This is a genomic window from Gottfriedia sp. S16(2024) (genome assembly GCF_050473765.1).
In the GTDB taxonomy this organism is placed as follows: domain Bacteria; phylum Bacillota; class Bacilli; order Bacillales; family Bacillaceae_G; genus Gottfriedia.
Window position 1 is genome coordinate 1,322,844 of record NZ_JBFLUO010000001.1, and the last position, 115,343, is coordinate 1,438,186.

General features: G+C 33.6%; 102 protein-coding genes and 1 pseudogene (2 of these 103 cut by a window edge). 70 read left to right on the forward strand and 33 right to left on the reverse strand.

Annotated features, from left to right (window positions below; translation table 11 throughout):
• From AB1282_RS06270 to AB1282_RS06310, 9 genes are all read left to right on the forward strand, one after another.
• Nucleotides 1-508, forward strand: partial view of an extracellular solute-binding protein gene (locus tag AB1282_RS06270; protein WP_429898713.1) — the 3' end only. It extends 800 nt beyond the left edge of the window; 508 of the gene's 1,308 nt are visible here — the last part of the coding sequence; the start codon falls outside the window, past its left edge; its stop codon occupies nucleotides 506-508.
• Nucleotides 509-593: 85 nt separating this feature from the next.
• The gene (locus AB1282_RS06275; RefSeq protein ID WP_056467266.1) at nucleotides 594-1,469 is read left to right on the forward strand and encodes a carbohydrate ABC transporter permease; all 876 of its coding nucleotides are present in this window, start codon (nucleotides 594-596) and stop codon (nucleotides 1,467-1,469) included.
• 90 nt (nucleotides 1,470-1,559) lie between these two features.
• On the forward strand, nucleotides 1,560-2,387 hold the full coding sequence (locus AB1282_RS06280; RefSeq protein WP_429901070.1) for a carbohydrate ABC transporter permease: 828 nt from the start codon (nucleotides 1,560-1,562) through the stop codon (nucleotides 2,385-2,387).
• Between the two features lie 47 nt (nucleotides 2,388-2,434).
• A complete protein-coding gene (locus tag AB1282_RS06285; RefSeq protein WP_056467269.1) occupies nucleotides 2,435-3,070 on the forward strand; it encodes a YesL family protein in 636 nt (211 codons plus the stop codon).
• Nucleotides 3,071-3,102: 32 nt separating this feature from the next.
• Complete coding sequence (locus AB1282_RS06290) at nucleotides 3,103-4,074, forward strand: aldose 1-epimerase (RefSeq protein WP_056467272.1); 972 nt, start codon at nucleotides 3,103-3,105, stop codon at nucleotides 4,072-4,074.
• A gap of 33 nt (nucleotides 4,075-4,107) precedes the next feature.
• Entirely contained in the window at nucleotides 4,108-5,442 is a 1,335-nt protein-coding gene (gene xylA / locus AB1282_RS06295) for a xylose isomerase (protein ID WP_429898714.1), read from the forward strand.
• Between the two features lie 94 nt (nucleotides 5,443-5,536).
• Entirely contained in the window at nucleotides 5,537-7,036 is a 1,500-nt protein-coding gene (gene xylB, locus AB1282_RS06300) for a xylulokinase (RefSeq protein ID WP_429898715.1), read from the forward strand.
• Nucleotides 7,037-7,075: 39 nt separating this feature from the next.
• Nucleotides 7,076-8,059 (forward strand): aldo/keto reductase, encoded by a 984-nt coding sequence (locus AB1282_RS06305; protein ID WP_056467280.1) that lies wholly within the window; start codon nucleotides 7,076-7,078, stop codon nucleotides 8,057-8,059.
• Between the two features lie 46 nt (nucleotides 8,060-8,105).
• Complete coding sequence (locus AB1282_RS06310; protein WP_429898716.1) at nucleotides 8,106-9,710, forward strand: glycoside hydrolase family 43 protein; 1,605 nt, start codon at nucleotides 8,106-8,108, stop codon at nucleotides 9,708-9,710.
• A gap of 525 nt (nucleotides 9,711-10,235) precedes the next feature.
• On the opposite strand, the gene AB1282_RS06315 is transcribed toward AB1282_RS06310, so the two are convergent.
• Nucleotides 10,236-11,933 carry a M4 family metallopeptidase gene (locus tag AB1282_RS06315; protein WP_429898717.1) on the reverse strand — a complete coding sequence of 566 codons (1,698 nt, stop codon included), beginning with the start codon at nucleotides 11,931-11,933 and terminating at the stop codon, nucleotides 10,236-10,238.
• Nucleotides 11,934-12,186: 253 nt separating this feature from the next.
• Here AB1282_RS06315 and AB1282_RS06320 point away from each other — a divergent pair, with 253 nt between their 5' ends.
• The 4 genes from AB1282_RS06320 (at nucleotide 12,187) to AB1282_RS06335 (ending at nucleotide 15,567) form a co-directional block, all read left to right on the forward strand.
• Nucleotides 12,187-12,753, forward strand: a complete 567-nt coding sequence (locus AB1282_RS06320) for a DUF4047 domain-containing protein (protein WP_429898718.1) — start codon at nucleotides 12,187-12,189, stop codon at nucleotides 12,751-12,753.
• A 19-nt stretch (nucleotides 12,754-12,772) separates the two neighbouring features.
• Nucleotides 12,773-13,321, forward strand: a complete 549-nt coding sequence (gene sipW, locus AB1282_RS06325; RefSeq protein WP_429898719.1) for a signal peptidase I SipW — start codon at nucleotides 12,773-12,775, stop codon at nucleotides 13,319-13,321.
• Between the two features lie 78 nt (nucleotides 13,322-13,399).
• Nucleotides 13,400-14,011, forward strand: coding sequence for a TasA family protein (locus AB1282_RS06330; protein ID WP_429898720.1), 612 nt, complete (start codon nucleotides 13,400-13,402; stop codon nucleotides 14,009-14,011).
• Nucleotides 14,012-14,322: 311 nt separating this feature from the next.
• Nucleotides 14,323-15,567, forward strand: coding sequence for a helix-turn-helix domain-containing protein (locus tag AB1282_RS06335; protein WP_429898721.1), 1,245 nt, complete (start codon nucleotides 14,323-14,325; stop codon nucleotides 15,565-15,567).
• A gap of 181 nt (nucleotides 15,568-15,748) precedes the next feature.
• On the opposite strand, the gene AB1282_RS06340 is transcribed toward AB1282_RS06335, so the two are convergent.
• Nucleotides 15,749-17,284, reverse strand: a complete 1,536-nt coding sequence (locus AB1282_RS06340; protein ID WP_056467286.1) for a DHA2 family efflux MFS transporter permease subunit — start codon at nucleotides 17,282-17,284, stop codon at nucleotides 15,749-15,751.
• 211 nt (nucleotides 17,285-17,495) lie between these two features.
• Between AB1282_RS06340 and AB1282_RS06345 the strand changes: the two genes are divergently transcribed.
• Entirely contained in the window at nucleotides 17,496-18,386 is an 891-nt protein-coding gene (locus AB1282_RS06345) for a TetR/AcrR family transcriptional regulator (RefSeq protein WP_056467289.1), read from the forward strand.
• A gap of 71 nt (nucleotides 18,387-18,457) precedes the next feature.
• Here the strand turns inward: AB1282_RS06345 and AB1282_RS06350 are convergent.
• Nucleotides 18,458-19,809 (reverse strand): IS3 family transposase gene (locus tag AB1282_RS06350; protein ID WP_429898722.1). Its coding sequence is split into 2 segments (ribosomal slippage): nucleotides 18,458-19,362 and nucleotides 19,362-19,809, totalling 1,353 coding nucleotides; the frame shifts between segments, so codons are not numbered across the junction.
• Nucleotides 19,810-20,086: 277 nt separating this feature from the next.
• Between AB1282_RS06350 and AB1282_RS06355 the strand changes: the two genes are divergently transcribed.
• Together AB1282_RS06355 and AB1282_RS06360 are read left to right on the forward strand one after the other, a co-directional pair.
• The gene (locus AB1282_RS06355; RefSeq protein WP_429898723.1) at nucleotides 20,087-22,189 is read left to right on the forward strand and encodes a carbon starvation CstA family protein; all 2,103 of its coding nucleotides are present in this window, start codon (nucleotides 20,087-20,089) and stop codon (nucleotides 22,187-22,189) included.
• Entirely contained in the window at nucleotides 22,179-22,382 is a 204-nt protein-coding gene (locus AB1282_RS06360; RefSeq protein WP_056469068.1) for a YbdD/YjiX family protein, read from the forward strand. The genes AB1282_RS06355 and AB1282_RS06360 overlap by 11 nt, the downstream gene beginning before the upstream one ends.
• 68 nt (nucleotides 22,383-22,450) lie before the next feature.
• On the opposite strand, the gene AB1282_RS06365 is transcribed toward AB1282_RS06360, so the two are convergent.
• The 9 genes from AB1282_RS06365 to queC all read right to left on the reverse strand — a co-directional run bounded on the left by AB1282_RS06365 (nucleotide 22,451) and on the right by queC (nucleotide 30,215).
• The gene (locus tag AB1282_RS06365; RefSeq protein ID WP_429898724.1) at nucleotides 22,451-23,122 is read right to left on the reverse strand and encodes a YdeI/OmpD-associated family protein; all 672 of its coding nucleotides are present in this window, start codon (nucleotides 23,120-23,122) and stop codon (nucleotides 22,451-22,453) included.
• A gap of 120 nt (nucleotides 23,123-23,242) precedes the next feature.
• A complete protein-coding gene (locus AB1282_RS06370; RefSeq protein WP_429898725.1) occupies nucleotides 23,243-25,186 on the reverse strand; it encodes an FtsX-like permease family protein in 1,944 nt (647 codons plus the stop codon).
• Complete coding sequence (locus tag AB1282_RS06375) at nucleotides 25,176-25,937, reverse strand: ABC transporter ATP-binding protein (protein WP_056469078.1); 762 nt, start codon at nucleotides 25,935-25,937, stop codon at nucleotides 25,176-25,178. Before AB1282_RS06375 ends, AB1282_RS06370 begins: the two co-directional genes overlap by 11 nt.
• Nucleotides 25,938-26,041: 104 nt before the next feature.
• Complete coding sequence (locus AB1282_RS06380) at nucleotides 26,042-27,046, reverse strand: sensor histidine kinase (RefSeq protein WP_390310738.1); 1,005 nt, start codon at nucleotides 27,044-27,046, stop codon at nucleotides 26,042-26,044.
• The gene (locus tag AB1282_RS06385) at nucleotides 27,046-27,732 is read right to left on the reverse strand and encodes a response regulator transcription factor (protein ID WP_056469083.1); all 687 of its coding nucleotides are present in this window, start codon (nucleotides 27,730-27,732) and stop codon (nucleotides 27,046-27,048) included. Before AB1282_RS06385 ends, AB1282_RS06380 begins: the two co-directional genes overlap by 1 nt.
• 136 nt (nucleotides 27,733-27,868) lie before the next feature.
• Nucleotides 27,869-28,366, reverse strand: a complete 498-nt coding sequence (gene queF / locus AB1282_RS06390) for a preQ(1) synthase (protein WP_056469085.1) — start codon at nucleotides 28,364-28,366, stop codon at nucleotides 27,869-27,871.
• A gap of 5 nt (nucleotides 28,367-28,371) precedes the next feature.
• The gene (gene queE, locus AB1282_RS06395) at nucleotides 28,372-29,088 is read right to left on the reverse strand and encodes a 7-carboxy-7-deazaguanine synthase QueE (protein ID WP_429898726.1); all 717 of its coding nucleotides are present in this window, start codon (nucleotides 29,086-29,088) and stop codon (nucleotides 28,372-28,374) included.
• Nucleotides 29,081-29,557: a 6-carboxytetrahydropterin synthase QueD gene (gene queD / locus AB1282_RS06400; RefSeq protein WP_056469092.1), complete on the reverse strand. Its 477-nt coding sequence runs from the start codon at nucleotides 29,555-29,557 to the stop codon at nucleotides 29,081-29,083. The genes queE and queD overlap by 8 nt, the downstream gene beginning before the upstream one ends.
• Nucleotides 29,550-30,215, reverse strand: a complete 666-nt coding sequence (gene queC / locus AB1282_RS06405) for a 7-cyano-7-deazaguanine synthase QueC (protein WP_056469096.1) — start codon at nucleotides 30,213-30,215, stop codon at nucleotides 29,550-29,552. The genes queD and queC overlap by 8 nt, the downstream gene beginning before the upstream one ends.
• Nucleotides 30,216-30,800: 585 nt before the next feature.
• Between queC and AB1282_RS06410 the strand changes: the two genes are divergently transcribed.
• The 3 genes from AB1282_RS06410 to AB1282_RS06420 all read left to right on the forward strand — a co-directional run bounded on the left by AB1282_RS06410 (nucleotide 30,801) and on the right by AB1282_RS06420 (nucleotide 33,860).
• Entirely contained in the window at nucleotides 30,801-30,929 is a 129-nt protein-coding gene (locus tag AB1282_RS06410; RefSeq protein ID WP_429898727.1) for a hypothetical protein, read from the forward strand.
• A 1,110-nt stretch (nucleotides 30,930-32,039) separates the two neighbouring features.
• Nucleotides 32,040-33,248 carry a ParM/StbA family protein gene (locus AB1282_RS06415; RefSeq protein ID WP_429898728.1) on the forward strand — a complete coding sequence of 403 codons (1,209 nt, stop codon included), beginning with the start codon at nucleotides 32,040-32,042 and terminating at the stop codon, nucleotides 33,246-33,248.
• A gap of 9 nt (nucleotides 33,249-33,257) precedes the next feature.
• Nucleotides 33,258-33,860 carry a hypothetical protein gene (locus AB1282_RS06420; RefSeq protein WP_056469102.1) on the forward strand — a complete coding sequence of 201 codons (603 nt, stop codon included), beginning with the start codon at nucleotides 33,258-33,260 and terminating at the stop codon, nucleotides 33,858-33,860.
• 56 nt (nucleotides 33,861-33,916) lie between these two features.
• Here the strand turns inward: AB1282_RS06420 and AB1282_RS06425 are convergent, their stop codons facing one another.
• Both AB1282_RS06425 and AB1282_RS06430 read right to left on the reverse strand, forming a co-directional pair.
• Nucleotides 33,917-34,825 (reverse strand): EamA family transporter, encoded by a 909-nt coding sequence (locus AB1282_RS06425; RefSeq protein ID WP_429898729.1) that lies wholly within the window; start codon nucleotides 34,823-34,825, stop codon nucleotides 33,917-33,919.
• Nucleotides 34,826-35,107: 282 nt separating this feature from the next.
• The gene (locus AB1282_RS06430; RefSeq protein ID WP_056469109.1) at nucleotides 35,108-35,926 is read right to left on the reverse strand and encodes a purine-nucleoside phosphorylase; all 819 of its coding nucleotides are present in this window, start codon (nucleotides 35,924-35,926) and stop codon (nucleotides 35,108-35,110) included.
• A 242-nt stretch (nucleotides 35,927-36,168) separates the two neighbouring features.
• On the opposite strand from AB1282_RS06430, the gene AB1282_RS06435 reads away from it, so the two are divergent.
• From AB1282_RS06435 to AB1282_RS06455, 5 genes are all read left to right on the forward strand, one after another.
• Nucleotides 36,169-37,383 carry an ROK family protein gene (locus AB1282_RS06435; protein ID WP_429898730.1) on the forward strand — a complete coding sequence of 405 codons (1,215 nt, stop codon included), beginning with the start codon at nucleotides 36,169-36,171 and terminating at the stop codon, nucleotides 37,381-37,383.
• A 243-nt stretch (nucleotides 37,384-37,626) separates the two neighbouring features.
• Entirely contained in the window at nucleotides 37,627-39,045 is a 1,419-nt protein-coding gene (treP, locus tag AB1282_RS06440; RefSeq protein ID WP_429898731.1) for a PTS system trehalose-specific EIIBC component, read from the forward strand.
• A gap of 69 nt (nucleotides 39,046-39,114) precedes the next feature.
• Nucleotides 39,115-40,791 carry an alpha,alpha-phosphotrehalase gene (gene treC, locus AB1282_RS06445; RefSeq protein ID WP_429898732.1) on the forward strand — a complete coding sequence of 559 codons (1,677 nt, stop codon included), beginning with the start codon at nucleotides 39,115-39,117 and terminating at the stop codon, nucleotides 40,789-40,791.
• Between the two features lie 23 nt (nucleotides 40,792-40,814).
• The gene (gene treR / locus AB1282_RS06450) at nucleotides 40,815-41,540 is read left to right on the forward strand and encodes a trehalose operon repressor (RefSeq protein WP_056469120.1); all 726 of its coding nucleotides are present in this window, start codon (nucleotides 40,815-40,817) and stop codon (nucleotides 41,538-41,540) included.
• A gap of 539 nt (nucleotides 41,541-42,079) precedes the next feature.
• Nucleotides 42,080-43,276, forward strand: coding sequence for a class I SAM-dependent rRNA methyltransferase (locus AB1282_RS06455; protein ID WP_056469930.1), 1,197 nt, complete (start codon nucleotides 42,080-42,082; stop codon nucleotides 43,274-43,276).
• A gap of 35 nt (nucleotides 43,277-43,311) precedes the next feature.
• On the opposite strand, the gene pepT is transcribed toward AB1282_RS06455, so the two are convergent.
• The 3 genes from pepT to AB1282_RS06470 form a co-directional block, all read right to left on the reverse strand.
• Nucleotides 43,312-44,553: a peptidase T gene (gene pepT, locus AB1282_RS06460; RefSeq protein ID WP_429898733.1), complete on the reverse strand. Its 1,242-nt coding sequence runs from the start codon at nucleotides 44,551-44,553 to the stop codon at nucleotides 43,312-43,314.
• A gap of 117 nt (nucleotides 44,554-44,670) precedes the next feature.
• Entirely contained in the window at nucleotides 44,671-45,306 is a 636-nt protein-coding gene (locus tag AB1282_RS06465) for a lysoplasmalogenase (protein WP_082459416.1), read from the reverse strand.
• A gap of 131 nt (nucleotides 45,307-45,437) precedes the next feature.
• Nucleotides 45,438-47,009: a L,D-transpeptidase gene (locus AB1282_RS06470; RefSeq protein ID WP_082459417.1), complete on the reverse strand. Its 1,572-nt coding sequence runs from the start codon at nucleotides 47,007-47,009 to the stop codon at nucleotides 45,438-45,440.
• 346 nt (nucleotides 47,010-47,355) lie between these two features.
• On the opposite strand from AB1282_RS06470, the gene AB1282_RS06475 reads away from it, so the two are divergent.
• Nucleotides 47,356-49,536, forward strand: a complete 2,181-nt coding sequence (locus tag AB1282_RS06475; protein WP_429898734.1) for a DNA topoisomerase III — start codon at nucleotides 47,356-47,358, stop codon at nucleotides 49,534-49,536.
• A 74-nt stretch (nucleotides 49,537-49,610) separates the two neighbouring features.
• Here AB1282_RS06475 and AB1282_RS06480 read toward each other — a convergent pair.
• Nucleotides 49,611-50,962, reverse strand: a protein-coding gene (locus AB1282_RS06480) for an IS3 family transposase (RefSeq protein ID WP_429898735.1) whose coding sequence is annotated in 2 segments (ribosomal slippage) — nucleotides 49,611-50,515 and nucleotides 50,515-50,962 — 1,353 coding nt in all. Because the reading frame shifts where the segments join, the coding sequence is not laid out codon by codon here.
• 53 nt (nucleotides 50,963-51,015) lie between these two features.
• Nucleotides 51,016-51,513 carry a precorrin-2 dehydrogenase/sirohydrochlorin ferrochelatase family protein gene (locus tag AB1282_RS06485; RefSeq protein ID WP_082459418.1) on the reverse strand — a complete coding sequence of 166 codons (498 nt, stop codon included), beginning with the start codon at nucleotides 51,511-51,513 and terminating at the stop codon, nucleotides 51,016-51,018.
• A 281-nt stretch (nucleotides 51,514-51,794) separates the two neighbouring features.
• Between AB1282_RS06485 and AB1282_RS06490 the strand changes: the two genes are divergently transcribed.
• Nucleotides 51,795-52,337, forward strand: a complete 543-nt coding sequence (locus AB1282_RS06490) for a PTS sugar transporter subunit IIA (RefSeq protein WP_390310767.1) — start codon at nucleotides 51,795-51,797, stop codon at nucleotides 52,335-52,337.
• Nucleotides 52,338-52,363: 26 nt separating this feature from the next.
• On the opposite strand, the gene AB1282_RS06495 is transcribed toward AB1282_RS06490, so the two are convergent.
• Nucleotides 52,364-53,413 carry an acyltransferase family protein gene (locus AB1282_RS06495; protein ID WP_429898736.1) on the reverse strand — a complete coding sequence of 350 codons (1,050 nt, stop codon included), beginning with the start codon at nucleotides 53,411-53,413 and terminating at the stop codon, nucleotides 52,364-52,366.
• 361 nt (nucleotides 53,414-53,774) lie between these two features.
• Here AB1282_RS06495 and AB1282_RS06500 point away from each other — a divergent pair, with 361 nt between their 5' ends.
• From AB1282_RS06500 to AB1282_RS06525, 6 genes are all read left to right on the forward strand, one after another.
• Nucleotides 53,775-54,695, forward strand: coding sequence for an ABC transporter ATP-binding protein (locus AB1282_RS06500; RefSeq protein WP_056469135.1), 921 nt, complete (start codon nucleotides 53,775-53,777; stop codon nucleotides 54,693-54,695).
• Nucleotides 54,692-55,789 carry an ABC transporter permease gene (locus tag AB1282_RS06505; RefSeq protein WP_056469138.1) on the forward strand — a complete coding sequence of 366 codons (1,098 nt, stop codon included), beginning with the start codon at nucleotides 54,692-54,694 and terminating at the stop codon, nucleotides 55,787-55,789. Before AB1282_RS06500 ends, AB1282_RS06505 begins: the two co-directional genes overlap by 4 nt.
• A 197-nt stretch (nucleotides 55,790-55,986) precedes the next feature.
• Nucleotides 55,987-58,134 carry a YhgE/Pip family protein gene (locus AB1282_RS06510; RefSeq protein WP_429898737.1) on the forward strand — a complete coding sequence of 716 codons (2,148 nt, stop codon included), beginning with the start codon at nucleotides 55,987-55,989 and terminating at the stop codon, nucleotides 58,132-58,134.
• Nucleotides 58,135-58,243: 109 nt separating this feature from the next.
• The gene (locus AB1282_RS06515; RefSeq protein WP_429898738.1) at nucleotides 58,244-59,170 is read left to right on the forward strand and encodes a glycosyltransferase family 2 protein; all 927 of its coding nucleotides are present in this window, start codon (nucleotides 58,244-58,246) and stop codon (nucleotides 59,168-59,170) included.
• A 112-nt stretch (nucleotides 59,171-59,282) separates the two neighbouring features.
• Nucleotides 59,283-60,266 (forward strand): YeiH family protein, encoded by a 984-nt coding sequence (locus AB1282_RS06520; protein ID WP_429898739.1) that lies wholly within the window; start codon nucleotides 59,283-59,285, stop codon nucleotides 60,264-60,266.
• A gap of 76 nt (nucleotides 60,267-60,342) precedes the next feature.
• Nucleotides 60,343-61,011 carry a uracil-DNA glycosylase gene (locus AB1282_RS06525; protein ID WP_390310777.1) on the forward strand — a complete coding sequence of 223 codons (669 nt, stop codon included), beginning with the start codon at nucleotides 60,343-60,345 and terminating at the stop codon, nucleotides 61,009-61,011.
• 56 nt (nucleotides 61,012-61,067) lie between these two features.
• Here AB1282_RS06525 and AB1282_RS06530 read toward each other — a convergent pair whose 3' ends face one another.
• Nucleotides 61,068-61,880, reverse strand: a complete 813-nt coding sequence (locus AB1282_RS06530) for a Cof-type HAD-IIB family hydrolase (protein WP_056469152.1) — start codon at nucleotides 61,878-61,880, stop codon at nucleotides 61,068-61,070.
• A gap of 139 nt (nucleotides 61,881-62,019) precedes the next feature.
• On the opposite strand from AB1282_RS06530, the gene AB1282_RS06535 reads away from it, so the two are divergent.
• Together AB1282_RS06535 and AB1282_RS06540 are read left to right on the forward strand one after the other, a co-directional pair.
• Nucleotides 62,020-62,307, forward strand: coding sequence for a YwdI family protein (locus tag AB1282_RS06535; protein ID WP_156339640.1), 288 nt, complete (start codon nucleotides 62,020-62,022; stop codon nucleotides 62,305-62,307).
• 18 nt (nucleotides 62,308-62,325) lie between these two features.
• Entirely contained in the window at nucleotides 62,326-62,691 is a 366-nt protein-coding gene (locus AB1282_RS06540; RefSeq protein ID WP_056469157.1) for a DUF423 domain-containing protein, read from the forward strand.
• 51 nt (nucleotides 62,692-62,742) lie between these two features.
• Here AB1282_RS06540 and gerQ read toward each other — a convergent pair whose 3' ends face one another.
• The 3 genes from gerQ to hemQ all read right to left on the reverse strand — a co-directional run bounded on the left by gerQ (nucleotide 62,743) and on the right by hemQ (nucleotide 64,561).
• Complete coding sequence (gerQ, locus tag AB1282_RS06545; RefSeq protein WP_390310782.1) at nucleotides 62,743-63,135, reverse strand: spore coat protein GerQ; 393 nt, start codon at nucleotides 63,133-63,135, stop codon at nucleotides 62,743-62,745.
• Nucleotides 63,136-63,163: 28 nt separating this feature from the next.
• Nucleotides 63,164-63,592 carry a cell wall hydrolase gene (locus tag AB1282_RS06550; protein WP_056469162.1) on the reverse strand — a complete coding sequence of 143 codons (429 nt, stop codon included), beginning with the start codon at nucleotides 63,590-63,592 and terminating at the stop codon, nucleotides 63,164-63,166.
• A gap of 222 nt (nucleotides 63,593-63,814) precedes the next feature.
• Nucleotides 63,815-64,561 (reverse strand): hydrogen peroxide-dependent heme synthase, encoded by a 747-nt coding sequence (gene hemQ, locus AB1282_RS06555; RefSeq protein WP_056469164.1) that lies wholly within the window; start codon nucleotides 64,559-64,561, stop codon nucleotides 63,815-63,817.
• Between the two features lie 235 nt (nucleotides 64,562-64,796).
• Between hemQ and pta the strand changes: the two genes are divergently transcribed.
• The gene (gene pta / locus AB1282_RS06560; protein ID WP_429898740.1) at nucleotides 64,797-65,768 is read left to right on the forward strand and encodes a phosphate acetyltransferase; all 972 of its coding nucleotides are present in this window, start codon (nucleotides 64,797-64,799) and stop codon (nucleotides 65,766-65,768) included.
• Between the two features lie 177 nt (nucleotides 65,769-65,945).
• Here the strand turns inward: pta and AB1282_RS06565 are convergent, their stop codons facing one another.
• Nucleotides 65,946-66,794, reverse strand: a complete 849-nt coding sequence (locus AB1282_RS06565; RefSeq protein ID WP_056469174.1) for a lipoate--protein ligase family protein — start codon at nucleotides 66,792-66,794, stop codon at nucleotides 65,946-65,948.
• A gap of 196 nt (nucleotides 66,795-66,990) precedes the next feature.
• Between AB1282_RS06565 and AB1282_RS06570 the strand changes: the two genes are divergently transcribed.
• Nucleotides 66,991-67,914, forward strand: coding sequence for an iron-hydroxamate ABC transporter substrate-binding protein (locus AB1282_RS06570; RefSeq protein ID WP_429898741.1), 924 nt, complete (start codon nucleotides 66,991-66,993; stop codon nucleotides 67,912-67,914).
• A 95-nt stretch (nucleotides 67,915-68,009) separates the two neighbouring features.
• On the opposite strand, the gene AB1282_RS06575 is transcribed toward AB1282_RS06570, so the two are convergent.
• Nucleotides 68,010-68,852 (reverse strand): RsfA family transcriptional regulator, encoded by an 843-nt coding sequence (locus AB1282_RS06575; RefSeq protein ID WP_056469938.1) that lies wholly within the window; start codon nucleotides 68,850-68,852, stop codon nucleotides 68,010-68,012.
• 221 nt (nucleotides 68,853-69,073) lie between these two features.
• Here AB1282_RS06575 and AB1282_RS06580 point away from each other — a divergent pair, with 221 nt between their 5' ends.
• Both AB1282_RS06580 and AB1282_RS06585 read left to right on the forward strand, forming a co-directional pair.
• A complete protein-coding gene (locus AB1282_RS06580; protein WP_025671004.1) occupies nucleotides 69,074-69,301 on the forward strand; it encodes a DUF1450 domain-containing protein in 228 nt (75 codons plus the stop codon).
• Nucleotides 69,302-69,762: 461 nt separating this feature from the next.
• The gene (locus tag AB1282_RS06585) at nucleotides 69,763-71,076 is read left to right on the forward strand and encodes an HD domain-containing protein (RefSeq protein WP_056469180.1); all 1,314 of its coding nucleotides are present in this window, start codon (nucleotides 69,763-69,765) and stop codon (nucleotides 71,074-71,076) included.
• A 126-nt stretch (nucleotides 71,077-71,202) separates the two neighbouring features.
• Here the strand turns inward: AB1282_RS06585 and AB1282_RS06590 are convergent, their stop codons facing one another.
• A complete protein-coding gene (locus AB1282_RS06590; RefSeq protein ID WP_056469182.1) occupies nucleotides 71,203-71,388 on the reverse strand; it encodes a 2-hydroxymuconate tautomerase in 186 nt (61 codons plus the stop codon).
• 162 nt (nucleotides 71,389-71,550) lie between these two features.
• On the opposite strand from AB1282_RS06590, the gene AB1282_RS06595 reads away from it, so the two are divergent.
• Nucleotides 71,551-72,219 carry a site-2 protease family protein gene (locus AB1282_RS06595; protein WP_056469185.1) on the forward strand — a complete coding sequence of 223 codons (669 nt, stop codon included), beginning with the start codon at nucleotides 71,551-71,553 and terminating at the stop codon, nucleotides 72,217-72,219.
• A gap of 10 nt (nucleotides 72,220-72,229) precedes the next feature.
• Nucleotides 72,230-72,742, forward strand: a complete 513-nt coding sequence (locus AB1282_RS06600; RefSeq protein WP_056469188.1) for a YwhD family protein — start codon at nucleotides 72,230-72,232, stop codon at nucleotides 72,740-72,742.
• 285 nt (nucleotides 72,743-73,027) lie between these two features.
• On the opposite strand, the gene AB1282_RS06605 is transcribed toward AB1282_RS06600, so the two are convergent.
• A complete protein-coding gene (locus tag AB1282_RS06605) occupies nucleotides 73,028-75,046 on the reverse strand; it encodes a transglycosylase domain-containing protein (RefSeq protein ID WP_056469191.1) in 2,019 nt (672 codons plus the stop codon).
• 314 nt (nucleotides 75,047-75,360) lie between these two features.
• Here AB1282_RS06605 and speE point away from each other — a divergent pair, with 314 nt between their 5' ends.
• The 5 genes from speE (at nucleotide 75,361) to AB1282_RS06630 (ending at nucleotide 80,324) form a co-directional block, all read left to right on the forward strand.
• The gene (gene speE / locus AB1282_RS06610) at nucleotides 75,361-76,188 is read left to right on the forward strand and encodes a spermidine synthase (RefSeq protein WP_025671010.1); all 828 of its coding nucleotides are present in this window, start codon (nucleotides 75,361-75,363) and stop codon (nucleotides 76,186-76,188) included.
• A 13-nt stretch (nucleotides 76,189-76,201) separates the two neighbouring features.
• Nucleotides 76,202-77,074: an agmatinase gene (gene speB / locus AB1282_RS06615; RefSeq protein WP_025671011.1), complete on the forward strand. Its 873-nt coding sequence runs from the start codon at nucleotides 76,202-76,204 to the stop codon at nucleotides 77,072-77,074.
• Between the two features lie 189 nt (nucleotides 77,075-77,263).
• Nucleotides 77,264-78,379: a PepSY-associated TM helix domain-containing protein gene (locus tag AB1282_RS06620; protein WP_056469193.1), complete on the forward strand. Its 1,116-nt coding sequence runs from the start codon at nucleotides 77,264-77,266 to the stop codon at nucleotides 78,377-78,379.
• Between the two features lie 278 nt (nucleotides 78,380-78,657).
• On the forward strand, nucleotides 78,658-79,080 hold the full coding sequence (locus AB1282_RS06625; RefSeq protein ID WP_082459421.1) for a MerR family transcriptional regulator: 423 nt from the start codon (nucleotides 78,658-78,660) through the stop codon (nucleotides 79,078-79,080).
• Nucleotides 79,081-79,103: 23 nt separating this feature from the next.
• Nucleotides 79,104-80,324, forward strand: a complete 1,221-nt coding sequence (locus tag AB1282_RS06630) for an MFS transporter (protein WP_056469198.1) — start codon at nucleotides 79,104-79,106, stop codon at nucleotides 80,322-80,324.
• A gap of 117 nt (nucleotides 80,325-80,441) precedes the next feature.
• Here AB1282_RS06630 and AB1282_RS06635 read toward each other — a convergent pair whose 3' ends face one another.
• The gene (locus AB1282_RS06635) at nucleotides 80,442-80,696 is read right to left on the reverse strand and encodes a hypothetical protein (RefSeq protein ID WP_056469201.1); all 255 of its coding nucleotides are present in this window, start codon (nucleotides 80,694-80,696) and stop codon (nucleotides 80,442-80,444) included.
• 428 nt (nucleotides 80,697-81,124) lie between these two features.
• Here AB1282_RS06635 and AB1282_RS06640 point away from each other — a divergent pair, with 428 nt between their 5' ends.
• The 5 genes from AB1282_RS06640 to AB1282_RS06660 all read left to right on the forward strand — a co-directional run bounded on the left by AB1282_RS06640 (nucleotide 81,125) and on the right by AB1282_RS06660 (nucleotide 86,821).
• Nucleotides 81,125-81,562, forward strand: coding sequence for a DUF1934 domain-containing protein (locus tag AB1282_RS06640; protein WP_056469204.1), 438 nt, complete (start codon nucleotides 81,125-81,127; stop codon nucleotides 81,560-81,562).
• On the forward strand, nucleotides 81,559-83,229 hold the full coding sequence (argS, locus tag AB1282_RS06645; protein ID WP_390310790.1) for an arginine--tRNA ligase: 1,671 nt from the start codon (nucleotides 81,559-81,561) through the stop codon (nucleotides 83,227-83,229). The genes AB1282_RS06640 and argS overlap by 4 nt, the downstream gene beginning before the upstream one ends.
• Before the next feature lie 273 nt (nucleotides 83,230-83,502).
• Nucleotides 83,503-84,819, forward strand: coding sequence for a DUF5667 domain-containing protein (locus AB1282_RS06650; RefSeq protein WP_429898742.1), 1,317 nt, complete (start codon nucleotides 83,503-83,505; stop codon nucleotides 84,817-84,819).
• A 182-nt stretch (nucleotides 84,820-85,001) separates the two neighbouring features.
• A complete protein-coding gene (sigI, locus tag AB1282_RS06655) occupies nucleotides 85,002-85,730 on the forward strand; it encodes an RNA polymerase sigma-I factor (RefSeq protein WP_082459423.1) in 729 nt (242 codons plus the stop codon).
• Between the two features lie 2 nt (nucleotides 85,731-85,732).
• On the forward strand, nucleotides 85,733-86,821 hold the full coding sequence (locus AB1282_RS06660) for an anti-sigma factor domain-containing protein (RefSeq protein ID WP_429898743.1): 1,089 nt from the start codon (nucleotides 85,733-85,735) through the stop codon (nucleotides 86,819-86,821).
• Nucleotides 86,822-86,878: 57 nt separating this feature from the next.
• Here the strand turns inward: AB1282_RS06660 and AB1282_RS06665 are convergent.
• The 3 genes and pseudogenes from AB1282_RS06665 to cls form a co-directional block, all read right to left on the reverse strand.
• Nucleotides 86,879-87,248: pseudogene (locus AB1282_RS06665) on the reverse strand (YybH family protein).
• A 228-nt stretch (nucleotides 87,249-87,476) separates the two neighbouring features.
• Nucleotides 87,477-88,433, reverse strand: coding sequence for a UV DNA damage repair endonuclease UvsE (gene uvsE, locus AB1282_RS06670; RefSeq protein WP_390310794.1), 957 nt, complete (start codon nucleotides 88,431-88,433; stop codon nucleotides 87,477-87,479).
• A 42-nt stretch (nucleotides 88,434-88,475) separates the two neighbouring features.
• Nucleotides 88,476-89,669, reverse strand: coding sequence for a cardiolipin synthase (gene cls, locus AB1282_RS06675; RefSeq protein ID WP_429898744.1), 1,194 nt, complete (start codon nucleotides 89,667-89,669; stop codon nucleotides 88,476-88,478).
• Nucleotides 89,670-89,882: 213 nt separating this feature from the next.
• Here cls and AB1282_RS06680 point away from each other — a divergent pair, with 213 nt between their 5' ends.
• The 6 genes from AB1282_RS06680 to AB1282_RS06705 all read left to right on the forward strand — a co-directional run bounded on the left by AB1282_RS06680 (nucleotide 89,883) and on the right by AB1282_RS06705 (nucleotide 100,966).
• A complete protein-coding gene (locus AB1282_RS06680) occupies nucleotides 89,883-91,991 on the forward strand; it encodes a heterodisulfide reductase-related iron-sulfur binding cluster (RefSeq protein ID WP_429898745.1) in 2,109 nt (702 codons plus the stop codon).
• Nucleotides 91,992-92,150: 159 nt separating this feature from the next.
• Complete coding sequence (locus AB1282_RS06685) at nucleotides 92,151-93,332, forward strand: acetyl-CoA C-acetyltransferase (protein ID WP_056469219.1); 1,182 nt, start codon at nucleotides 92,151-92,153, stop codon at nucleotides 93,330-93,332.
• A 403-nt stretch (nucleotides 93,333-93,735) separates the two neighbouring features.
• Nucleotides 93,736-94,866, forward strand: a complete 1,131-nt coding sequence (locus tag AB1282_RS06690) for an acyl-CoA dehydrogenase (protein ID WP_056469221.1) — start codon at nucleotides 93,736-93,738, stop codon at nucleotides 94,864-94,866.
• 128 nt (nucleotides 94,867-94,994) lie between these two features.
• Entirely contained in the window at nucleotides 94,995-98,234 is a 3,240-nt protein-coding gene (icmF, locus tag AB1282_RS06695; RefSeq protein ID WP_056469223.1) for a fused isobutyryl-CoA mutase/GTPase IcmF, read from the forward strand.
• Between the two features lie 268 nt (nucleotides 98,235-98,502).
• Nucleotides 98,503-99,051 carry a DNA-directed RNA polymerase subunit delta gene (rpoE, locus tag AB1282_RS06700; RefSeq protein ID WP_056469225.1) on the forward strand — a complete coding sequence of 183 codons (549 nt, stop codon included), beginning with the start codon at nucleotides 98,503-98,505 and terminating at the stop codon, nucleotides 99,049-99,051.
• A 313-nt stretch (nucleotides 99,052-99,364) separates the two neighbouring features.
• Nucleotides 99,365-100,966: a CTP synthase gene (locus AB1282_RS06705; RefSeq protein WP_056469227.1), complete on the forward strand. Its 1,602-nt coding sequence runs from the start codon at nucleotides 99,365-99,367 to the stop codon at nucleotides 100,964-100,966.
• A gap of 71 nt (nucleotides 100,967-101,037) precedes the next feature.
• Here AB1282_RS06705 and AB1282_RS06710 read toward each other — a convergent pair whose 3' ends face one another.
• A complete protein-coding gene (locus tag AB1282_RS06710; protein ID WP_056469230.1) occupies nucleotides 101,038-101,562 on the reverse strand; it encodes a DUF2529 family protein in 525 nt (174 codons plus the stop codon).
• Between the two features lie 201 nt (nucleotides 101,563-101,763).
• Between AB1282_RS06710 and AB1282_RS06715 the strand changes: the two genes are divergently transcribed.
• The 14 genes from AB1282_RS06715 to AB1282_RS06780 form a co-directional block, all read left to right on the forward strand.
• Entirely contained in the window at nucleotides 101,764-102,141 is a 378-nt protein-coding gene (locus tag AB1282_RS06715; RefSeq protein WP_025671030.1) for a response regulator, read from the forward strand.
• Between the two features lie 294 nt (nucleotides 102,142-102,435).
• Nucleotides 102,436-103,290 (forward strand): class II fructose-bisphosphate aldolase, encoded by an 855-nt coding sequence (locus AB1282_RS06720; protein ID WP_056469233.1) that lies wholly within the window; start codon nucleotides 102,436-102,438, stop codon nucleotides 103,288-103,290.
• 445 nt (nucleotides 103,291-103,735) lie between these two features.
• The gene (locus AB1282_RS06725) at nucleotides 103,736-105,034 is read left to right on the forward strand and encodes a UDP-N-acetylglucosamine 1-carboxyvinyltransferase (RefSeq protein WP_056469236.1); all 1,299 of its coding nucleotides are present in this window, start codon (nucleotides 103,736-103,738) and stop codon (nucleotides 105,032-105,034) included.
• Nucleotides 105,035-105,103: 69 nt separating this feature from the next.
• A complete protein-coding gene (gene glpX / locus AB1282_RS06730; RefSeq protein WP_056469239.1) occupies nucleotides 105,104-106,069 on the forward strand; it encodes a class II fructose-bisphosphatase in 966 nt (321 codons plus the stop codon).
• Between the two features lie 355 nt (nucleotides 106,070-106,424).
• A complete protein-coding gene (rho, locus tag AB1282_RS06735; RefSeq protein WP_056469242.1) occupies nucleotides 106,425-107,699 on the forward strand; it encodes a transcription termination factor Rho in 1,275 nt (424 codons plus the stop codon).
• A gap of 159 nt (nucleotides 107,700-107,858) precedes the next feature.
• Entirely contained in the window at nucleotides 107,859-108,104 is a 246-nt protein-coding gene (locus AB1282_RS06740) for a type B 50S ribosomal protein L31 (protein WP_025671035.1), read from the forward strand.
• Between the two features lie 206 nt (nucleotides 108,105-108,310).
• Nucleotides 108,311-108,925 (forward strand): thymidine kinase, encoded by a 615-nt coding sequence (locus AB1282_RS06745; protein WP_056469245.1) that lies wholly within the window; start codon nucleotides 108,311-108,313, stop codon nucleotides 108,923-108,925.
• 235 nt (nucleotides 108,926-109,160) lie between these two features.
• The gene (gene prfA, locus AB1282_RS06750; RefSeq protein WP_056469249.1) at nucleotides 109,161-110,228 is read left to right on the forward strand and encodes a peptide chain release factor 1; all 1,068 of its coding nucleotides are present in this window, start codon (nucleotides 109,161-109,163) and stop codon (nucleotides 110,226-110,228) included.
• Nucleotides 110,228-111,088, forward strand: coding sequence for a peptide chain release factor N(5)-glutamine methyltransferase (gene prmC, locus AB1282_RS06755; RefSeq protein WP_390310800.1), 861 nt, complete (start codon nucleotides 110,228-110,230; stop codon nucleotides 111,086-111,088). The genes prfA and prmC overlap by 1 nt, the downstream gene beginning before the upstream one ends.
• A gap of 137 nt (nucleotides 111,089-111,225) precedes the next feature.
• Nucleotides 111,226-112,131 carry an ATP-grasp domain-containing protein gene (locus AB1282_RS06760; RefSeq protein WP_429898746.1) on the forward strand — a complete coding sequence of 302 codons (906 nt, stop codon included), beginning with the start codon at nucleotides 111,226-111,228 and terminating at the stop codon, nucleotides 112,129-112,131.
• Complete coding sequence (locus AB1282_RS06765) at nucleotides 112,128-112,985, forward strand: ATP-grasp domain-containing protein (protein WP_056469255.1); 858 nt, start codon at nucleotides 112,128-112,130, stop codon at nucleotides 112,983-112,985. The genes AB1282_RS06760 and AB1282_RS06765 overlap by 4 nt, the downstream gene beginning before the upstream one ends.
• Before the next feature lie 379 nt (nucleotides 112,986-113,364).
• A complete protein-coding gene (gene spoIIR, locus AB1282_RS06770; RefSeq protein WP_429901072.1) occupies nucleotides 113,365-114,108 on the forward strand; it encodes a stage II sporulation protein R in 744 nt (247 codons plus the stop codon).
• A 57-nt stretch (nucleotides 114,109-114,165) separates the two neighbouring features.
• Nucleotides 114,166-114,624 carry a hypothetical protein gene (locus tag AB1282_RS06775; protein ID WP_056469258.1) on the forward strand — a complete coding sequence of 153 codons (459 nt, stop codon included), beginning with the start codon at nucleotides 114,166-114,168 and terminating at the stop codon, nucleotides 114,622-114,624.
• A gap of 106 nt (nucleotides 114,625-114,730) precedes the next feature.
• Nucleotides 114,731-115,343: the 5' portion of an L-threonylcarbamoyladenylate synthase gene (locus AB1282_RS06780; RefSeq protein ID WP_056469260.1), read on the forward strand. Its footprint extends 431 nt past the window's final position; the window shows 613 of its 1,044 coding nt (coding positions 1-613); it begins with the start codon at nucleotides 114,731-114,733; its stop codon lies off the right edge, out of view.

Genomic DNA, 115,343 nt, shown 5'->3' on the forward strand with positions numbered 1-115,343 from the left:
ATTCTTAAATGGAAATGCAGCTATGTACTTAATGGGAACATGGGAGCTTCCAAACTTTACGACAAATGAAGAAATTCCAAAAGACTTCCGAGACAATGTAGGTTTCTTTAAATTCCCTACATATGAAGGTGGAAAAGGAAATATTAATAGCTGGGTTGGTGGTCCTGGAGTAGGTTTATTCGTAGCTGAACATTCAAAAGTTAAAGCTGAAGCTAAAGATTTTGTTAAATTCTTTGTAGAGAAGTGGGGAGAGCAATCCGTTGAAAAAGCGGGTGTAATCCCAGCGACTAAGGTTGATACTTCAAAAGTAAATTTACCACCGTTATATATTGATGTGTTAAATGAATTAAATAAAGCTAGCAACTTAACATTATTTGCTGACGTTCAAATGAGTGCTTCTGTGGCTGAAACTCACTTAAACTTAATCCAATCTTTATTTGGAAATGAAGTAAAACCAAAAGATTTTGCTAAACAACATGAAGAAGCTTTAAAGGCAGAAGATAAATAAATTCTGATGTACTAAAGAAAAGGGCATATGGATTCATTATAATATGCCCTTGATTTTTAAATATAGGGGAAGGAGTTGAAACGAAGTGAATAAAGCTATGTCAAATAAAAAAATAATTGCCTTGTATATTACACCAGCTCTCTTTCTGATCCTTGCTTTGATTTACGTTCCAATCGTACAAACTGGATACTTTGGCTTAATGAAATGGAATGGAATTGGGGAAAAGGAATTCATAGGTTTAAAGAATTACTCCCACTTATTACATGATCCTCTATTTTGGAAAAGTGCTTTCCACTCCTTTTTATTAGCAGTATTTTCGGCAGTTAGTTTAATTGGTTACTTGTTTATCTCATTTATACTTGCCGGAAAAATTAAAGGTGCAGACCTTCTTAGAAAAATATATCTTATTCCAATGCTGCTTGCTTCTGTTGCAATTGCCCAGCTTTGGCTTAAAATTTATCATCCTACTAACGGTATTCTAAATAGCTTACTTGTTTCTCTAGGAGTTAATAATCCACCAGCCTGGTTAGCAGAAACAAACTTAGCTTTATATGCGATTATTATTCCGATTATTTGGCAGTACGCTGGTTTTTATATTCTGATTTACTATGCAGCACTTAAAAATATTCCAGACTCTCTAATCGAGGCTGCAAGAATTGACGGAGCAACACCAATTCAAATTGCACTAAAAATAAAATTACCATTAATAATGAATGTTGTTAAAGTAACGATTGTTCTTGCTGTTGTTGGGTCACTTAAATATTTTGACTTAATTTATGTTATGACAGGTGGAGGTCCTAATGGTTCAAGTGAAGTAATGGCTTCCTACATGTATCAGAAAGCATTTAAAGGTTTTGACTTTGGTTATGCAAGTGCAATTGGATTTTTCTTATTAGTTATTTGTTTAATAGTTACTTGGATTATTCGCAAATTTACAGAATCAAATGATGACATTTACTAAATGAAAGGGGGATTTTAGGTGGATACGGTAAGAGTTACAGGATCTCAAGCTATTGTAACTGAAAAGAAAACTGACCGTAGCAAGAATAGTATTTTTAGTAAAATTGCTTACGGATTTATGTATCTTTTCCTTATAATCGTAGCGATTTTTCAAATATTTCCAATCATATGGCTATTTATTTTTTCATTAAAAAATAACCAAGAAGTTTTCAATATGTCACCTTTTTCTTTACCTGAAAGCCCAAAGTGGGAGAATTATACGAAAGTTTGGACTGAAGGAAACATTAGTCAGTATTTCTTTAACAGTGTAACTTATACGATCGCTGCCGTTATTTTAACGGTTGTATTAGCAAGTATGGTAACCTTCGCAATTACAAGAATGAATTGGAAAGCAAGTAAATGGGTATTGGGATTATTTATGGTAGGTTTAATGATTCCAGTCCATTCAACATTAATTCCTTTATTTAATACTTTTACAAAAATAAATTTGATTGATAATCCACTCTCGGTAATCCTTACTTACACAGCTTTTAACTTACCTATTACGATCATGATTTTAATTGGTTTTTATGAAGCTCTACCTAGAGAGGTAGAAGAAGCAGCGATTATGGACGGGGCATCAATTAACCATATCTTTTTTAAAATTACTTTACCAATGACATCACCAGTAATTGCTACAGCAGCAATTATTAATATGATTTACAACTGGAATGAGTTTGTCTTCGTTAATACATTTATTAGTTCAGATCAATTTAAAACACTAACAGTAGGTATTCAAAACTTTATTGGCCAGTATACGACTGATTGGGGAGCAATCGGAGCTACGTTAGTTATTAGTATTCTGCCAATCCTAATTGCCTTCTTAATATTAAGTAATCGAATTGTAGAAGGAATTGCTTCTGGGTCAGTAAAAGGTTAAGAGCAATAAATAACGCTATAGATGGATTCGTAAAGGAGGGTGATTAAATGATACTCGGAAAAACAATGGGGAAATTGTTTACGCTATGTGAGTGGGTCATGAAATTAGCATATGTCAATCTACTATGGTTCCTCTTTACAATTGCTGGACTAGTCATATTTGGTTTTTTCCCTGCTACGGTAGCCCTTTTTACAATTGTTCGTAAATGGATCGTAAAAGAAACGGATCTCCCGATTTGGAGAACATTTCTAACGATCTTCCTGAAGGAATTTAAAAGTTCCAATAAACTTGGTTTGGTATTCATTCTTAGCGGAATCTTCTTAGTGTTTGATGTATTTTACATTCGAACGGTCGAAGGGGTGTTCCAATTTATATTAATCATCCCTTTATTAATCATTGCGGCAGTTTATTTAATGGTTTCCCTTTATATTTTCCCGCTATATGTACATTACGAATTTAAACTAAAAGACTATTTAAAAAATGCATTCTTTTTAAGTGTATTTCATTTTCACATTACTTTACTAATGCTAGTTAGTCTAATCGCTATCGTATTTTTGTTACTGTATCAGCCAGGGCTAATTCCATTCTTTAGTGTTGTTTCAATTGCTTGGATTTTTATGTTCGGTGGTATGTATAGCTTTAGTCGAATAGACCAAAGACAAGGAAAGATTAGCAAAGTCTAAATGTAGAAATTATGACAGAACGGGGAATATAGATGAATACTTATGCTGAGGAAATTTCTTTTTTAGATGAACCCGCGATAAAAGCAGGTAATAGTGAATTGGAGATTATCATTATTCCCGGATGGGGATCAAACTTGATTTCCATGGTTCATAAAAAATCAAATACTGAGCTACTAAGAGTCCCTCAAACGAATGAGGAGTATTTGAATAATCCAGTTCTTTACGGTACTCCAATCCTGTTCCCTCCAAATCGAATCGATCAAGGTAAGTTTAGATTTGGCAAAAGAACGTATCAGTTTGATATTAATGAAATGGACAAGCAAAATCACATTCATGGTTTTGTTCACACAAGAAAGTGGAATATCTCGAGTGTAGAAGTTAATGAGCAAACAGTGAAAATTATAACTGAGTTTGATTCAAGTAAGCACGAAGATGTAATGGCTCAATTCCCGCACCATTTTGTGATAAGGATGAGCTTTATTCTGAATGATAATTTATTTGCAAAAAGAGCCGAAGTTATTAATAAAAGTAATGAAGTTTTACCGTTTGGCTTTGGCTATCATACTAGTTTCGTATTCCCAGAAGAAACTTCAATCTTCAAGCTTCCAGTCGATAAACGTTGGAAACTAAATGATCGATTTTTACCTACTGGGGAATTAGAAGATATTGAGTACAAGTATGAATTGAGTGAAGGAATGAGCTTGTACGGGCTAGAGTTAGATGATGTTTTTCTATCTACTCCCAATGACAGTGGTCTACAGACGGCAAAAATAACGAACAAATCAACAGGAGTTGAGATTAATTACACTGTTGATCAAAGTTTTAAGCATTGGGTCGTTTATAACAAAGATGGGAGAAGCGGCTTTTTATGCCCAGAGCCCTACACATGGGTAACTAACGCTCCTAATCTTGAAGTAAATAGTGAATTGACTGGCTTACAAGGAATTATGCCAGATGATATGAAAGTATTGCGCACATGGATTGTTATTTCACATAAGTCATAAAATTTAAAACTACTATTTTAGGAGGAATTAAACATGAGTTACTTTACTAATATTAACAAAATTAAATTCGAAGGTCCTAAATCAAAAAATCCATTTTCATTTAAATATTATGATCCTCAAAGAATAGTTAACGGCCAAAAAATGGAGGATTTACTTCGTTTTTCAGTTGCTTACTGGCATACATTTACTGCAGATGGTTCAGATCCATTTGGAGCAGGTACAATGCAACGTCCTTGGAACCATTTAACGGGAATGAATCTTGCTAAAGCACGTGTAGAAGCATCATTTGAGTTTTATGAAAAGTTAGATGTACCTTTCTTCTGTTTCCATGATTCAGATGTTGCCCCTGAAGGAAATACATTAGGTGAAACATATAAAAACCTAGATGTCATTGTAGAAATGATAAAAGAATATATGAAAACAAGTAAAACAAAATTACTTTGGAATACGGCAAATATGTTTACTCATCCTCGTTATGTAAATGGAGCCGCTACTTCTAATAACGCTGACGTATTTGCCTATTCAGCTGCAAAAGTGAAAAAAGGCTTAGAAATTGCAAAAGAGCTCGGTGCAATTAACTATGTATTCTGGGGTGGACGCGAAGGTTATGACACGCTTATGAATACAGATATGAAGCTGGAGCAAGACAATCTTGCGCGTTTCTTCCATATGGCTGTAGATTATGCAAAAGAAATCGGATTCGATGGTCAGTTCTTAATCGAACCAAAACCAAAAGAACCAACGAAGCATCAATATGACTTTGATGTGGCAACTGGACTAGCTTTCTTACAAGCTAATGGTTTAGAGAAACAGTTTAAATTCAATATTGAAGCGAATCATGCAACACTTGCTGGTCATACATTTGAGCATGAATTACGCGTTGCTCGAATTAACGGAATGCTTGGTTCAGTTGATGCAAACCAAGGTGATAAGTTAATTGGTTGGGATACAGATGAGTTCCCTACAGATATTTATTCTACTACATTAGCAATGTATGAAATCTTAAAAAATGGCGGTTTAGGAAAAGGCGGCCTGAACTTTGATGCAAAAGTAAGAAGGGGATCATTTGATGTAGAAGATTTATTCCATGCACATATAGCTGGAATGGATAGCTTTGCAATTGGCACATTAGTAGCTAATAAACTAATTGAAGATAAAGTATTTGAAAGCTTTATTGAAGATCGTTATAGCAGCTTTACTTATGGTATTGGAAAAGAAATCGTAGAGAATAAAGCAAGTTTCCATACACTTGAAGCATATGCGTTAAATTTAAATGATATAAAAAATAAATCTGGTCGTGAAGAACGTCTGAAATCAGTGCTAAACCAATATTTATTAGAAGCGATTTCTGAGTTCGCAACAGTTTAAAAATCTTTTGACCATAAAATGTGCTGGGAAATTCATTATTTCCAGCACATTTTTCTCATACGATAGGCTCAAAAATAAAAAAAGGATGATTGTTATGAAATATGTAGTAGGGATTGATTTAGGTACAAGTGCCGTAAAAATTTTGTTAGTTAATCAGTCAGGTGAGGTATGCCATGAAGTATCTCGTTCCTATCCATTAATACAAGAGAAATCAGGGTATAGTGAACAAGATCCAGAAGAATGGGTTGAAAAAACAATCGATGGTCTTGCCGAACTAGTTAGAGACTTTAATGGTCATCAAAATGATATACAAGGGATTAGTTTCTCGGGACAAATGCATGGTCTAGTGCTAATGAATAAAGAAAATGAAATCCTTCGTAATGCAATTTTATGGAATGACACAAGAACGACTAAGCAATGTGAGTTTATTAATGAAAAAGTGGGTAAAGAACGTTTACTTGATATAACGAAAAATCCAGCACTTGAAGGCTTTACTTTACCAAAGCTTTTATGGGTAAAAGAATTTGAACCAGAGATCTATCATCAGGCAGCGGTATTTTTATTACCTAAAGACTATCTTCGTTATCGTCTGACTGGAGAAATTCATACTGAATTCTCGGATGCTGCTGGAACATTGCTTTTAAACGTAAAAGAAAAGCGGTGGAGTGAAGAATTATGTACAAAACTCGATATTCCTTTCCATCTTTGCCCACCAATTATCGAGTCTCAGATTTGCGTTGGAACAATTACAAAAGAGGTTTCTGATTTGACCGGACTTAGTCGTGAAGTGAAAGTATTTGCAGGCGGAGCCGATAATGCATGTGGCGCAATTGGCTCAGGTATTTTAAAAGAAGGCAATACGCTTTGTAGTATTGGTACCTCAGGGGTTGTCCTTTCTTATGAAGAGCATGGTGAACACGACTTTAAAGGTAAAGTTCATTATTTTAACCATAGTAAAAAAGATGCTTTCTATTCAATGGGTGTAACGCTAGCCGCAGGATATTCACTAAGCTGGTTTAAAGATACTTTTGCTGAGAGTGTGAATTTCAAACAACTATTAGAGGATGTTGATCACGTTTCAATTGGATCGAATGGTTTAATATTTACTCCGTATTTGGTTGGTGAAAGAACGCCACATGCGGATTCAGTTATTAGAGGATGTTTTATTGGTATGGATGCAGCACATAAGAGAAGTGATTTTGCGAGAGCCGTTATGGAAGGTATTACTTTTTCATTGAACGAGTCAATTGAGATTTTCCGAAATAACGGTAAAAAAATTGATTCGATTATTTCAATTGGTGGCGGTGCAAAAAATCCTATATGGCTTCAAATGCAAGCAGATATTTTTAATGCAACAATTATTAAGCTTTCAAGCGAGCAAGGTCCAGGGATGGGTGCGGCGATGCTTGCTGCTTATGGATGTAATTGGTTCGAATCATTAGAGGTTTGTGCAGAGGAGTTCATAAAGCCAATCACTTCATATAAACCAGTTAGTGAGAACGTTAAACAATATGAAAAGCTTTATTCAATTTATAAGCAAGTTTATTCCAACACGAAGGAATTAAATAAAATGTTATCTGAATTTAGAAAGTAGTAAAAGACGGTATAAATAGCACTAGAGGGGGAGTTTTACTTGAATTATCGAGAACTTGGTAATACAGGTTTAATGATTAGTGAGGTTAGTTTTGGAACTTGGGCAATTGGTGGAGCATGGGGAAAAACAAATGATACTGAAGCTTTAAAATCCTTACAACAGGCAATCGATCAAGGTGTGAATTTTTTTGATACTGCAGATGTTTATGGTGACGGTCATAGCGAAGAACTACTGGCTAAAGCCACAAAAGGACTTGAAGACAAAATTTATATCGGAACAAAGTTTTGTCGAAAAGGTGATATTCATTCACCGGAAAATTACTCATATGAGGCAGTTAAGTCTTATTGCGAGGATAGTCTAAAACGCTTAAATCGAGATGTGATTGATTTATATCAAGTACATTGCCCAGCAACTGAAATTTTAAAGGATGGACATGTATTTAATGTACTTGACCGTTTAAAAAGTGAAGGGAAAATCCGCCATTACGGGGTTAGCGTTGAAACGGTTGAAGAAGGAATGATTTGTTTAGAGAACCCCAATGTGAAAAGCTTACAGGTTATCTTTAATATTTTTAGACAAAAGCCATTAGAAGTATTACTTCCGGAAGCTTATAAGCGTGGGGTTGGAATTCTTGTAAGATTACCGCTAGCAAGTGGACTCTTGTCTGGAAAGTATAAGGCTGATCATATTTTTGAAGAAGATGATCACCGAAACTTTAATGAAAATGGAGCGGCCTTTAATATCGGAGAGACATTTGCAGGCTTGGGCTTTAAAAAAGGAGTAGAATTAGCAAATCGGATTAACTGGATTGCTGAAGGAAGGTCATCAATGGCAAGTGCAGCACTTAGATGGATTTTAGATCAAAAGGAAATTACATGTGTCATTCCGGGATTTAGAAACCAAAGTCAAGTGAATGCCAATTTAGATGCAATGAATATACAATCTTTTTCGAAAGCTGAATTAGATCAATTAGAGCTTTTCTACCAAAAGAATGTTTCTGACTTTATCAAAGGTGCTTACTAAAAAAGTAAAGTATTGAACTATATAGATGCATATGGAGGAGTTTAAAATGGCTAAAATTAGTAATCCAATTTTGCCGGGATTTAATCCGGATCCAAGTATTTGCCGAGTAGGGGAAGATTATTATATTGCAGTTTCAACTTTTGAATGGTTTCCAGGAGTAGGAATCTATCACTCAAAGGATTTAAAGAATTGGCGTTTTGCATCAAGACCTTTGAATCGTTTAAGTCAATTAAACATGATAGGTAATCCAGATTCGGGCGGAATATGGGCTCCTGCATTATCTTATCGCGACGGAAAGTTTTGGTTAATTTACACTGATGTAAAGGTAGTCGAAGGTCAATGGAAAGATTGTCACAACTACCTCGCAACATGTGAATCGATTGACGGAGAATGGTCGGATCCAATTTACTTAAATAGTACCGGATTTGATCCTTCACTATTCCACGATGAGGATGGAAAAAAATATTTAGTTAATATGGTTTGGGATCATCGCGTAGGAAATCATCATTTTTATGGCATTTCACTACAAGAATACAGTGTAGAAGAACAGAAACTGATCGGAAAAGCAGAGGTTATCTTTAAAGGAACCGATATTAAACTGACGGAAGCACCTCATTTATATAAAATGAATGGTTACTATTACTTACTAACGGCAGAAGGCGGTACGAAATATGATCACCAAGCTACAATTGCTAGGTCAAAACAGTTAAAGGGCCCATATGAAGTACACCCAGAAAATCCGTTAATTTCGTCATTCCATGCACCAAGAATTCCACTTCAAAAAGCAGGACATGCATCCATTGTTCAAACGCATACAGATGAATGGTTCCTAGTACATTTAACAGGAAGACCATTGCCAAGAGAAGGTCAACCGTTGTTAGATCCAAGAGGTTTCTGTCCTTTAGGAAGAGAAACGGCTATACAAAGGCTTGAGTGGAAAAATGATTGGCCGTATGTCGTTGGAGGGAACAGTCCTTCACTGGAAATAGAGGGACCAAAAATAGATGAAGTGAAATGGGAAAGTGATTACCCTGTGATGGATGACTTTAACTCAGAAATCTTAAACCCTCACTTTCAAAACTTGAGAATTCCATTAGGAGAGAATATCGTTTCACTAAAAGACAATCCAGGGCATCTACGTCTTTACGGAAGAGAATCCCTAACATCTAAGTTTACTCAGTCATTTATAGCAAGACGTTGGCAACATTTTAACTTTACTGCAGAAACAAAAGTAGCATTTAATCCGAATACATTCCATCAATCTGCTGGTTTAGTAAATTATTACAACACTCAAAACTGGACTTCATGTCAAATTACTTGGAATGAAGAAAAGGGCAGAATTCTTGAATTAGTAACATGTGATAATTTTAAGTTCGATCAACCTCTTCAAGGAAAAGAAATTATCATTCCAGAACAAGTTGAATATGTGTATCTTCGAGTAGATGTGAAAACGAATGTTTACCAGTACTCTTACTCATTTGATGGGGAAGAGTGGACAGCTATCCCTATATCTCTATACTCATATAAACTGTCTGATGATTATATTAAAGGCGGAGGGTTCTTTACAGGTGCATTTGTTGGAATGCAATGTCAGGATACAACTGGTCAAGCTCTTCATGCCGATTTTGATTATTTTATTTATAAGAGCTAATAAAAAAGTTCAACCATAATTAGCTATGTAATTGATAATAGGGCTATGCCATTTTAATTAGATGATTTCTGTATTGAACAGGATCATCTTTTTTCGTTTAAACTGTTTGTCCTTTTTTCGCCATAAAAAAATTACCTCTTAGTTATACGGTATACAGTCTACCTGTAGGGGATAATATTATATTTGCAAGCTAATACATTTGAAAACTTTAGATATTTTTAGCTGATCGTTCAAAATATATATGACTGAATGGACCAAACTGTCAACCTTTGAATAATACAAAATGCACCTCCGAATATTAGATATGTCTAATATTTGAGGTGCATTATAAATGATGGTAGATTGATAAAACAATTTGATTTCGTTTATTTTTTAATTTTTTTGTATACTTTGTTGAACTACATAATACATAGGTTCAACTTTATTAGATCTCAGAAACAATTGGTTTACTATGTGCAAAAAAGTGTTTTTTCTAAGCGCCCCCATTAAGAGTCCATTATAAAATTGCTTATATTTTTTTATCTATTAGTTTACACCTACAGAAGTATATGCATCCATGACAGCTTGTGTTTCTGCTGAAGTAACACCGTTTTTATCATATAAGTCACGTGCAGCTTGGATTGCAGCTTCTCGCATCTCTTTAAATCCAGATGATTGAGTTAAATATAGAGTAAGTGCACGGTAATAGATTTTTTCTGCCTTTTTATTTCCAATTCCCTTAATTGTAATACCATTATTCGTACCACCTTGAGTTAATAAATAAGCAGCTTTGTTATTGATTCCACTGTTAATGTGTACGCCACCATTATCTTCAGTTCCTAAGTAACGATCTTGGTATGTATCAGGATAGTGACCTGATGGCATTAAACTTTGAGCCTTACCTGCAGGGTTACTCATTGAACGAAGTCCCCCATCTCCATTAATATTAGGAGTATATATATCTTCTCCAAGTTCCCATTCAGTTATTCCAGTAGTGTACATTTGAGCGAAATTACCTAAAATATCTGCTAGAGATTCATCCAGAGCTCCAGATTCATTTTTATAAATTAGATCAGCAGAATTTGTAACCACACCATGCGTCATTTCATGGCCTGCAACATCTAAACCACCAGCTAAAGAGCTATATTTAACTCCGTCGCCATCTCCGTATACCATTTGTTTTCCATTCCAGCCGGCATTATTCCATTTAACTCCAACGTGAACAGTGTTAATTAGTGTCATACCTTTATTATCTAAACTATTACGTTTATGAACATATTGATAGTATTGGTTGACTTTATCCGAGTTGTATTGAGCTGAAATGGCTGCAGGATCAGTGAAGAAATTACTTGGGCTAGTTGTCGTGATATCATAACCATTAAAACCAAAAGCAGAAACAATTTGAAAGGCTGTTTCATTAGCACGTTTTGCAGTACGAGTTAAAATAGGAACATTAGTATTTCCGAAAACTGATGAACTGAATAAATAACTAGTTCCAGTTGCAAGATCCTTTCCAGCAGGGAAAGATTGCATTTTGCCGTGAAGGTCTAATCCCCTTCCAGTTACTGGTGAAAGTGTTGCTGGATCAATTGCAGTATCTAATGCATTATAGCTATCAATCACTTCTCCGCTATTTGCATCTACAAAATAGTGGAAGAAGCCTGGGGCTGGAGCTGAAGTTGACGCTTTAACTAAATAAGTTAAATAATATTTTCCGTTGAAAGGATAGATTGTTAATTGAGAGTCAATTTGATCATAATGTTCAACTGTACCAATTTGTGATTCAACTTTGTCTTTTGCGATCTCAACAGCATCCTCCTCTGAAATTGTTGCTTCAGTCGTTATTAGTGAACGCGATAGATCTTGAGTTACCTTCCCGATAGATGAATAAACATTATTGTTTGCATCTAGTGCAACAGTTTGACCTGATCCATAAATCGGTATTCCTTTATATTGCTCAACTGTACGTACATGAAAAGTACCAGTTAAAGGATCCGTTTCTTCGCTCACAATTTTAAATTGTTCACCAATATTGACTAGTCTTGTTCTTTGATTTTCTACTTTTGAATGTAGAAACGCTTTGATTATCTCATCCTTATTTACTACATCTGAAACGGTTTGGGCACTTGCTTTTCCAGATCCAAATGTTGTAGCTGGAATTAAGCCACCCATTGCAACGGATAAAGATAATACTGCTGGAATAACGGTCTTACTTCTAGTTCTTTTCGAATTTCTTTTTTTCACTGTTTCCACCTCTAATTTTGAATTTTGGAACAATTACAATTATTGAAAAAAAACTCAACTAAATCAATGGGTTTTCGATTATTTAATCTTGAGAGATATTTGAGTAGATAAATCGATTTTTCTTTTGGATGATTCAAAATTCGACAAAATTCTACCATGATTTTAATAGAAAATATCTCGGTAACAATTTTCAGCAAATTCTGTATAATTAAAATCAATTGAGTTTGATTACTTCACAAGAGGGGGGGAACACATGAAAAATTCAATTCATAAAATGATAATTTTTCCTTGCTTATGCTGTATGTCATTTTACGTTGGAGTGAAGATCACTGGAGAAACAGAAGCTTCCTTTTCAACTAAAGAAACGTTAAGGCCGGTCGAAGTATCAACAGCATTTGTATTTCCATCAACAATAAAACAGCTAGTGTACCAATCACAAGAGATTGCTAAGACGATAAACAAAGAATATGAATCTATTGATCTTCCTTCTACAGATGTTTCTTATCAAGAACTGGAGATAAGTGAAGATAAAATTAAAGAAACTGATCAAAAAATTCGTCTTCAATACAAAGCTTTAGAAAGTAATGTAGATGAACTATCACAATTCAATAGTCAAATACTAAGTCAAAAAAATACAGACCCTAGGACATTCGATTATGTAAGTGAAGGATACCATGATGTACTGAACATTTTAAAAAATGTTCAAGCTACTGTTGACTTTAAATATATAGAAAAAGTCCATTCACTAATCTCATTCCAAATAAAACAACTAGAAAGTGAAACAAATAATGTACAGAAGCCTGATGGAGAACAAAAATAATTTTATGTAGGTGAAGAAGTTGAAGAAGACACTATTAACTATACTAAGTAATTTCGTCAAAGTAATGTTTGGAGGGTTAATCTGTATTTTGGCATTTGTTGTTATTTCTTCAAGAATATCCGGACATGAACCTTCGATGCTTGGTTACCAAGTGAAATCAGTATTATCTGGCTCAATGGAACCGACTTTTCAAACAGGATCGATTATCTCAATAAAATTACATACAAATCAAACTAGCTATCAAAAAAATGATATCATCACTTTTCGAATTAAAGAAAAGTTAATAACTCATAGAATCATAGAAATAAAAAATAAGAATGGCGTCATCACATATAAAACAAAAGGTGATAACAATAATAGCGCAGATTTATGGACAGTCACTAAGCAAGACATAGTAGGAAAATATACTGGTTTTACGATTCCTTATTTAGGTTACGCGTTAAACTATGCGAATTCAAAAATTGGATCATCGCTTTTATTAATTATACCAGGGATCTTACTTATTACTTCTGCCATCTATTCAATTGGAAGTGCAAAAAAAGAGTTAGAGCAAACAGCAAAAGCTTGATTATGTTGATTAGATCTCATATGTATCACCTATAGAATACATAAGAGTTTAATATATTATACCTAAGGGGGAAATAAAATGAGTTTTACGAAGAAAGTAAGTCAAGGAGTCATGAGTGCTGCATTAGGATTATCTTTAATTGGAGGAGGAACATTTGCATATTTTAGTGACTCAGTTGAGACACATAATACTTTTGCTGCAGGAACATTAGACTTAGAATTGAATCCTAAAGCTGTTGTAAATATTAGCAATATCAAACCTGGAGATGAAATTTTCCGTGAATTTACATTGGAAAACAACGGCTCATTAAATATCAGTAAAGTATTATTAGACACAAAATATAATGTGAAAGATGCTAATTCAAATAATAATGGTGATGATTTAGCTAAACATATTAAAGTGACAATTATGTATAACACTAGTAGTGCAACAAATCCAATTGTTGAAACAACACTATATGACTTACAAAATCAACAACCAGATATAACTCAAATTGATACTTTAAATGGTCCTATCCCAGATGGCATTTTAGCAGGCAATAAGGAAAAAATCTTCGTATTATTCGAGTTTGTAGATAATGGACAAGACCAAAACCATTTCCAAGGAGACAAGCTACAAGTAAACTGGACATTTAATGCACAGCAAGAAGCAGGGACATATCATGATGATACAGATGAAAACAGTAACTAATCACAAGCTCATAGAAGAAGAGGTTTCATTCTGATTTTTAGATAAATAGTAATCCGATCCTCCATTAATAAATATATCCAAAACATCTCAAACAGATTGCTTTATAAAGAGCGTCATGTTGGAGATGTTTTATTTTTATAATGATTAGTTAACCAAATATTTTACTGTGGTTCCAAAAACATTTTTCCATATACTAGTAATTAGATTTGACGAATTGTCAACTCTTTGCAAGTAGTGATATATTAAGATAAAGTTAAATTTATTAAAATTTTATTTCATTAAATAGGTGGAGTGTGAAGGAGTAGAGTAAATTGTCAGTTGGGCAAATCATCAGATTTTATCGGCAAAAAATAGGGTTAACACAGGAAGAATTAGGGAGGGGCATTTGTACACTTTCCTATATTAGTAAAATTGAATTAGAGCAAACAGCCTATTCCCACGATATTATTAAGGTTATTTCAGACCGGTTGAATATTGATATCGAAAAAGAAGTTGCTCTTCTTGAAAATATGGAAAATCAACTTAATCGTTGGCATAAGTTCATCATTATGCAAAAGATGGATTTTGTAGAGGCGATGTATAAAGAATTTGAAAGAATTCCATTTCTAAACTTTACTGAGTACGCAGCGTACTATACCTTGTTAAAGGCGAGATATTATATCTTAAAAAAAGATTATGTTAAGACATACTCTATTTTACAAAGTGTAAAAAAAATCTATCAAAATCTTCCCCCTTTCGAAAAGAATCTCCAATTGCATGTGTGGGGAATCTATTACATCGAGACAAATGAAATTTCATTAGAAAAAGATACACGACAGGCGATCAATATCCTAAAAGAAATTGATATAGATAAATATAGAAATGATGAATACTACTACCACATAGCGAGAGCTAATCACTTAATTCAAAACAAAACAATGGCATATGCACAAGCTGAAAAAGCTCTGCGTCACTTTAAAGATACGAAAAACTTTAAAATGGCTTTAGAGACTGAAGCTTTTATGCTTGCACAAATTCACAATGATAAAAATACAGATATTAAACAAATAGAGGAAAGCTATTATAATTTAATTCAAGAATGTGATTTATTGAATGCAGTTGAAATTAAAGAAATATTATTAGGTAATTTATCTTTCGTATACTGGAGAAGAAAGGATTACATAAAAGCACAAAGATTATGTATAGAAGCTCTTAATTTAGTTGAAAAACCTTCAGCTCCATATCTCAAAACTCTACGTAATTATTTGATTCTTTGCCAAGACGGTAAATTAATAAAAAAAACAGAAGCGTTAAGAATGGCTCACAAAGGTAGATCAGTCGCAAAACAAATGAACAATATGTTATATCAAATTTTATTTAAAATAATTACTTTTCGTATAGAAGATAAAAAAAAGCAATATTACGAATATATAGAGGTAAAAGCTCTTCCATATTTCCAGTCAGCGAACCACTTATCTTTATTAAAAAAATATGCTATGGAATTATATGAATACTATCTAGAAACAGCGCAATATGAAAATGCCGCTAAAATTTCGAATATTTTAGTAGAATTATAAGAATTAGCAATGATCAATTAAGGAATATATCCATTTCTATAAAAAATAGACGTATACAAAAAAACTAAACCGTTGTTTCCGAGTAATATACAGGTAACAATGGTTTAGTCTTTTTTAGTGTCTATTTTATATGGGGACATCTTAAACTTGGTTGAACTTTTTTAGTCTGAGATTTACTTTATTAGTTCTCTGCTAACTTTTTCTTAAAGTTATTACTAGTATTAGTATTTTCTTTCACTACAGGTTCCTCTGCAGCTGTTGAACGTTTGATAAAGAATGCAAGAACTAGTGCTACTGCGGCAACGAATACCGTCACATAAAATGAGAAGTTAATTCCTTCTAACATTGCCTTCATTGAGATCTCTTGCTTAATTTGAGCAAGCATTTCAGGTGTAGGTTTACTAGTCACATGCTTCATCGCTTCAGCAGCAAGCTCTTTAGCTTTTGATTCAGTACGATTCGACATTACTGTTACGAGTAAAGCTGTACCAATCGCACCAGATACTTGCTGTAAAGTATTATTCATCGCAGTACCATGTGGATAGAATCGTCTTGGTAATTGATTTAACCCATTTGTCGATACTGGCATCATAACCATCGACATACCGAACATACGTAATGAGTATAAAATGATAATATGCGTATAAGTTGTATCCATTGTTAACTTACTTAAGAAATACGTAGTAACAGTCATAATCGCTAAACCAGTTACTGCAAGTATTCTTCCGCCAATTTTATCAAATAATTTACCCGTAATTGGCGACATAATTGCCATTAATAAAGCACCTGGTAACAGCATTAAGCCTGCATCAAATGGTTTAATGCCTCGAAGCGTTTGAGTATAAATCGGTAAAAGCATCATTGCTGAGAACATAGCCATTGTAACTACAATTGAAATCGCTGATGATAAAGCAAACATAGGGTAGCGATAAATTCTAAAGTTTAACATTGGCGTATCAAGTTTTAATTGACGTACGATAAATAGTACTAATGAAATAACGCCTACAATTAATGTAACGTAAGCTTCTGGACTATCCCATCCTTTTGTTCCGGCAGTACTAAAACCGTACAATAATCCACCAAAACCTATACTTGATAAAAGAACAGAGAAAAGGTCGATCGTACTATTTGATTTCTCTTTTTTATCTTTAAGTAAGAAAAAGCCAATAATTAAAATCGTCAATGCAATCGGTGAAACAACATGGAAAAGCATTCTCCAGTCATAATGTTCAATAATCCACCCAGATAACGTTGGTCCGATCGCTGGTGCACCCATCATTACTAAACCAAAGAAGCCCATTGCAGTTCCTCGTTTTTCAACAGGGAAGCTAGTTAGCATAACATTCATTAATAATGGCATTAAAATAGCCGAACCAGAAGCTTGAATCATACGGCCCGCTAATAATAAAGGAAATACATGTGCAAATCCTGCTGTTAAAGTACCGATATTAAATAAAAGTAGTGCAGTTATAAATAAATGTCTAACAGAATATTTTTGGATCAAAAAAGCAGTAGTCGGAATTAAAATTCCATTAACTAGCATATATCCAGTTGAAAGCCATTGAACAGTCGAAGGCTCAACGTCCAAATCCTTCATAATAGAAGGTAAAGCAATATTAAGTAAAGTATTGTTTAAGAACGCAATAAAAGCCCCAATCATTAGGATTGTAATAATCCCATATGGTGGGCGAACCGATTTATTCATGGAATGATCCATGATTTCCCCTCCTTTGTACATCTAGTTCAATTTTTTGAACTGTGTTTCCATCTTCTATATAAGATAATATGATATACCATTCATTCATTAGATGCAATTATAATAACCATTAGAAATCTTTAATAAACTAATCAGATATTTACTAGTTAAAAATGTTAAAATAATGTACTATGTTTTTTAAGCAGTAATTAACTAGAACCAAGGTGATTATATGAATGATCGTAAACAGCATGTTGTAAAAATAGCTCATGAATTGTTTATTGAAAAAGGATTTCAAGCAACGTCAATTCAAGACATATTAGACTGTAGCGGTATATCTAAAGGTACATTTTATAATTATTTTTCGTCAAAAAGTGATTTAGTAGTCGCATTATTTAATATGATTTATAAAAAACTTGAGCATGAAAGAAATGAGTTGTTGATCGGACAGAGCCCTTCGAATATTGAAATTTTCATTAAACAAATAACTTTATTAATGGAGGCAAATAGAGATAATAAACTAATTTCTCTATTTGAAGAAGTAATTTATATAAATGACTTAGATATTAAACAGTTCATAAGAGAAGGTAATTTTAAGACATTAAATTGGGTGTATACACGTTTTTTAGACATTTTTGGCAGTGAGAAGAAAGACTTTTTATTAGATAGTGCCATTATGTTTTTAGGAATAATACACCATAATGTGAGATACTATGACCTCGCCAAAGATATGAATATTAGTATGGATCATGTTGTCCGATATAGTGTAAAACGTATGATTAAGATTGTTGAGGATGTTGAGGAATCTGGTGAGCAATTATTCAATTTAGGGCTATTAGATAAATGGTTACCAGTAAGAAAGACCGAAGAAAATCTTCAACAAAAGCTTTGTAGTATTATTTGTACAATGAAAAAATCAGCATTAAATAGTAATGAACAGCAAAAGTACAATGAGTTACTAGATTTTTTACAAAATGAATTATTGCAGTCAAAAACACCGCGAAAATATTTAATTGAGAGTGCTCTAGTATCCTTAAACGAAGGGAAAAAGTTACTAGGAGAAAAAGAACTACAAAGGCTGAATGAACTGATCGACATTAATTTTATTCAACATGTTAAATAACCTATTTAATGAAAGAAAACCATCCTTTAGCAATTTGTAGTGACCCCATAAAGTTAGACTGGTTACTTCAATTAGGCAGCCTGTTGGGCATGAACTCGGTATTTTACTGGGCTCATGCCTTTTAATTTTGCCTTAATTCGTTTGTTATTGTAGTAATCTATATATTTAGCTAGTTCTTGTTTAAAGTGTTCGACACTGTTAAATTCTTTAAGATAGAGTAGTTCAGATTTCATGATACTAAAGAAACTTTCAATTACTGCGTTATCGTAACAGTTTCCTTTTCGTGACATACTCTGAGTGATTCCACGTTTAATAAGAGCACTACGATATTTTTTCATTTGATAGTGCCACCCTTGGTCTGAATGAATTAGTAGTGTATCGGAATCTGTTAAACGTTCAAGAGATTGTTCTAACATATTTGATACAAGTGAATAAGTTGGACGTGAACCAATTGTATAAGCAATTATTTCTCCATTATATAAGTCCAACATAGGTGAAAAGTATAGCTTTTCTCCAAATAATTTAAATTCAGTTATATCTGTAACCCATTTCTCATTTGGTTTTTCAGCTTGAAAATTTCGATTTAAAATATTGGGTGCAATCTTACCCACTTCACCTTTGTAAGAGCGATATTTCTTTACCTTCACAAGTGATTTTATCCCTAGTTCTTTCATAAGTCGTTGAACTTTTTTATGATTTACTTTATAACCACGATTCGTAAGCTCGTCTCGAATTTTACGATAGCCATAACGAAATTCGTGTTCCTCATAAATTTCTTTTATCAGCACTTTTAACTCTGCGTCTGGATCAGGACGTTCTAGATTTTTCATCCAATAATAAAACGTACTACGCGGAATACTGGCTAGCAGTAGAAGTTCTTTTAACGAAAACTCATGCCTTAATTCATAGACAACTTTTACTTTGTCTTGTTTCGTGATTTTTCCTTGTTTTGAACTAAGGCATTCAACTTTTTTAGATATGCATTTTCCATGCGTAAACGTTCTATCTCAGCTTGAAGTTCTTCAATTGATGCTACAACAGGTGTAGTTTTCTTTGTTTCTTTTTTCATGGAAAGTCGCCCCTTTTTCTTTGATTCTAGGGCGTCTTGTCCTTGTGTTTCAAATTGAGTCCTCCATTTTCGAATCGTTCTAGGGGAAGGAATACTGAAAATTGCAGCTGCTTCATTAGGTGACGTCCCGTGGTCATTCATATACTTTAATACGTTTAGTTTAAACTGTACCGAATAACTTGTATATGACTTTTTAAGCAATCCATTAATCCCATTTTCCTTATATTGAGCTACCCAGTTTCTCACTTCAGCATGGGACGTTCCAAATAACTTACCAATAGAACGAAAACTTTCCTTACCTTCTAAATAACGCATAACTACCGCTAATTTATGTTCAGTAGTAAATTTAGTCATAAAAAATGCACCTCCAAATGTTAGTCGTGTCTAACATTTGGGGTGCACTTCAATTAAGCTTAAGATGGTTTTCTTTTGTTTAAAAAGATTAGTTCAAATATTACTATAGCTAAGTTGTTTTTTCCCTTGAAACTCTTCAATTAGAGAAGTTCAATATAACTTTCGTCCACTTTTATGAAGAAAAACCAGCTTAAAATCAGTATAAATGTCGTTATTATACTTTTTTTACCATTAATTGACAAAAAATTCTGAATTAATGATATACTTTCTTTTATAAATGAAAAAGGAGGTATCTTTTGTTGTGAAATCTTTAAAATCAATAGTTGTTTGGGGATTAATTTCAATACTTGGAGCTTTCTGTTTTTCTGTTTTAGCTTTAAAAAGAGGGGAAACAATAAATGCAATTTGGCTCCTCACAGCGGCAGTTTGTACATATGCAGTGGCTTATCGTTTTTATAGTAAGTTTATTGCAGATAAAGTGTTTAAACTTGATGAAACTCGTAAAACACCTGCCGAAATTAATAACGACGGTAAAGACTTTGTACCGACGAATAAGTGGGTATTATTTGGCCATCATTTTGCAGCGATCGCAGGGGCTGGGCCTCTAGTTGGACCAATTTTAGCTGCGCAAATGGGTTATTTACCCGGAACGATTTGGATTATTGTAGGAGTTGTATTTGCTGGCGCAGTACAGGATTTTGTCATATTAGCTGCTTCGACACGTAGAAATGGTAAATCACTAGGTGAAATGATTAAAGAAGAGATTGGTCCTATAACAGGCGTTATTGCTTTAATAGGTATTTTAGGAATTATGGTTATTTTATTAGCTGTTTTAGCCCTTGTTGTAGTTAAAGCACTTGCGGGAAGTCCGTGGGGAATGTTTACGATTGCGGCAACAATTCCAATCGCACTTTTCATGGGTATTTATATGCGATACATACGCCCAGGCCGAGTAGGAGAAGGGTCTTTTATTGGTGTGATTTTATTACTAATTTCATTATATGCGGGACAATATGTAGCAGAAAGTCCAACATTAGCGGCAATGTTTACGTTTAAGGGAGAAACGATTGCCCTTATGTTAATTGGTTACGGGTTTATAGCATCAGTACTTCCAGTTTGGCTATTATTAGCTCCACGTGATTATTTAAGCACATTTTTAAAGGTTGGAACGATTTTAGCTTTAGCAATTGGCATTATTATTGTAGCACCGGATTTACAAATGCCGGCCGTTACAAAATTTATTGACGGAACAGGACCAGTATTTGCTGGAAATTTATTTCCATTTTTATTTATAACAATTGCTTGTGGATCTGTTTCTGGATTCCACGCATTAGTTGCTTCAGGTACTACCCCTAAAATGATTGAGCGTGAAACGCATGCACGTGCCATTGGTTATGGTGCTATGTTAACGGAGTCTTTTGTAGCAGTAATGGCTATGATTGCTGCTTGTTTATTAACTCCAGGAGCATATTTTGCCATCAATAGCCCACCTGCCATAATTGGAACTGACGTAAATCAAGTGGCTCAAGTAGTTTCAAGCTGGGGCTTTACAATAGCTCCAAATGATTTGAGCACGCTAGCCAAAGACGTAGGTGAACAAACAATCCTTTCTCGTACTGGTGGGGCACCAACTTTAGCAATCGGCATGGCGGCACTCTTCTCTAAAGTAATCGGTGGTAAGGCATTAATGGCTTTCTGGTATCACTTTGCTATTTTATTTGAAGCTTTATTTATTTTAACAACAATTGATGCTGGAACTAGGATTGGCCGTTATATGACGCAGGATATTTTAGGCAATGTGTATAAGCCATTTGGAAAAACGGATTCACTTCCTGCGAACTTAATTGCGACAGCCATTTGCGTTTTTGGCTGGGGGTATTTCCTTTACCAAGGAGTTATTGATCCGCTTGGAGGTATTAATACTTTATGGCCATTATTCGGAATTGCAAATCAAATGCTCGCCGCGATTGCATTATTGCTAGGCACAACTATATTACTGAAAATGGGGAAAAAGGCATATGCATGGATTACATTAGTGCCAACGATTTGGATCTTAATCGTAACAATGACTGCTGGTTGGCAAAAGCTGTTTCATGCATTACCAAAAATAGGATTTTTAGCGCATGCTAAAATTTTTAAAGATGGTTTAGATGCTGGCAAAATCCTTGCACCGGCAGCTAGTAAAGCACAAATGAATCAAATTATTTTAAATGACTATATTGACGCAACGATTTGTGGAGTATTTATGGTGATTGTGCTTTTAGTTCTAATTGCTTCGGTTCGAAATTGGATAAATATATTGTCCAATAAACCAATAAAATTACATGAAACTCCGTATATTAAACGCGAAGAAAGTGAACCGAAAAATTATGCATTATAAAGTGAAGGAGTTCAAAAAATATTATAAACAGTTTATTAGTTTATTAGTAGGTGTACCAAGCTATGAGAAATATGTTGAACATATGAAAACACAACACCCTGATCAACCAATTCAATCTAGAAAAGAGTTCTTTATCGAAGCACAAGAGTCGCGTTTTAATTCTAAAGGCGGTAAAGTTACTCGTTGTTGTTAAAGTAACATCAAAATGATCTAATAAGCGAAGAAAATCCACAAGAGAAATAATCTTGTGGATTTTTTTTTTTATTTATTATCTCTACGATATAAATCCATCGTTTTATAACCAGCACCTAGGGCCATTTTCATTTCTTCTCGTCTTTTTGTTTTCGTTGCTTCTTGCTTAGCGCTATAGACGTGTCGTGCCCAATCTTTACGATACCCAGGAGTTAGAGACTTATAAATCGTAAGTAATTCAGGAGAATCTTCTAAATCCTTTTCGACGTTTGGAATCATTTCGATATAATCATCTACGCATTGACTTGCTTTTGCTGAGTTCACAGCTTTTGTTTTTGATTCGTCTTTTAATCCAACAACCGTAAAGACGTCATCCAGTCCAACCATACGAGCAAACTTAATTGTACTTGAACCAATATAGCCGCTCTCATCAGCACCTAATCCCTCAAATAAATCATCACGATGAATATAAGTCGGATATACTTTGTTGCCTTTTTTAGGGTAGGCAATAAAAATATAGCCATTCTTATCTAAATAATGATTTCGGGTAATCTTTGTTACTAGTTCTTTAAGCGAGTCCATATCAAGTACAAAAGCAAATATTAGATCATAAGGATGATTTAATAGATCCGTATCAAAATGTGGTAAATCTGCAAAATAATTTGCATCACTTGGCTGATTTAAAACGGTAGCTTTTTTATACTTTTTTAAGTTTAGTTTTTCAACAATCGTTTTCGTCATCCCGATCCACCTTTAAAGTAGTATGTATAAGGTTATTATAAATCAAAATAAGTAAAAAAAATAATAGAAGCTCAGATAGAGCTTCTATTATTTAGAGTAGGGAATAGGGATTATAAAAGTTTAAAGAGCTTCTTTAATCACTTTTTTATAATAAAGAACGGATAAAAGACCAAACACAGAGTATAAAACCGCATATAAAACCATGACGATAATCATTGGTGTCCAGACTTCAGTACCGAACAAGAACCATCCAGATTGAACAGCAAAATAGCTATGAACTAGTCCGACCACTAATGGGATACCGAAATTAAACAATTGCTTAGAACGTATACCTCTTAATAAGTCTTTACGAGAGAAACCTAGTTTACGTAAAATTGTATAATTGGGTTTTTCATCAACACTTTCATCCATTTGTTTAAAGTATAAAATACATCCTGATGTCATTAAGAACGTTAGTCCTAAAAATCCTACGATGAACATAATAAGACCCATATTTGCTTTCTGACTTTTAACGATTTCAAGTCGAGAATCATTAGGATAATTCTTTTCAAGTTGATGGTCCACAAAAATATTATTTGCTTTTTCGATTAGTTTTTCATCACTTATATTAATTCCATTGTAGACAGTAGAATCTTTTTGAATTGATGGATCAAGATTCTGTTTTAACGTTTTAAATACTTGATCGTCCACTATGACAGTAGGAAATCCGCCATTTGTGAAGTAGGAAGGTATAATCTTTTCACGTTTTAATCCTAAATAGTTAAGGTTAAACTTTTTCTTGTTGCTAGTTAATTCAATATGCCCTGAATCCTTTAAGGTCATAAATTTTTGAAGCATATCATCGTATCCAGTAAATAACACTTCATTTGAAGCAAGGTTTAGTTTAACTGACTTTTCACTTACGACCGCAAGTGGAAACTTGTCTGCATCCTTCATCATGCCTTCTAACTCTTTATCGAGTATATTCTTTATATTTGCATTAACTTGAATAACCTCGGTGTGTTTTTCTCTATATTTAATACCATTTTTATCTAGCGCAGATGTGAAAGTTTGTAAATCCTTTTTATTATTTAAGAAAAAATCAGCAGGGACGTGGCTCTCAGCTGTCTTTTCTGCAGAATAATAAGATATATAGCTTAAAGATAATAAGCCAATCGCTAGTGCTGAAACAGTTGTAATAATAGTTAGTAATAAGGCATTAGACTTCATTCTAAACATAATTGAAGATAAAGAGAGAACATCATTAATATTTAAATAGCCATTTTTCTTTTTACGAACGATATTTAAAATAAAACGAACCGAACTTTTATACACTAAATAAGTTCCAATAATGACTGACGCTAAAATATAAATCATTACCGAAAATAGTTGAGTCATAGTAGTAAAATCGCCATCAAATAATTTTGATGATAGAAAATAACCTGAGATTATTAATAAAATACCTAAAACTCCAATAGAAATTTCGAAAATAGACATTTTTTTAAGCTTTCCTTCAGTCGATGAGACTACTCGGAATAAAGATAAAATAGTTTGTCTTTTAATAAAAGCATAATTCATTAACATAATGAACGCGTAAATGACGACAAATACTATTAATGTTTGTACTAATGCTTGTGAAGAAAAATGTAAATTAGCAATCGCTTTAACTCCTACGATTTTATATAGAATCATAACGATCAGCCTTGAAATAGAAAAACCCACTAAGACACCAAGAACCAATGAACTAAAATATAGAATACAATTTTCAACTGTTAAAATACCGAAAATCCTGTTTTTAGTCATTCCGATTAATTGGAACAAACCAATTTCTTTACTTCTTCTTTTTATAAAAATCATATTTGCATATAAAAGGAATATCGAAACGATCGCAACAAGTAAAATCGACGCTGAGCGAATTGCAGCAGCTCCTTTAATCGAACCTTTTGTCGCATCCATTGAGGGATCATACTGCAGTGTAACAAATGAGAAATATAAAGCAGCACTAAATATTAAAGCAAAAACATATAGATAATAGTTTTTTAAATTCTTTTTTAAATTTCGGAATATCAAATGATTAATGCTCATGGTGAACACCACCTAATACACCTTGAGTTTTCATGATATCTTTAAAGAAATTTTGTCTCGTTTCATCACCTTTGTGTAGTTGTGAATAGATTTGTCCATCTTTAATAAAGACAACTCGATTGCAAAAGCTTGCTGCTACTGGATCATGTGTAACCATTACAATTGTCGCGCTTCTTTTCTCGTTTAGTTCGCTTAGTTTATTTAATAAATCTGAAGCAGATTTTGAATCTAATGCACCTGTAGGTTCATCAGCGAAAATAATACTAGGTTCATGAATAAATGCTCTAGCGGCTGAAGTACGCTGTTTTTGTCCCCCAGAGATTTCGTTAGGATACTTATCTTTTAATTCGTAAATACCAAGCTCTTTAGCGATTACATCAAACTTTTGATTGGCTTCACTTGGTGACGTTTTTGTTATTGATAAAGGTAGAAGAATATTTTCTTTTACAGTTAATGTGTCTAGTAAGTTGTATTCCTGAAAAATAAAGCCTAAATAGTATTTACGAAATTCTGCTAATTGCTTTTCTCTCATATCCGTTATATCTTTACCTTCAATTGCAATCGTTCCACTATTAATCTTATCGATCGAAGAAAGAACGTTTAGTAAAGTTGTTTTACCAGATCCAGATGGCCCCATGATACTAACAAATTCACCTTTTTCGATGTTTATATTAATGCCACTTAACACTTCTTGTTTATTAAATTTATTTCCGTAACTTTTATGAATTTTATTTGCTTCTAAAATATTCAATTCATACACTCCCTTATTTTCATTCGATAAAATTAGTATAAATGGTTACATAGACCGTTTCCTTTGATTAACCGAACAATAAACAAAAGCATGTGACAATTTTGTCACATGCTTGTTATTTTTACAAATTCATTTCGTTTAGGGAATGTTAGCGTGAAAATTGAACCTTTATCTAACTCAGACTTTACTTGGAAAGTAATATGTAGTGACTGGGCAGCTTTCTTTGCTAAATATAACCCCATCCCTGTAGAGGCATTGTCTTGATGCTGAAACGTAGAAGTAAATCCTTTTTCAAAAATTCGCGGCAAATCTTTTGAATGAATACCACGACCAAAGTCTTCAATTTCAAGAATCACATGCTCATTAATTTGCTTACTTATAATCCGAATGTCTGAGGATGTACTATATTTCACTGCATTTGTTAATAGCTGCCGTAGTATATAGGATAGCCATTTAGCATCACTAAATACTTCTAGCTCCTCTAATTCAATGTCAAATCCAATCCCTTTATGTATACACCATGATTGCAAAGTTTTAATTTCTGGATAAATGACATCTTCCAGCTCAATTTTTTCTATATAAAGATCATTTTCAATAAAAGGTATTCTTTTTTGGTGAAGCTGTTGATCTAATAATAGGTGAATACGTAGCCATTCATATGTTAAATTTGACTTTAACTTTTCATCCTTCATACGATCAATCATTAAGTGCATTGCTGTTAAAGGCGTTTTTACTTCATGGATCCATGATAGGAGCTCATCTTTTTCTTGCTCTAAATAAGTTTGATTTTGAATAGCAATTTTTTTTAATAAGCTTGTTTGATTTGTTAAACTGTTTTCAACAATTTCTTCAAATGGGCTATTTGACTCTTCAATTCCCGTCAAATCAAGGTTATCCTCACGTTCAACAAGACTTTTATAAAATTTTATTTCTTTAGGATATCGAATGACTAAAAAAATGATAAACAATAATAGTGATAGAAAGACAATGTAAAGTAATGATTTTAAAGGAATTGACAAATCAATAAATGAAACAAATACAATGAGTACTTGTGTTAGTAGAAAAAAAAGGATCCAACTAAATCGCTCAATTAGAAATGTTTTAATCATTAAATCTCCTCTTCTAAAGCAATATATCCTTGACCAACCTTAGTTTCAATAAATTGTCCTAATTCTATTTCATCTAGTCTTTTACGCAATCGATTTACGTTTACTGTTAAGGTGTTATCACTAATAAATCGCTTATCATCCCAAAGGGCATTAATTAAATCCTCGCGACTTACGATTTTATTTTTTTGTTCAATTAGCAGTTTTAAAATATAGATCTCATTCTTTGTAAGTTCAATTGCACCATTTTCATTTGATACAGTATTTTTTTCATAGTCCACGGTTGCACCACACCAAGTTTTAAGTGCAATTTTTTCGGTATTATAATTATAGACGCGTCTAAGAGTAGCCTGGATTTTTGCAATTAGTACATCAAAATGGAATGGCTTTTGTATAAAATCATCTGCTCCAAGCTGCATCGACATGACCATATCTGAAGGGTGATCTCTTGAAGATAAAAAGATAATAGGTACGTTTGAATGGGAACGAATCATCCGACACCAATGGAATCCATCGTATTTTGGCAGTTGTATATCAATGATGACTAAATCTGGTTTTATCTCTGTAAATTCTTGGATTACCTTACTAAAGTCTGTGATCCCATAAACCTCGTAGGACCATCCTGATAGCCGATCTTTAATCTCAGTGAATAGAGAAGAATCATCTTCAATGAGTAATAGTTTAAACAAATGGTTTCACCACACTTCTTATTTACTTTCCATTAATTGTAAAATAAAAACAAATTAAGTGCCATAAACGAATATAGTATTTACCTGAATAAAAAAAGTACACTGTATTTTATACAGTGCACTTTAAAGTGATTTTTTATCGATTATCAATTTTCTCAGGATATAAATCATGGTTCATCATGCGATGTTCAGCCATTTTTTCGTATTTCGTACCTGGGCGACCATAGTTGCAGTATGGGTCAATTGAAATTCCACCACGTGGAGTGAATTTTCCCCAAACTTCAATATATCGAGGATCCATTAATTTAATTAGATCATCCATAATGATATTCATGCAATCTTCATGGAAGTCACCATGATTACGGAAGCTAAAGAAGTATAGTTTTAATGATTTACTTTCAACCATTTTCTTTTCAGGAATATAGCTAATATAAATTGTCGCAAAATCAGGTTGACCAGTTTTTGGACAAAGTGAAGTAAACTCAGGGAAATTAAACTTTACGAAATAATCACGATTTGGGTGAGTATTATCAAATGTTTCTAATATTCCTGGATCATATTCAAATAAATATTTTGTGTTGTTGCTGCCAAGTAATGATACTTCTTCTAGTGAACCTTTTGATCTTCCTACCATGTTGGTTAAACTCCCCTCTTATTTCCCCAAACAAATGCATGTAATTGAGGTAAAACTTTTACATTTTTAAAGACTTTTGATTTCATTGCTTCATCTATAAGCCATTCGTAACGATTTAACATGTATTGTAATAAAGTACCATCATCCGCATTTAGCCAACTATTTCCGACTTGTAAAAAGAACGGAACATGTGGGAATTTTTGATGAACAGTTTCTGCATAAACTAAATCCTTTTCATCAAAAATAACAACTTTTAAGCAAAACTTCGGGTGATTTTCTAAATTTTGAATGATGCTTCCTAGCATATCAAAATCAGTATTCATGCCACTGCTAGGCGGTTTAGGCGATAAAGTAACTTCATCAATAGAAGGTAACCATGGTTGCCACTTACTACCTTGAGTTTCAAGAGCTAAAGTCATATTCTTTTCCTTTAAAAACTCAACTACAGGGCCTAAAGATGGAAGTAAGGCAGGATTTCCACCAGAAATCGTTATATGAGAGAATGTATCGCCGCCTAGACTCATTAAATTCTCCCAAACTTCTTCTGCGGCCATCCATTTTATATTTTCTTTTTCACTACCATCCCATGTGAATGATGAATCGCACCAACTACAAGAGTAATCACAACCCGCCGTACGAATAAACATCGTTTTTTGACCAATTGCCATTCCTTCACCCTGTACAGTAGGTCCGAATATTTCAAGTACTGGAATTTTACTCATTGATCATCCACTCCCTACGAGCTTCTGCATAGCTTGTAGGCGTTTCAAATAAACGAACAAACTCAACTCGAATATCTTGTGCAGGATTTGTTTCATCTTTAAGCGCATTTTCCATTTGCTCAAAAATCCAAACAACCATATTCTCTGCTGTTGTATTCATCAGAGGTAGCATCTCATTTAAATAACGATGATCTAAATAGATTTCAATTTTTTCTTTCCAAATCTGCTTAATATCACCAAAATCGATCACTAAGCCGATCTCATCAACAAAACCACTAATTCCAAAAATAACTTTATATGTGTGGCCATGTAAATTCTTACATTTACCTTCATAGCAGTGTAAGTGATGTGCAGCATCAAAGGTAAATTCTTTATTAACAAGAACTCGTTTATGGTGATATTTTAAGTCTTCTTTTTTAATATGCTCATCAATTTTATGAAGTCTTTCTACGATGCGAAAATCAAACATGCTTTGCGGCTCCCTTCGATTGTAGATAACGATCTAAACCAGCCTGACGAAGCTCACATGCCGGGCATTCTCCACAACCATCAGAAATAATGCCGTTATAGCAAGTTAATGTTTTATTTTTAACGAATTCAAATGCGCCTAAATCATCAGCTAATTTCCATGTGTCAGCTTTATCAATCCACATAAGTGGAGTATGAATAACAAATGGATAATCCATTGATAGATTAAGAGTTACATTTAATGATTTAACAAAGATATCTCGGCAGTCAGGGTATCCGCTAAAGTCAGTTTCACAAACACCAGTAATAATGTGCTTTGCGCCTTTTTGTTTAGCAAGTACTGCTGCAAAAGATAGGAATAATAAGTTACGTCCATCAACGAATGTAGAAGGAAGTTCGCCTTCTTCGTGAGTTATATCAATATCTGATCTTGTTAAAGCATTTGGTGCAAGCTGATTTAACAAGGACATATCAAGGATATGGTGAGGAATATTTAATTCCTTACAAATATCTGCAGCTACATCTAATTCTAGTTTATGGCGCTGATTGTAGTTAAACGTAACAGCTTCAACTTCACCAAATTGTTGCATAGCCCAGAATAAACACGTAGTACTGTCTTGGCCACCGCTAAATACAACGATTGCTTTTTCATTTTTCATATTTCTTCTCTCCTTTACATGATTAAAAAGAAGAGGGCATCCCGAATAACAAAAATAAAAACAATACGACAAATATTGTTTTTCGCCTTATTTTTTTGTAGAGGGGAGTTTGCGACCTCTACCATAAGTAATAAAACTTATGGATTTTTTATTAAATTTTCTATTTATTAAATTGTACTAGAGAAGTACAATCATAATTCCCATTATAATCGTTTCATGAAAAAAGAACAAAAACTTTTGTAAGAAAGTAAAAATTTGCATATTTAACCTTAAAAATCACTGTGATTTATAAAATGTTAAATAAACTTCGCGGGGGTAGAGCAATTTCTTTTAGCGAAAGTAGAGGAAAGAAAATGGACTATATATTGATTGTCATGCTTCAAAAAGGAGGGAGCTAGTTGTGTAGGCACAAATGTTTTTTTGCGCCTAAAGCTGTATAGTAACTATTGTTTTTTTCTACAAAGCGGGGGAGGGCTAGGGGAAGTAATTGAAAATCCAAGAAGTTACTCGAAATTGTGATACTCTGGTGGATTAAAAATTGTAGAATCTTCTTCTATTATAGGGGATATAAATATAACTCAACGAATGATTGGTAAAATTATGACTGTATCAGGAACAGAAGTTGCATCTTGGGAAAAAGCATTTGTAAATGTAGGGGAGGACCTAATAACAGAAGCTATCGCAGTATATTGGAAGCTTCAAGTAAGAGTTTAGGGTTGTCACTATGAACTTGGTGCAAAAATGATACTATTTAAGTAAAAGCCTATTCAAGTGTTAGTTAATCAAAATAAAAATAAGTAATCCACATGTGGATATCAAGAAAAAAGGAATTTATCCACAAACGGGTAGGTAGAAGTCATCTGATTATATTTTAATTTTTAGAGTAAAGTTAATTTAAAGTAAGTTGTACACATATTTGTACACAGGAATACGTTTTGTAAACAATTGTACACATATTTGTACACAGGAATACATTTTTGTAAACGATTGTACACGATAAAGTGTACTTGTGTACAATTATGTAAACTTTACATGTTATTGAAATAATGAGATTGTCTAATCCAAATATTCTTCATTATTTTTTATTTGATCAATTTGCTCTGGTTATTTGTGTTAGATATTCGTTGATTTCCACTACGGGATTCTCGCTTTCCGTGTGGTGCAATCTGAGCCTTCCCACGTATTTCACAGGAATCAACACCCATTCATTCCATTCAAGTTCTCCGTAAAAAAAATTTAATCTTAAAAAATATCTAAAGTAATCATTACTCTAAAGAATTACCTCTTAATAATCATCGGCTTACACATCAATACAAATATTGTAAACAATTTAATGTTTTGAGCCTCTGAAAAAAGATACTGGTAGTTATTATGACACTAATTTTGTAAATATTAGTTTAGTAAGTTGGTCGAAATAATTTTATCAACGAAATTCACAACATTATGAATGAAGCTCACTTAGTGTTAGTACTTTTCGATATTGACTCCAATATATTGAAACATTCTTATTTAAATAAAAATATTCATAAGCTTTTCGTAGGTAGAAGACAGCCGTCCCAAGAATAATTTTTAAATAAAAAAAGAAATGTATACATTTTTGTATACAAGTACACTTTTTCGTGTACAGTTGTATACGTTTTTGTACACATGTACACAAAAATGTATACAAATTTATGTGTTTACAATTTTGTATACAAGATGACATTTCAGTTACATTTTTATAATAGTTCAGTACGGGACATTGACCGGATGACTAAAGTTAGATAATCTTAAATCAGAATTATCTATTAATATGTAAACCTATTAACGAAAGGGATGATTTAAGTGGTAAATGCTCGTATAGCTGCTATTGATGTAGGAAACGATTCACTCAAAGGAATTTTTGGGAAGATGGAATCTGAGATTAATATTCCTAATATTATTGCAAGGGATACAGAAGATCGTCCAATCATTGGGATAGAAGAATTAGACAACCAAGATCCAGTTGATGGAATACATATTCGCGTTCACTCTCCTACTTTAAAAGAGAATAATACTGTTTACCGAGTAGGAAACTTAGCAACAAAAAGTAGTAATGCAACGGAATTAGATCCAGGAAGCAATAAGTCTGAAGAAGATCAAACACTTATTATGTTATTTGCAGCGTTAGCATTAGATGCAGCTAGAGAAGAAAATAAACAAATAGTAAAGAACTCAAATAATGTAATTGAGGCAACTTACATATTAGGAACAGGCCTACCGCTTAGAGAAGTAAAAGAAGGTAAGGACGTTGGCTATCGATCTCGATTACTAGGTTCAGTTCACCAAGTGGAATTTTTAGTAACACCTAGACATCAAGGATTAAAAGTTAATATTAAATTTGAAGACGTTAAGGTTTATCCTGAAGGTTTTGCCGCTTTTATTAACCTAGTTATGGATAGTCATCTAAACATAATTAATAAAGACCTTATAGATAAAAAGATCCTTATTCAGGATATCGGAGGGTTATCAACTGATATTGCCGTCATTAGAAATAGAAAGGTAGATGACGATAAAGCTCAAGGCTTTAATCTAGGAGTAGCAGAATCCCTAGAAGCAATTCGTGAAGAGATTCGTTCTAGACATGGAGTTGAACTCGATAGTCGTAGAGATGTTGTAGAGATAATAACTAAAAAAAGCGACAGAAATCATATTTATGTTAAGGGAAGTAGGACAAGCGTTCATGATATTGTAGACCGAATTCTATTAGAATTAGCAAAAAAACAATATCGTCATTTAAGAAATATTTGGCAGAAAAACTCTCAAACGGAGATATGCTATTTCATCGGTGGAGGATCCCTAATCTTAAAGGATTATCTTAAGACACTAAATAACAACCTAGACGGATATAATATTGATTTCTTTGAAGATGAGAAGGAAAGTATCTGGATGATGGCGAATGCTTATTATAAACTAATTGCTGATTTTGATATAAAAAGAATAAGGGAATCCCGAAGAGAAGCAAATCAAAATCAAAATCAAAGAGAAGAACAAAAAATGTCTAAATCAAAATAAGGTGATTCCATGAAGGAAAAAGAATTGACGAGGGGACAACCTATTACATTTCGTATCCCTTCCGATACGCCTGATCAGATAATAAAACATTTGCAACAGCTTAAGCAAAACGAAAGGCGAAACTTTTCAGGTAAAATTGCTGAGTACGTAATGAGCGGAGTTAATGACTCATTATCAAAGCAAAGGCAAACAATAACGATTCCACTTCCGAAAAGTCTAAGTAAAGCCCAAAGAGATTGGTTGAAACACGAACATTCTGAGGCACTATTAGGTAGTATTGTGTACCAATTATTAGCCAATCCAGTCCGTACGGCTTCTCTTATTACATCGCTAAATAGTAATAGTCTAGCAATTGAAGAAGCTCTATATCTTCAAGAAGAAGAGAATGAACTAGAACCAGAATTGGAACCCGTTCAGACAGAAAGCCGTACAAAAGAACGGAGAGTAACAGATTTAGATAATACCGGAAGCAAAAATGATCGTGATGATGATTTAGAAAACTTTAATTGGGAAGTTGCAAGCAAAAGTGAAGTCTCTGCAGCTGAAGAAGAAGTTGAAGAGGAAGATATGGGTAGTCTTCTGGGAGATTTTCTTGCACAAATGAATAAATAAGGAATCATAAAAGGGACCGTAATAAACACGGTCCCTTTGTTCATTTTTAAATAATTTTATGCAGATTGAAGTGACTTTCTTTTAAGGAATTCAGGTATAACGATACCGATTAAAATTAAAATGATACCAAAATATTGCGGAGCTCCAACTGTTTCCTTTAATACAATCGCTGACATTAATGTAGCTGTCGGTAACTCTGCTGCACCTAAAATAGAAGCAAGACCAGAACCTGTTAAAGGAACGCCCTTTGAAAACATTAAAGTAGAGAAAAATGGACCTAAAAAGCCAAGGATCAACCCATACTTTATCAAAAGTTCTGCAAATAAGTTCCAGTTTGTGAAAAATGTAGGTGGAAGGAAGATAGCACAAATTATAAAACCACCTGTTATCATTAATGCCGTTTTTGTTATAGGATTGGCTTTTAAAGCGATTCTACCGCTAAGTAAGATAAAAGTACTGTACGAAACCGCGGACAACGCTCCAAATAAAACTCCTAACCAATTCAATGAACCAATTCCATCGGTTAAAACATTTGTCGCAAAGATCGTTCCAATAACGAGTGGAATCAATGAGAGTAACTTACTTTTTTCTGGAAGTTTTCGATTGACTACTGATTCTAATAAAACGCCAATCCAAGTGAACTGGAACAACAGTACAATCGCTAATGATGCAGTAATATATTGTAACGCCAAATAATAAAACATTCCCGTTAGGCCAGTGGTAGATCCTAATACTACAAGTAATAAAACATCCTTCTTTGCAGGTATAAAATATTGTTGATTAGTTGACTTAGCAGATCTACTTTTATTAAAAAGTACGATGGACCATAACAATACAGCCCCAACAAACATTTGAATACCGACTACATCATTTACAATAAAACCATCACCATATGCCAATTTTACAAAGGTAGACAAAACGCCATAACAAACAGATCCGATAATGATATATAGTATGCCTTTCAAAATAACACCCCATTTAATAAAAAGAAGTAAAGAGGGAAAACCAAAACCTCTTTACTTATATCTAATTTCATATTTTGTTACTGTTGAGCGAGATATTTCTCCGGTAATACTCTCTCAGAGAGCCACTCAAACACTTTCCGCATTGTCTAGCTCCAGGCGTTAGCCCCCTCGAGGTCATAAGCTGAAGCTCAATAAAGGTAAAAACCAACCTTTATCGTTCTTTGTCTTATGCTTGTCGGGGCCGATCAAACGCCTTCCGCATTTCGTATTTCGTATTTCGAATTACATTTCTTCTAAAATACCCTTAACTAAGTTAACGAATTTTGTTCTAACCATGCTTGCTACTTCAATTACTTCTTCATGGTTTAATGGTTGGTCTAGGATGCCACAAGCCATGTTTGTTAGGCAAGAGATACCTAAAACTTTCATACTTCCGTGAACAGCTACGATTGCTTCAGGAACCGTTGACATTCCTACAGAATCAGCACCAAGTGTGCGGATCATACGGATTTCAGCAGGTGTTTCGTATGAAGGGCCACTCCACCAAGCATATACGCCTTGTTGTAATTTAAGGTCTTGTTTCGCAGCAACATCTAATGCAAGGCTACGTAATTCTTTGTTATATACTTCAGAAACATCAGGGAAGCGAGTTCCTAGTTCTGGGTTATTTGGTCCAATTAAAGGATTTGTTCCTACTAAATTAATATGATCCGTAATTAACATTAAATCGCCAGGATTAAAGCTAGTGTTAACAGCTCCACAAGCATTTGTTACGATTAATTTTTCTACTCCAAGTGCTTTCATTACACGCACAGGGAATGTTACTTCATCTAAAGTAAAGCCTTCATAATAATGAAAACGGCCTTTCATTGCTACAACAGCTTGGCCCTTTAATTCACCGATTACTAATTCATTTGCGTGTCCAACTGCTTCAGACTTTGCAAAGTGAGGAATTTCACTGTAAGGGATTACAACAGAGTTTTCGATTTCATCTGCAAGAGTGCCTAAGCCAGAACCTAATATTAATCCAACCGTTGGACGGTAGTTTGTTTTACTTAATATAAAATCTCTTGTTTCTAAAATATGTTCAGTTTTATGCATTTATTTTTCCTCCTAAAATGAGCGATAGGGATTTAAAAAGATTTCTAATAAATAATAATGCTTTCACTATAAGTCTAATGGATAATTCCTTACTTGTAAACAGACTAAAAATCATTTTGGTAAAAAGATTATTCCTTTTTACTAAAAACACTGTAAATATAACGTATAAATAGCTATACTTAATTCATAAAATATAAAAAGTTAAATGGATGTAAAATAAGATTAGAGTTTTGGAGGAGTCAATGATCAGGCAATTTATAGGCTATCAGTCGCCTAAAATCAAAAGTTTAAAGCTTTTATATAGCTTAATACGAAAATTAGGACCAATTAAAGTTAGTACATTAACTGAAATGACAGGGTATAAACATACTACATGTGTACGTTTATTAGATGAATTAGTACAGGAAGGACTTATATATGACAGTGGTTTAGGGGTTTCTAGCGGTGGAAGGAGACCAGCAATGTATGTGATTAACCCAACTGCATTTTACTTAATCGGTGTCGAAATCACGAATTTATTTACAACGGTACTACTGCTTGATTTAAATCTAACAATTGTCGATTCAAAAAAATTAAAAATGAGCAATGTTAGTACTGGAGAATATACTTTAAATTTTGTAACCAAAAGTGTAAGTGAATTATTAGATCAAAATAATATGAATAGAGAACAATTATTAGGTATTGGTATCGGAGTGTTAGACCCAATTGATCAAGAAAAAGGTGTAATGATTAAATCGGGATCATTTTTAGCAGATGGATGGGATGATTTAAATATTGTTAAGAACTTAGAAGAAGCTAATCGGTGCCCGGTGTTACTAAATAACGGTACAAATTTAGCTGCCTTAGCAGAGTACAGACTAAATTTCAGTAAAGAAAACGAGAATATTGTTTTCGTTTCGAGTGATATGGGAATACGCTGTGGAATTATTCAACAAGGTAAATTAATAAGCAATAAGAACGAGATGGACGATGCTTTTGGACATATGATCGTTGATATTCATGGAAAACTTTGTTCATGTGGTTCATATGGGTGTCTACAAGCATACAGTAGTTTGCCTGCGATTCGAGAAGAGGTTATCAAACGTGTTAAGCGCGGTGAGATGACTTCTTTGATGGGTGAATTAAACGATGTCGAAAATATTAGCTATCATCAAATTCTTGAAGCTTTAGAGAAGGAAGACCCACTTTGTTTAGAAGTCATAAAAGAGGCAGCTAATTACTTTGGAATTGGACTGACTAATCTAATTTATATCGTGCGCCCTGAAATTGTAATTTGTGGAGGTACACTAGTTCCAAAGCCATTATTCTTTGATGTAGCATGCGAAACAGCACAAGGGAGATTGAAAAATTATCCAAACAGTCCTGTTCAAATCATTAAATCATCAACAGCCTATAATATCGTTGCACAAGGAGCAGGCTGTATCGTATTTGATCACTTTACAGAGGAAACTAAGTAAATAAAAGGTAAAAACCGTTAATGCTCTACCTGGGAACAGATAGAGCATTAACGGTTTTTTTATCAATATTTATGGACTATTATTAGTAAGTTGATTAGCAATTTCCATGGAAATTAGTAAGAAGTGAGAACGTTTACAAAAAACGCTTGCAATCCTGTACGTACAAGAATATACTAATCTTGTACGTACAGGATGAATTTGAAATTATAAAATAAATAATAGATTGCTCAAGGAGGGGATATCATGAGCCGATTTAATGATGAAGCAAAACAATTACTTCAATACATTGGCGGTAAAGATAACATCGCTACCGTAACTCATTGTGCAACACGAATGCGTTTTGTGTTGAAAGATGTTAAAAAAGCTGATGAAAAAATGATTCAAGAAATTAAAATAGTTAAAGGTACTTTTACGCAAGCTGGACAATTTCAAGTAATTATCGGTAATGAAGTATCTACTTTTTATAATGACTTTGCAAAAATAGCTGGGGTAGAGGAAACTTCAAAAGAAGAAGCTAAAATAGCTGCAAGGCAAAATATGACATGGATTCAAAGACTACTTGCTCACTTAGCAGAAATCTTCTCACCATTAATTCCAGCCATTGTTGTAGGGGGGCTGATCTTAGGGTTCCGTAACATAATTGGGGATATTAAACTACTAGACCATGGTACAAAAACACTTGTCGAAACCTCTCAATTTTGGGCAGGTACGCATTCCTTTTTATGGTTGATCGGTGAAGCCATATTTCATTTCTTACCAGTCGGTATTACATGGTCAATTACAAAGAAAATGGGTACGACTCAAATTCTAGGGATTGTTTTAGGTATTACACTTGTTTCACCACAGCTACTAAATGCATACGCAGTAGCAGGTGGGGCTGTACCACCAGTTTGGGACTTTGGTTTTGCTAAAATCGATATGATTGGTTATCAAGCGCAAGTTATTCCAGCTATTTTAGCAGGTTTTACTTTAGCGTTTTTAGAGACAAATATTCGAAAAATCGTTCCAAGTGCAATTTCAATGATTGTAGTACCATTCTTTGCACTAGTACCAACAGTTTTAATTGCACATGTAGTATTAGGTCCAATTGGTTGGAAAATCGGTTCAGCTGTCTCGCATTTAGTATATTCAGGATTAACGTCTTCATTTGGATGGCTATTTGCCTTAGTTTTTGGTTTCTTTTATGCACCTCTAGTTATAACTGGATTGCATCATATGACTAATGCAATCGATCTTCAACTAATGAGTCAGCTTAATGGAACAAATCTTTGGCCGATGATCGCTTTATCAAATATCGCACAAGGTTCAGCTGTTTTAGCAATCATTTATTTGAATAGAAAGAATGAAGAAGAAAAGCAAGTATCAATACCTGCTGCAATCTCTTGTTTCTTAGGCGTAACAGAGCCAGCAATGTTTGGTATTAACTTAAAGTATGCTTATCCATTCTTAGCTGCTATGATCGGATCTGGTATAGCTGCTATTGTTTCAGTTGGTTCAGGTGTAATGGCGAATTCAATTGGTGTTGGAGGCCTTCCAGCAATTTTATCTATTCAACCTAAACATATTGGGATGTTTTCAATCGCTATGCTAGTTGCAGTCGTTGTCCCATTTATTTTAACGATTATCTTTAACAAGAAAAAACTACTAGTGAAAAGCTCATAATTATTTAAGGGGAAGGAAATCTATTTTCCTTCCTTTCGAATTTATTTATAAATCAAGGAGATTATCAAAATGAAGGATTTTAAGAACAGTGTCGTATACCAAATTTATCCTAAGTCTTTTTATGATTCGAATGGAGATGGCTTTGGAGACTTAAGAGGAGTTACAAAAAAGCTTGATTATTTAAAAGCATTAGGTGTTGACTACATTTGGCTTACTCCATTTTATGTATCTCCTCAAAATGATAATGGTTATGATGTCGCAGATTATCGAAAGATTGATTCAGCATACGGAACAATGGAAGATTTTGATGAATTAGTGAAGGCAGCCAAACGCTGTGATATAGAAATAATGCTGGATATGGTTTTTAATCATACTTCATCAGAACACGAGTGGTTTAAGAAAGCTCTTGACGGAGATGAAAAATATAAAAATTACTATATTTTTAGGGAAGAAAAGGACGGAAAAGAGCCAACGAATTGGATTTCCAAATTTGGTGGTTCTACTTGGGAAAACATTGAGAATTCGAATGAATATTATTTACACCTCTTCGATAAAACTCAACCAGATTTAAACTGGGAAAATAGTGAGGTACAAAATGAACTATTCGATATCGTTAATTTCTGGATTGATAAGGGCGTAAAAGGATTTCGTTTGGATGTCATTAATCTGATTTCTAAGCCAGAAGTTATGGTTGATGACGAAATAGGTGACGGCAGAAAATACTATACAGATGGACCTCGAATTCATGAGTATTTAAAGAAGTTAAATAATGAGACGTTTGGTAAGAGTGAAGAAATCATTACTGTTGGTGAAATGTCTTCAACTTCAATCGACCATTGTATTCGATACTCAAATCCGTCTGAGAATGAGTTATCGATGGTTTTTAGCTTTCATCATTTAAAAATTGACTATAAAGATGGACAAAAATGGTCATTAATGGATTTTGATTTTATGTCACTTAAGTCAATTCTGGATCAGTGGCAAAAAGGTATGCAATCAGGAAATGGATGGAACGCCCTATTTTGGTGTAACCATGATCAGCCACGTATTGTTTCACGTATTGGAGACGATCAAAAATATCATAAAGAATCAGCCAAAATGCTTGCTACTACAATGCATTTATTAAGAGGAACGCCATATATTTACCAAGGTGAAGAAATTGGAATGCCTAATCCTAAATTTGACGCAATTGAAGACTATCGAGATGTAGAAAGCTTAAATTATTATAAAATATTAAAAGAAAATGGTGTTCCAGAAAGTGAAATATTAGCCATTTTAAAGAGCAAATCTAGGGACAATTCTCGTACGCCTATGCAATGGAATGGTTCAATACATGCAGGATTCACTACTGGTACACCTTGGATTTCAACAGGAAAAGATTACGAACAAATAAATGTCGAAAAGTCTCTAGTTGATGAAGATTCAGTGTTTCATCATTATAAAAAACTAATTAATTTAAGAAAAGAATTCGATATAATTTCGACAGGTACGTATGATTCTTTATTACTAAATCATGAACAAATTTTTGCATACACTCGTAAGCTTGATAATCGAATGTTGTTAGTCGTTAATAATTTTTATGGCGAGGATGCTCTTTTTAAGTTACCAGAAGATATTGCTATTGGGGAGTATGACAAGCAGATATTAATTTCAAATTATAAGGATTCTAGTCAAGATTTAACTGAGTTTACGTTGCGTCCATATGAGTCAATTTGTTACCTTCTTGAGAAAAATGTGAGAATATAATAAAATTTTTCTAGGTGATGAAAATGAACACAAAGTATATTTCGATCTATCATAAGTTAATTGAACAGATTGAAAAAGGAGCTTTTACTGTTGGTAGTAAAATACCTTCTGAAAAGTCATTAATGGAGCAATTTAATGTTTCTAGAGATACAATTAGAAAATCATTACAAATGCTTGAACAAAACGGTTATATAAATAAAGTCAAAGGCAAAGGTTCGTTTATTTTAGACACTGCAAAATTAAATTTCCCAGTAACAGGTTTAATTAGTTTTAAAGAATTATCAAATCAAATCGGTAGAGAAGCAGAAACGATTGTAGAAATTCTTGAAAAGAAGTGGCCTAGTAAATTTATAAGAGAACAACTAGAAATAGATGACCAAACCACGATTTGGAAAGTAGTTAGAGCTAGAAAAATCGACGGGAAAAAAATAATTTTAGACAAAGAGTACTACAATAGTGTTTATGTCGAAAAACTTTCAAGGTCAATCTGCGAAGGGTCAATTTTCGACTATATAGAAAATACTCTACACTTAAATATTGGCTTTGCGAAAAAAGAAATTGTCGTACAAGCTTGTACAGAAGATGACCAAAAATATTTAGATTTAGATGGCTATGATATGGTAGTAGTTGTAAATACATTCGTATACTTAGACGATGGTTCTCTATTACAATACGGTCAATCTAGACATAGGCCTGATAAGTTCAAATTTGTTGATTTTGCTAGAAGAATAAAACAGGTTAATGAATGAATTTAAAACCTTATTCAATTTAGACTACACCCCTTAAAGTAGATGTTGGAAATACCCTCTGTCGGGCAACATTGAATATAAGGGGTGTTTTTTATAGCTAAAAAGTTCTTACGTGCACGAATAAAAGGCTATTTCCAAAAGAAATTATGCTATTCTCTTTTAAGTCCTCTATTTGTTTAGTATTACATCAAAAGGTATTTGTGATATTAAAAATAAAATGGCTAGCGGGAGTAATTCCCTGGTCCTTTAAGTGAAAGAGATTATTCTATGTTTCCTATTATAAAACTACGAACATTCTTGCTAAGAAAAAGAGTTGATTAGTGTAAAAAGAGAGATTGCAATATAGAGAATAAGTCATTTGTTTGATTGTCATGTTATAATTAAAGACTTGACAGCGTGATGTGCGCGAAATGGCTTCAGCGATTATTTCATAGAAAAAGATTATATAATATCAAAATCTACAGTTTTGACTAATAGGTCACACTATAAAAGTTGATAATGGAAATAATGAGTAAAAAAGAGGATGAATGGATGGGCTTATGGATAAAGAAATGAATCTAAAAATTAAACAAAAATTTGTAAGAGATTATAAAACCGGGTATCCACTAATTTCAAAAGAATCGATCGTGAATAGTAAAGATTTAAAAAGTGAAGGTACGATAATAAATCTAGTAGATGAGCGTAATGGTTTTATCGGAAAGGGTTACTATGGAAAGCAAAATAAGGGTTTAGGTTGGATTCTTAGCCTAAAAGAGCATGAAAAGATTAGTCCTAAGTTCTTTGAAGATAAAATTAAACAAGCAATCGAAGACCGCAAACAATTTTATAATAGCTCTGATACGACAGCATTTAGAGTATTCAATGGAGAAGGCGATGGGATTGGCGGATTAACGATAGATTTTTTTGACGGATTTTATTTAATTAGTTGGTATAGCGAAGGAATCTATCAATTCAAAGATTGGGTTATTCAAGCATTAGAGAATATTGTCGAATTCAAAGGGATTTATCAGAAGAAGCGCTTCGATACAAAAGGTCAGTATATTGAAGAAGATGACTTTGTGATGGGGGAAAGAGGTCAATTTCCTATTATCGTAAAGGAAAATGGAGTTAATTTTGCTATCTATTTAAATGATGGAGCAATGGTAGGCGTATTTTTGGATCAACGCGAAGTTAGAAAGCTAATTCGAGATAAATATGCTTACGAGAAAACAGTTTTAAATACTTTCTCATATACAGGCGCATTCTCTGTCTTTGCAGCAGTAGGAGGGGCTAGTAAGACTACTAGTGTTGACTTAGCTAATCGGAGCTTAGATAAAACAAAAGAACAATTTAAAATTAATGGGATTGATCCTTCTACCGAAAGCATAGTCGTTGAGGATGTATTTCATTACTTTAAATATGCAGTAAAAAAGAACCTTTTATTTGATATGGTTATTTTAGATCCACCAAGCTTTGCAAGATCTAAAAAACATACCTTTAGTGCCGAAAAGGACTATAAGAACCTGTTGAAAGAAGCGATTACGATTACAGAAAATGATGGTGTAATTGTTGCTTCAACGAATTGTAGTACTTTTGGAATGAATAAATTTAAAGGGTTTATTGACACGGCGTTTAAGGAATTAGGCGGGCAATATAAATTAATGGAAGAATTCAGCCTACCTAATGATTTTAAAACAAGTAAACAGTTTAAAGAAGGTAACTATTTAAAAGTCGTATTTATTCGTAAAATAAAGTAAAAAAATGGACTGACAGATCTGTCAGTCCTACTTTTTTACTTTGAAGTTGCTTTTTGTTCATATAATTTGATTACTTCAATCATAACATTCGTTGCTTTAGCCATATTGTCGATTGAGATGTATTCAAATTTACCGTGGTAGTTTTCTCCACCTGTAAAAATATTTGGAGTAGGTAGCCCCATATATGAAAGCTGTGATCCATCTGTACCACCACGAATTGGTTCTACAATTGGTGTGATTTCTAGGTTTGTCATTGCCTCGTGAGCAATATTAACAACCTCTTTAACAGGTAAGATTTTCTCACCCATATTATAATACTGATCTTTTAATTCTAAAATTATGGTATTTTCACCATGTGTTTCTTTTAATTGATTTACAATATTCGACAATGTCTCTTTTCGATTAGCAAATTTTGTTTTATCATGATCTCTAATTATGTAGTGCATTTTTGTTAGCTCTACATCACCTTCAATTGATACTAGATGATAAAAGCCTTCGTAACCTTCAGTTGATTCTGGCGCTTCTTCAACAGGTAATAAATTATTTATTTCCATGGCAATTTTCATAGAATTTATCATTTTACCTTTAGCAGTACCTGGGTGCACATTTTTACCTTTTACCGTAATCATTGCTCCTGCAGCATTAAAGCTCTCGTATTGAAGCTCTCCTAGTGGACCACCGTCCATTGTGTAAGCATATTTAGCATCAAATGCTTTTACATCAAATTTATGTGGGCCTCTACCAATCTCTTCATCTGGTGTGAATGCGACTCTTATTTTGCCGTGTTTGATTTCCGGATGTTGAACTAAATACTCCATCGCAGTCATAATTTCAGCGATTCCAGCCTTATTATCTGCACCAAGTAATGTTGTTCCATCAGTTGTCATTAATGTATGACCTATATATTTAGTTAACTCTGGTGAATGACTTGGAGATAATACGACATTTAAACTCTCGTTTAAAACGATGTCATTTCCATCATAGTTTTCAACTAGCTGAGGGTTAACATTTTTTCCTGTAAAGTCTGTCGCTGTGTCTAAATGCGCTAAAAATCCAATTGTTGGAATATCTTTGTCGGAATTTGCCGGAAGTGTAGCCATTACATAACCATTGTCATCCATTGTTACGTCAACTAATCCAACTTTGTTTAACTCTTCCACTAACATGCGGCCCAAAGTTAATTGGCCAGGTGTAGAAGGGCATGTTTCACTACTTGCATTTGATTGTGTATCAACCTTTGCATAACTAATTAAACGATTAATTAACTCATTTTTCATATGAAAATCTCCTTTTTTACATTTCATATTTCTTGGGTAATACGCTTTCATTTTTTACTTTTAGCGAAAAGAGGCTATATTTATATTGTAGTTCTTTCTATATTTGAAAGTAAAATATTACGCAACTCTGTTCCTATTTAAAATGCTTTTAGCGATTAAAAACTGTGCCGAGTAGTAGGTAATCATGATTAATTCATGACCATATTTAACACTTTCTACAAATAGGTCCCACGATAAGATAGAATCTGAAATGATAAATAATAAACTCCCAAAAATAGCCCATTTGTTTCCAGTCATTATGGCTGTAAATACCATCAAAGAGATTGCTACTGAATAGGCTATTACCGGAATAACTAAGTTTTCCTGTCCACTTTCGTTTAACGATTTTACTAAATTAGAGCATAGAAAAAACGCATAAATTGCAATTGGAATGATCGCTAGTACGCGATAAATTGAAAATTTCCATCCTGATATAAAACCAGCAGCGTAAAACAAATGCCCAATTAGAAAAGCACTTAAACCAACAACAAACCAGATTAACGTTCCGTCACCAATCATACAAAAAATAAGACCTAAAAATATAAGAGCACGATATTTAGTTGATTGATAAGGAATTTGTGAAAAGGCATAACTAATAATCAACACCATTGGAATTACCTTAAATAGTATTTTTATGCTCACAGGTTCTGAAGGAATAAAAAAGATATAGAGAATACCAAAAAATAAAATAAGTATAGGTAAATACTTCTTCAAAATAAAATTACCCCTTTCTAACTATTTCCTTTTTACTAAATATTATCAGTGAAAAATGTAAAGAATGCTATTAGAAATAAAGATAGCAGTCTATTAAACTATAAAAAAAGCAAACCATAAATGGTTTGCTTTTATGCGATAGAAATACCATATGCGTGAGCAATTTGCCCATTTGTATTAGAGGATTTTGCAATAATAACTGTTGCTCCAACATTTATTTGATCGAATAACCATTCGATCTCACTGTTATGCATTCGGATACAACCGTGACTAACTGATTTTCCGATTGAGCTCTCATTAGCATTTCCGTGTATTCCGTATGCGCTACCGACACTTAAGCCCATCCATCTTTTACCTAGTGGATTATTTGGAGCTCCTCCAGGAATATTTTCTTTATACCAAGGTCTATTTTTAATTTTATTTACGATTTTAAACTTTCCAGTAGGTGTAGGACTCGAAGCTTTTCCTGTTGCTACACTAAATGTTTTAACTAGTTTTCCCTTGTTATAATATGAAAGTTTATTTGTATTTGTATTAATAATAATTAGCTGTCCATTCGAAAGGGGTTTGGAGCTCTTTGCCTCAGTAAATGAAGGCTTACTTTGATTTCCAGCAGCGTCAATTGATTGTACTTTTATAGGCGTAAATACTTTTAATTTACTGACCTTAAAAGTATAACTACCATTGTTTAATGCAGCCGTTTTAGCAGTATATTTACCGTTTAAATACAGTTTAACGGAAGCATTTGGTTCTGTTTTTCCACTAATGACAGTAGCATTTTCTTTAACTGTTTGGATTGTAGGTGCTGCAGGTGCAGTACGATCTAATACACGAATTGAAACAGGTTTACTTTGATTTTTACTCTTATCAACTGCAACAACTTGAAGAACTGTGTTTGCCTTTTGCTTCGCAATTTTAATAGTAAACTTACCTGCCGTGTTAACTTTACCTTTTGCTAATACTTTCTTGTTTAAGTAAATGAGAACATCAGCATTCGGCTCCGACTTACCTGATATACTTTGAGATTGATCTGAAATTGAAGGTATTGAAGTGATAGAAGGTGCGATTACATCTGAAACATATGATGTAGCAATTTTACTTTTTAATCCAATTGAAACACCAACTGCATTTATTTTAGTAAATTCTTTTAGAGGTTTAGTATTGAATAGAAAATTGCCTTTTGCATCTGTTTGTACAGTGCTTACCAGCTTATTGTTGATGAGAATTTGGACACTGCTTTTTTCTAAAAATGCTCCTGATACTGAAGTAGATTTATTAGTAATTGGATTGATTTTTGGGGTTGGTAAATCTTTAATTATAAATTTAACATTCTGGTCTGAAACAGGTAGAGTTTGATCACCTAGCGTAATTGAACTAAGTTGATAAGTACCTTTTATAAAAGAAGCTGCAACTCCTATTTTTCCAGAATAGTAAAGATCTGATGACGATGGATTTTTTAGTAAAACTTCTGTCAAATTAGTTCCATTTTTAAATGTTAAAGATACATTGTCGAAATGTTCTTTAGTTGTTAAACCAACTTCAATCGATTGTCCAAAAGTGGCTTCAGTAGTGTTTAAATTTAGATTATCTATATATTTCGATAACTCACCATCACTAAAACCTTGAGAAAAAGAAGTTGCATTAGCAGTGGGTAAAAGGAATAAAAATACCCCCAAAAGTACAGATACAATCTTATTTATCATTGTCTCTCTCCTTATATATGGAATTTAATTACTAAATTTGCCATATATAGAGTGAATTCCTTTGTTTTTCTAATAAAATAAAACGTCAATTTTCAGCAAAAAAAGAACATTTGTTGAAAAAACAGGAAGAGAGGAAAATATAGTAAAATTAGGTAGAATAAAAGAAAAAACGGATATTTTTGTAGAATAAATGTATTTTTTAAATCTTATATTGTCATAATTTACCCTCTTTCTTTAATCCTGTAATTTAGGTTTTCCCTATTGTATTCCGTTCACTTCCCTTTCCCCTGTCTTAAGTGTTAAAGTTAGTTAATAAGAAATTTGTAAATAAACTAAGGAGTATTATATGAGTAAAACTGTAGTATTAGCGGAAAAGCCTTCAGTTGCTAGAGATATAGCTAAAGTGCTAGGGTGCAATCAAAAGGGTAATGGTTTTTTAGAAGGTAAAAAGTATATTGTGACCTGGGCACTAGGGCATCTTGTGACTTTGGCTGATCCAGAGGGATATGATAATAAGTATAAGTCATGGAATTTAGAAGATTTACCAATGATTCCAGATAAATTAAAGCTTGTTGTTATTAAAAAGACAGGCAAGCAATTTCAAGCTGTAAAAACTCAATTATTAAGAAAAGATGTTTCAGATATCGTGATCGCAACGGATGCAGGGCGAGAAGGTGAGCTTGTTGCAAGGTGGATTCTTCAATTGGCGAAGGTTAATAAACCAATTAAAAGGTTGTGGATTTCTTCTGCAACAGATCAGGCAGTAAAAAAAGGCTTTGAAAATTTACGTAGTGGTAAGGAATATGAAAATCTATATCTTTCTGCTGTAGCAAGAGCTGAGGCAGATTGGATTGTGGGGATAAATGCAACAAGAGCACTTACTTGTAAGCATAATGCTCAACTTTCATGTGGTAGGGTTCAAACTCCGACACTTTCGATGATATTAGAGCGCGAAAAGGAAATAAAAGAATTTAAGCAACAAACTTTTTACGGGTTACAAGTATTAGCAAATAATGTAACTTTTACGTGGCAAAATCGTAAGTCGAATGACCAGAAAATTAAAACGTCCGATGAATTACAAAAAATTATTGGAACTATAAAAGGGAAACAACTAAAGATTAAGGAAGTTTCGACAGCCGAAAAAAAATCTTTTGCTCCACAGCTTTACGATTTAACTGAGCTTCAAAGAGAAGCGAATAAAAGATTTAACTTTTCACCTAAAGAAACCTTATCCATCATGCAAAAGTTATATGAACACCATAAAGTTGTCACATATCCACGAACTGATTCAAGATATTTATCATCGGATTTAGTTGATACATTAAAGGAACGTTTATCAGCATGTAACATAAAACCTTATGGGAAAATCATTATGAAGTTAACGAATCAACCGATTAAAGTTAATAAGTCATTTGTAGATGATAACAAGGTTTCAGATCACCATGCGATTATACCAACAGAGCAGGCGCCTATATTGAGTGAACTTTCTTCAAAAGAATTTAAAATATATGAACTAATCGTAAGAAGATTTTTAGCAGTCTTACTACCTCCGTACGTATATGAACAGGAAAAGGTTATTGCAGAAGTTGATAACGAAGTATTTGTTGCCAAAGGTAAAAGGGTTATATCACTGGGATGGAAAGAAGTCTTTAAAGACGAAGACGATCTTGACAGTACAGAAGATCAACGATTACCAATTATTAATGAAAATGAGCGTCTTGAAGTCGCTAAAGTAATTGAAACAAAAGGGTATACGAAACCACCAGCATACTTCAATGAAGCCACACTTTTAAGTGCAATGGAAAATCCAGTTCATTTTATGTCTGGTAATAGTAATGATTTAAAAAAGACGATTGGTGAAACAGGCGGATTGGGAACAGTTGCAACAAGAGCGGATATTATTGAAAAACTTTACAGTAGCTTTTTAATTGAAAAAAAGGGAAAAGATATTTTCATCACAAATAAAGGCAAACAATTATTAAATCTTGTTCCAGAAGCATTGAAGTCACCAGCTCTAACAGCCGAGTGGGAGCAGAAGCTTCAAGCTATCTCCAAAGGTAAATTAGCTAAATCTAAATTTATGAGTGAAATGATTAGTTTTTCTTCAGATGCAGTGAAAGAAATAAAACAAACTGAACAAAAATTTAAGCATGATAACATGACAAGTACTAAATGTCCTGACTGCGGAAAGCTTATGTTAGAAGTAAACGGTAAACGTGGAAAAATGTTAGTGTGCCAGGACAGGGAATGTGGTCATCGTAAAACAATTTCACAGTCAACTAACGCGAGATGTCCTAATTGCCACAAACGTTTAGAACTAAGAGGCGAAGGAGAAGGTCAAATTTTTGTATGTGCTTGTGGGCATAGAGAAAAACTTTCTACTTTTAAAGATCGACGTTCGAAAGAAAAAAATAGTAAAGTATCAAAACGAGACGTTCAAAAATATTTAAAGCAACAGGATAAACAAGATGATGAACCATTTAACAACCCATTTGCAGAAGCCTTAGCAAAGCTGAAAAAACAATAAAGGCAGGGACACTGCACTAGAACCAGTCATGTGAGTTTTGTAGTGACCCCATAAAGTTAGACTGGTTACTTCAATTAGGCAGCCTGTTGGGCATGAACTCGGTATTTTACTGGGCTCATGCCTTTTAATTTTGCCTTAATTCGTTTGTTATTGTAGTAATCTATATATTTAGCTAGTTCTTGTTTAAAGTGTTCGACACTGTTAAATTCTTTAAGATAGAGTAGTTCAGATTTCATGATACTAAAGAAACTTTCAATTACTGCGTTATCGTAACAGTTTCCTTTTCGTGACATACTCTGAGTGATTCCACGTTTAATAAGAGCACTACGATATTTTTTCATTTGATAGTGCCACCCTTGGTCTGAATGAATTAGTAGTGTATCAGAATCTGTTAAATGTTCAAGAGATTGTTCTAACATATTTGATACAAGTGAATAAGTTGGACGTGAACCAATTGTATAAGCAATTATTTCTCCATTATATAAGTCCAACATAGGTGAAAAGTATAGCTTTTCTCCAAATAATTTAAATTCAGTTATATCTGTAACCCATTTCTCATTTGGTTTTTCAGCTTGAAAATTTCGATTTAAAATATTGGGTGCAATCTTACCTACTTCACCTTTGTAAGAGCGATATTTCTTTACCTTCACAAGTGATTTTATCCCTAGTTCTTTCATAAGTCGTTGAACTTTTTTATGATTTACTTTATAACCACGATTCGTAAGCTCGTCTCGAATTTTACGATAGCCATAACGAAATTCGTGTTCCTCATAAATTTCTTTTATCAGCACTTTTAACTCTGCGTCTGGATCAGGACGTTCTAGATTTTTCATCCAATAATAAAACGTACTACGCGGAATACTGGCTAGCAGTAGAAGTTCTTTTAACGAAAACTCATGCCTTAATTCATAGACAACTTTTACTTTGTCTTGTTTCGTGATTTTTCCTTGTTTTGAACTAAGGCATTCAACTTTTTTAGATATGCATTTTCCATGCGTAAACGTTCTATCTCAGCTTGAAGTTCTTCAATTGATGCTACAACAGGTGTAGTTTTCTTTGTTTCTTTTTTCATGGAAAGTCGCCCCTTTTTCTTTGATTCTAGGGCGTCTTGTCCTTGTGTTTCAAATTGAGTCCTCCATTTTCGAATCGTTCTAGGGGAAGGAATACTGAAAATTGCAGCTGCTTCATTAGGTGACGTCCCGTGGTCATTCATATACTTTAATACGTTTAGTTTAAACTGTACCGAATAACTTGTATATGACTTTTTAAGCAATCCATTAATCCCATTTTCCTTATATTGAGCTACCCAGTTTCTCACTTCAGCATGGGACGTTCCAAATAACTTACCAATAGAACGAAAACTTTCCTTACCTTCTAAATAACGCATAACTACCGCTAATTTATGTTCAGTAGTAAATTTAGTCATAAAAAATGCACCTCCAAATGTTAGTCGTGTCTAACATTTGGGGTGCACTTCATTTACTCTATGACTGGTTTTTTTCGTTCAATTGCATATTCATTTACGACTTCACTATAATGATCGTCAAAATAAGTGTCTAGTTCCTTTTTTATCTTTTTTGATAGGACTGGACTTTTACCAGAAGTTGAGACTGATACAATAAGGTCTCCTCTACGAACCACAGCCGGTGTATGGAAATCACTGTTATTTTGATCACTTACATCATTAAACCATTGGAAATCTGATGTGCAATCTTTGACGAATTTATTTAGATTTTTATCATCTGTAGCTGCAATAACAATATGTGCTTCAGTTAGGTCAGCTTTTTCAAAATACTTATTTATCCATTTTATTGTAGGTAACTGTTTAAATTCATCACATAGTTTTGGGCTTATAATCGTAATTGAAGCACCACTTTTTATAAACGCTTTTGCTTTTCGAAAAGCGATTTTTCCTCCTCCGATGATCACTATCTTTTTGTTTTGAAGTGAGAAAACTAATGGAACCATTTCAGTCATCTAATCGCTCCTATCTATTAATTGGATGGACAAATAGTAATGCATCATTATTTTATCATATGTATTGCCAATTTTTAGAACTAGCTACTAGCTAATAAATGATTCATGTGAGGATTTTTCATGTCATTTATTGTAGATATGCTACAGTTTGGTTAATAATTCAATAAAAGTTCATCTTTTCTTTAGCATAAAAGTATTTTTTCTGTTAGGATAATTAGTATTATTTTCTATGAAAAGATAATGATAAGACTGGAATCTAATTTAAAGAAAAGGTGAGTATTATGTTTAACAAATTAAAAAAAATGTTCGGTTTAGAGGAAAATGAACAGCAACAAGGATCTGCCCCTGTATCTACGGAAGCAGTTAAGGAAGTTGTCATTAAAGCGCCATTAACTGGTGAGATACATCCACTATCTGAAGTACCAGATCCTGTATTTGCAGAAAAAATGATGGGTGATGGATTTGCTATTACACCTACGGAAGGCGTTGTCGTAGCTCCTTTTGATGGAGAAATCGTACAAGTATTCCACACTAAACACGCTATTGGAATTCGTTCAAAAGAGGGTGTTGAAATTTTAATTCACGTTGGCCTAGAAACAGTAAAACTAAATGGTGAAGGTTTCGATGCTCATATTACAGAAGGACAAAGTGTTAATGCTGGAGACCATTTATTAACATTCAATATTGACTACATAAAAGAAAATGCCAAAAGCACAATTACTCCAGTTATTTTTACAAATGGAGATGCGCTAGAAAATATTAAAGTTACAGCAACTGGCTCAATCCAAAGAGGTTCAGATGCAGCTGTAGCTACATTAAAATAAAAAAAATAGCCCTAGGGCTATTTTTTTTATGCAGTTCTTACTTTTAAGTGTTGTTTACGTTTTACATTTAAACCAATGAACAACGGTTTTATAGTAGGTTGTGTTTCAATAATAAATTTCTTCGCAACCATAGGTACGACTAAGCCAATCATTGTGTACAATAGCGGTCCATAATCGAAAAACTGTGAAAAAACAGCATTTGCAAAAATGTGGATGTACATAATCGTTAATGATTCTTTACCAAATATTGTGCAAGGCTGAATAAATTGTAGTTTTGCAAGCTTTTGACATAAATAAAGTAAGGCAATCGTCATTGTTATTGGAATTAATGCATCTAAAAATAGGTGGTTATATCTTAAATATTTAAGACTTAAATGGTAGTCTAATTTATTCAATTCATATAGGGTCATATAACCGATGCTTAGCGTAATACAGGATATTCCAATGAAGTTAGAAATGGACGCTAACAATTTTTTTGTAAAGAATCCTAACCCTAAAAAGAAAATAGCCAGTAGAGCAACATCCATATTCCAAGGAATCGTAATTTGATTAAAGGTATTTTTACCAACTTGTGGAATTAATTTAATTGTTTCAAAATGTGCAAGCAAATAGCATGCAATAACGATGAATAGACGGGTACTATTCTTTTTAAAGTATAAGCAGATTAACGCAAATAATATTTGAGTAATAAATAAACATGTCACATACCAAAATACGCCATGGACTCCAGTAATAAATCTACCACCAATTAACAAAGAAAGGACTTCTTTTGATAAATTTAATTGGTTAATGGTTCCGTTTATTACCTCTATGGCGATGTTATATAAACTAAATAAAACTAAATACGTACAGTAAGGTACAAGCAATCTAAATGTTAGTTTTTTTATAAAAAATTTAAGTTCATTAATCGAATTGACCGGTTTAAATAAATAGCCACTAATTATAAAAAACAGGGGCATATGGAACCAGTAAATAAATGTAATAGAATTCGGACCTTCTGTAGAATGACCATAAACAACCAAAAAGATGCCGATCATTTTGGCAACATCCAACCATTTTTCACGTTCTATTTTCATTTTATCACCTTGTTTTTATGGCTTACTTAAAGCAAAAAAACTTCAGATTAAAGCCAATTTTTTTTAATAATGTACAACATATTGTAACGGATGAGTATTACAAAGTGACAACATGGACATTACAATCAAGTTATAAAATGTAAATAAATATTTCATAAAAGGCTGCAAATAAGTTTGGAGATTAAGTATAGCGCTAGATAATACGTGTTGGTAAAAAATGTAAATTTTTATTAAAAATTATTAATAATCAGTTCTTTCGACAAATAAAATATGTTTTGCATTATATACTTAGCAGGCTGAATTAAAAAAGATAGTGCACTCTTTAAATAATCATTTGATTAGTCGAGGTGAAGGAAAAACTATGGGCTCAATTATTAAAGTTGAAAATCTTAAAAAGAGATATGGAGATTTTTACGCTGTAAATGGAATTAGTTTTGAAGTTGAAAAGGGTGAAGTTTTTGGATTACTTGGTCCAAATGGAGCTGGTAAATCTACGACAATGGAAATGCTTGTAGGATTAAGAAAACCAGATGAAGGTACGGCTACTATTGCAGGCCATGTGATCGGTAAAGACTCATATAAAATCAAACAAGAGATTGGAATACAACTCCAATCAACATCCTTATTTGAACTGTTAAAAGTAAAGGAAATCATTGAAATGTATGCAAGTTTTTATCCAAGTCATATCCCGATTCAACCGTTGATTGATGAAATGCTTTTATCTGAAAAGCAAAATAGTCTAGTAAAAGGATTATCAGGTGGACAAAAGCAGCGATTAGCAATTGCATTAGCATTAATTCATGATCCTCAAATCATATTTTTAGATGAGCCAACTACAGGACTTGATCCACAAGCTCGTAGAACATTGTGGGATATCATTTTAAAACTAAAAGAACGCGGTAAAACAGTCGTTTTATCAACTCACTATATGGATGAGGCACATGTACTAGCTGATCGCATTGGTATCATGGATAAAGGCAAATTAATTGCGCTAGATACACCAAACAATCTGGTTAGTTCAATTTCTGCAGAGAGTGCGGTTGAATTTAAGACAAAACTACCAGAGCAAGAAGAAAAGTTCGCACATTTAGACAGTGTAATGAATGTCGTGATCAATCATGATTTCGTAACATTGTATACTCGAAATTTACAAGCTTCATTAATGGCTTTACTTGAGTATACAAAAGATCAAGATATGACGATTTCGGATTTATCGACTAGAACTGCCACTCTTGAGGACGTATTTTTACATATGACTGGAAGGGGGTTACGTGAAGAATGAAGGCTTATTATCAATTGACTTTAGCCCAACTCCGGATTTATGTACGTAATCGTCAAGCACTAATCTGGACATTATTATTTCCGTTTTTCTTTATGATTATTTTTGGATTAATGTTTAATGATGGGAATACAACTAGTTATTCCGTAAACTTAATTGATTATGACAACACTCAAGTAAGTAAACAAATTACAACTGTTTTAGATAAACAAAAATCGCTTAAAATTCATCAAAAAACAAATGAATTAAAGTCTAGGAAATTATTATCTGATGGTAAAACCGATTTTGTAATCGTCATTAACAAAGGATTTCAAGATCAAGTGACATCTAAACAAAAATCCGCTCCTGCACAAATAAAAGTACTTTATAATGAAAGTAATGCAGCCCAGCTTCAAGGTGGAATTGCAACAATTACAGCATATGTTGATGCCGCTAGTAAACAAATGGCAGGGTATACACCTAAAATCGTAACAGACTTTAAAGGGGTAGCTGGCATTACTCTTTCATATTTAGACTTTTTAGTACCTGGAATTATTGCAATGCAAATCATGAATAACAATATGAATGGTGTCGCAGGCCAAATTGCGTCTTGGAGAGAACGAGGAGTTCTAAGACGAATGCAAGGCACTACATTAAGAGCCTCAACGTTTATTGCCGCGCAAATTACAGCAAGGCTAATATTGAATAGCTTACAAGCAATCTTAACCATTCTAATTGGCTATTTTGGATTTGACGTAAGTATTCGAGGATCATTTCTATTAGTAGTGTTATTTGTTGTATTAGGTACATTAACATTTATGAGCATTGGATTTATTATAGCAAGTTTAGCGAAAAGTCCAGAAAGTGCTGGACCAATTGCAGGTTTCATCTCGTTCCCACTAATGTTTTTAGGTGGAGTATTTTTCCCTGTAAATAATATGCCCGAATATTTACAGCCGATTATAAAGACAATTCCAATCACACACTTATCAACTGCGATGCGCGATATTATGAACGTCGGAGCATCATTTGGAGATTTACTTCCAGATTTCGGCTGGTTATGTGTCTGGATGGTCGTAAGCTTCTTCATTGCTGCACGTACTTTTAGATGGGAGTAAGAGCGAAAAATTAGATAATGAATAATGTAGATAAAACAAAGTAATTCAAAGACTTTCGTTAAAAAAGACTTTCGCTAATTTTAGTGAAAGTCTTTTTTTTTACTTTTCTTTATCAAGATTCATCCATACTACTTTAAGAATAGTTATGCATTATTTATTGCATACTACTTAAAAAATTAAGATTAGGTGAGTTACAGGTGAGTTCAATAATTGAAATCTATTTTCGTGATGTAAAGCGGGTTGTAACAAATTGGGCTGCATTGATGATTATCATTGGTTTAATTATCATGCCCTCAATGTATGCATGGTTTAATATAAAGTCCTCTTGGGATCCGTATGGAAATACAAAGGGCTTAAAGATCGCTATTGTAAATGAGGATCGTGGTGCTACTGTCTTAAACAATAAAATTAATATCGGAAACGAAGTAATACATTCTTTAAAACAAAATCCCTCTTTAGGCTGGAGATTTACAAGTAAGAAAGTTGCAAATGAAGGGGTTAAACAAGGAAAATATTACGCTAGTATTTTAATACCGAATGATTTTTCAAATAAAATTAGCACGGTTTTAACAGATCAGCCTCAAAAACCCGAACTAATTTATCAAGTGAATGAAAAGCTAAATATAGTTGCGCCGAAATATACTGAAAAAGGTGCAACGGGTATTGCGAGTGAGATTACAAAGAAATTTGAAAAGACCGTAAGTAAGGAAGTATTGCAGGAGTTTAATAAAATAGGAATTGATTTACAAGCAAATTTACCTGAAATAAAGAAATTTGAGCAAATGGTTTTTAAACTTGAAAAAGATTTACCCGAAATAAAGACAACTGTGAATACAGCATTAAATGACTATAAAAAAGTACAAAGCGTTATTCAAACTACAAAAAAAGACATGGAATTGATTAATAATATTGTAGCGAATGGTGAAAAATTAACAGCTAGTTTAAGTGGCTTTTTTAATCAAATTAACCAATCAATACAAGATTCAACTCCATTTATTAAAGAGACACTTAACCTACTCCAGAACCAGTCTGCTGTTATACAAAGTACATTATCACAATTGCAGGATCAAACAATTAGTCAAGACGAATCGATGAGGCTATCGAATGAAATCGGAAAAGTACTACCGAATTCTAGAAATATGGTTACTTCTTTAAATCAAGTTCTGCAATCGTTTAATAGCTTAGGCAATAAAGCGGATTTTAGTAAAGATGTTAGTGTATTAAAAGGTCTAGAAGCAGTTTTAATGACGATTCAAAATGAGAATGCTCAATTAAAAAATGCAATACAAAGCGGAAACGACCTACCGACTGATTTACTTCAAAAAATGAATGAGAACGCGGCAAGTATAAATAACAAGATAAACAGTTTAAACGGAAATTTTGATCAAGATTTAGCGCCAAAAATAAGTGAAGCTTCAAGATTAGTGAATGAATCAATAAAAAATACCCAGACTGTTTTGGCTGATGCAAAAACGAGTATACCAACAATAAAAGGTGTACTTCAGGATACATCAAATTTATTAGCAACGAAAAAGGGTGATATACAGCAATTAGTAAATGAGTTACCAATGATTGAGACGAAAATAAAAAAAATAGCTAATGAGATTAGAAAGGCGAAAGAAAAAGGAAACATCGAGGATTTAATTAATTTTCTTCGAACAGATATAGAAAAGGTAAGTGACTTTTATTCTAGCCCAATCCTAATAAAAAAGGATCGAATGTTTCCAATACCGAATTATGGTACAGGTTTGACTCCATTTTATACAACATTGTCGTTATGGGTAGGAGCTTTATTAATGGTATCGTTATTAACTACTGAAGTTCATGAAGAAAAGCCATATAAGAGTAGAGAAGTTTATTTTGGAAGATTATTGACCTTTATTACTATTGGGATATTACAGACATTAGTAGTGACTACTGGTAACTTTCTGATCTTAGGTACTTATGCAGCAAGTAGGGGTTATTTTATCTTATTTGCACTATTGATTAGCATTGTATTTACGTTTATTGTTTATACGCTTGTTTCGGTTTTCGGAAATATTGGGAAAGGTATCGGTATTATCTTTTTGGTTCTCCAAATATCAGGAGCAGGAGGAGTTTATCCGATCCAAGTAACTCCACCATTTTTTCAAAAAATAAATCCATTTCTGCCTTTTACCTATGCATTAAGCTTGTTAAGAGAGGCGACTGGTGGAATCGTATGGGATACGATTTATAAGGACCTTCCAATACTAATTCTTTTTGTCATCATTGCAATTATAGTGGGGGTTGTTCTTAAAGCACCTATTAATAAAAGAGCAAGTAAAATTGTAGATCTTTCTAAGAAGAGTAGACTCATCCATTAGTCTTTTGAAAAAATAAATTCATATAAAAATCATTGAACTGTTTTGCCAAGTGCTATAACATAGATAAAAGTTATATCTTCAAAGCTTTTAGGAGAAGTAGGTGTTTTGTATGAAATTATCAGTTGTTGTATATTGTTATAACAATGGAGAAAATTTTGAGAGATTTCACGTTGATTTATCAAATACAATAAAGTTACTAAAAGAAGATTATGAAATTATTTATATAAACGACGGAAGTGAAGATGATACATTATTAGCACTTCAAGTTGTTGCAAATCATAGCAGTCATTTGAAATATATCTCGTTTACCCGCCGCTTCGGAAGAGAGGGAGCAATTTGTGCTGGACTTGAACATGCAAAAGGCGATGTTGTCATCCTAATGGATGGAAACTTCGTACATCCACCGAATGTTATTTTAGAGATGATGGATGAATACAAAAAAGGTCATAACCATGTAGTGGCTTCAAAAAAAATAGAGAATTCAGTTCTAAAAAAAGCGAAAAAAGGCATTTTTGAGAAGGTCATTAAAAAATTTGTGGACCCTGATATTTTGCAAAATGAATCAGACTTTCGTTTATTAAGCAGAAAAGTAGTGAATGCTATTGTAAGTATGCCAGAATCAAATCGCTATTCAAAAGGTATTTTTAACTGGATTGGTTACAAAATAAAAACGATTGAGTATGAAATAACATCAAGAATCATTAACAAAGAGTCAGAAGTAAGAAGACTAGATTCGCTAAAAAAATCCATTGAGTATATATTGTGTTTCAATACTAGACCTTTGAGGTTGTTAACGAAAGTCGGATTACTATTAATTGGAATAAGTCTTGTAATTTTTATTATGATGAGCTTTAAAGTAATTTTTGTTGGGATTAGAATTCCTGGTTTATATACGATTTCCAATTTCATTATGTTATTTGGCGGAGTTCAAATCTTGATGATTGGGGTATTAGGTGAATATTTAGGTAAGATCTATTACGAAACAAAGAGAAGACCCCAATATATTGTTGAGTCTTCAAGCTATGATGAAGATTAAATTTTACGATATGATAAATTTGGAAATTCGACAAGAATCTTGTCGAATTTCTTTTTTCATTACATAATATTTAAAGATAGAATAATATTTTAATGAAAGCTTGGAGAATAATATGGGGAATTTTTATAAAGCTATTCCAGGGATAGTTCTTTGCCTTTTTATTGCACTTATTAGTGAAACACTTTCTTATATATTGCCGGTTGGAGCAGCTACATTTTCAATATTAATCGGATTGATTGTCGGTAATACAATACACTTAAAGCCTTATTTTGAAGGCGGTAGAAAGTTTGCAGAAAGTAAATTATTAGAGATCTCAATATTTTTACTAGGTGCAACGATCAGTATTCAAATGATTGGCTTATTAGGATTAAAAGGAATTTTGTTAATCGTGATACAAATGTGTTTAGTCATCATTTTTACGATTTGGTTAGGCGAAAAACTAGGTTTTGGTTTGAATTTTAGCTATTTAATGGCAAGTGGAAATGCAGTTTGTGGTTCATCAGCAATTGGCGCAACAGCCCCAGCTATACAAGCCACTCAAGAAGAAAAGGGACTGGCTGTGACACTTGTAAATATGATGGGAACAGTCTTAATGTTTATTTTGCCTTTAATAGCATCTGTATTATATCACTCAGAAACATTGCCGACCTCTGCACTAATCGGAAGTACATTACAATCAGTGGGACAAGTAGTTGCTAGTGGTAGTTTAGTGAATGATGAAGTAAAGAATTATGCCACTTTATTTAAACTGATTCGAGTAGTTTTTTTAGTTTTTGTAGTTTTTAGCTTATCTTCTATAAAAAGAAGACACTTAGCGGAGGATTCTATTGAAAAAGTAAAAATTCAATTTCCTTGGTATGTAATTGGATTTGTCATCCTTTGTGTTTTTTATAGTTTAGGAGTGATACCAAGTTGGGCTGCGAATATTTCGAATAAGACTAGTCACTTATTTGAAATTATTGCACTCGCTGCAATTGGTTTAAATGTAAATCTAAAAATGATCATTAAACAAGGGAAGTCACTTTCACTTTATGCATTAAGCATCGTAGGTTTTCAAATCATCATAGCAATTTTATTAATTCAAGTAATCTATTAATAAACGCGAACAACGACAAAAAACAACAATTCATATCTATTTCTCGGGAAATTTCGTCAGGAAAGGTGGTATTTCATTGTTTAACTTATCATCAAATTGGAGAGAAAAATTAAAACCAGAGTTTGAAAAAACGTATTTTAAAGATTTATTGCAATTTCTTGAAAAAGAATACAAAGAACAAACAATATACCCTGCCAAAGAGCATTTATTTCAGGCATTAAACGAGTGTTCATATGAAGATTGTAAAGTAGTGATAATTGGACAAGATCCTTATCATCAGCCAGGTCAAGCGCATGGGTTAAGTTTTTCTGTATTACCGGGAGTGAAAATACCGCCCTCTTTAAGAAATATTTATAAAGAATTAAATAGTGATTTAGGGTTAGAAATACCTACGAGCGGATATTTAAATAATTGGGCAAAACAGGGGATATTATTATTAAATACTGTTTTAACTGTTCGTGAAGGGGAAGCAAATTCCCATAAAAATAAAGGGTGGGAACTATTTACGAATACGATTTTATCCGAGTTAAATAAGCAAGAACGTCCGATTATTTTTGTACTATGGGGTAAACATGCTCAAGCTAAAGAAGAATTGATTACGAGTAACCACCATGTAATATTAAAATCACATCATCCAAGTCCATTGTCAGCTAGTAGAGGTTTCTTTGGTAGCAAACCATTTTCACAAATTAACCAAAAACTAGTAGAACTTCAACTGGAACCGATTGATTGGACAGTTGAGTAGCCTATAAATGGGATTTAAAAAAGGTTGTCTTTTTAGACAACCTTTTTTTGTGTTTATTATTTATTACTCAATATAAACTTTTCAACGACTTTAGCCACGCCATCTTCATTATTTGTAGCAGTGACATAATCTGCTTGTTGCTTAATTTCTTCAGGAGCATTTCCCATCGCAACACCTAGACCCGCAAATTTAATCATCGGTAGGTCATTATATCCGTCTCCTACAGCGATTACTTCGTCTTGTCGTATTCCTAAAATTTGAATTAAGTGATTTAGACTTTTACCTTTATCTACCTCACTGTTTGTTAGTTCTAAAAAGAACGGCTTCGAGCGCATGACACTAATTTTACCTTCAAGCTCTTTTTGGAGTATCTTTTCAACTTGAGCTAGTTTTTCTGGGTCCTCTAACATTAACAACTTCACAACGTCATTTTGCACATGCTTGGTAAAGCTGCTTACTTCTTTAATTTGCATGCCTGTGAGTTGGCCTTCAATATCAGTATATTGATTCCCTTGTTCTGTAATAATATCATTTTCAACATATGTATGAACGAAGACATTATGTTTCTTACTAATCTCATAAAGTTCATGTGCTTGCTCTTTTGTTAGCTTACATTCATAAACATTATTTTTTGTTTGATAGTCAGTAATGATCCCCCCGTTAAATGATAGAACATAACTACCATAATCATGTAGTAATAGTTCCTCAGCTAACTTATGCATTGCAAAGGTTGGTCTACCGGAAGCTAACACTACTTTTACACCCATATCTTGAGCTTTGAGTAAAGCTTCCTTCGTTCTTTGCGAAATAACATGTTGATCCGTTAAAAGTGTGTCATCGATATCCAAAACGATCATTTTATAGTTCAAATTACATTACCTCCTAAAAATTAACTTTTTTAGTATACCACCGTTCGATTAAAATAGTGCTTAATTTGGTTGGTATTCGCTTTCAGAAAAAAGCCATAGTATAATAGGGTTTATTGGATTGTGTTAATAAAGTTTGGTGGTGATTTATCTGAATATCAGTGTAGAAAAAGTAATCCAGCAAATTGAAAATGAGTTACATAAGGCAAAAGTAAGTACGCAAAAACCTGGACAGTTACGAGAAAGAATTGCCAGTATTCGTTCTTTATGTGAGTTGCTTCTTGAAGACGAGGGCAGTGTAGAGGTTCCAAAGAATATAATAACTAGTAGTATCGTTCAATCAATACCAAGTCAGCCTATTATGTCCGGACCTTCTGTGATGCCTAAATTAGATGACTCGGAACAAAGTGGATCATTATTAGATTTTTAAGATAAAGGGGGAGAAAAAGTGAAACTATTTTTCTTATTTGGTAGTATTTTTGCATTTTTATCAATCGCATTAGGTGCATTTGGAGCACATGGACTAGAGGGGAAAATTTCCGAAAAATCGCTTCAAATTTGGCAAAAGGCTGTTCAATATCAAATGTTCCAAACAGGTGGACTATTTATTATCGCATTTTTAATTGATAAATTTGGTTCAACGACTCAATTAATGTGGGCGGGATGGTTATCTATTATAGGGATCGTCTTATTCTCAGGAAGCCTGTACATATTAAGTGTATCTGGAATTAAGATACTAGGTGCAATTACACCATTAGGTGGTTTAGCATTTTTAGTAGCTTGGATTTTAGTAGGGATTTCAGTAATGAAATAAAAAAAGTGTTCAATAAAAGTGCAATTATTGCACTATATTGAACACTTTTTTTTATAGTTGATAAGGTAAAGCTATTTCTTCGTCAAATGTGACGTAATCTAAGTAAATTGTCAACAATACGAATGTTTTGGTTGTATTTACATCTCTGAGTACAATATGGTCACGTCCAGCTCCCATAATATACCCGACAAATACTTGTTGCTGGTGACCAGTGAACGTCATATAAACCGTAGCAATTTTCCCACGATTGGCTCTAAGTATATTTTCTACATAGGATTGTTCAAACATACTAGCCGAGGCGGTAACTTGACCTTGTTGGGTAATCATACCGCCTGATGGGGCTGCATATCCTTGCCCCTGTCCGGTTTGTTGTCCTTGCCCTTGCCCTTGGGCAGGTTGCGCCGCACGATAAAGATTTGGATAATATTCGTAAGGATTACTCAAAGAAAAAACCTCCCTTAGTTAAATCAAACTAAACACTGTAAACTTTAGGACAATCTTGAGAAGTTGGTTGATAAAAGCAATGTGATTTAAATCTTCCTGCTAGTTTTTGGTTAAACCAAGTTCCTGGGCATGAACCTGCAGGTCGGAAGAACCATAGGCCATAAGTGGCTGGCCAAAAACGTTGCCCTGCTATTACTTTTCTAGATAGTTCAATATCTTGATCCCTGGCACGTTGGTAAAAGTAAGATTTTTGAACAGCTTCGAATCCACCAGGATTTTGATAAACCATATCTGATATACTTCGAATGTCTCTAAAATCTAAGCAATCACATAAAACCCTATTAACACAGACATTTCCAACCATTAACATACCTTGTTGACCTTCACCTTCAGCTTCAGCACGCATTAATCTTGCAAGCAAAGAAACCTCAGCATCGGTAAAACGAATTACAGCCATAAAAAAGCCTCCTCATCCGAATTAAATATTCTGCATGAATCCCATTGGTGATCGGAAAGCGAGGACTAATTAGTTCGTTCACTACTGTAACTATATTAAAATTGAAAGAAACATATGACTTCTTTTCCAATAGGAAAATAAAAAAAACTTCTCAAAAAAGAGAAGTCTTTTAATTTATATACTATGACTGATCGTATTCAGTGGATACTCTAAAGTATTCAATTATACGTAAAGATATTTCGAGAATCCATCTTCTTTTAGAATTGTTCCAACAAAGAATGAACCAAATACTCCATAACGAGCACTTACTTCATCAAAGCGCATTTCATAGATTAATTTTTTGAATTGTAGTACGTCTTCAGAGAATAAAGTAACGCCCCATTCATAATCATCAAATCCAACAGAACCAGTAATAATTTGTTTAACTTTACCAGCGTAACCACGACCAATTTTTCCGTGACTGTACATCATTTCTTTACGAGCACCTGAAGGAAGCATGTACCAGTTATCTTCACCTTCACGCTTTTTATCCATTGGATAGAAGCATACGTATTGAGATTTTGGTAAAGCAGGGTAAAGTCTAGCGCGAACATGCGGATTTTGATATGGATCGCCATCTTCTTCGCTTAAGTAATTACTTAATTCAACAACAGAAACGTATGAATAAGTTGGAATCAAAAATTGAGATAATGTAGTTTTGTTAATTTCTGTTTCGATATGTAATAACTCATCCATTGTAGGTCGTAAAACCATAAACATAATGTCTGCTTTTTGACCTAAAATATTGTAAATAGCATGGCTACCTTCACCAGAATCAGCAACTTGATTCCATTTTGAGAAAACTTGTTGGAACTCTGTAATCGCTAGTTGACGCTCATCACTACTTAATTGTTTAAAAGCATGCCAATCCATACTTCTAAAATCATGTAAACAATACCAGCCATCTAAAGTTTTTGCAGCTTCACTCATTTTAAATCCCCCAAACGTTATCGTATTGATTTTCATTTATATAGCATACTACAAATAAAAGTATTTTGTAAAAACATACAAAATTATACAGTATTCAAATTTAGTTTGAAAATTAGGAATTAATTTACTTTAAATGATAGCGCTTTATTAAATATATTATATTTTTCATTATACTAAAAAGGTTTTATTCTAATTATGTACAAATAAAATAATTTTAAAGATTTCGGAGGCTATTATGAGCAATCTATTTGAAAGCATTAAACAAAAAGTATCAGGTAAAGGTATTTCGATTGTTTTACCAGAAGGTACAGATGAGAGAATCTTAACAGCAGCTGACAGACTAGCGAAAGAAGATGTATTAAAACCGATTTTAATAGGTAATGTTGAAAGCGTGAAAGAAAAAGCAAGTAGCTTAGGTTTAGAACTTCAAGGAGTAGAAATTTTAGACCCATCTACTTATGGAGAAATGGAGCAATTAGTTGCATCATTTGTTGAACGCCGTAAAGGAAAAGCAACTGAAGAGCAAGCTCGTAAAGCATTATTAGATCCAAACTACTTTGGAACGATGTTAGTATATGCAAACATTGCTCAAGGATTAGTTAGTGGTGCAACACATTCAACTGCAGATACAGTACGACCAGCGCTTCAAATCATTAAAACAAAACCAGGCGTTACAAAAACATCTGGTGTATTTATCATGGTTCGTGAAGATGAGAAATACGTATTCGCAGATTGCGCGATTAATATTGCCCCAAATAGCCAAGACTTAGCTGAAATTGCAATTGAAAGTGCAAAAACAGCTAAACTATTTGACATTGACCCTAAAATTGCAATGTTAAGCTTTTCAACAAAAGGATCTGCAAAATCGCCTGAAACTGAAAAAGTTGCAGAAGCAGTTAAAATTGCAAAAGAGCTTGCTCCTGAATTAACTTTAGATGGCGAGTTCCAATTTGATGCAGCATTTGTACCATCTGTTGCAAAAAGCAAAGCTCCTGATTCAGTTATTCAAGGTGATGCTAACACATTCGTATTCCCAAGCTTAGAAGCAGGTAACATTGGTTACAAAATTGCTCAACGTTTAGGTAACTTTGAAGCAATCGGACCAATCCTACAAGGCTTAAATATGCCTGTTAATGACCTATCTCGTGGTTGTAACAGTGAAGACGTTTATAAATTATCAATCATCACAGCTGCTCAAGCTCTATAATTAGGGCTTGTGTTAAGTAAAAAGAGTGCTCTTAAGTCAATGAACTTATGAGCACTCATTTTTTATTAGAACACTTTGTGTTTATTGATTAAACCTGTATATAAGAAAAAACCAAAAAACCAAAAGGTATTTTTCAGCCTTTTGGTTTTTTCAATTTATAAAATCCTTATTCTGCTCTTATCTTTCTTGCATAGAACTTATTTCCGAATTACGATCGATCATTCGTTGCAAATGGTAATTATATAATTCTATTTCATCATCAAGTAAAGAGTTAGGAGTTAATTTTGGAGTTAATTTAATTAAAGATTGAAGTAGTCTTGTCATTACATCCGTCACTGTAAGATTTAATGATAGTAGTTCGGAAAGAGATGCCATTGTATCAGGAATAATTGTAGGATATTTAAACGAAGTTTCTTTGTTATCAATCGCAATTTCATAAAAATCTTTAATAACTGAAGCACGTTTTGAACCACTTTCGTTAATACATAAATAAATTTGAACAGCAACCCCTTTACGGATCCGACGTTGAGAAATACCCGCAAACTTCTTGTCATCAATACTTAAATCAAAATCTCCTGGACAATATGATCCGACTATTTCTTTAGCAACTATTTTATCTGTTAAGTCCTTAAACATATCTTGAATTAGTGCATACATCGTTTCATAGCCGTCATTAATTTGCAGCTTATGTTCAGCCTCTGGAAAGAGGATAGATATATTTAAAACACCTTCATCTAAAACAACAGCAAGCCCACCTGAATTTCGTACGATTGCCTTGTATCCATGGTCATTAAGAAATTTAACCCCATTTGTTAGATTCGGCAGTCTAGTATCTTGAATTCCTAGAACGATTGTATTGTGATGTACCCATGTTCGAATTGTTGTTGGAGACTCCATTTTCCCAATTTTTGTACATAATGTGTCATCTAATGCAAAAGATTGGATCGCCTCAAAGGATGGCCCTAAAGTTGAGCCGTCTATAAAACGTATTTCATCTGTTTGTAACCGATTCAAATGTTGATTCATTAAATAAGCCCCTTGCGTTTTGCGTTTGTTTTCCTATTTTAGCATGATTTTAAACTAAATAAAAAAACTTCATATTCTGAATAGTAAATATAGGTTGACAATAATTTAAATCAAACATATAGTAAATAAAGTAATGAAAATGATAATCGTTATCAATTAAGTATAAGGTTGATAATAATAAAAAAAGGAGATTTAAATGAAAAAGTTATTATTACCGTTTATTCTTATTTTTGTATTAATCACGAGCGCATGTAGTCATAATTCGTCAGATAAGAAGGCTAGCACTTCAAATATGGACGATCAATCTAAAACATTTACATATCAATCAGAAACTGGTCCCGTTGAAGTACCAACACATCCAAAACGCGTTATCTTACTTTCAGGTTTTACGGGTAATGTCATTTCTTTAGGAGTAAATGTTGTTGGGGTAGATGTTTGGTCAAAGAATAATCCAACTTTTACGAAAGAATTAAAGGATGTAGCGGAAGTATCAGATGAGAATCTTGAAAAAATAATTGAGTTAAAACCGGATTTAATTATTGGGTTATCAACTATTAAAAACATAGATAAATTGAAAGAGATTGCTCCAACGGTTACATACACGTGGGGTAAGTTAGATTATTTAGCACAGCATATCGAAATTGGTAAACTGTTAAACAAAGAGAAGGAAGCCAGAGAATGGGTTGGTGACTTTAAACAACGCGCGGAAAAAGCAGGAGATGAAATTCGAGCTAAAATTGGTGAAAATGCAACTGTATCAGTATTTGAATCATATGATAAACAGCTATATGTATTCGGTGATAATTGGGCCCGAGGAACTGAAATACTATACCAAGCAATGAAATTAAAAATGCCTGAGAAAGTAAAAGAAGTGGCTTTAAAAGATGGTTATTACACGCTTTCTACAGAAGTGCTGCCACAATATGCAGGAGATTACATTATTTTAAGTAAATACGCAGATGCAGATTTATCGTTCCAGAAAACAGATACATATAAATCTATTCCAGCTGTAAAAAATAATCGTGTATACGAAATGCTTGGCAATGGCGCTTCGTTTAGTGACCCAGTTACACTTGAAAAACAGCTAGCATTCTTTAAAAAATCATTTTTAGAAAATTAATAGATTGTAGTCGGAATTTCAAAATTAGTGAACATAAAAATAGAGGGACTAAATCAAAACCAAGATTTAGTTCCTCTATATTATAACCGACAATGTTATTCTGCAATTTTTTCTAAATTTCCGTTCTTATCCATTCTAAAGGATGTTGCTGCTGGTTTCTCTTCCTCTTCAAATAGTACTAATTTTCTAGCACGGTTCATTATTTTCATCATTGTTTCATAGTCTTCTTGAACAGTAGTAGCATCTTTTTCAAGCTTTTCTACTTGTCTCTGTAACTGTGAATTTCGTTCCTGCAATTGAATAAGCTCTCTTTTTAGTTGATCATTTTCACGGACTAAACGATCACTACCAATCTGACTACTTGAAAGACCTTGTAAGAACTGGATGACATCAAACATTGTAATTGAACTTTTTCTAGTATTCACTGGTGAAGCTGGCGTAGTCTGTGATTGATACTGACTTTGAACTGAAGGAATACTTGAAAATATCTCAGTTGTTGGTTCATCATTATGCGTTACTTCAACAGTTGTGTCATTTTCATTATCAGTTTCCACAAAAGAACCAAATTCTTGATCGAGTTCAACACCATATTCTAAGTCTTGTTCATCATTTAAATAACGATCAAAATTACTAGATACATCTGTTTGTATATAACTAGATTCAGAAGGTGTATATAATAACTTTTTCTTAGCATCTTCACCTTTAGCGTGACGAAGCTTTTCTTTACGGAATTTCTTTGCTAATTGAAGTGCTTTTTCATAATTATAGCGAACTACAGCATTCCAACGAAAACCACATGCAGCCGAGGTGCGTTCTAAAACATCGCCTACTTCTTCAAAGGCATTTAATTGGGTACTACCTTCTCGTACATGACGTAAAACGGTTTCTGCTAAAAGTAAATCATTTTCTTCAGTCCAAGCATCTTGTCTTAATTTCATCATAGAAAATTCTCCTCAACTTTCTTTTATTCAATTAAATTGGTTTATTTTCGTAGCTGATTAATAGAAGTTTGGACAAAAAAATAGAAAACTATACAAAAAATAGAAAATAGTAGAATACTATTTGGAGTGATTTAATTGGAAAACTTGCATGTCCTTTTTGGAACGAGTAAAATTACTGCTGAGTATGTTCAATTTAGAACAGAAAGGATTGTAAAAAAATGTCAAATGAGTTTAGAATATGTGATGACTGCCAGGCGACAAATATTAAAACATTAGTCCCTCGCTTAAAAAGAATAGATGATGAAGCAGAGATTAAAATTGGTTGTCAATCTTACTGTGGACCAGGACGAAAAAAATCATTTTGTTTCGTAAACAACCGCCCTTTATCTGCACCAAACGAAGATGATCTACTTGTAAAGATAAAGTCAAAACTAGGTAAGAATTAAACGTTCCTTCATCTTCAGGAGCGTTTTTTTGATATAATAGTAAAGAAATGCGGAAGGCGTTTGGTCAGCCCCGACAAGCATAAGACGAAATCCAAGGAAGGTTGGTTTTTACCTTCATTGGAATTTGGCTTATGACCTCGAGGGGCTAACGCCTGTAGCTAGACAATTTGAAATGTGGAGAAAGCTTGTTCAGCTCTGAAGGGAATATCTCCATTCAGCTGAAGAAGTGGCGATCTTTCCACTTCGAAGATGGATGGAATATTACCGAAGAGCTAGCTTTCGGAACTAGACATCATAAAATACATATTTTAATTTTGGTTTTTACCTTCATTGGAATTTGGCTTATGACCTCGAGGGGCTAACGCTTCGGACTACAAAGAGAAAGATAGAAGAGTCCTGTTCAGAAAGTAAATCAATTAGCATATAAAGAATTAGTGTACATATTGAAAGGGGGCCAACATATGTCATATCGTTTCCAAAAGCTTTATGAGGAAAAAGTATTTAAAGATCCTGTACATCGTTATATCCACGTAAGAGATCAAGTTATTTGGGATTTAATCGGAACAAAAGAATTTCAGAGACTACGCAGAATTAAACAGCTTGGTACTACATATCTGACGTTTCATGGAGCTGAGCATAGTCGATTTACTCATTCGCTTGGCGTTTATGAAATTATAAGACGTATGGTAGATGATGTTTTTTCTGGTCGTCCTGATTGGAATGATGATGATCGCTTATTAGCTCTTTGTGCTGGATTATTACATGATGTTGGTCATGGTCCTTTTTCGCATACATTTGAAAAGATATTTAATTTAGATCATGAAGAATTAACGAGAGAAATTATTGAGGGTTCAACAGAAATTAATGATGTTCTAAAAAAAGTAGGGGATGACTTTCCTAAGAAAGTGTCGGAAGTCATTGAGAAAACATCGGCGAATAAGTTAGTTACGAGCATGATTTCAAGCCAGATTGATGCAGATCGAATGGATTATCTTCTTAGAGATGCATACTACACTGGTGTAAGTTACGGTAATTTTGATATGGAACGTATTTTGAGAATTATGCGTCCTCGACCTGATGGTGTTGTTATTAAACAATCAGGTATGCATGCTGTTGAGCACTACTTAATTAGTCGATTCCAGATGTACTGGCAAGTATACTTTCATCCTGTGTCTAGAAGTGCAGAAGCTATTTTACAAAAGATATTACAAAGGGCTAAATATTTGCATGAAACAGGTTACCATTTTAATTATGTACCAGTTCATTTTGGTCAATTGTTTGAGGGGAAAGTTGACTTAGATGAATATATCAAATTAGATGAATCAGTCCTTTTGTATTATTTCCAAGTATGGCAGGAGGAATCTGACCAAATCTTAGGTGATCTGTGTCAACGGTTCTTAAGTAGAAAATTATTTCAATATGTAGACTTTGATACGCAAAAGCATACTGAAAAGTTTGCTGAACTAAAAGAGTTATTTTTAGAAATAGATATAGACCCAGAATACTATTTAGTTATCGATACAATTTCAGACGAGGCTTATGATTACTTTAGGTATGGTGAAGAAGGTGGAAAGAAGCCGATTCTACTATTACAAACGAACGGGGATTTGAAAGAAATCTCGCGTAAATCAGAGCTAGTAGATGGAATAACTGGTAAAAAGTTATTCGATTCTAAGTTATATTTTCCTCATGATTTAATTTATAGCAATCCTGATGAAAAGAAAAAGAAAGTAATCGAAATGATTGAAGAAATAGCAGGGGCTAAAAGAAGATAAAAACAGTAAACGGAAGTTACTCCGTTTACTCATTATTTAGACAAAGTACTAAAAACTTGTTTTTCAGACTGATTGAAAGCGTTTGGCGGGCAGTCTGACGTTTACTGTTGATGTATGTAAGGAATTCTATTCGTCACTTAGGCGTTTACCTGCAACGGCATAATGGTTTTTTGTCATTTCTTCAATGAAAACAACAATCTTTTCGGTTGGAGCACCTGTTGTTTCACTAACAGCTGAAGTAACTTTTTCTACTAAAGCTTTTTTTTGTTCTTCAGTGCGACCTTCTAGCATTTTTACTGTAACGTATGGCATATTATGACCTCCTTCGTTTTGTCATTTTTATTATAACTCAGGAAGTCAGAATAATAACGATTAAATCGATTAACATTGAAGAAATCATAAAGAATAAATTAAACTATTAATAAATTAACCGTTCAGTTAAGTAAAACAGTAATTTCTTGAGAGGAGTAAAGAATGGGATCATTTTTTCAATATCCATTAAAAGATATACCATTAATATTACTAGTTGTTGCGATTTCGTTATCAGTTCACGAATTTGCGCACGCTTATGTAGCTTATAAATTTGGAGATGACACTGCAAAAAGACAAGGCAGATTAACGCTTTCTCCATTTAGACATTTAGACATTTTCGGAACAATTGCGATTATTATTTTAGGTTTTGGTTGGGCAAGACCAGTTCCTGTAAATCGCCATAACTTTAAACATCCTAGATTAGCGGGTATCTTAACGACAGCAGCGGGACCGATTAGTAATTTAATACTAGCGACGCTTGGTTTAATCGCTTATTCACTATTGTATAAGTTCGGATTTTTTCATTCTTTCCCACAATCGCTATCAATGACTTTAGATTCTTTCTTTAATATTTTCGTTCAAATGAATATCGTATTATTTGTGTTTAACTTAATTCCTCTTCCGCCATTAGATGGATATCGAATTTTAGAGGATTTGGCTCCTAATGACCTTCGTGCAAAAATGTCACAATACGAGCAATATGGAGCATTTGTATTTTTAGTTTTAGTATTAACTCCATTAGATAACTATACAATACAGCCAATTTTCCAGGTTGCTATACCTTCAGTTTTCCACTGGATTAATTCAATCGTTACACCATTAATTTTTTAGGAGGGGCATAATGTCTGAACAACCAAAAAAGAAATCACTAGGTTTTAATATATTAAAAAATGATTCAACGAGTGGGCATGGCGGATTCGGTGTTGGAGCAATTAGTTTAGAAAATATTTCTCCAGTCTTTATAGATATACAAGAGAATGATGTTTTTGTAGATATCGGTGCAATGCATGCAAGAAGTTCAGTTGAAAAAGGAATCAAGTTTTTAACAAATGAGGATGAAGTTCCTAATGGAAAACCATATTGGTTAGTGTGGGTCGCAACGGAGCGAACTGAAAGTGGACCTTATTATGCTGGAGTAACTGGCTGTTATATGACAGTTGATCGTGAAGCTAGAAGGGGATATAAACTTCTTCCTGACCACGTAAATAAAATGGATAAAGCGATGAAACGAAAAATAATGGTTGAAGAGATGGATGAAAAGTCTCGCAAATTATTAGCCGATTTCTTAAAATCGCACAATGAAGAGATGTGGAATAATTCATCTGACCAATTAAAAACTGTGCTTTTAGGATAGTATACTTTTTTGCACATTAAGTAAGTATAAATTGGCAGCGAAGAAGGAAAGTCCACGTAGTTTCCAATTTTAAGTATTAAGTATAAGTGCAACTACGTCTCTGGCTTCGCCCTAAGGCTCGCCAATTGACGAGTTTTCTTTTGGTAAATTATATAAAAAATTTGAAGAAATCGTCGAATAATCTTTTTACATTTAAGACTAAATAAAGTAAACTAATATTAGCTTGGACAAAGCTAGGACTAGGACAAACAAAAGACCTTACCAATTTGGTGAGGTCTTTTGTTTTTATAGTAAATATTTAGAATACCAAGGTTTACTGTCTTTATTTTCCTTTTTATGTTTTTGGTTCATTTTTTTATTCATACAAGGTTTTGTAGGTTGTGTCCCTCTACGAAAATAAAGTGAAACCTTATCGCCGCAGCCTTCTTTATACAAAAGGCCAGTCTTTTCATCTACAGCAACTTTTACTAGATCATTAGGTAGTTTAGAGTCTATATTTTTATCCATTAAATTTGTCATAACGGATGCCCATACTTTCTTGGACAGTGTACCTTCCTCTGCGGTTAAATTTTTTGAATGATCATACCCAACCCATACTCCAACAATAAGATTCGAATGGAATCCAATCATCCAACTGTCCGTTTTTGTAGTTCCAGTTTTACCATAATAATCTTTTGATAGTTCAGGAATAATACTAGTACCTGTTACTGGCAAGTAGCTTGAAAAATTTGTGTTGAACATTCCGTTCATTAGTTGTTTAAGAATAATGGTTTGATCTTTATCTAATATTTGTTTTTTATCAAACTTTTCTTTATAAATCGTCTTTCCAGTTTGAGTTTTAATCTCTTTTACGAAATGAGGAATAACTTCTTTACCATTATTCGCAATTAGTGCGTATGCTCTTGTCATATCGAGCAATGAGGCATCTTGAGTGCCGAGTGCCATTGAAGGTAGTTTATTATTTGGTGTGGTTAAATGGAATAACTTCTGTGCTTTAATAAATTCGTCAGTACCAACTGCCTGTTGTGTTTTTACAGCGTATATATTGTCTGAAACAGCAATAGCTTTAGCTAGAGTAATTGAATCATGCGCGTATAGATTGCCACTGTTTTTGGGACTATATGAATTTCCATTTTCAAAGTGAAATATAGTAGGCTTACTTTGAAGTCTTGTTGATGGGGTATAACCATTTTCAAGTGCACTGTAATATAGAATTGGTTTTATTGTACTTCCTACTTGTCGTTTTGACGTTATTGCTCGATTAAATAAAAACTGTCCTTTCTCGCGGCCCCCAGTCATACCTAATACTTCACCAGTTTGACTATTTAATACGACTACACTAGCCTGTAAATCAGGTTGTGGTCTAATATATTTATCAAATGCTTGATCAATATGCTTTTGAATAGTGGAATTAAATGTTGTATAAATTTGACTACCATTGTTATTGATTGATTGGCCAATTGAAGCTGTAATCTCTTTTTGAACACTTTGTTGAAAATAGGATGTAAATGAAGAATTTGAAGTATGTTTAATCGGTTTTAACTTTATCGATTCATTAATTGCATTTTTAACAGTTTTTGAGCTGATTAGTTTATTTTGTTCTAATGCCGATAAAATTCGTTGCTGCCTTTTCTTTACAGATGAAAAATGAACGTAAGGATCATATGTTGAAGGATTAGCCGGAATACTTAATAAAAATGTAGATTCACCAATTGTAAGCTCGTTTGTCTCTTTTCCTAAGAAGGTATTCGCAGCAGTTTCTAGACCATAAATACCATGTCCAAAATAAATGGTGTTTAAATATGCTTCTAATATTTTATTTTTACTGTAGGCTGACTCAAGTCTCATAGTAAAAAAAGCCTCTTTTAATTTACGACTAATCGTTTTTTGTTGTGAAAGATATAAATTTTTTGCAAGTTGCTGAGTTATTGTACTTCCGCCTTGAGCGTATTGTCCTTTCGTTATATTAATTAAAATAGCAGAGCCCAACCTTTTTAAGTCAAAGCCATGATGATGAAAAAAATTACGATCTTCAGAAACTAAAATACTATTGATCGCAATCGGAGGCACATCTGCAATTTTTAGTGTTTTACGATTTTGAAGTAGCTTAGTTTTACTAATTAGTTTTTGATTGTGATCATAATAACTTGAATTTGACTCAATAAATAATGAAGGTTTAGTAGACGTAATTGCAAACAGATAAACACAAGATAAAAATAGTGTTCCTGAAATTGAAATAATAGTAAGCAAAATGCCGACCTTTTGAAGTGTACGCCAATGAAAAGAGTAGTTGATATTATACAAAAAATGTATCCTCCTCTCGATTCGTTTCTCTAATTTAATACTAGTATGGTAGATTAAGAGAAATTTTATTCAAATTACCGTAGTAAAAAATATCAAATAATTTAGCTTTAAAAATCTTGCATTTCACAAAAATTACTCTATACTTTTCTTTTGTACGGCAAAAAATTGTTGTAACAACACAAATCCGATAGGAATTAGGAAGAGTGGGGATAATACGGAACATAATCGAAAAGTCGAGGCGCATTGTTTTAGCCCCGACAAAACAATACTTATGTTTCAAACTAAATCTTGATAAAGAAGGGTAGATGCATTAAATGGAATTATGGTTTACTGAAAAACAAACAAAAAACTTTGGAATTACTGCTAAAATTAATAAAACTTTACATACAGAGCAAACTGAGTTTCAAAAGCTTGACATGGTAGAGACAGAAGAGTTCGGAAACATGCTTATTTTAGATGGTATGGTTATGACAACTCAAAAAGATGAGTTCGTTTACCACGAAATGGTCGCGCATGTACCTTTATTCACACACCCAAATCCTGAAAACGTATTAGTTGTAGGTGGCGGTGACGGTGGTGTTATTCGTGAAGTATTAAAACACCCAAGCGTGAAGAAAGCAACTCTAGTTGAAATCGATGGAAAAGTAATTGAGTACTCTAAAATATACTTACCTGAAATTGCAGGGAAATTAGAAGATCCACGTGTAGAAGTAAAAGTAGACGACGGATTTATGCATATTGCAAATAGTGAAAATGTATACGATGTAATTATGGTAGACTCAACTGAACCAGTTGGTCCTGCAGTTAACTTATTTACAAAAGGCTTCTATGCTGGAATCTCTAAAGCATTAAAAGAAGATGGTATTTTTGTAGCACAAACGGACAACCCATGGTTTACGCCAGAGTTAATCACACAAGTTCAACGTGATGTAAGAGAAATCTTCCCAATCACTCGTTTATACATTGCAAATATTCCAACATACCCAAGTGGAATGTGGACATTTACAATCGGTTCGAAAAAACATGATCCTCTTGAAGTAGAAGAGAATCGTTTCTTTGATATTGAGACAAAATATTATACAAAAGAGCTACACAAAGCAGCGTTCGTATTACCAAAATTTGTAGCTGATCTTACTAAATAAGGGGGCTTTATTTATGCGTTTTGATGAAGCTTATTCTGGAAATGTATTCATAAAGAGTCATCCAAGCTTTGAAGAAAGTAAAGCAGTTATCTATGGTATGCCTATGGATTGGACTGTAAGTTTCAGACCAGGTTCTCGTTTTGGTCCTACACGTATTCGTGAAGTTTCAATTGGATTAGAGGAATATAGTCCATATCAAGATAAAGAACTTGAAGAAGTTAAGTATTTCGACGCAGGGGATATTCCATTACCATTTGGTAACGCGCAAAGAAGCCTTGATATGATTGAAGATTATATTGACGGTTTATTAGCTGAAGGTAAATTTCCTCTAGGAATGGGTGGGGAGCATCTTGTATCATGGCCAGTAATGAAAGCTATGTACAAGAAATACCCAGATTTAGCAATTATTCATTTTGATGCTCATACTGATTTACGTGATTCATATGAAGGTGAGCCATTATCTCACTCAACACCAATTAAAAAAGTTTGTGATTTAATTGGACCAAAAAATGTTTATTCATTTGGAATCCGTTCTGGTATGAAGGAAGAATTTGAATGGGCTAAAGAAGTTGGAATGAATTTATTCAAATTCGAAGTGCTTGAACCGTTAAAGAAAGTACTTCCAACGCTTGCTGGACGTCCAGTATATGTAACGATTGATATCGATGTATTAGATCCTGCACACGCTCCTGGAACAGGAACTCTTGAAGCAGGTGGTATTACATCAAAAGAAATGCTTGATAGCATCTTAGCAATCGCAAATAGTGATATAAACGTTGTTGGGGCAGACTTAGTAGAAGTAGCTCCAGTTTACGATCATGCAGAGCAAACTCAAGTTGCTGCAAGTAAATTTATTCGTGAAATTTTATTAGGTTGGGTAAAATAATAAGATTTGAAAAGGCGATTTTTCGTTCATTAGAGCGAAAAGTCGCCTTTTTATATTGTTTTGAAATTGAAACACTTGTAGCAATACAAATAATATTTAACAAAAAATGTAAAATCCTATTGATAATGATAATCATTACCTTTATAATTGAGAACGATTATTGTTATCAAACTATGGGAGAAGATGAAGATGAAAAAAGGGGTAAGGAAATCTATTTTAACTCTACACTTGGTAAGCAGCTTAGTTTTTGGACTTTTTATTATTGCTGTTTGTGCAACGGGTAGTGTATTGGTGTTTGGGAATCAGATTGAGCATGTATTAAATCCGCAGTATTTTAAGCCTGAAAGTAGTGAAAGAAATGTTGGAATTAAAGAAGCAGAAAAGGTTTTCCTTGAACATTACAAAGGTTTTCAAATTTCGAGGATGGATGTGCCTTCAAAGTTATCAGATGTATATCATGCAAGTATGTCAAAAGGACATAATGAAATTGATGCATATGTAGATCCTAGCAATGGAAAATTATTAGGTAATTTTGATAGAGAGAAATCGATCGTTTCTTTTTTTAAAGAGTTGCATACACATTTATTATTAGATGATATTGGTGAAACAATTATTGGTATCGTTGCAATTGCATTTATTTTAATTCTTGTTACAGGTATTTATTTATGGTATCCAGGCATTAAACGAATGTTTAAAAGCTTAAAAATTAAATGGAATAAAAGTCAAATGGCTAAAAATCTATCATTACATAATTTCATTGGGGTTATTACTTTACCCTTTTTACTTGTTGTAGCAATAACAGGAATGCTATTTCCATTCCAAGAAAAGATTGAAGAATCTTTGAAATTGAAATTTACATCGAATTATCCTGAAGAACTTAAATCAGTTGATAATGGTAAACATCAAATAGGGCTGGATACTATAGTTGCCCAAATTAATAAATTGCACCCGGAAGGTGAGTTATACAAGTTGAGAATTCCAACGGATAAAGATGGTGTAATAGAAGCTCAATTAAGCGATGGTAGTTATGATCCTGAAGGTAAAGGAAATACCAGTGAGTTTTTCGATCAGTTTTCTGGAAAGCATTTAGGAACTTTTTCGAAAAATACTGAAACAGCCTATGATAAATTTTTTGTTTGGCGAGAAAGTTTGCATAGAGGAACTTTTGGTGGTGTGTTCGTAAAAACAATTTATGCCTTAGTTGGAATAGCTCCACTTGGTTTGGGGATAACTGGGATTACAATGTGGGCGCTAAAACGAAAAAACAAAGTTAAAAAAATGAGAAAATTACAGCAAACGGCCTAAGACTAACAGAATTTTACAAGGAAGTATGATAACGATATTCGGTTGAAATATTTGTTAGAACCCGAAAGAAAATGCGCATAAGCCGTATTTATCTTTCGGGTTTTTTGAATAGGTAACAAAAATGATTATTTGTACTGTTTTTATAGTAAAACAACAATTTTGTAGAAAGATAAAAATAGAAAAATGTACAAAGTTAACGTTGACGTTAACGATACAATAGGAGTAAGATAGATAAGTGATATAAATAATTTAAATTCATTTCGAAAGGAGGAAATGATTTGCTATACAAAATAGATGATGTAGCGAAAGAATGTGGATTAACAAAGCGCTCGATTCGTTATTACGAAGAAATCGGTTTGATCTCTCCGCCTGAAAGAAGTGAAGGAGGATTTCGACTTTATTCTGATCTGCATATAGAACGGCTAAAGAAAATAATGAATGTTCGTGATGTTCTTGGTTTTTCTTTGCAGGAGGTACAGGAATATATGGAAATTAGTGAGGCGTATGAAGAATTCCGATTACATTATAGAGAAAACAAGGAAAAAATGAATGAAGATGAAAGAAAAGAAAAGCTATTAGGGGCGGAAGTAATACTTGCTCAACAATTAAAAATGATTGATGAAAAGCTTAAAAAAATGAACGATATTCGAGATGAAATGAATGCGATGTATCAGAGGGTGCAAAAAGCTTTAGAACAATAAATAATATGGGAGATGGATGAAATATGTCAAACTTGGCAGATCGTAAGAAGCAAACTGCAAATCAAAAATCTGGTCTTTTGAATCAGCCAAAAGCAATTTGGGCTGTTGGTTTTGCTTGTATTATCGCATTCATGGGGATTGGATTAGTTGACCCAATTTTACCAGCAATCGCTGAAAAAATGCATGCTTCTAAAAGTGATGTAACGCTTCTTTTTACAAGTTACAATTTAGTAATGGCATTCGCGATGTTAATAACAGGTTTTATCTCTTCACGTATCGGAATTAAATGGACACTGCTTTTAGGTATACTAATTATTGCAGTCTTCGCGGGACTTGGAGGAAATTCAAGCGGTATATGGGAATTAGTATGGTTACGCGGAGGTTGGGGTCTAGGTAACGCACTATTCGTTGCGACTGCATTATCTGCTATTGTTTCATTATCTAGATCAGGTGTTGCACAATCGATTATTTTATACGAAACTGCAATTGGTCTTGGGATATCAGTTGGTCCATTATTAGGTGGGGAATTAGGTTCAATCTCTTGGAGAGGTCCATTTTTTGGTGTTGCTTGTTTAATGGTTATTGCATTTTTATCTCTATCCTTAATGATGCCAAAAACACCTATTACACAAAATACGAAAAAAGCATCGTTTCTTGATCCATTCCGTGCTCTTAAACATAGATCATTATTAACATTAGGGATTACAGCATTTTTATATAACTTTGGATTCTTTACTCTATTAGCATTCTCTCCATTCTATATGGGATTAAAGGAACGCGGTTTAGGATTCGTATTCTTAGGTTGGGGACTTTTACTAGCAATCACATCTGTATTTATGGCACCAAAACTTCAAAGAAAATTCGGTACGCTTAAATCGATGTATGCAATGTTAACTCTTTTCGCAATTACGCTTCTTATCATGGGAGTAGGAACAAATACGAATAGTGTTGTTATCGTTTGTGTAATTATAGCTGGTGCATTTTTAGGTAATAACAACACATTAATAACAACAGCAGTAATGCAAGCAGCACCAGTCGAACGTTCAACAGCATCAGCTGCATATAGCTTTTTACGTTTCCTTGGTGGGGCAATTGCTCCATATTTAGCAGGTAAACTTGCTGAATGGTATAATCCACACGTACCTTTCTATGTAGGTGGATGTTTTGTATTATTATCGGTACTTTTCTTGTTTATTAATAAAAAGCATTTAATTCATATTGATAAAGCAGAATCTGCACATTAATTTTATCGAGTATTTCTCGATAATTGGTGAAAACCCGCTAGGAATTACGTTTCCTGGCGGGTTTTTGTGTTTTTTTGAATATAAACAAACAAAAAACAGCCCTTTACAAGCTGTTTATCATGGTCCAAAATGACCGAAAAACATCAGATAAACAATAAAGCCGATGAGTGCGAGTACTCCGATTATTGCAGCTGTAAAACTGCCGAACATGATCGCTTTTCGTTTGAGAATGAACCACAAGATGATTCCCACAACGAATGGGACGAAAAATGAGTACAAATAAATGAGAAAAATGCTCGATAACGAAATGATTCCTATACCTAGTCCGATGAAAAATAGTTTGCTAGATGATTGTTGTGCGATTGTTTTCATAAAAACCCCTTTTATTCATCATATGTTCTTTATTGTCTCATAAACTGTTTTCAATTGAAAACAAAAATCCTCCTTACATTCATGGCAAGATTGTTTGTTAGTAGGTTGATGCGATTGAAATCCGTGGCCGTTTAATGAGTAATAGTGTCTGCAGTTTTAGATTTAGGGAGTCGAAATAACTAAATGAAATTCATCATTATAAAGAACGAAGCTACGGAAATTATGTGAAAAAGCTCTATGAATTTTTTTAGAAATAAGAAAGTACTCTAATTTTTCAGATTGTCCTATTATTTCGTTCACTTTAATGAATATTTTTCACAATTTTTTTCTTACCTATTTTATTTTTTTTATTAGATTATGCTAAAATGGGAAAAGATGATTTTTGGATGTGATTCGTTACGTTCATTGGGAGAAAAGGACGTGTAAAAGTGAAAGGACAACAAGGCATACCTGTCTCAATTGACTTTGAGACTTTGATAAAAGATCCACACGGGCGTGATAAAGTCAGTTTTCAAGCAAATGGCCTATACTATAAAAAAGATGATGTCTCATATTTATTATTTGATGAAAATCACGAGGACCGAAAAGTAAAGGCTACAATGAAAATAGGCAAAGGGGAAGTAACAATTATTCGTAATGGCGGGGTTATGATGCGTCACCAATACCGAGTAAATGAAACAACTGAAGGTACTTTCTCAAATGAATTAGGCGTATTCCAAACGAAAGCATATACGAAAAAACTACAATTTCTAGTATCTGAAGGACCTTTAAAAGGGGTACTTCAATTAGGGTATAAGTTATTCGTAGGTGATGAAAATGCTGGGTCGTATAACATTACAGTATCAATTAAGGAGGCAACGATATGAATACATTAGAACAAGTAAAAAGTCGTTTAAAAAATGAAATCGAAGCTGCGGTATTAAAAGCAGGATTAGCAACGGAGGAACAATTACCACAAGTTGTATTAGAAACACCAAAAGATAAAGCGCACGGAGATTTTTCAACAAATATGGCGATGCAATTAGCACGAGTTGCTAAAAAGGCTCCTAGAATGATTGCAGAAGAGCTAATTAATTCTTTTGACCAAAGTAAGGCAAGCATTCGAAAAGTAGAAATTGCTGGACCAGGATTCATCAATTTTTATATGGATAATAGTTACCTAACTGATTTAATCCCAGCAATTATTAAATCTGGAAATGAATATGGCCAAACTAACTTTGGTAACGGTGAAAAGATTTTAGTTGAGTTTGTTTCAGCGAATCCGACTGGCGATTTACATTTAGGTCATGCCCGTGGAGCAGCATTTGGAGATTCACTATGTAATATTTTAGACAAAGCAGGTTATGAAGTAACTCGTGAATATTATATTAATGATGCTGGAAACCAAATTAATAATTTAACACTTTCAGTAGAAGCTCGTTATATGCAAGCACTTGGAATGGATAAAGAAATGCCTGCAGATGGCTACCATGGAGCAGATATCATTGAGATTGGTAAAACATTAGCTGCTGAATTTGGTGACCGTTATATAAATGAACCAGAAGAAGCTCGTTACAAGTTCTTCCGTGAGTACGGTTTAAAGTTAGAAATGGAAAAACTACAACGTGATCTACGTAATTTCAGAGTAGAATTTGATGTATGGTATTCAGAAACTTCATTATATAAAAATGGCAAAGTGTTAGAGGCTCTTGATGATTTAAAACAACGCGGTGAAACATATGAAGAAGAAGGAGCGACTTGGTTCCGTTCTACAACATATGGAGATGATAAAAACCGTGTACTAATTAAAAGCGATGGTTCTTATACTTATTTAACTCCGGATATCGCTTATCACCGTGACAAACTTAGTCGTGGAGCAGATAAATTAATTGATATTCTTGGAGCTGACCATCACGGATACATTCCTCGTATGAAAGCAGCAATTCAAGCATTAGGATATAATGCTGATACGCTTGAGGTAGAAATTATCCAAATGGTTCAGTTATATCAAGATGGTGAAAAAGTTAAAATGAGTAAACGTACAGGTAAAGCTGTTACGTTACGTGATTTAATGGAAGAAGTAGGTACTGATGCTACACGTTACTTCTTTGCAATGCGCGGTTGTGACTCACATTTAGACTTTGATATGGACTTAGCTGTTTCTAAATCAAATGAAAACCCTGTTTATTATTCACAATACGCTCACGCTCGAGTTTGTAGTATTCTTCGTCAAGGAGAAGAAATGGGTATTGTTTACAATGGGGAAGCTGATTACAGCCTTGTTTCATCTGAAAAAGAATATGAGTTATTAAAGAAATTAGGAGAATTCCCAGCAGCGGTTTCATTAGCTGCTTCAAAACGTACTCCTCATCACATTACAAACTATGTGTTTGAATTAGCGGGGACTTTCCACAGCTTCTATAATGCAGAAAAAGTGTTAGATGCTGAAAATGTTGAAAAATCAAAAGCTAGACTGGCTTTAATGAAATCAGTTCAAGTTACATTACAAAATGCATTAGCTTTAGTTGGAGTTTCTGCACCAGAAAAAATGTAAGTAATTAATGAAAGTACCATATCCCAATTTGGGATATGGTACTTTTTTATTAAATAAACTACATACAACTAAATTTTTAAAAAGTATGATTTTATAATATTTTAGTTTGTTAATTTATAAAAATTTGTCGGTAAATAGGGAAAGATAACAAGTTTCACCATTTTTTTATTAATTTTTTAAATATTTTTTAAAACGACCCCCTAAAAAATGAAACCCTCTACGAATAGTTATAGTGAGAATAAATAAAGAAATTTTTACAAAGGGGAAAAATTCATGAAAAAGTTATTAGTACATACAACTGCAACAGCATTATTATTATCTCAGTTAGGATTTTCTAGTTCAGTACTGGCTGCTGAAAATGATACAGTTTCACCAACTGATCAAAAGGAAGAAGCACCTGCATTAGTTAAAGGTGATTTCTTTTACTTTGTAAAAACAACTGTAGAAAAAATCCAACTATTACTAACAACAGACAAAGTTAAAGAAGCAGAACTTTTAGCAGAATTTGCACAAGAACGTATTCATGAAGCAAGAGAATTAATAAAAGATGGCAAAGAAGATTTAGCAAAAGAAACAATAAAAGAAGCTTTAGGTCAGATGGAAAATGCTCAAGGCCAACTCGATGTTAAGTTACCAACTGTTACTGTACCAACGACTTCAGAAAAAACAACTACAGAAGTAGATAAAGAAGATCAAGAAAAAGTTGAGACAGATAAACAAGATACAGACAAACAAGAAACTGAAAAAGAAGATCAAGAAAAAGCTGAAACGGATAAACAAGATACTGATAAACAAGAAAAAGACGATCAAGAAAAAGCTGAGACAGACAAACAAGACTCGGATAAACAAGAAACTGAAAAAGAACATGTTGAAAAAGATGAAAAACAAAAATTAACAAAAGAGCAAAAAGAAATTGCAAAAATTCAACACCATTTAAATAACAATTTACTAGTTTTAGCAAACGTTTTAGATCAAGTTAAAAATCCAAAAGCAAAAGCTGCGATTGCTAAAAATATTGAAAAGAGCTTTAACAAAATTTCTGAAAGATTAGAAAAAGTCTTAAAGAATACAGAACAGGATTCAACTACTTTAAAACCTGTTATTACAGTTCAATACCCTGATGCAACTACAGATCAATCAGCTACACCAGAAGTTATTACAACTGTAACGAAAATTGAAGACGTAAATGACAAAGACGTGAAAAATGACACAGATGTGAAAAATGATAATGAAGATAATCAAGGTGAAAATGAAGACAAAGATGCCGCTACTGAAGTTGCTACAAAACCTGTAAAAGTAGAGCATAAGGAAGATCAACATAAAGTTGAACATAAGTCAAAAGAAGTAAAACCAGTTAAAGTAAAAAAAGTAAAAGTTGAAAAAGAAGAAAAACACGTAGAAAAGCACGTAGAAAAACATGTAGTAAAACACGAAAATGGTACAAACCATAGAAATCAAGAACACCAAGGAAACCAAGGTGAACATGAAAATCGTGGGAAACATAAGGAAAATGAAAAGCACGAATGGAAAAAAAATGAGGATTCAAATGATCAAGGTGAAAACCACGGAAATGGACATCATGAAGACTAATAAGTAAATATTTCCATTCGCCTTTCAATAAAATCACATGAAACATTTCATAAGATGCGATATGCTTAATTGCAAACGGTTAAATTAAAATGGTGCCTCTGATATTCATTGATTATATAATGAGTGGAGGCGCCTTTAAGTTTTAATAGCCAAGCAATCCTCTTTTGAAAGGAGATGGGGTCTTGTTACTTACAATTTTTCAAACGCTTTATAAAAGAAAAGAAAAAATTGAAGATATTGTATTAACAATACAACAGTCTTCATCAAAAGAACTAGATGATTTTATAGTTCAATATACCCCTTTTATAAACAAAACTGTTTCTACTATTTGTGGAAGATTTATTACAAATCAAGAAGATGAATTTAGTATCGGTTTAAATGCATTTCATGAAGCTATTAAACTATATTCATATAAAAAAGGTGCGTCATTTCTATCTTTTGCAAAGTTGATCATAAAGCGAGAATTAATCGATCACTTTCGCAAGGAATCTAAGTATCAATTATTAACTTCAGAACAAACTGGGTCCGAGGATCTGCATAAACAATACGACGACCATGTATATAGCACTTATATAAAAAATTTTGATGAAATAAATCGTAAAGAGGAAATTATTCATTTCAGTGAGATGCTTAAACAATTTGGAATTTCATTAGAAAGTTTAGTAGAGGTTTCACCTAAACATGAAGACACAAGGGAGCATATTTTTTCAGTTGTAGACCTTATTACATCTGATGAAGAAATGTTAACTTTTCTATATAATAAGAAAAAATTACCGATGAACAAACTAGAAACTAAAGTGAATATAAGCCGAAAAACGCTTGAAAAACATAGAAAATATATTATTGCCATGAGTATTATAAGCGTCAATGAGTATATTTATTTACAAAACTATTTAAAAAGGGGGAACTGAAGATGAACAATGGTATTGTATTAAAAGTAAATCGCTCATCCGTAGTTGTACTAACTGCGAACGGAGAGTATTTAAAATGTAAAAAACTATTGTCGTCCTATTCAATTGGTGAAGAAATTCAGTTCCCCAACAATGCAATCATTTTGAATAAAAAAATGAAATTGAGCATCCCTAAATTAATACCTGTCGTAATTGTGAGTGGATTAATACTTTTCTCTTTTACATTTATAAATTTAAACAGAGAAGAAGCATTAGCAGCAGGAAAGGTTACAATTGATTCTGGGGCAAAAGTGTCATTAATTTTGGACAAACAGTTAAATGTTATTGATTTAAAAGCTCACAATGAACAAGGTAAAAAAGTGATCAATAAAATGGATAACTGGAAACAGGAGCCCCTACATTTAGTTATGGATGATTTAGTTGGTGAAATGGAGAAGTCTAAAGTAATTGAACCAAATGAAAAAATCAAATTAACTGGTGAGATGAATAAAGAATTTGAAAATAAACAAAGTGTGCTAAATCACGAATTGAAGGATATTCAAGAAAGTGATAATCATTTTAATATCCCAAATTCTAAGGAACTTGATCAGCCAAAGATTAAAATTCAAAATCATAAACAAAATCAAAGTCAAAATCAAAATAAACAAGAAAAAAGTTTTAATTCTAATTCAACGAAAGTCATAAAAGGCGAAAATAATTACAAGGATAAATCTATTATAAAGTCACCTACAATCATAAAAGATAAAGAAAATGATAATGGTCATCCAAAAGAAGTTCAAAATAATAGACATCAAGAAGAGCACTGGGGAAATAAGCAGCGTCAATGGAATCATAGAAACCAAGATGAACATCATGAATCATCGAAGCAAAATCAAAAGAAACAATACAACAACAATGAAAAGCATCAAGACAAAAAAAAAAATGACTATAATGATAACCGCAAATTAAGAAGAAGTGATAATGATCAAGGCAGAAATGAACATAACGAAGGATGTCATGGGTGCAATAATCGTTATAAAAACAATGAAAACGAGAACGAGAACGAGAACGATAACGGCTGGCATAATGGTAGTGAAAAACGCTCAGATTAATAATCTGAGCGTTTTTTATACAAATAATATACTTTAAACTCATGAAAGAATAAGGGCTTAGGAAATGCCGCTCAAATGCTCATGAATAACCTTCCATTCACCATGTTCATTCTTAGTAAATAAATTAGTAGCCCTGCCATGTCCAAGTACAAACTTCCCGTTCATATAGCCTTCATATTGAAATTGATAAACACATGAAGCAGAATTTTGATCCATAGTTAACCATCTTACATTCGTAGCTGTATAAACTTCATCTTGAATTACATTCCAGGCATTCTCAAAATACTGCTGAATTTTCTAGTAAAGAAGTACAGGTTTTGTCTGAAAACCAATAAATGGCGTCCTTATGAATATATTTTTTTGCTTGATTAAAATCATGTGTATTTGTCGCTTTTATGTATTGTTGTAGCGCACTTTGATAGTTCATTTACAAACCACCTTTATAGTAGAATTGAAGTAAGACCTGTAGGTGAATATCTATAAACCATCATATCATTGCCATCCATAATTAATCAGTTGTTTTAAAGATATTGCCAAATGAAAGAAACCCTCAAGGTAAGTTAAAACTTCCTTAAGGGCTACGCATGTATAAATGAGCTTTTTAAATGCTTTCTTGACCCCTTTATTTCCTGTTGTTATCATTTCGTTACTCTTCTTAAGTAACTTCGATTATTCCACCACTTATTCGCTTATAACCTCTCCATTTCGACAGATCTTCCATTAACTGCAATAGAGCTAAATCCTTTTTTTTCGATTCAATCATTATATCGATATCACTTCCAATTGATCTGACAATGTCAAAAAAAGGCTTAATAAAATCAGGGTCAATTAGATCTGAATGCGCTCTAAACTCTTTATCGGATTTCGGAGATGAAATATGAATTTTAGGCTTCAAATCTGTATGATCCCAAGTAGAGAATATAAGGGGTAATAATTTCTCTAACGGCTCTTCACATAAGTTTGCCATATGATGATGATAGTCAAATACGAGCGGAATGCCTTCGTTTTTGCAAACCATTAGTGTTTCAGTGGTATTATACGTTTTATCGTCATTTTCTAAAGTCATTTGTTTTTTAATGTGTGTAGGGAGCTTTTTTATATTTTCATAAAAACGTTGGATAGCAAGCTCTTTATTTCCATAGGCTCCTCCAATATGTATATTAATGACGCTTTCGTCTGAAATACCCATTGCTTCAAGAACTTTATAATGATATTCCATATCAATCACAGCATTATCAGTTATATGAGGTTTATCACTTGTAAAAAGCGTGAATTGGTTAGGATGAAAACTAACTCTTAATTCATGCTTCTTGATAAAATCACCAATTTCTTTAAATTGTTTGTGAAAAATATTTATATAATCAAATTCTACATCTGGATGAGTCGCCAAAGGGACCATTGAAGAGGACATTCTATATAAGGGGATTTGTTGTCCCACATTATAATGAAGTGCTCTATACGTATTTTCGATATTTTGCGAGGTAACATACATTAATTTCTCTAAACGCTCTTCTCGATCAAGAGCCTTATAACGTGTAAATGTAAGAGTTTTTGCAGGTGAACAATTATATAAAGATAATGCATGTGAAACATATCCGAATCGAATGATCATATTTTGTTCACCTCTAACTTGGTTTTTGTATATCTAAAAAAGCTACATTAATGGAGAAAGAAGCTTAGATAAAAACTTACGACACTTCCATAAGAATGTTGTATTTTTATAATGCTGGGTAGGATATGATTTTGAGCGTTCTAAGTCCTTAATAAATATTTCCTTGATCTTCAATATGAAAGACTCACTTGAAAAAATACAACTCCATTCATCATTAATGCAAAGACTTCTACGATCAAAGTTAACGGATCCTACATCACAGAAACAATCATCGATGAGTAGTACTTTGGCATGAAAGAACCCCTTCTGATAATGAAAAACTTTCCCACCACCTTCTAAAATTAAAAGGAGATGTGGAAAACTCGCCTCTTTAACTAGTCTGTGGTCTTCTTTTTCTGGGATCATCACGCATATTTGGACGCCTCGATTAAGAGCGGCAAGAAGTGCGTTCATCAGTTTTTTTGTTGGAATAAAATAAGGTGTACCAATATAAATATGTTTTTTTGCTTGATCAATTAAATCTTTATATAGGTTCTCAATGCGTACAAAGTCCGACGAATAGAAGTGATGCTCAATTTTTCCTTTTGCTAATTCACCGTCATTAATTAGCGTAAAGGATTCTCCGCCACTTCTAACCCAGTCAATTAAAAATTGAACGTGCAAATCTTTTACACCTTCACCAGTCATTCGAATATGATAATCTCTCCAATAACCTAATTCTTCATCAAAACCAATATATTCTTTGCCAATATTAAAACCGCCAAAATAGCCGGTTTTTTGATCTATTACTGTAATCTTACGATGGTTTCGGTGTTGAAACCGATAGAGAGTATATGGAAATCCGGTTCGCCGATTAAAAAGTACTTCCACGCCATTTTCTTTTAGTTTTGTTATTCTTTCACGCTTAAGTCTAAAGCTTCCAATCCAATCAACAAGTAAGCGTACTTGTAATCCTTCCCGAGCTTTCCTTTCGAGCAGTGATAAAAATTTTTCGGATGTGTCATCGTTTCGAACAATATAAAAAAGCATAGATATGCTACTACTTGCTCCTGTTATATCGTCTAGAAGATGCTTGTACAATTCATTACCTTCTGTTATTAACATTGTTTCACTATATCTTTTTTTAAATGGACAAGTTTTATCATATTTATGAAAGGCTTTATAACCAAAATAAAGATCTAAGCTAGCAAGGAGTATAAGAAAGAGTAGAGCAATTAAGCAAATGCAAAGAATCATATAATTAAACTCCTTTACCTTTTACGTGTTGATAGTATGACCATATAAATTGAAGAATATGAAAAAGAGCCAACTTAATATGAAAAAGTATTTGACTGAATAGTCATTCATAATATAATTAAAGTATATATTTTCTGAATATTATTATGGTTATAAATTTTTAAACAGTAAGCGTTTTCTTTATAGCCGGGAAAATTGGGGGAGGAATACATCATGGATCATGCACTTTTGTATTTGAACGCACTAGGGTTTGTGGCAATTACAGTTTATGCAGTTTATTTATTCATTTACCTAATTAAAACAAGAATTGCCTACATTAAACTTGGTAAAAAAGAAGAATTTGAAAGAAATTTGAAAGATCGCTTTCAAAAAATTTGGGTCAATGTTTTTGGGCAAAAAAAGCTATTGAAGGATAAGAAAAGTGGATTTATTCATTTGTTATTCTTTTATGGATTCATTTTAGTTCAAGCTGGAGCTTTAGACTTTATTTTAAGAGGTCTTGTTCCTGGAGTACATTTACCACTTGGACCTTTATATGGTGCATTTACATTTTTTGAAGAAATCGTTGCGTTACTAATATTGGTGGCAGTTGTTTGGGCCTTCCATAGACGATATATTGAAAAATTAGTTCGATTAAAAAGAGGTTGGAAAAGCGGGTTAGTCTTAATTTTCATTGGTTTATTAATGTTATCAACTCTGTTTGGTAATGGAATGGGAATTATTTGGAGTGGAGATGGAACGAGCTTCCACGAACCAATCGCATCTTTAGTTGCAACAATTTTTAATGGTATTAGTGAACCTTTAGCAATTTCATTCTTTTACGTTGCTTGGTGGATTCACTTAATTTCACTTTTAACTTTCTTAGTATATGTACCACAATCAAAGCACGCACATTTACTTGCAGGTCCAGCGAACGTGTATTTTAATCGCTTATCGAAGGCAGGAAAATTAGAAAAAATAGATTTTGAAGATGAAACGCAAGAGACATTTGGTGTTGGAAAAATAAGCGACTTCCGTCAGTCGCAATTAATTGACTTATATGCATGTGTAGAATGTGGTCGTTGTACAAATGTATGTCCTGCTACTGCAACTGGAAAAATGCTGTCACCAATGGATTTAATTCTAAAACTTCGTGATCATTTAACTGAAACAGGGGCAGTTGTAACGTCTCGTGCACCTTGGGTTCCAACTGTTGCGTTTTCTAAAACAAAAGGAAATCAATTAGCATTTGCTTCACAAGGAAAACAAGAATCAGCGGCAACATTGGAATATAGTCCAAGTTTAATTGGCGATGTAATTACTGAGGAAGAGATTTGGGCATGTACAACTTGTCGTAACTGTGAAGATCAATGTCCAGTAATGAATGAACATGTTGAAAAGGTTATTGATTTACGTCGTTATTTAGTTTTAACAGAAGGTAAGATGCAGCCAGATGCTCAACGTGCAATGACAAATATCGAACGTCAAGGAAATCCATGGGGATTAAATCGTAAAGACCGTGAAAACTGGAGAGAACTTGATGAAAGTATCCATATCCCAACAGTAAAAGAAGCTCAGAAAGCTGGAGAAGAAATTGAGTACTTATTCTGGGTTGGTGCAATGGGTTCATATGATAACCGTAGTCAAAAAATCGCATTAGCATTTGCGAAACTAATGAATGAAGCTGGAATTAAGTTTGCTATTTTAGGTAATAAGGAGAAAAACTCTGGTGATACACCTAGACGTTTAGGTCAAGAATTCTTATTCCAAGAGTTAGCAAGTAATAATATCGCAGAAATTGAAAAATCGGGAGTAAGCAAATTAGTCACAATTGACCCGCATGCTTATAACACATTTAAAAATGAATATCCTGATTTTGGTTTATCAATAGAAGTTTATCATCATACAGAATTATTATCTCAATTGGTTAAAGAAGGTAAGTTAAAGCCGGTTCATCAAGTAAATGAAGTAATTACTTACCATGATTCATGCTATTTAGGCCGATACAATGAAGTTTATGAAGCTCCTAGGGATATTCTTCGTGCAATTCCTGGCGTCAAACTAGTTGAAATGGAGCGTAAACGTGAAACAGGTATGTGCTGTGGAGCGGGTGGAGGATTAATGTGGATGGAAGAGCATGTTGGTAATCGCATTAATGTAACGCGTACTGAACAAGCACTTGCAGTTAGTCCGAATGTAATTGGAACAGGTTGTCCTTATTGTTTAACAATGTTATCAGATGGAACAAAAGCAAAAGAAGTAGAAGAAGCTGTTAAAACACTTGATATAGCAGAGCTTTTAGAGTTATCGATTTTTGGTGACAAACAAAACCAAGCTTCATAAAAGTTCTATAACTTTTCAATCTTCATAAAATAACTATGAAAGGTGTGCAACTTGTACACCTTTCAGACTGCCTGCTGGCGTTTTTTATTTGGTGAATTGATTGATTATAGAATTTTATTATAGAGGAGAAATAGATAAAATTTTAAGGGGGAAAATGGGATGAGTAAAACAGTTATAGTAAGTGCAGTTCGTACACCAATCGGACGTTTTGGAGGCGCCTTAAAGGGCTTTAGTGCTGCTCAGTTAGGTGGTATCGCAATTAAAGAGACATTGAACCGTGTTAACCATCCATTAGAAATGATTGATGATGTAATAATGGGTACGGTTTTACAAGGTGGACAAGGACAATTACCTTCAAGACAAGCACTTCGTAATGCAGGATTACCATGGGAAACAAGATCAGAAACAATTAATAAAGTATGTGCATCTGGTATGCGTAGTGTTATGCTTTCTGATTTATTGATTCGTTCTGGCGAAAGTAAACGTATTGTTGCAGGTGGAATGGAATCCATGAGCAATACTCCTTATTATCAAACCTCTATTAGATGGGGAAATAAAATGGGGAACACAGAATTAAAGGATGGCCTTCTAGTAGATGGCTTAACTTGTTCATTTACTGGAGTTCATATGGGTACATATGGAAGTGAAGTTGCTAAACTCGAAGACATATCTCGTGAACAACAAGATGAGTGGGCACTTCGTAGTCAACAACTTGCGGTTGAATCGATTAAAACAGGTAAATTTGAAGAAGAGATTGTAACGATTGAGTCAGTTGGCAAAAAAGGAGTCGTAACAAAAATAGAAGTAGACGAGTGTCCAAGGGAAGATACTACGATTGAAAAACTAGCTAAGCTATCTCCAGCATTTGATCGCGACGGAACGATCACAGCTGGAAATGCACCTGGATTAAATGACGCAGGTGCAGCACTATTGTTAATGAGTGAGGAAGAAGCAAAACTAAATGGCTACTTACCTTTAGCTACAATTGTTGCAACAGAATCAATGGCTGTAGAAGCAAAGGACTTCCCTAGAACTCCGGGATATGTCATTCAAAAATTATTACAAAAAACAAATAAAAAGATTTCAGATATTGACTTATTTGAAATTAACGAAGCATTCGCAGCAGTAGTTTTAGCAAGTGCGAAAATTGCGGATATACCTTTAGAAAAAATAAATGTAAATGGTGGAGCTATTGCACTAGGACATCCAATTGGAGCAAGTGGTGCAAGAATCATCGTAACTTTAATTAATGCACTAAAAGCAAGAGGCGGAGGCCTTGGAATTGCTGCAATTTGTAGCGGTGGTGGTCAAGGTGACGCTGTTTTAGTAGAGGTACGATAAGAGAGAAAAGCAAGAAAAGCAGGGTATGGGAGGAGCAGGAAAGGTATGGAGGGAAATATTTCTTTCTACCTAAGTACTGCCTCCCTTAAGCTGTTATTTTTTTTGCTTTTCTATTATTGCCTATTAACTTGATCCTGTTTTTCCTTCCTTCCAGGCTTAAAAATTTTTCTACAAAAAATAACAGGAATTTTCAGATTTTTGTCTAATATTATACGAAGTAGACTATCTTTTTAGTCAAAGTAGAAAATATTTTGTTAACGCTTACAAAAATCGACAAAAACAACATGGCAGTGATAAGGAAGCAATTAAGTTAAGGGGAATAGGATATAAAATAATGATCTTTAATTAAAACCTTTCATTTGATTGTGATCCTTGTCCTAGCAAAAATCGGGGGAAATGATCTATGCAATTTCGTTTAAGTGAAGAACATGAAATGATTCGTAAAATGGTAAGAGATTTTGCTAGAAATGAGGTTGCTCCGTCAGCTGCTGAGCGTGATGAGCATGAAAAATTTGATCGTTCAATATTTGATCAAATGGCTGAGTTGGGATTAACAGGCATTCCATTCCCAGAAGAATATGGTGGAATCGGTAGTGATTATTTAGCTTACGTTATCGCGGTTGAAGAGCTTTCAAGAGTTTGCGCTTCAACGGGTGTAACTTTATCAGCACACACTTCATTAGCTAGTTGGCCGATATATAAATTTGGTACTGAAGAACAAAAACAAAAATTCTTAAAACCGTTAGCACAAGGAACAAAAATTGGTGCTTATGGGTTAACTGAACCAGGATCTGGATCAGATGCTGGTGGTATGAGAACGACTGCTAAAAAAGAAGGAAACGAATATATTTTAAATGGTTCAAAAATATTTATTACTAATGGTGGAGAAGCGGAAATTTACGTAGTATTTGCAGTGACTGATCCGACAAATAAACACGGGGTTTCTGCATTTATCGTTGAAAGTGATACACCAGGTTTTTCAGTTGGTAAGAAAGAAAGTAAATTAGGTATTCGTTCATCGCCAACAACTGAAATTATCTTTGAAGAATGTCGTATTCCGGCTGAAAACCTATTAGGTGAAGAAGGTAAAGGATTTAAAGTTGCAATGCAAACCCTTGACGGGGGCAGAAATGGTATTGCAGCTCAAGCGGTAGGTATTGCACAAGGTGCTTTAGATGCGTCAGTTGATTATGCTAAAGAGCGTGTTCAATTTGGAAAACCAATTATTGCTCAACAAGGTATCTCATTTAAACTTGCTGATATGGCTACAAGTATCGAAGCCTCTCGTCTATTAACATACCAAGCTGCTTGGTTGGAATCTAATGGACTTCCATATGGTAAGGAATCTGCAATGTCAAAATTACTTGCTGGAGATACTGCAATGAAAGTTACAACAGAGGCAGTACAAGTATTCGGTGGATATGGATATACGAAGGACTATCCGGTAGAACGCTTTATGCGAGATGCTAAAATCACTCAAATCTATGAGGGAACACAAGAAATTCAAAAACTAGTAATCTCAAGAATGCTATAAAAGTTAATTTTTATTCTTCTTTTCGCTTTACGAATGATTAGGATCACTTGGTACAAGGAATATTGATTGCCCTTTACCAAGTTTTCTTTTACAAAAAAAGGTAATTATAATTTCGGGGGATGATTAGTATGGTAGAAAAGTATCAAGCTAAGCACAAGATTCGTTTCGTAACTGCATCAAGCTTATTTGATGGCCATGACGTGTCAATCAATATGATTAGAAGATTATTGCAAGAAAATGGTGTTGAAGTTGTTCACTTAGGCCATAACCGCTCTGTTGAAGAAATTATTAACGCAGCAATTCAAGAGGATGTACAAGGTATTTCAATTTCTTCCTACCAAGGTGGACATATGGAGTACTTTAAATATATGTACGATTTGCTTCAAGAAAGAGGCGCATCCCACATCAAGTTATTTGGTGGCGGTGGTGGCGTAATTTTGCCTAAAGAGCAAGAGGAGCTAGAAGGATACGGAATCACTAAAATCTATTCACCTGAAGATGGCCGTATAATGGGACTTCAAGGAATGATCAATCATATGTTACAAAGCACAGATTTTCTTCCGCCTTTGAAGGACTTAGAAAACGTTCAAAAACTATCTGCTACAAATCATAAAGAAATTGCTAGATTTATTACTCTAGCTGAAAATAAAGGTTCTCTAGATTCAAGCTTAGAGATGGCTGCAACATTAGACAAATCAGAAACTAGTAAAAGTGTAGTAATTGGTATGACTGGTACTGGTGGAGCTGGTAAGAGTTCATTAACAGATGAGCTAGTGCGCCGTTTTATTCAAGAGTTTCCAGAAAAAACTATCGGTATTGTTTCAATTGATCCAACAAAACGTAAAACAGGTGGGGCATTATTAGGTGATCGTATTCGTATGAATTCAATTCACCATCCAAATGTATATATGAGAAGTTTAGCTACTCGAGATAGTCAATCTGAAATCTCAAATGCATTAGAGGATACTATTTCAATCTTAAAAACAGCTGATTTTGATGTTATTTTTGTTGAGACAAGTGGTATAGGTCAAGGTGATGCTGCAATTACACAGTACAGTGATATTCATCTGTATGTTATGACAAGTGAATTTGGAGCACCTTCTCAATTAGAAAAGATTGATATGATTGACTTTGCAGATTTGATTGCAATTAATAAATTTGAACGTCAAGGCTCAGAAGATGCATTACGTCTTGTTCAAAAACAATATCAACGTAGTCGCCATCTTTTCCATGATGATATAGCTACAATGCCTGTATACGGAACAATAGCTAGCCAGTTCAACGATGCAGGTACAAATAATTTATTTTTAGCTTTAACAAAATCAATTGAAAAACACACTGCTAATGAATGGAATACGACATATATTAAGCCGGGTAATGTTGAGAAACAACATGTCATTATTCCAAGTAATCGTCGTTTTTATTTAAGAGAAATTGCAGAAACTATAAGAAACTATCACGAAAACACTGAACTTGAGGCAGCAAAAGCTTCAAAGCTTTATCAAATTGAAGGAACACTGTCTGAAATAGAGTCACAAAATATTGAAGATGCAAAACCTACATTAGTAGATTTGAAAAATAAATTTGAAGAATCTCTTGCTCCTTCTACAAAACAAGCTCTAAATCATTTTAAATTAATTAAAGAAGCATATTCACAAGATCAATTAATTCAAAAAATTAGAGATAAAGAAATTAAAGTTGAGTTAACAACTACAACTTTATCGGGCACAAAAATACCGAAAGTATCTGTACCTACTTATCGAGATTATGGAGATTTATTAAGATGGGTAGCGAAAGAAAACGTGCCAGGATATTTCCCATTTACAGCTGGAGTTTTCCCATTCAAGCGCCAAGATGAAGATCCGAAGAGACAATTTGCTGGTGAGGGACCTCCAAGCAGAACAAATAAACGATTCCACTATCTATGTGAGAATGACCCAGCTAAACGTTTAAGTACAGCATTTGATTCAGTAACTCTATACGGAGAAGACCCAGCAATTCGTCCTGATATTTTTGGGAAAATTGGTGAGAGTGGTGTAAATGTATGTACTTTAGATAATATGATTGAGCTTTATAATGGTTTTGATTTATGTAGTCCTTCAACATCTGTTTCTATGACAATTAATGGTCCAGCACCAATTATTTTAGCTATGTTCTTAAACACTGCTATCCATCAACAAGTTAAATTAAAAGAAAAAGAATTAGGCCGAATTTTAACAGTTGAAGAATTCACTGAAATCAAGAGAGTAACTTTACAAAAAGTTCGTGGTACTGTTCAAGCTGATATTTTAAAAGAGGATCAAGGGCAAAATACATGTATTTTCTCAACAGAATTCGCTTTAAAAATGATGGGCGATATTCAACAGTATTTCATTGATAATAGTGTTCGTAATTATTATTCAGTTTCTATTTCTGGATACCATATTGCTGAAGCTGGAGCAAATCCAATTTCACAACTTGCATTCACTTTATCAAATGGATTCACTTACGTTGAATATTATTTAAGTCGAGGCATGAAAATTGATGATTTTGCACATAATTTATCGTTCTTCTTTAGTAATGGACTTGATGCAGAGTACTCAGTAATAGGACGTGTAGCGAGAAGAATTTGGGCTGTTACTATGAAAGAAAAATATGGTGCATCTGAACGTAGCCAAAAACTTAAATACCATGTTCAAACATCAGGTCGCTCATTACATGCTCAAGAGATGGCATTTAATGATATACGTACAACGTTACAAGCATTACTGGCTTTATATGATAACTGTAACTCACTTCATACAAATGCATATGATGAGGCTGTTACAACTCCTACTGAGGAATCTGTACGTCGTGCAATGGCGATTCAGCTTATTATTCAAAAGGAAAATGGTCTATCGAAAAATGAAAATCCAATCCAAGGATCATTTATCATTGAGCAGTTAACAGACTTAGTAGAAGAAGCAGTATTAAAAGAGTTTGAGAGAATCAGTGACCGTGGTGGCGTATTAGGTGCGATGGAGCTTCAATATCAACGCGGTAAAATTCAAGAAGAATCACTTTATTATGAAACACTTAAACATAATGGTGACCTTCCTATCATAGGGGTAAATTCTTACATCAATCCTAACGAACAAATGGAATCAATCAATACAATGGAAATAGCTAGATCAAGCTACGAAGAAAAACAATCGCAAATTGATCATGTAGAGCAATTCCAAGTGAAACATAAATCAGAAGCACAAGTCGCTCTAGAACAATTAAAACAAGTTGCTCGTCAAAATGGCAATCTATTCGAAGAGCTAATGAATACTGTTCGCGTTGCTAGTTTAGGGCAAATCACTCAAGCATTATATGAAGTAGGCGGACAATACCGTAGAAATATGTAAAAAAGAATTGCGAAAAGCCACTTGGCCGCTTTAAGACAGCAAAAGGGGCATGTGACTGGAGCTAGATAGAATGGGCGTCTTTTTAGACGCTCATTTTACTATTTTCGCGAAAAATTAATCTAATATTGAAAAATATAGACAAGGTGCTAGCATATTTAACTTAGTTTTGTTTATAATGAAAGATATGTATTTTATAACTAACTAGTAAAATTTATACATAATGTTATTGAATTATGGTGAAAATATTATTTTTAAAGGAGTGCTTACCTTGAGTTTAAAGCAATACTCGGAAGAGCAATTAAAAGAATTATCGCTTATTGAATTAGCATATGAACTTTTTTCAGAAACAAAGGAACCTATTTCTTTTTATGATTTAGTTGACCAAATGGCAACAGTTTTAGGTGTAACTAGAGAGGCACTATTAGAAAAACTTCCTCAATTTTATACAGAACTAAATATTGATGGACGTTTCGTATGTTTAGGTGAAAATCGTTGGGGATTACGCGCTTGGTATCCATATGATCAAGCTGAAGAAGAAGTATTACCTGTTGCAAAACCTAAGAAGAAACGTAAACAGGTTGAAGAAGATGAAGAGTTCGAAGATTATGACAATTCTGATGAAGATGAGTTTGAAGAGGAAGAACTTGAATTAGACGAGATAGATGAAGATCTAGTTGATGATGATGAAACTGATGAGTTTGATGACGAAGAAATCGATGAAGACGATGAAGACATTGAAATTGATGATGAAGATTTAGAACTAGAAGATGAAGACGATGAAGAATTAGATGAATTTGAAGAGGAAGAAGAACGATAAGTTCTTGACTTTTAAGTACTGAATGAGTAGAATTCTTATTGGGCTCTTTAAAAAGAACGAAATATATTTTGACGCTCCCTATTTTAAATAGGGGGCGTCTTTGTTTTTTTACAAATACTTAATGTAATAAAACAATAAATGAAATGTTTGATTTAGATTCAAATGTTAAAAATTTGCATGAAAAAACCCAATTTTGGATGACAATAAAGCATGCATACAAAATGTTATTAAATAATTTTTTATAAAGGTTTAGCTTTGTAATTTCTTGTAAGGAAAATAAAATACGAATGCTAAAAATGAAAGGGGCTCAATTATGACAAAGTATATTTTTGTAACAGGTGGCGTAGTTTCTTCTCTTGGTAAAGGGATTGTAGCAGCATCTTTAGGACGACTACTAAAAAACAGAGGATTAAATGTAACAATTCAAAAGTTCGATCCTTACATTAACTTAGACCCAGGAACAATGAGTCCTTATCAACATGGTGAAGTTTTCGTAACAGATGACGGTGCAGAAACAGACTTAGACTTAGGGCATTATGAAAGATTTGTTGATATTAATGTTACTAAATTCAACAATATAACTAGTGGTAAAGTTTATTCTACAGTTTTACAAAAAGAACGTCGTGGAGATTACTTAGGAGGAACTGTACAAGTTATCCCACATATTACAAATGAGATTAAAGATAAAGTTTTCCGTGCGGGTCGCGAAACGAATGCGGATGTTGTTATCACTGAAATCGGTGGAACTGTTGGTGATATCGAATCATTACCATTTATGGAAGCTATTCGTCAAATTAAAAGCGATGTAGGCCGCGACAACGTAATGTATGTTCACTGTACGCTTGTTCCTTATATTAAAGCAGCTGGTGAGTTAAAAACAAAACCAACTCAGCACAGTGTAAAAGAACTTCGTAGCATTGGTATTCAACCAAATGTAATCGTATTACGTTCAGAAACATCTGTACCTCAAGAAATGAAAGATAAAATTGCTCAATTCTGTGATGTGGATGCGAAAGATGTAATCGAATGTGTAGACGCAGATACTCTTTACGAAATCCCATTAGCTTTACAAGCTCAAGGATTAGATAGCATCGCATGTAATCATTTAAAACTTCAAACAAATGAAGCAGATATGACAGAGTGGATTTCTTTAGTAGATAAAGTTAAAAACCTAACTAAATCAACAAAAATCGCTCTAGTTGGTAAATATGTAGAATTACAAGATGCTTATATTTCAGTAGCAGAAGCATTAAAGCACGCAGGATTTGCTTTTGATAGTGAAATTGAAATCAAATGGATTAATGCAGAAGAAGTTACAACAGCTAATGTAAACGAACTTTTAAGTGACGTAGATGGAATTCTTGTACCAGGTGGATTCGGAGACCGTGGTATAGAAGGCAAAATCTTAACTGCACAATTTGCTCGTGAAAATAACGTACCATTCTTAGGAATTTGTCTAGGTATGCAAATTGCTTCAATTGAATTTGCTAGAAATGTTTTAGGATTGAAAGGTGCTCACTCGGCTGAAATCGATCCTACTACTAACTATCCAATTATCGATTTATTACCAGAACAAAAAGATGTAGAAGATCTAGGTGGTACATTACGTTTAGGTTTATATCCATGTAAATTAGTTGAAGGTTCAAAAGCACACGAAGCTTACGGAGAAGAAGTTGTTTACGAACGTCACCGTCATCGTTATGAGTTCAATAATGAATACCGTCAACAAATGGAACAAGAAGGATTTATCTTCTCAGGTACTAGCCCTGATGGTCGTTTAGTAGAAATTATTGAGTTGCCAAATCACCCTTGGTTTGTAGCTTCTCAATTCCACCCAGAGTTTATTTCTCGTCCAAATAGACCACAACCATTATTCAGAGATTTTGTAGGAGCATCACTACAAAATCGAGGTTAAGGCAATAAAAAAACACCCAACAGATTTTATTATAATCATGTTGGGTGTTTTTGTTATTTTAGAATTATTTTTCAGTCAAAATCTGATAGGATTTCACTCATTGTAAGTAGTAGGCAATGATAAATGAATAATCCTGTGAGTAGGGTAGGTAAACAGATTCGATCTCCCTCATCAGTTGGAACAAGCTTTCTTGTTAATTCATAGTTAATAAATACATCAGCTAGTTCTGATAAATGGTCTTCTCCATTGATTATAGTAGAGACGATCACTAATCCAATATTTGATTCTGATAGTTTATTCGCAAGAAGAATAGCTTCTTGATCATCCGTCTGTCTTGTAAATAAAAGCACTCGATCTACTGGTGATAATGACTGGAATTCACCGTTAATCATTAAAGGTTTAATTGAGTCGTTTTGTTCTGCGCCATCAGTTATTTCTGAAACAATACCAGCAAATTCTTTTGTACCATGAACATAAACGCATCCTTCTCCAATAACTGCCTGTGCTAAGAAGCGTGAAGCATCTTCAAATACTTCCTCTTGCTTTACTATTTTTTGAAAAACGCCATTCAATTGTGTCGAAAAAATTTTTAACATTAAATGATACTCCCTCTTATAAAAGTATGTTCTAACCATTATACTGTAATTTAGATAGATACAAAAAAATTTTAAAAAAGTAGTTTTTTGTAAAATTTTCAAACTAATGCAGGAAAAAAGGTTTTTAAGTAGAATGTAAAAATTTAGGGGATTTTGTGTTTTTTTAAGAACGTTATCTGGTTAAGAAAGGTGGTACTATTTTTGGGAAGTAAATTACTTATAGTAGACGATCAGTACGGAATTCGTTTGCTTTTACACGAAATTTTCAAAAAAGAAGGCTATGAGGTATTTCAGGCAGCTAATGGTTTTCAAGCTATTGATATTGTAGTGAAGGATTGTCCCGACTTAGTTATTCTTGATATGAAAATACCAGGTATGGACGGAGTGGAGATTCTAAAACGAATCAAAGAAATTAATAAAGATATTAAAGTTATATTGATGACGGCTTATGGTGAACTCGATATTATTGAAGAAGCTAAAAAATTAGGCGCACTACAATATTTTCCAAAACCATTTGATATTGATGAAATTAAAAAGGTTGTTAGAGAGCATACTTCACAACCACAATCTCAGCAGTAAAGTAGCAGATGGGTAGCGGACCATCTGCTTTTATTTTTATCTTGAAATTGAAAGCGTTTTCGGAAATACCGAATAAATTCGGTTGAAATTGCGTTTAATTATCCAAAATGTTACGATAATACGAACATTTGATGATATTTGTTGTGTTTTCATTTCATTTTTTGTATTCTTATGTTGTGATATAAATACCTAATAATTTACATAATAAAGAACGATTTGTAGCATTCTATTCTTGTTAGTAAAATTATGGGTGCAGATTAATTTTCATAAAAGAGTATATAAGGAGGGCTTAAAATGCCTTTAGTATCTATGACTGAAATGCTTAATAAAGCAAAAGAAGGTAAATACGCTGTTGGTCAATACAATATTAATAACTTAGAGTGGACTTTTGCTATTCTTACTGCAGCTGAAAAAGAAAAATCACCTGTAATTCTTGGTGTTTCTGAAGGTGCAGCTAAATACATGGGTGGATTTAACACTGTTGTAAAAATGGTAGAAGGTTTATTAATTGATTTAAAAATTACTGTACCTGTAGCAATTCATCTTGACCACGGTTCAAGCTTTGAAGCATGTAAAGCTGCAATTGACGCTGGATTTACTTCAGTTATGATTGATGCTTCTCATGATCCATTTGAACAAAACGTTGAAACAACTAAAAAAGTAGTAGACTACGCTCATTCTCATGGTGTATCTGTTGAAGCTGAATTAGGAACTGTTGGTGGACAAGAAGATCACGTTGTTGGAGATATTATTTATGCTAACCCAGCAGAGTGTAAAGACCTAGTTGAGCGTACTGGCATTGATTGCTTAGCTCCAGCTTTAGGATCTGTTCATGGACCATACAAAGGTGAACCAAAATTAGGTTTCGACGAAATGGAACAAATCGGTAACGAAACTAATGTACCATTAGTTTTACACGGTGGAACTGGAATCCCAACTGAACAAATTCAAAAAGCAATCGCTCGTGGAACTGCAAAAATTAACGTAAACACTGAGAACCAAATTGCTTTCAATAAAGCTGTTCGTGAATTTGTTGCAAATGATGAAAAACAATATGACCCACGTAAAGTTCTTGGACCAGGTCGCGAAGCAATTATCGCAACAGTAGCTGGCAAAATCCGTGAGTTCGGTACTAGCAACAAAGCATAATATTTTAAGTTTTTTAGCTTGAAATATGATATATTATAATAAATTAAGCCGTCTAAATCATGTTTAGACGGTTTTCTTGTTTAACAAATCCATTTTTTAGCAATAAATTTATATGTTTTTTCATTTAGACTTGAAGATATAAGATAATAATGATTAGAATTAGTTTAGTTCTAGTTAAGAAATTACCAAATATCTAATTCTACTTAATTAACTAATCAAAATTTATTTAAAGGTTCTACTCAATCTCAATTTTTATTAAAATTCATGATATTGTAATTAACCAAACAAAAGCAAAAGTCTTTACATTAGACTGTAGCTCTCGTATAAACTAAGATTAGAGAAGTAGAATTTTGGAGAAAATAGGTAAAAACTATTCGACAGTTGAGAAGATTAAATACTTTACTTCTCTACTATTTTCTTCTGCTCATTTAGAAGGGAGTATGCTATGGAAAAGCTTGTATTAGAAGGCGGTATACCTTTAAAAGGGACAATTCGTGTTAGCGGTGCCAAAAATAGTGCAGTGGCTCTAATCCCAGCAACTATTTTAGCAAGCTCACCTGTAACACTTGAAGGAGTTCCTTCTATTTCAGATGTTCAAACACTTTGTGACCTTTTAGAGGAAATAGGTGGTCAAGTAGAAGTATCTGATGAAAAAATAATGATTGATCCAACAAATATGGTTGCAATGCCACTTCCAAGTGGGAAGGTAAAAAAATTGCGAGCGTCTTATTATTTAATGGGTGCAATGTTAGGTAGATTTAAGCAAGCGGTTATAGGCTTACCAGGGGGATGTTATCTTGGACCAAGACCTATTGATCAACATATAAAAGGTTTTGAAGCATTAGGTGCAAAAGTAACGAATGAGCAAGGTGCAATCTATTTAAGGGCAGAAGAACTAAAAGGTGCACGTATATACTTAGATGTAGTTAGTGTTGGTGCAACGATTAATATCATGTTAGCAGCGGTTTTAGCAAATGGTAGAACTGTTATTGAAAACGCTGCAAAAGAGCCTGAGATTGTAGATGTAGCTACCTTATTAACTAGTATGGGTGCTAAAATTAAAGGTGCAGGTACTGATGTAATTCGAATTGATGGAGTAGAATCTCTATCTGGCTGCACACATACAATTATCCCTGATCGCATTGAAGCAGGAACATATACAATATTAGCTGCTGCAACTGTGCAAGATGGGGACAAGGTTATTGTTGATAATGTTATTCCTCACCATTTGGAATCACTTATAGCGAAAATGAGAGAAATGAACATAGATATTGATACGAATGACGATCAAATTATCGTTTCTGGATCAAATAAAGAACTAAGATCAGTAGATATTAAAACTTTAGTTTATCCAGGTTTCCCGACTGACTTACAACAGCCGTTTTCTGTGTTGTTAACGAAGGCAAATGGGACAGCCGTTATAACTGATACAATTTATGGTGCAAGATTTAAGCATATTGATGAGCTTAGAAGAATGAGTGCAACCATTAAAGTCGAAGGTAGTACGGCTATTATTTCCGGTCCTTCGCAGTTACAAGGCGGTCGTGTAAAAGCAAGTGATTTACGTGCTGGCGCAGCGTTGGTTATAGCAGGCCTAATTGCGGAAGGTAAAACAGAACTAACAGGTTTAGAACATGTTGACAGAGGATATGAGGATTTAGTTGAAAAGCTTTTAGGATTAGGAGCAAATGTATGGCGTGTTCAACTAACCAAGCAAGAAGTTGAACAATTAAAAAATGCGTAAAATTGGGTGTCTATATACTCATTAACATATTAAAGATAGTTTTCATTTACATCAAAGGGGGAGTTTTGAATGGAAAGAAGTTTATCAATGGAGTTAGTTCGTGTTACTGAGGCAGCAGCACTAGCATCTGCAAAATGGATGGGTTTAGGTAAAAAGGATGAAGCAGATGATGCTGCTACAACAGCAATGCGTGATGTATTTGATACGATTCCTATGAAGGGAACAGTTGTAATTGGAGAAGGCGAAATGGACGAGGCTCCAATGCTATATATCGGTGAGAAACTTGGTAATGGATATGGTCCAAGAGTGGACGTAGCAGTTGATCCACTTGAAGGTACTAATATCGTTGCATCTGGTGGTTGGAATGCTTTAGCAGTTATTGCAATTGCTGACCATGGTAATTTATTACATGCTCCTGATATGTACATGGAGAAACTTGCAGTTGGACCTGAAGCGGTTGGTAAAGTTGATATCAATGCATCTGTTCTTGAAAACTTAACAGCTGTAGCAAAAGCAAAAGGAAAAAATATTAATGAAGTTGTTGCAACAGTATTAAATAGAGAACGTCATGCGAAGTTAATTGAAGAAATTCGCTCAGCAGGAGCTCGAATTAAACTAATCAACGATGGTGACGTAGCGGGAGCAATTAACACAGCTTTTGATCATACAGGTGTTGATATTTTATTTGGAAGCGGTGGAGCGCCAGAAGGAGTTATCGCTGCAGTTGCTTTAAAATGCTTAGGTGGAGAACTTCAAGGTAAATTATTACCTCAAAATGAAGAAGAGATTGAACGTTGCAAACGCATGGGTATAGAAGATCCAAACCGTATTTTATATATGGACGATTTAGTTAAAGGTGACGACGCAATTTTTGCTGCTACTGGTGTAACTGATGGAGAATTGCTAAAAGGTGTACAATACAAAGGGAATGTAGGATCTACTCAATCGTTAGTTATGCGTGCTAAATCAGGAACTGTTCGTTTTGTAGATGGACGTCACAGCCTAAACAAAAAACCAAACCTAGTTATTAAATAATTTAATCATTTAAAAACTTGGTTATGATGTTCGTTAATAATGAATCAAAATTCTTTGTTATCGAAATCGAAATCTAGATATTAATTTAGTAGAATAATGACTCTTTCCTTTATTTACCGAAGGGGAGAGTCATTAAATAGTTTAGTCGAAAAATAGTTGGCATAAAAAACTCTTTCGAATTATAATCTCAATAGATAGTAAACCTATTAATTCTAATTACTTAGAATATTTTTAGGGGAAAAGGTTACACTAAAGAGTAATACTTTATGTAAGTTTCCTTCAAAAAACCTTCTAAATAACCTTCCGAATTAAGAAAACCCTAATTTGAACGAATAAAAGTAAAGAGTGGTGTTATATGAGTTTAACAATCTCTGCATTAGAAAACATGAAATTAAAAGATTTGTATGAACACGCGAAGGTAATGAAAATTTCGTATTACAGCAAATTATCGAAAAAAGAACTTATTTTTGCAATCCTTAAAGCGCAAGCGGAAAAAGACGGATTAATGTTCATGGAAGGTGTACTAGAAATTATCCCTTCAGAAGGATATGGATTCTTACGTCCAATTAATTATTCACCTAGTTCAGAAGATATTTATATTTCTGCATCTCAAATTCGTCGTTTTGATATGCGAAATGGTGATAAGGTTTCTGGAAAGGTACGTCCACCGAAGGAAAATGAAAGATACTTTGGTCTACTTCAAGTAGAAGCAGTCAATGGAGATGATCCTGAGAATGCTAAAGAACGAGTTCACTTCCCAGGATTAACTGCTTTATATCCTAATAGACAAATGAAGCTTGAAACATCTCCTGCAAAGTTTTCAACAAGAATTATTGATATGATCGCCCCAGTAGGATTTGGTCAACGTGGTTTAATTGTTGCCCCTCCAAAAGCCGGTAAGACTGAGTTATTAAAAGAAATTGCAAATAGCATCACAACAAATCACCCAGAAGCTGAACTAATTGTATTGCTAATTGATGAGCGACCAGAAGAGGTAACGGACATTGAACGTTCTGTAAAAGGAGACGTTGTAAGTTCGACTTTCGATGAAACTCCTGATAGTCATATCAAGGTTGCCGAATTAGTATTAGAGCGCGCTATGAGACTAGTAGAGCACAAGAAAGATGTAATTATTTTAATGGATAGTATTACTAGGCTAGCTCGTGCGTATAATTTAGTTATTCCACCAAGTGGTCGTACGTTATCAGGTGGTATTGATCCTGCTGCATTCCATAGACCAAAACGATTCTTCGGTGCTGCACGTAATATCGAAGAAGGTGGAAGTTTAACGATTTTAGCAACAGCTCTAATCGACACTGGCTCACGTATGGACGATGTTATTTATGAAGAATTCAAAGGTACTGGTAATATGGAGCTTCACTTAGATCGTTCATTAGCTGAACGTCGTATCTTCCCAGCAATTGACATTCGTCGTTCTGGAACACGTAAAGAAGATTTATTAATACCAAAAGATCATCTGGACAAGCTATGGTTAATGAGAAAAACAATGTCAGATATTCCAGACTTTGTTGAACGTTATTTCAGAATGCTTCGTCAAACGAAAACAAATGAAGATTTCTTCAATACGATGACTGAAGAAAGTAGAAAAACGCCTGTCTCTAATAAATAGTTGGAAGATATAAGCAATCTGAAAGAGAAATAGTGGGTTGCATTCTCCCGGGTTAGTTGCTATAATTTCATTTGTATGTGAAATGTAAATTATGTGTTAAACACATAGTTTCTTATAACTCTGATTTCAAGGATTTCAGGGCGGAAGGAGATGAAAGACATGAAAGCGAATATTCATCCTAATTACAAGAAAGTAGTGTTTATGGATATTAACACTGGTTTCAAATTCTTAAGCGGATCAACAAAATATTCTAACGAAACAATCGAATGGGAAGATGGCGAAACTTACCCTCTAATCAAAGTTGAGGTTTCTTCTGATTCACACCCATTCTACACTGGACGTCAGAAATTTGCTAACGCTGCAGGACGTGTTGAACGTTTCAACAAAAAATACGGCCTTAAGTAATATTGATGAAAAGCAGGCGAGTTATTGCTACTTTGCCTGCTTTTTTTACGCATTTATAGTCAAATAACATATAAGTTTAATTCAATTTAGTGAATTTTAATATAAATAATCAAGATACTTACACGAATTATAAATACAGATGAATTAACCATCGTTAAAAATAAATAAAATAGTCTTTGTACTGATATAGAAAGGTGAGACACATAATGTTCTTTATGATGAAAAAAAATGGTTGGATTGAAATGATTTGCGGAAGTATGTTTTCTGGAAAATCAGAGGAACTGATTCGCCGTGTTCGTCGTACGCAGTTTGCTAAGCAAAGCTGTGTTACATTCAAGCCATCAATTGATAATCGATACAGTGAAGTAGAAGTGGTGTCTCACACAGGTATGAAAGTACCTGCTTATGCAGTAACACACTCATCACATATTCTTAAATATGTTACAGAAGAAGTTGAAGTAGTTGCAATTGACGAGATTCAATTCTTTGACGATGAAATAGTTATGGTAGTTCAAGAACTTGCAAACTCTGGAAAACGTGTGATTTGTGCAGGTTTAGACCAGGATTTTAGAGGATTACCATTTGGTAAAGTACCTGAGATATTATCAATTGCAGAACATGTAACGAAATTAAACGCAGTTTGTGCTTCATGCGGATCGCCTGCAAGTAGAACTCAAAGATTAATAAATGGTAAACCAGCTTTATTTGAAGACCCTATTATTTTAGTAGGTGCATCTGAATCGTATGAACCAAGATGTAGACACTGTCACGAAGTACCAACGAAAACAATTCAACCAGCACTTCAAAGTCAGAACGATTAATCAGACAGTAGGTTGAAAATTAGCTATTAAGACCATATACTAAGAAATGTGGAGAAAGTTCGCCCAGCTCTGAATGGAATATTATCGAAGAGCTAGCTTTCGGAACTGGACAATAATAATTGTGGATAAAGTGTTATAGGCGCTTTTACCTTAGAATTAAAGAAGCGATTTAGAATCGCTTTTTTTCGATATATATTTAGAAACTATTTAAGACGAAAATGTCGAGGTGAAAATTATGTTTGATCGATTACAAGCTGTAGAGGATCGCTATGATAGATTAAACGATTTACTTAGTGACCCGGAAATTATAAACGATTCAAAAAAGTTACGTGAATACTCAAAAGAACAATCAGACATACAAGAAACAGTTGATGTATACCGTCAATACAAATCAGCTAAAGAGCAAATTAAAGATGCAAAAGCTATGCTTGAAGAAAAGCTTGATGCTGATATGCGCGAAATGGTTAAAGAAGAATTAAATGATTTAGAAAACGAATCAAAGGATTTAGAAGAACGTCTAAAAATACTTTTAATTCCAAAAGATCCTAACGATGATAAAAACGTTATTGTTGAGATTCGTGGTGCTGCTGGAGGAGACGAGGCTGCATTATTTGCTGCTACGTTATACCGTATGTACAGCCGTTTTGCTGAGGTTAACGGATGGAAAACAGAAATCATTGAAGGTAACTATACAGAGCTAGGTGGCTTTAAAGAGGTTATCTTTATGATAAATGGTAAAGGTGCATACTCAAAACTAAAATTTGAAAATGGTGCACACCGTGTTCAACGTGTTCCTGAAACAGAATCAGGTGGACGAATTCATACTTCAACTGCAACTGTAGCAGTTTTACCAGAAGCTGAAGAAGTAGAAATTGAAATTCATGAAAAAGATATTCGTGTAGATACATTTGCTTCAAGTGGTCCTGGTGGTCAATCAGTAAATACAACGATGTCTGCGGTGCGTTTAACTCATATTCCAACAAATACAGTTGTATCATGTCAGGATGAAAAATCACAAATTAAGAATAAAGAAAAAGCGATGAAGGTTCTTCGCGCTAGGGTTTATGATAAATTCCAAAGAGAAGTACAAGCAGAATATGATCAAAACCGTAAGCAAGCTGTAGGTACAGGTGACCGTTCTGAACGTATCCGTACTTATAACTACCCACAAAACCGTGTAACTGACCACCGAATTGGATTAACAATTCAAAAGCTTGATCAAATCGTTGAAGGTAAAATCGACGAAATCATTAATGCTTTAATTATGGATGATCAAGCAAAACGAATGGAACAAAGTCAATAATGACAACAAAGATATATGAAGCCCTAAAATGGGCTTCTTCTTTTTTACAAGAACACGGTCGCGATGAAAATGTGGGTGAAATTGTATTAAAACATCTTTTGGACTATAATCGAACAGAATTATTGCTGAATATGAGAGAAGACTTAAAAGAGAATGATTGGATGCAGTTTCAAGAATTGGTTCATAAGCACGTAAAGGGCCAACCAATCCAGTATTTAATAGGATATGAATACTTTTATGGCCGAAAGTTCTTTGTTAATGAAGAAGTACTAATTCCAAGACCAGAAACAGAGGAGTTAGTGGAAGGTGTTCTGCATCGTATTCAAAAGCATTGGAAGAATACAGAACAACTTGAACTAGTAGATGTAGGTACAGGTAGTGGGGCGATTGCAATCTCGCTTGCGCTTGAAAGTAATCAACTAACAGTTCATACAGTTGATATTGCAGCAGAATCTATTCAAGTTGCAAAACGAAATGCACAAGAGTTAAAGGCAAATGTCCACTTTATACACAATGATTTACTGAATTACTTTATTGAAGAAAACAAGAGAGTTGATATTGTAGTATCAAATCCGCCGTATATTCCGCATGAGGACTGGTTGGGGTTAGATGAAGTAGTTAAGGAACATGAACCATACCGTGCTTTAGTAGGTGGCGAAGATGGTCTAGATTTTTATCGTCGTTTTGCAAATGACTTACCTAAAGTATTAAAAGAAAAATCACTGGTTGCATTTGAAGTAGGAGTCAATCAAGGTGAACAGGTTGCAGACATTTTAAGGGAAGCTTACCCGAATTCGAAGGTTGAAGTTGTTCTCGATATTAATGGAAAAGACCGTATGGTTTATATGGTAAATGGCTAATTTAAATAATGAATCGTAATGATATTGACTAGAAAAAGTCTATGTATTACGATTCTTTTTTTTGTGTTAAAGTTGTAAAAGATGAGGAAAATTTCAATCAAGAAAAAACAAAAACATTACGAAAGAAGATAGTTAGAATGAAAAAGTTTAAAGGTTGGATTGTATTTAATGGTCATATTACAGCTACAAAATTTACTGAACTTTTCGAATGGTTACGTGATACAGCAATCTCAAAAGGAATAGATGTTACTTTAGTTAAACATTATGAACTAATCCCAGTAATCGAAAAGGGTCAAGCGATTTTAAAAGGGAAATTCGCGAATGAGAAACCTGATTTTGTAATTTTTTGGGACAAGGATGTTCATTTAGCAAGGCATTTAGAAAATATGGGGCTAAAATTATATAATTCCGCGAGAACGATTGAAGTCTGTGATGATAAGGCTTTAACTTTTCAAGCGTTATCGAACTACGATATTCCCATGCCAAAAACAATTACGGCTCCGCTGCTGTTCCCTAATTGTGATTTAACAAACTATGATTTTTACGATGGAGTTATACAGGAATTAGGTTTTCCTTTAATTATAAAAGAGTCATTCGGTTCATTTGGTAGACAAGTTTATTTAGTTGAGAATAGAGAAGATTTTTATAAAAAGGTAGATGAACTAAAGCACAAACCTCACATTTATCAAGAGTTTATAGAATCAAGCAGAGGGACTGATATTCGCATCCAAGTAGTAGGTAAACAAGTAGTAACAGCAGTGTTAAGAAAATCAGAATCAGATTTTCGTGCAAATGTTACAAACGGTGGAAAGATGTATAATTATGAGCCAACAGAAGAGCAAATCAATTTAGCACTTAAATGTTCTGAAATATTGGGAGCTGATTTTGCAGGAATTGACTTATTGTTCGGCGAAGATGGAAAAACGTATATATGCGAAGTTAACTCAAACGCACATTTCAAAAATATTTATCTATGTACAGACGTGGATACAACGAAATATATTATTGATTATATTACCTGGGACTTGGAGAAAAACGTATGATTGGTTGGCTAATCTATTCCGATTCAGATGCAGAAAGAAATAGAACGTATATTGACTGGTTAGTAAGCGGAGCATTGGAAAATGGATTTGAGTTAAAGTTATTATATACAGAAGATATTGTAATAGGTATTCGAAGCGGTGTTAATATACTTTGCTATCAAGGTGAAGAGTTAAGTAAACCGGCCTTTGTAATCATGAGGACGATATCACAATTATTATCTTCCCACTTTGAAGAAATGGGAATCAGAACTTTTAATAACCAGGCGATTTCAACAATGGCCAACCATAAGTTTCTAACACACCAGAAGCTTTCTAGTCTAGGAATTCCAATGCTAGACACATTTTATTATCAAAAAAATACAATTACAAAATCTTTAGATACAATCATTTTCCCTTGTGTGCTTAAAAATTGCACAGGAAGAGGCGGAAGTGAAGTATATTTTATAAATAATCAAGAAGAGTTACTGGAGACCGTACAGAACGCAAACTTCGATGAAGTATTAATTCAAAACGTTGCAGAGCAATTAGGTAAGGACTTAAGAGTATTTATCATCGGTAAAGAAATTGTTGCAGCCGTTTTAAGATATTCAGAAAAAGATTTTCGAGCGAATTTTTCTCTAGGCGGAGGCGCAATACTATACGAACTTTCCAAAAATGAAAAAGAACTCATTCAAAAAATAGTAGATCACTTTGATTTTGACTTCGTTGGAATTGACTTCATGTTTGATGCAAACAACCAACTAATCTTTAATGAAATTGAGGACGTAGTAGGGAGTAGAACACTTTATACAGTATCAAACATAGATATTGTTTCGTTGTATATGGATTATATTAAAAAGCAGATAAATTGTTAGAGATAAAAGGAATTTCTAAACTGTGTATTTCATACGTTCCTTTTTAATAGATTGTTAGCGAGTTAGGGGAAATCTATGAGTAAATCTCAACGTAAGATGCTCGGCGGCTATGGAGACTGGGACGGCAAGGATCCTGAAGTAATGAAAGGCTCAACATCTCTACAACGGAAAACGGGTATCTAAAACTGGAAATCATCGTTTACTTCCTTGTCCAAAAAGAAACTATAAAAAAATAGAATACTAGTGTTTAAGAAATAATCAAATTGTCTACACTGTTCCTAGAGGGATGGTGGAGAGAATGAAAACTAAAAATAAAAATAAAATAACATATAAAATTATTTCTTTATTTATCATATTATTAATTAGTTCATCAGTGTTAATGCCACTTCGAGATACAAACGCTAAAGGTAATGAAATGGTTATAATTCCTAAGAAGGCTGTACGACTAAGAATTCTAGCAAATAGCGATTCTAGTGAAGACCAAGCTCTTAAACGTAAAGTTAGAGATGAAGTTAATGCTCAAATTAATACTTGGGTAAAAGATTTAACTACCTTTGAAGAGGGTCAAAAGGTTATTAAAAGTCATATTCCAGATTTACAAAAAACAGTTGCACGTGTTATTAAAGAAGAAGGCTCAAATCAATCATTTACAATTACTTACTCTAAAAAAGTTAAATTCCCTACAAAGTTATATGGAAGTTTCCTATATCCTGCAGGTGATTACGAAGCAGTTTTAATTAAACTTGGTGCTGGTCAAGGGGCAAACTGGTGGTGCGTATTGTTCCCGCCACTATGCTTCCTAGATTTTTCAAACGGTGATGCAACTTTAAGTAAAGAGTCACTACAATCTCAACAAAAGGTTGATCAAGAAACAAAAATCGAAAAAGAACCAAAAATCGAAAAAGAACCAAAGAAAGAATTTAATAAACAAGAAGCATTACGTTTAAGCGATGATGATACTAATACTGCAACAAAACAAAACAATGAACCATCTTTGCAAGATGATAATGAGATCAAGAGCAGTGACGATGCGGTTATGGCTTCTACTTTATCTAGCGATGAACCAAAAGATGATATTAAGGTAGAGAGCTTCTTTGTACAAATGTTAAAGCAATTATTTTAGTTCTAGCAATCTCCCTATGTGCATAAAGTATTACAAGCATACTAGGGAGGTTTTTTTATGAAAATACGTTCAGCAGTTCAGGAAGATTTTGAAACAATTTTTTCATTCTTGGGACAAGCAGGATTATCTACAAACGGACTTGAGGAGCAACAAGAATCATTTTTCATAATGGAAGATGAGTTTGGGAAAGCACAAGCTGTAATAGGATATGAGCAAGATGGAGAAGAAGCGTTATTAAGATCACTAGTAGTTGCACCTACCATTTACTCACAGCATATGGTACTCTTTTTACAAAGTGTTCTTGAAAAACTAAAAGAAGAAATGATTAGTAAAGTATATTTATTAACAAGACAGCATGTAGTTCAAGACTTATTCCTTTTACTAGGTTTTGGTCAAGTCGAACAGGAAAATGTTTCGAATAGTATTAAAGAAATGAAGCATTACCAAACTACTATTACGAATGAAGAAGTATTAGTTTATCAAAAAGAACTATACACAAAGTTATCCACAAATTAGCAAGTTTTGTCCACAATTTGTGGATAAAACTTGCTTTTCATTCTTTGGATAATGTCTAAATTTGTAAAATATACACTATTATTCACTCTAGAGAGAGGTGCTACGTATGGAAACGAAAATATGGTATGTGGATAATCCTGTGAATAAAGAAGAAGTTTACCCACAGATTGTGGATGCAGCAAAAAATTTACAGTTAGGACAAGTTGTCGCTTTTCCAACAGAAACCGTTTATGGGTTAGGGGCGAATGCTCTTTCAGATGAAGCGGTTCAACGAATCTTCCAAGCAAAAGGTAGACCAAGTGATAATCCCCTTATTGTACATATTGCCAACAAAGAACAGTTAGATCATCTAGTTGAAGAAATTCCATTAGATGCAAAAAAACTAATGGATGCTTTTTGGCCAGGGCCATTAACGTTAATTTTAAAAAGTAAGAAAAATGTTTCAAAATATGTAACGGCAGGGTTATCCACTGTAGGAATAAGAATGCCTGATCATCCAGTTGCTCTAGCATTAATTGAAGCTTGTAATTTGCCAATAGCAGCACCAAGTGCAAATACATCAGGGAAACCTAGTCCAACTTCTGCTAAGCATGTATTTGAAGATCTAAATGGACGAATTGTAGGAATTGTAGATGGTGGTAGTACAGGGGTCGGGGTTGAATCAACAGTTATTGACTGTTCTCAAGCTATTTTTACAATATTAAGACCAGGTAGTATTA

What these genes read in the sequence shown, in the direction of transcription:
- AB1282_RS06435 (WP_429898730.1), top strand. Translation starts at nt 36,169, where the DNA reads ATGATCAGGCAATTTATAGGCTATCAGTCGCCTAAAATCAAAAGTTTA.
- AB1282_RS06745 (WP_056469245.1), top strand. Translation starts at nt 108,311, where the DNA reads ATGTTCTTTATGATGAAAAAAAATGGTTGGATTGAAATGATTTGCGGA.
- queD (WP_056469092.1), bottom strand. Translation starts at nt 29,557, where the DNA reads ATGTTTGATTTTCGCATCGTAGAAAGACTTCATAAAATTGATGAGCAT.
- AB1282_RS06580 (WP_025671004.1), top strand. Translation starts at nt 69,074, where the DNA reads ATGTCAAATGAGTTTAGAATATGTGATGACTGCCAGGCGACAAATATT.
- pepT (WP_429898733.1), bottom strand. Translation starts at nt 44,553, where the DNA reads ATGAAAAATGAGTTAATTAATCGTTTAATTAGTTATGCAAAGGTTGAT.
- rho (WP_056469242.1), top strand. Translation starts at nt 106,425, where the DNA reads ATGAGTTTAACAATCTCTGCATTAGAAAACATGAAATTAAAAGATTTG.
- AB1282_RS06380 (WP_390310738.1), bottom strand. Translation starts at nt 27,046, where the DNA reads ATGATTAAAACATTTCTAATTGAGCGATTTAGTTGGATCCTTTTTTTT.
- AB1282_RS06690 (WP_056469221.1), top strand. Translation starts at nt 93,736, where the DNA reads ATGCAATTTCGTTTAAGTGAAGAACATGAAATGATTCGTAAAATGGTA.
- AB1282_RS06355 (WP_429898723.1), top strand. Translation starts at nt 20,087, where the DNA reads ATGAAAAAGGAGGTATCTTTTGTTGTGAAATCTTTAAAATCAATAGTT.
- xylA (WP_429898714.1), top strand. Translation starts at nt 4,108, where the DNA reads ATGAGTTACTTTACTAATATTAACAAAATTAAATTCGAAGGTCCTAAA.
- AB1282_RS06430 (WP_056469109.1), bottom strand. Translation starts at nt 35,926, where the DNA reads ATGCATAAAACTGAACATATTTTAGAAACAAGAGATTTTATATTAAGT.
- AB1282_RS06760 (WP_429898746.1), top strand. Translation starts at nt 111,226, where the DNA reads ATGAAAAAGTTTAAAGGTTGGATTGTATTTAATGGTCATATTACAGCT.
- AB1282_RS06360 (WP_056469068.1), top strand. Translation starts at nt 22,179, where the DNA reads ATGCATTATAAAGTGAAGGAGTTCAAAAAATATTATAAACAGTTTATT.
- treP (WP_429898731.1), top strand. Translation starts at nt 37,627, where the DNA reads ATGAGCCGATTTAATGATGAAGCAAAACAATTACTTCAATACATTGGC.
- AB1282_RS06680 (WP_429898745.1), top strand. Translation starts at nt 89,883, where the DNA reads ATGGATCATGCACTTTTGTATTTGAACGCACTAGGGTTTGTGGCAATT.
- AB1282_RS06765 (WP_056469255.1), top strand. Translation starts at nt 112,128, where the DNA reads ATGATTGGTTGGCTAATCTATTCCGATTCAGATGCAGAAAGAAATAGA.
- prfA (WP_056469249.1), top strand. Translation starts at nt 109,161, where the DNA reads ATGTTTGATCGATTACAAGCTGTAGAGGATCGCTATGATAGATTAAAC.
- AB1282_RS06370 (WP_429898725.1), bottom strand. Translation starts at nt 25,186, where the DNA reads ATGAGCATTAATCATTTGATATTCCGAAATTTAAAAAAGAATTTAAAA.
- glpX (WP_056469239.1), top strand. Translation starts at nt 105,104, where the DNA reads ATGGAAAGAAGTTTATCAATGGAGTTAGTTCGTGTTACTGAGGCAGCA.
- AB1282_RS06590 (WP_056469182.1), bottom strand. Translation starts at nt 71,388, where the DNA reads ATGCCATACGTTACAGTAAAAATGCTAGAAGGTCGCACTGAAGAACAA.
- AB1282_RS06455 (WP_056469930.1), top strand. Translation starts at nt 42,080, where the DNA reads ATGGATAAAGAAATGAATCTAAAAATTAAACAAAAATTTGTAAGAGAT.
- AB1282_RS06505 (WP_056469138.1), top strand. Translation starts at nt 54,692, where the DNA reads ATGAAGGCTTATTATCAATTGACTTTAGCCCAACTCCGGATTTATGTA.
- AB1282_RS06515 (WP_429898738.1), top strand. Translation starts at nt 58,244, where the DNA reads ATGAAATTATCAGTTGTTGTATATTGTTATAACAATGGAGAAAATTTT.
- AB1282_RS06575 (WP_056469938.1), bottom strand. Translation starts at nt 68,852, where the DNA reads ATGAAATTAAGACAAGATGCTTGGACTGAAGAAAATGATTTACTTTTA.
- treR (WP_056469120.1), top strand. Translation starts at nt 40,815, where the DNA reads ATGAACACAAAGTATATTTCGATCTATCATAAGTTAATTGAACAGATT.
- spoIIR (WP_429901072.1), top strand. Translation starts at nt 113,365, where the DNA reads ATGCCACTTCGAGATACAAACGCTAAAGGTAATGAAATGGTTATAATT.
- AB1282_RS06565 (WP_056469174.1), bottom strand. Translation starts at nt 66,794, where the DNA reads ATGAATCAACATTTGAATCGGTTACAAACAGATGAAATACGTTTTATA.
- argS (WP_390310790.1), top strand. Translation starts at nt 81,559, where the DNA reads ATGAATACATTAGAACAAGTAAAAAGTCGTTTAAAAAATGAAATCGAA.
- AB1282_RS06485 (WP_082459418.1), bottom strand. Translation starts at nt 51,513, where the DNA reads ATGACTGAAATGGTTCCATTAGTTTTCTCACTTCAAAACAAAAAGATA.
- AB1282_RS06705 (WP_056469227.1), top strand. Translation starts at nt 99,365, where the DNA reads ATGACAAAGTATATTTTTGTAACAGGTGGCGTAGTTTCTTCTCTTGGT.
- AB1282_RS06475 (WP_429898734.1), top strand. Translation starts at nt 47,356, where the DNA reads ATGAGTAAAACTGTAGTATTAGCGGAAAAGCCTTCAGTTGCTAGAGAT.
- xylB (WP_429898715.1), top strand. Translation starts at nt 5,537, where the DNA reads ATGAAATATGTAGTAGGGATTGATTTAGGTACAAGTGCCGTAAAAATT.
- AB1282_RS06570 (WP_429898741.1), top strand. Translation starts at nt 66,991, where the DNA reads ATGAAAAAGTTATTATTACCGTTTATTCTTATTTTTGTATTAATCACG.
- AB1282_RS06520 (WP_429898739.1), top strand. Translation starts at nt 59,283, where the DNA reads ATGGGGAATTTTTATAAAGCTATTCCAGGGATAGTTCTTTGCCTTTTT.
- speB (WP_025671011.1), top strand. Translation starts at nt 76,202, where the DNA reads ATGCGTTTTGATGAAGCTTATTCTGGAAATGTATTCATAAAGAGTCAT.
- queF (WP_056469085.1), bottom strand. Translation starts at nt 28,366, where the DNA reads ATGGTAGGAAGATCAAAAGGTTCACTAGAAGAAGTATCATTACTTGGC.
- speE (WP_025671010.1), top strand. Translation starts at nt 75,361, where the DNA reads ATGGAATTATGGTTTACTGAAAAACAAACAAAAAACTTTGGAATTACT.
- AB1282_RS06340 (WP_056467286.1), bottom strand. Translation starts at nt 17,284, where the DNA reads ATGGATCATTCCATGAATAAATCGGTTCGCCCACCATATGGGATTATT.
- uvsE (WP_390310794.1), bottom strand. Translation starts at nt 88,433, where the DNA reads ATGATCATTCGATTCGGATATGTTTCACATGCATTATCTTTATATAAT.
- AB1282_RS06410 (WP_429898727.1), top strand. Translation starts at nt 30,801, where the DNA reads ATGATTGGTAAAATTATGACTGTATCAGGAACAGAAGTTGCATCTTGG.
- AB1282_RS06470 (WP_082459417.1), bottom strand. Translation starts at nt 47,009, where the DNA reads ATGATAAATAAGATTGTATCTGTACTTTTGGGGGTATTTTTATTCCTT.
- AB1282_RS06720 (WP_056469233.1), top strand. Translation starts at nt 102,436, where the DNA reads ATGCCTTTAGTATCTATGACTGAAATGCTTAATAAAGCAAAAGAAGGT.
- AB1282_RS06775 (WP_056469258.1), top strand. Translation starts at nt 114,166, where the DNA reads ATGAAAATACGTTCAGCAGTTCAGGAAGATTTTGAAACAATTTTTTCA.
- AB1282_RS06365 (WP_429898724.1), bottom strand. Translation starts at nt 23,122, where the DNA reads ATGACGAAAACGATTGTTGAAAAACTAAACTTAAAAAAGTATAAAAAA.
- AB1282_RS06600 (WP_056469188.1), top strand. Translation starts at nt 72,230, where the DNA reads ATGTCTGAACAACCAAAAAAGAAATCACTAGGTTTTAATATATTAAAA.
- AB1282_RS06550 (WP_056469162.1), bottom strand. Translation starts at nt 63,592, where the DNA reads ATGGCTGTAATTCGTTTTACCGATGCTGAGGTTTCTTTGCTTGCAAGA.
- hemQ (WP_056469164.1), bottom strand. Translation starts at nt 64,561, where the DNA reads ATGAGTGAAGCTGCAAAAACTTTAGATGGCTGGTATTGTTTACATGAT.
- AB1282_RS06320 (WP_429898718.1), top strand. Translation starts at nt 12,187, where the DNA reads ATGAAAAATTCAATTCATAAAATGATAATTTTTCCTTGCTTATGCTGT.
- prmC (WP_390310800.1), top strand. Translation starts at nt 110,228, where the DNA reads ATGACAACAAAGATATATGAAGCCCTAAAATGGGCTTCTTCTTTTTTA.
- AB1282_RS06635 (WP_056469201.1), bottom strand. Translation starts at nt 80,696, where the DNA reads ATGAAAACAATCGCACAACAATCATCTAGCAAACTATTTTTCATCGGA.
- AB1282_RS06330 (WP_429898720.1), top strand. Translation starts at nt 13,400, where the DNA reads ATGAGTTTTACGAAGAAAGTAAGTCAAGGAGTCATGAGTGCTGCATTA.
- AB1282_RS06420 (WP_056469102.1), top strand. Translation starts at nt 33,258, where the DNA reads ATGAAGGAAAAAGAATTGACGAGGGGACAACCTATTACATTTCGTATC.
- treC (WP_429898732.1), top strand. Translation starts at nt 39,115, where the DNA reads ATGAAGGATTTTAAGAACAGTGTCGTATACCAAATTTATCCTAAGTCT.
- AB1282_RS06310 (WP_429898716.1), top strand. Translation starts at nt 8,106, where the DNA reads ATGGCTAAAATTAGTAATCCAATTTTGCCGGGATTTAATCCGGATCCA.
- AB1282_RS06345 (WP_056467289.1), top strand. Translation starts at nt 17,496, where the DNA reads ATGAATGATCGTAAACAGCATGTTGTAAAAATAGCTCATGAATTGTTT.
- AB1282_RS06285 (WP_056467269.1), top strand. Translation starts at nt 2,435, where the DNA reads ATGATACTCGGAAAAACAATGGGGAAATTGTTTACGCTATGTGAGTGG.
- AB1282_RS06500 (WP_056469135.1), top strand. Translation starts at nt 53,775, where the DNA reads ATGGGCTCAATTATTAAAGTTGAAAATCTTAAAAAGAGATATGGAGAT.
- pta (WP_429898740.1), top strand. Translation starts at nt 64,797, where the DNA reads ATGAGCAATCTATTTGAAAGCATTAAACAAAAAGTATCAGGTAAAGGT.
- AB1282_RS06495 (WP_429898736.1), bottom strand. Translation starts at nt 53,413, where the DNA reads ATGAAAATAGAACGTGAAAAATGGTTGGATGTTGCCAAAATGATCGGC.
- AB1282_RS06725 (WP_056469236.1), top strand. Translation starts at nt 103,736, where the DNA reads ATGGAAAAGCTTGTATTAGAAGGCGGTATACCTTTAAAAGGGACAATT.
- AB1282_RS06585 (WP_056469180.1), top strand. Translation starts at nt 69,763, where the DNA reads ATGTCATATCGTTTCCAAAAGCTTTATGAGGAAAAAGTATTTAAAGAT.
- AB1282_RS06620 (WP_056469193.1), top strand. Translation starts at nt 77,264, where the DNA reads ATGAAAAAAGGGGTAAGGAAATCTATTTTAACTCTACACTTGGTAAGC.
- icmF (WP_056469223.1), top strand. Translation starts at nt 94,995, where the DNA reads ATGGTAGAAAAGTATCAAGCTAAGCACAAGATTCGTTTCGTAACTGCA.
- AB1282_RS06490 (WP_390310767.1), top strand. Translation starts at nt 51,795, where the DNA reads ATGTTTAACAAATTAAAAAAAATGTTCGGTTTAGAGGAAAATGAACAG.
- AB1282_RS06595 (WP_056469185.1), top strand. Translation starts at nt 71,551, where the DNA reads ATGGGATCATTTTTTCAATATCCATTAAAAGATATACCATTAATATTA.
- AB1282_RS06685 (WP_056469219.1), top strand. Translation starts at nt 92,151, where the DNA reads ATGAGTAAAACAGTTATAGTAAGTGCAGTTCGTACACCAATCGGACGT.
- AB1282_RS06630 (WP_056469198.1), top strand. Translation starts at nt 79,104, where the DNA reads ATGTCAAACTTGGCAGATCGTAAGAAGCAAACTGCAAATCAAAAATCT.
- AB1282_RS06710 (WP_056469230.1), bottom strand. Translation starts at nt 101,562, where the DNA reads ATGTTAAAAATTTTTTCGACACAATTGAATGGCGTTTTTCAAAAAATA.
- cls (WP_429898744.1), bottom strand. Translation starts at nt 89,669, where the DNA reads ATGATTCTTTGCATTTGCTTAATTGCTCTACTCTTTCTTATACTCCTT.
- queC (WP_056469096.1), bottom strand. Translation starts at nt 30,215, where the DNA reads ATGAAAAATGAAAAAGCAATCGTTGTATTTAGCGGTGGCCAAGACAGT.
- AB1282_RS06740 (WP_025671035.1), top strand. Translation starts at nt 107,859, where the DNA reads ATGAAAGCGAATATTCATCCTAATTACAAGAAAGTAGTGTTTATGGAT.
- AB1282_RS06290 (WP_056467272.1), top strand. Translation starts at nt 3,103, where the DNA reads ATGAATACTTATGCTGAGGAAATTTCTTTTTTAGATGAACCCGCGATA.
- queE (WP_429898726.1), bottom strand. Translation starts at nt 29,088, where the DNA reads ATGAGTAAAATTCCAGTACTTGAAATATTCGGACCTACTGTACAGGGT.
- AB1282_RS06650 (WP_429898742.1), top strand. Translation starts at nt 83,503, where the DNA reads ATGAAAAAGTTATTAGTACATACAACTGCAACAGCATTATTATTATCT.
- AB1282_RS06660 (WP_429898743.1), top strand. Translation starts at nt 85,733, where the DNA reads ATGAACAATGGTATTGTATTAAAAGTAAATCGCTCATCCGTAGTTGTA.